Origin of the sequence: Bradyrhizobium sp. B117 (genome assembly GCF_038969555.1) — a bacterium.
In the GTDB taxonomy this organism is placed as follows: Bacteria; Pseudomonadota; Alphaproteobacteria; order Rhizobiales; family Xanthobacteraceae; genus Bradyrhizobium.
On the sequence record NZ_CP152414.1, the window covers coordinates 3,964,652 to 4,074,409 of the forward strand.

Annotated in this window: 114 protein-coding genes and 1 riboswitch (2 of these 115 only partly in view); of the genes, 58 read left to right on the forward strand and 56 right to left on the reverse strand. The window is 65.1% G+C overall.

Translation table 11 applies throughout. From position 1 onward, the window contains the following. From AAFG16_RS19285 to AAFG16_RS19305, 5 genes are all read left to right on the forward strand, one after another. Positions 1–1,547: the 3' portion of a flagellar protein gene (locus AAFG16_RS19285; RefSeq protein ID WP_283085880.1), read on the forward strand. It extends 355 nt beyond the left edge of the window; the window shows 1,547 of its 1,902 coding nt (coding positions 356–1,902); its start codon lies beyond the left edge, outside the window; its stop codon occupies positions 1,545–1,547. A gap of 71 nt (positions 1,548–1,618) precedes the next feature. Beyond that, entirely contained in the window at positions 1,619–2,404 is a 786-nt protein-coding gene (locus tag AAFG16_RS19290) for a hypothetical protein (RefSeq protein ID WP_283085881.1), read from the forward strand. A gap of 10 nt (positions 2,405–2,414) precedes the next feature. Continuing rightward, complete coding sequence (locus AAFG16_RS19295; protein ID WP_283085882.1) at positions 2,415–4,037, forward strand: hypothetical protein; 1,623 nt, start codon at positions 2,415–2,417, stop codon at positions 4,035–4,037. 2 nt (positions 4,038–4,039) lie between these two features. Continuing rightward, positions 4,040–5,293, forward strand: coding sequence for a hypothetical protein (locus tag AAFG16_RS19300; protein WP_342740228.1), 1,254 nt, complete (start codon positions 4,040–4,042; stop codon positions 5,291–5,293). Further along, complete coding sequence (locus tag AAFG16_RS19305) at positions 5,290–6,786, forward strand: aspartate aminotransferase family protein (protein ID WP_342740229.1); 1,497 nt, start codon at positions 5,290–5,292, stop codon at positions 6,784–6,786. The genes AAFG16_RS19300 and AAFG16_RS19305 overlap by 4 nt, the downstream gene beginning before the upstream one ends. Positions 6,787–6,856: 70 nt before the next feature. Here AAFG16_RS19305 and flbT read toward each other — a convergent pair whose 3' ends face one another. Further along, positions 6,857–7,282, reverse strand: coding sequence for a flagellar biosynthesis repressor FlbT (gene flbT, locus AAFG16_RS19310; RefSeq protein ID WP_128932807.1), 426 nt, complete (start codon positions 7,280–7,282; stop codon positions 6,857–6,859). 323 nt (positions 7,283–7,605) lie between these two features. Here flbT and AAFG16_RS19315 point away from each other — a divergent pair, with 323 nt between their 5' ends. The 4 genes from AAFG16_RS19315 (at position 7,606) to flaF (ending at position 15,562) form a co-directional block, all read left to right on the forward strand. After that, on the forward strand, positions 7,606–9,846 hold the full coding sequence (locus tag AAFG16_RS19315) for a DUF1522 domain-containing protein (protein ID WP_283085885.1): 2,241 nt from the start codon (positions 7,606–7,608) through the stop codon (positions 9,844–9,846). A gap of 332 nt (positions 9,847–10,178) precedes the next feature. Further along, positions 10,179–12,419: a DUF1522 domain-containing protein gene (locus tag AAFG16_RS19320; protein ID WP_283085886.1), complete on the forward strand. Its 2,241-nt coding sequence runs from the start codon at positions 10,179–10,181 to the stop codon at positions 12,417–12,419. A 242-nt stretch (positions 12,420–12,661) separates the two neighbouring features. Next, on the forward strand, positions 12,662–14,902 hold the full coding sequence (locus AAFG16_RS19325) for a DUF1522 domain-containing protein (protein ID WP_283085887.1): 2,241 nt from the start codon (positions 12,662–12,664) through the stop codon (positions 14,900–14,902). 291 nt (positions 14,903–15,193) lie between these two features. Then, on the forward strand, positions 15,194–15,562 hold the full coding sequence (gene flaF, locus AAFG16_RS19330) for a flagellar biosynthesis regulator FlaF (protein WP_027560338.1): 369 nt from the start codon (positions 15,194–15,196) through the stop codon (positions 15,560–15,562). 40 nt (positions 15,563–15,602) lie between these two features. On the opposite strand, the gene AAFG16_RS19335 is transcribed toward flaF, so the two are convergent. The 4 genes from AAFG16_RS19335 to AAFG16_RS19350 all read right to left on the reverse strand — a co-directional run bounded on the left by AAFG16_RS19335 (position 15,603) and on the right by AAFG16_RS19350 (position 18,126). Beyond that, complete coding sequence (locus tag AAFG16_RS19335; protein WP_283085888.1) at positions 15,603–15,962, reverse strand: hypothetical protein; 360 nt, start codon at positions 15,960–15,962, stop codon at positions 15,603–15,605. 159 nt (positions 15,963–16,121) lie between these two features. After that, positions 16,122–16,619, reverse strand: a complete 498-nt coding sequence (locus AAFG16_RS19340; protein WP_283085889.1) for a hypothetical protein — start codon at positions 16,617–16,619, stop codon at positions 16,122–16,124. Positions 16,620–16,630: 11 nt separating this feature from the next. Beyond that, positions 16,631–17,002 carry a flagellar assembly peptidoglycan hydrolase FlgJ gene (gene flgJ / locus AAFG16_RS19345; RefSeq protein WP_283085890.1) on the reverse strand — a complete coding sequence of 124 codons (372 nt, stop codon included), beginning with the start codon at positions 17,000–17,002 and terminating at the stop codon, positions 16,631–16,633. Then, positions 17,002–18,126 carry a flagellar basal body P-ring protein FlgI gene (locus tag AAFG16_RS19350; protein WP_283085891.1) on the reverse strand — a complete coding sequence of 375 codons (1,125 nt, stop codon included), beginning with the start codon at positions 18,124–18,126 and terminating at the stop codon, positions 17,002–17,004. Before AAFG16_RS19350 ends, flgJ begins: the two co-directional genes overlap by 1 nt. A gap of 284 nt (positions 18,127–18,410) precedes the next feature. Here AAFG16_RS19350 and AAFG16_RS19355 point away from each other — a divergent pair, with 284 nt between their 5' ends. After that, entirely contained in the window at positions 18,411–18,824 is a 414-nt protein-coding gene (locus AAFG16_RS19355) for a flagellar assembly protein FliX (RefSeq protein WP_283085892.1), read from the forward strand. A gap of 196 nt (positions 18,825–19,020) precedes the next feature. Here the strand turns inward: AAFG16_RS19355 and AAFG16_RS19360 are convergent, their stop codons facing one another. Further along, positions 19,021–19,392, reverse strand: coding sequence for a helix-turn-helix domain-containing protein (locus tag AAFG16_RS19360; RefSeq protein ID WP_283085893.1), 372 nt, complete (start codon positions 19,390–19,392; stop codon positions 19,021–19,023). A gap of 143 nt (positions 19,393–19,535) precedes the next feature. Here AAFG16_RS19360 and AAFG16_RS19365 point away from each other — a divergent pair, with 143 nt between their 5' ends. Beyond that, positions 19,536–20,147 carry an NAD(P)-dependent oxidoreductase gene (locus AAFG16_RS19365; protein ID WP_283085894.1) on the forward strand — a complete coding sequence of 204 codons (612 nt, stop codon included), beginning with the start codon at positions 19,536–19,538 and terminating at the stop codon, positions 20,145–20,147. A gap of 214 nt (positions 20,148–20,361) precedes the next feature. Next, entirely contained in the window at positions 20,362–20,727 is a 366-nt protein-coding gene (gene dksA / locus AAFG16_RS19370) for an RNA polymerase-binding protein DksA (protein ID WP_008554760.1), read from the forward strand. 284 nt (positions 20,728–21,011) lie between these two features. On the opposite strand, the gene AAFG16_RS19375 is transcribed toward dksA, so the two are convergent. Next, positions 21,012–21,410, reverse strand: coding sequence for a helix-turn-helix domain-containing protein (locus AAFG16_RS19375; protein ID WP_283085895.1), 399 nt, complete (start codon positions 21,408–21,410; stop codon positions 21,012–21,014). 94 nt (positions 21,411–21,504) lie between these two features. Here AAFG16_RS19375 and AAFG16_RS19380 point away from each other — a divergent pair, with 94 nt between their 5' ends. Then, positions 21,505–22,533: an aldehyde reductase gene (locus AAFG16_RS19380; protein WP_342740231.1), complete on the forward strand. Its 1,029-nt coding sequence runs from the start codon at positions 21,505–21,507 to the stop codon at positions 22,531–22,533. A gap of 81 nt (positions 22,534–22,614) precedes the next feature. Beyond that, positions 22,615–23,394: a fumarylacetoacetate hydrolase family protein gene (locus AAFG16_RS19385; RefSeq protein WP_283085897.1), complete on the forward strand. Its 780-nt coding sequence runs from the start codon at positions 22,615–22,617 to the stop codon at positions 23,392–23,394. Between the two features lie 262 nt (positions 23,395–23,656). Here the strand turns inward: AAFG16_RS19385 and flgH are convergent, their stop codons facing one another. The 4 genes from flgH to flgF are packed head-to-tail and all read right to left on the reverse strand — an operon-like array spanning position 23,657 to position 27,138. Further along, complete coding sequence (gene flgH, locus AAFG16_RS19390; RefSeq protein ID WP_283085898.1) at positions 23,657–24,418, reverse strand: flagellar basal body L-ring protein FlgH; 762 nt, start codon at positions 24,416–24,418, stop codon at positions 23,657–23,659. Positions 24,419–24,421: 3 nt separating this feature from the next. Continuing rightward, the gene (flgA, locus tag AAFG16_RS19395) at positions 24,422–25,561 is read right to left on the reverse strand and encodes a flagellar basal body P-ring formation chaperone FlgA (protein ID WP_342740232.1); all 1,140 of its coding nucleotides are present in this window, start codon (positions 25,559–25,561) and stop codon (positions 24,422–24,424) included. Positions 25,562–25,571: 10 nt separating this feature from the next. Then, positions 25,572–26,360 carry a flagellar basal-body rod protein FlgG gene (gene flgG, locus AAFG16_RS19400; RefSeq protein ID WP_283085900.1) on the reverse strand — a complete coding sequence of 263 codons (789 nt, stop codon included), beginning with the start codon at positions 26,358–26,360 and terminating at the stop codon, positions 25,572–25,574. Between the two features lie 16 nt (positions 26,361–26,376). Next, positions 26,377–27,138: a flagellar basal-body rod protein FlgF gene (gene flgF, locus AAFG16_RS19405; protein WP_283085901.1), complete on the reverse strand. Its 762-nt coding sequence runs from the start codon at positions 27,136–27,138 to the stop codon at positions 26,377–26,379. A gap of 377 nt (positions 27,139–27,515) precedes the next feature. On the opposite strand from flgF, the gene fliL reads away from it, so the two are divergent. The 6 genes from fliL (at position 27,516) to AAFG16_RS19435 (ending at position 34,610) form a co-directional block, all read left to right on the forward strand. Next, on the forward strand, positions 27,516–28,016 hold the full coding sequence (fliL, locus tag AAFG16_RS19410; RefSeq protein ID WP_027560323.1) for a flagellar basal body-associated protein FliL: 501 nt from the start codon (positions 27,516–27,518) through the stop codon (positions 28,014–28,016). Between the two features lie 18 nt (positions 28,017–28,034). Beyond that, positions 28,035–29,237: a flagellar motor switch protein FliM gene (gene fliM / locus AAFG16_RS19415; RefSeq protein ID WP_027560322.1), complete on the forward strand. Its 1,203-nt coding sequence runs from the start codon at positions 28,035–28,037 to the stop codon at positions 29,235–29,237. Then, the gene (locus AAFG16_RS19420) at positions 29,234–29,680 is read left to right on the forward strand and encodes a DUF6468 domain-containing protein (protein WP_283085902.1); all 447 of its coding nucleotides are present in this window, start codon (positions 29,234–29,236) and stop codon (positions 29,678–29,680) included. Before fliM ends, AAFG16_RS19420 begins: the two co-directional genes overlap by 4 nt. Before the next feature lie 9 nt (positions 29,681–29,689). Further along, positions 29,690–30,451: a flagellar protein FlbB gene (locus AAFG16_RS19425; RefSeq protein ID WP_283085903.1), complete on the forward strand. Its 762-nt coding sequence runs from the start codon at positions 29,690–29,692 to the stop codon at positions 30,449–30,451. Between the two features lie 103 nt (positions 30,452–30,554). After that, on the forward strand, positions 30,555–34,292 hold the full coding sequence (locus AAFG16_RS19430; protein ID WP_342740233.1) for a tetratricopeptide repeat protein: 3,738 nt from the start codon (positions 30,555–30,557) through the stop codon (positions 34,290–34,292). A gap of 81 nt (positions 34,293–34,373) precedes the next feature. Further along, positions 34,374–34,610 (forward strand): hypothetical protein, encoded by a 237-nt coding sequence (locus AAFG16_RS19435; RefSeq protein WP_283085905.1) that lies wholly within the window; start codon positions 34,374–34,376, stop codon positions 34,608–34,610. Between the two features lie 206 nt (positions 34,611–34,816). On the opposite strand, the gene fliP is transcribed toward AAFG16_RS19435, so the two are convergent. Further along, complete coding sequence (fliP, locus tag AAFG16_RS19440) at positions 34,817–35,569, reverse strand: flagellar type III secretion system pore protein FliP (protein ID WP_283085906.1); 753 nt, start codon at positions 35,567–35,569, stop codon at positions 34,817–34,819. Further along, on the reverse strand, positions 35,566–36,534 hold the full coding sequence (locus AAFG16_RS19445; RefSeq protein ID WP_283085907.1) for a flagellar biosynthetic protein FliO: 969 nt from the start codon (positions 36,532–36,534) through the stop codon (positions 35,566–35,568). The genes fliP and AAFG16_RS19445 overlap by 4 nt, the downstream gene beginning before the upstream one ends. A 357-nt stretch (positions 36,535–36,891) precedes the next feature. Between AAFG16_RS19445 and flgB the strand changes: the two genes are divergently transcribed. The 10 genes from flgB to AAFG16_RS19495 all read left to right on the forward strand — a co-directional run bounded on the left by flgB (position 36,892) and on the right by AAFG16_RS19495 (position 46,122). Next, on the forward strand, positions 36,892–37,296 hold the full coding sequence (gene flgB / locus AAFG16_RS19450; protein WP_092213402.1) for a flagellar basal body rod protein FlgB: 405 nt from the start codon (positions 36,892–36,894) through the stop codon (positions 37,294–37,296). A 13-nt stretch (positions 37,297–37,309) separates the two neighbouring features. Continuing rightward, on the forward strand, positions 37,310–37,735 hold the full coding sequence (gene flgC, locus AAFG16_RS19455) for a flagellar basal body rod protein FlgC (RefSeq protein WP_008142415.1): 426 nt from the start codon (positions 37,310–37,312) through the stop codon (positions 37,733–37,735). A 16-nt stretch (positions 37,736–37,751) separates the two neighbouring features. After that, positions 37,752–38,060 carry a flagellar hook-basal body complex protein FliE gene (gene fliE / locus AAFG16_RS19460; RefSeq protein WP_008142413.1) on the forward strand — a complete coding sequence of 103 codons (309 nt, stop codon included), beginning with the start codon at positions 37,752–37,754 and terminating at the stop codon, positions 38,058–38,060. 128 nt (positions 38,061–38,188) lie between these two features. Continuing rightward, positions 38,189–38,452 (forward strand): flagellar biosynthesis protein FliQ, encoded by a 264-nt coding sequence (gene fliQ, locus AAFG16_RS19465; protein ID WP_074123897.1) that lies wholly within the window; start codon positions 38,189–38,191, stop codon positions 38,450–38,452. Between the two features lie 17 nt (positions 38,453–38,469). Then, positions 38,470–39,240 carry a flagellar biosynthetic protein FliR gene (fliR, locus tag AAFG16_RS19470; RefSeq protein WP_283085908.1) on the forward strand — a complete coding sequence of 257 codons (771 nt, stop codon included), beginning with the start codon at positions 38,470–38,472 and terminating at the stop codon, positions 39,238–39,240. Positions 39,241–39,247: 7 nt separating this feature from the next. Continuing rightward, positions 39,248–40,327 carry a flagellar biosynthesis protein FlhB gene (gene flhB, locus AAFG16_RS19475; protein ID WP_342740234.1) on the forward strand — a complete coding sequence of 360 codons (1,080 nt, stop codon included), beginning with the start codon at positions 39,248–39,250 and terminating at the stop codon, positions 40,325–40,327. 154 nt (positions 40,328–40,481) lie between these two features. Continuing rightward, a complete protein-coding gene (locus AAFG16_RS19480; protein ID WP_342740235.1) occupies positions 40,482–43,070 on the forward strand; it encodes a PAS domain-containing protein in 2,589 nt (862 codons plus the stop codon). Positions 43,071–43,394: 324 nt separating this feature from the next. Beyond that, complete coding sequence (locus AAFG16_RS19485) at positions 43,395–44,402, forward strand: Tim44 domain-containing protein (protein ID WP_283085911.1); 1,008 nt, start codon at positions 43,395–43,397, stop codon at positions 44,400–44,402. A 145-nt stretch (positions 44,403–44,547) separates the two neighbouring features. Then, positions 44,548–45,228: a lectin gene (locus tag AAFG16_RS19490; RefSeq protein ID WP_342740236.1), complete on the forward strand. Its 681-nt coding sequence runs from the start codon at positions 44,548–44,550 to the stop codon at positions 45,226–45,228. Between the two features lie 186 nt (positions 45,229–45,414). Further along, positions 45,415–46,122: a glutathione S-transferase gene (locus AAFG16_RS19495; RefSeq protein WP_342740237.1), complete on the forward strand. Its 708-nt coding sequence runs from the start codon at positions 45,415–45,417 to the stop codon at positions 46,120–46,122. Between the two features lie 293 nt (positions 46,123–46,415). Here the strand turns inward: AAFG16_RS19495 and AAFG16_RS19500 are convergent, their stop codons facing one another. From AAFG16_RS19500 to AAFG16_RS19520, 5 genes are all read right to left on the reverse strand, one after another. Then, a complete protein-coding gene (locus AAFG16_RS19500) occupies positions 46,416–47,090 on the reverse strand; it encodes an isoprenylcysteine carboxylmethyltransferase family protein (RefSeq protein WP_342740238.1) in 675 nt (224 codons plus the stop codon). Between the two features lie 77 nt (positions 47,091–47,167). Beyond that, complete coding sequence (locus AAFG16_RS19505; protein ID WP_342740239.1) at positions 47,168–48,289, reverse strand: LuxR C-terminal-related transcriptional regulator; 1,122 nt, start codon at positions 48,287–48,289, stop codon at positions 47,168–47,170. After that, complete coding sequence (locus AAFG16_RS19510; protein WP_342740240.1) at positions 48,280–48,594, reverse strand: hypothetical protein; 315 nt, start codon at positions 48,592–48,594, stop codon at positions 48,280–48,282. The genes AAFG16_RS19505 and AAFG16_RS19510 overlap by 10 nt, the downstream gene beginning before the upstream one ends. Before the next feature lie 98 nt (positions 48,595–48,692). Then, entirely contained in the window at positions 48,693–48,866 is a 174-nt protein-coding gene (locus tag AAFG16_RS19515; protein WP_235545139.1) for a hypothetical protein, read from the reverse strand. A gap of 261 nt (positions 48,867–49,127) precedes the next feature. Further along, on the reverse strand, positions 49,128–49,601 hold the full coding sequence (locus AAFG16_RS19520) for a hypothetical protein (RefSeq protein WP_342740241.1): 474 nt from the start codon (positions 49,599–49,601) through the stop codon (positions 49,128–49,130). A gap of 242 nt (positions 49,602–49,843) precedes the next feature. On the opposite strand from AAFG16_RS19520, the gene AAFG16_RS19525 reads away from it, so the two are divergent. Further along, positions 49,844–51,499, forward strand: coding sequence for a fumarate hydratase (locus AAFG16_RS19525; protein ID WP_342740242.1), 1,656 nt, complete (start codon positions 49,844–49,846; stop codon positions 51,497–51,499). Positions 51,500–51,602: 103 nt separating this feature from the next. On the opposite strand, the gene AAFG16_RS19530 is transcribed toward AAFG16_RS19525, so the two are convergent. From AAFG16_RS19530 to AAFG16_RS19555, 6 genes are all read right to left on the reverse strand, one after another. Continuing rightward, complete coding sequence (locus AAFG16_RS19530; RefSeq protein ID WP_342740243.1) at positions 51,603–52,523, reverse strand: SH3 domain-containing protein; 921 nt, start codon at positions 52,521–52,523, stop codon at positions 51,603–51,605. 16 nt (positions 52,524–52,539) lie between these two features. After that, complete coding sequence (locus AAFG16_RS19535) at positions 52,540–52,836, reverse strand: hypothetical protein (RefSeq protein WP_092213418.1); 297 nt, start codon at positions 52,834–52,836, stop codon at positions 52,540–52,542. A 106-nt stretch (positions 52,837–52,942) separates the two neighbouring features. Continuing rightward, positions 52,943–53,497 (reverse strand): septation protein IspZ, encoded by a 555-nt coding sequence (locus AAFG16_RS19540; protein WP_342740244.1) that lies wholly within the window; start codon positions 53,495–53,497, stop codon positions 52,943–52,945. A 12-nt stretch (positions 53,498–53,509) separates the two neighbouring features. Then, positions 53,510–54,085 (reverse strand): hypothetical protein, encoded by a 576-nt coding sequence (locus tag AAFG16_RS19545; protein WP_342740245.1) that lies wholly within the window; start codon positions 54,083–54,085, stop codon positions 53,510–53,512. A 76-nt stretch (positions 54,086–54,161) separates the two neighbouring features. Continuing rightward, positions 54,162–54,443, reverse strand: a complete 282-nt coding sequence (locus tag AAFG16_RS19550) for a hypothetical protein (protein WP_342740246.1) — start codon at positions 54,441–54,443, stop codon at positions 54,162–54,164. Positions 54,444–54,487: 44 nt separating this feature from the next. Further along, the gene (locus AAFG16_RS19555; RefSeq protein ID WP_342740247.1) at positions 54,488–55,885 is read right to left on the reverse strand and encodes a carotenoid oxygenase family protein; all 1,398 of its coding nucleotides are present in this window, start codon (positions 55,883–55,885) and stop codon (positions 54,488–54,490) included. 106 nt (positions 55,886–55,991) lie between these two features. Here AAFG16_RS19555 and AAFG16_RS19560 point away from each other — a divergent pair, with 106 nt between their 5' ends. Then, positions 55,992–56,723, forward strand: a complete 732-nt coding sequence (locus tag AAFG16_RS19560; protein ID WP_342740248.1) for a WHG domain-containing protein — start codon at positions 55,992–55,994, stop codon at positions 56,721–56,723. 45 nt (positions 56,724–56,768) lie between these two features. After that, positions 56,769–57,383, forward strand: a complete 615-nt coding sequence (locus AAFG16_RS19565; protein ID WP_342740249.1) for a DUF6321 domain-containing protein — start codon at positions 56,769–56,771, stop codon at positions 57,381–57,383. A gap of 3 nt (positions 57,384–57,386) precedes the next feature. Here the strand turns inward: AAFG16_RS19565 and AAFG16_RS19570 are convergent, their stop codons facing one another. Then, the gene (locus AAFG16_RS19570; protein ID WP_342740250.1) at positions 57,387–57,992 is read right to left on the reverse strand and encodes a hypothetical protein; all 606 of its coding nucleotides are present in this window, start codon (positions 57,990–57,992) and stop codon (positions 57,387–57,389) included. 156 nt (positions 57,993–58,148) lie between these two features. Between AAFG16_RS19570 and AAFG16_RS19575 the strand changes: the two genes are divergently transcribed. Further along, a complete protein-coding gene (locus AAFG16_RS19575) occupies positions 58,149–58,703 on the forward strand; it encodes an SET domain-containing protein (protein ID WP_283085927.1) in 555 nt (184 codons plus the stop codon). Positions 58,704–58,872: 169 nt separating this feature from the next. Here the strand turns inward: AAFG16_RS19575 and AAFG16_RS19580 are convergent, their stop codons facing one another. Both AAFG16_RS19580 and AAFG16_RS19585 read right to left on the reverse strand, forming a co-directional pair. Next, positions 58,873–59,271: a hypothetical protein gene (locus AAFG16_RS19580; protein ID WP_342740251.1), complete on the reverse strand. Its 399-nt coding sequence runs from the start codon at positions 59,269–59,271 to the stop codon at positions 58,873–58,875. A gap of 37 nt (positions 59,272–59,308) precedes the next feature. Further along, entirely contained in the window at positions 59,309–59,539 is a 231-nt protein-coding gene (locus AAFG16_RS19585; RefSeq protein ID WP_342740252.1) for a hypothetical protein, read from the reverse strand. Positions 59,540–59,640: 101 nt separating this feature from the next. Here AAFG16_RS19585 and AAFG16_RS19590 point away from each other — a divergent pair, with 101 nt between their 5' ends. Further along, positions 59,641–60,462 (forward strand): helix-turn-helix transcriptional regulator, encoded by an 822-nt coding sequence (locus AAFG16_RS19590; protein WP_283085929.1) that lies wholly within the window; start codon positions 59,641–59,643, stop codon positions 60,460–60,462. Positions 60,463–60,542: 80 nt separating this feature from the next. Then, positions 60,543–61,208: a DsbA family oxidoreductase gene (locus tag AAFG16_RS19595; protein ID WP_283085930.1), complete on the forward strand. Its 666-nt coding sequence runs from the start codon at positions 60,543–60,545 to the stop codon at positions 61,206–61,208. Between the two features lie 5 nt (positions 61,209–61,213). Here AAFG16_RS19595 and AAFG16_RS19600 read toward each other — a convergent pair whose 3' ends face one another. Further along, a complete protein-coding gene (locus AAFG16_RS19600; protein ID WP_342740253.1) occupies positions 61,214–62,383 on the reverse strand; it encodes a GNAT family N-acetyltransferase in 1,170 nt (389 codons plus the stop codon). Positions 62,384–62,574: 191 nt separating this feature from the next. Here AAFG16_RS19600 and AAFG16_RS19605 point away from each other — a divergent pair, with 191 nt between their 5' ends. Together AAFG16_RS19605 and AAFG16_RS19610 are read left to right on the forward strand one after the other, a co-directional pair. Then, positions 62,575–63,003: a YeeE/YedE family protein gene (locus AAFG16_RS19605; protein ID WP_342740254.1), complete on the forward strand. Its 429-nt coding sequence runs from the start codon at positions 62,575–62,577 to the stop codon at positions 63,001–63,003. A gap of 5 nt (positions 63,004–63,008) precedes the next feature. Next, positions 63,009–63,476: a DUF6691 family protein gene (locus AAFG16_RS19610; protein ID WP_283085933.1), complete on the forward strand. Its 468-nt coding sequence runs from the start codon at positions 63,009–63,011 to the stop codon at positions 63,474–63,476. A 57-nt stretch (positions 63,477–63,533) separates the two neighbouring features. Here the strand turns inward: AAFG16_RS19610 and AAFG16_RS19615 are convergent, their stop codons facing one another. The 4 genes from AAFG16_RS19615 to AAFG16_RS19630 form a co-directional block, all read right to left on the reverse strand. Next, positions 63,534–63,857, reverse strand: a complete 324-nt coding sequence (locus tag AAFG16_RS19615; protein ID WP_342740256.1) for a hypothetical protein — start codon at positions 63,855–63,857, stop codon at positions 63,534–63,536. Positions 63,858–63,974: 117 nt separating this feature from the next. After that, positions 63,975–64,445 (reverse strand): PaaI family thioesterase, encoded by a 471-nt coding sequence (locus AAFG16_RS19620; protein ID WP_283085935.1) that lies wholly within the window; start codon positions 64,443–64,445, stop codon positions 63,975–63,977. Between the two features lie 39 nt (positions 64,446–64,484). Next, complete coding sequence (locus AAFG16_RS19625) at positions 64,485–65,042, reverse strand: Ada metal-binding domain-containing protein (RefSeq protein ID WP_342740257.1); 558 nt, start codon at positions 65,040–65,042, stop codon at positions 64,485–64,487. Between the two features lie 132 nt (positions 65,043–65,174). Further along, a complete protein-coding gene (locus AAFG16_RS19630; protein ID WP_283085937.1) occupies positions 65,175–65,579 on the reverse strand; it encodes a hypothetical protein in 405 nt (134 codons plus the stop codon). 169 nt (positions 65,580–65,748) lie between these two features. Here AAFG16_RS19630 and AAFG16_RS19635 point away from each other — a divergent pair, with 169 nt between their 5' ends. Together AAFG16_RS19635 and AAFG16_RS19640 are read left to right on the forward strand one after the other, a co-directional pair. Continuing rightward, entirely contained in the window at positions 65,749–65,979 is a 231-nt protein-coding gene (locus AAFG16_RS19635; protein ID WP_283085938.1) for a hypothetical protein, read from the forward strand. Positions 65,980–65,992: 13 nt separating this feature from the next. Beyond that, entirely contained in the window at positions 65,993–68,032 is a 2,040-nt protein-coding gene (locus AAFG16_RS19640; protein ID WP_342740258.1) for a pyrroloquinoline quinone-dependent dehydrogenase, read from the forward strand. Positions 68,033–68,076: 44 nt separating this feature from the next. Here AAFG16_RS19640 and AAFG16_RS19645 read toward each other — a convergent pair whose 3' ends face one another. Beyond that, on the reverse strand, positions 68,077–68,319 hold the full coding sequence (locus tag AAFG16_RS19645) for a PilZ domain-containing protein (protein WP_342740941.1): 243 nt from the start codon (positions 68,317–68,319) through the stop codon (positions 68,077–68,079). Between the two features lie 182 nt (positions 68,320–68,501). Between AAFG16_RS19645 and AAFG16_RS19650 the strand changes: the two genes are divergently transcribed. Continuing rightward, the gene (locus tag AAFG16_RS19650) at positions 68,502–68,795 is read left to right on the forward strand and encodes an HdeA family protein (RefSeq protein WP_283085939.1); all 294 of its coding nucleotides are present in this window, start codon (positions 68,502–68,504) and stop codon (positions 68,793–68,795) included. A 115-nt stretch (positions 68,796–68,910) separates the two neighbouring features. On the opposite strand, the gene AAFG16_RS19655 is transcribed toward AAFG16_RS19650, so the two are convergent. Beyond that, the gene (locus AAFG16_RS19655) at positions 68,911–69,375 is read right to left on the reverse strand and encodes a PaaI family thioesterase (RefSeq protein ID WP_342740259.1); all 465 of its coding nucleotides are present in this window, start codon (positions 69,373–69,375) and stop codon (positions 68,911–68,913) included. A 366-nt stretch (positions 69,376–69,741) separates the two neighbouring features. Here AAFG16_RS19655 and AAFG16_RS19660 point away from each other — a divergent pair, with 366 nt between their 5' ends. Further along, positions 69,742–70,041 (forward strand): hypothetical protein, encoded by a 300-nt coding sequence (locus AAFG16_RS19660; RefSeq protein WP_342740260.1) that lies wholly within the window; start codon positions 69,742–69,744, stop codon positions 70,039–70,041. A 107-nt stretch (positions 70,042–70,148) separates the two neighbouring features. Continuing rightward, positions 70,149–70,403 carry a hypothetical protein gene (locus AAFG16_RS19665; protein ID WP_283085942.1) on the forward strand — a complete coding sequence of 85 codons (255 nt, stop codon included), beginning with the start codon at positions 70,149–70,151 and terminating at the stop codon, positions 70,401–70,403. 10 nt (positions 70,404–70,413) lie between these two features. On the opposite strand, the gene AAFG16_RS19670 is transcribed toward AAFG16_RS19665, so the two are convergent. Together AAFG16_RS19670 and AAFG16_RS19675 are read right to left on the reverse strand one after the other, a co-directional pair. Next, a complete protein-coding gene (locus tag AAFG16_RS19670; RefSeq protein WP_342740261.1) occupies positions 70,414–70,647 on the reverse strand; it encodes a hypothetical protein in 234 nt (77 codons plus the stop codon). Between the two features lie 198 nt (positions 70,648–70,845). Next, positions 70,846–71,034, reverse strand: a complete 189-nt coding sequence (locus AAFG16_RS19675; protein ID WP_027560274.1) for a hypothetical protein — start codon at positions 71,032–71,034, stop codon at positions 70,846–70,848. A gap of 318 nt (positions 71,035–71,352) precedes the next feature. Between AAFG16_RS19675 and AAFG16_RS19680 the strand changes: the two genes are divergently transcribed. After that, the gene (locus AAFG16_RS19680) at positions 71,353–71,610 is read left to right on the forward strand and encodes a DUF2798 domain-containing protein (protein WP_283085944.1); all 258 of its coding nucleotides are present in this window, start codon (positions 71,353–71,355) and stop codon (positions 71,608–71,610) included. 768 nt (positions 71,611–72,378) lie between these two features. Here AAFG16_RS19680 and AAFG16_RS19685 read toward each other — a convergent pair. From AAFG16_RS19685 to AAFG16_RS19695, 3 genes are all read right to left on the reverse strand, one after another. Continuing rightward, the gene (locus tag AAFG16_RS19685; RefSeq protein ID WP_283085945.1) at positions 72,379–72,546 is read right to left on the reverse strand and encodes a hypothetical protein; all 168 of its coding nucleotides are present in this window, start codon (positions 72,544–72,546) and stop codon (positions 72,379–72,381) included. A gap of 258 nt (positions 72,547–72,804) precedes the next feature. Then, positions 72,805–72,996: a hypothetical protein gene (locus tag AAFG16_RS19690; RefSeq protein ID WP_342740262.1), complete on the reverse strand. Its 192-nt coding sequence runs from the start codon at positions 72,994–72,996 to the stop codon at positions 72,805–72,807. 404 nt (positions 72,997–73,400) lie between these two features. Next, positions 73,401–74,600: an IS256 family transposase gene (locus AAFG16_RS19695; protein ID WP_342732874.1), complete on the reverse strand. Its 1,200-nt coding sequence runs from the start codon at positions 74,598–74,600 to the stop codon at positions 73,401–73,403. Positions 74,601–75,565: 965 nt separating this feature from the next. On the opposite strand from AAFG16_RS19695, the gene recA reads away from it, so the two are divergent. Continuing rightward, entirely contained in the window at positions 75,566–76,654 is a 1,089-nt protein-coding gene (recA, locus tag AAFG16_RS19700) for a recombinase RecA (RefSeq protein ID WP_018642760.1), read from the forward strand. Between the two features lie 49 nt (positions 76,655–76,703). Continuing rightward, entirely contained in the window at positions 76,704–77,129 is a 426-nt protein-coding gene (locus AAFG16_RS19705; RefSeq protein WP_342740263.1) for a hypothetical protein, read from the forward strand. Between the two features lie 111 nt (positions 77,130–77,240). On the opposite strand, the gene gcvP is transcribed toward AAFG16_RS19705, so the two are convergent. The 3 genes from gcvP to gcvT form a co-directional block, all read right to left on the reverse strand. Further along, a complete protein-coding gene (gcvP, locus tag AAFG16_RS19710) occupies positions 77,241–80,105 on the reverse strand; it encodes an aminomethyl-transferring glycine dehydrogenase (RefSeq protein ID WP_342740942.1) in 2,865 nt (954 codons plus the stop codon). 183 nt (positions 80,106–80,288) lie between these two features. After that, positions 80,289–80,657 (reverse strand): glycine cleavage system protein GcvH, encoded by a 369-nt coding sequence (gcvH, locus tag AAFG16_RS19715; RefSeq protein ID WP_283085948.1) that lies wholly within the window; start codon positions 80,655–80,657, stop codon positions 80,289–80,291. 10 nt (positions 80,658–80,667) lie between these two features. Next, a complete protein-coding gene (gene gcvT, locus AAFG16_RS19720) occupies positions 80,668–81,816 on the reverse strand; it encodes a glycine cleavage system aminomethyltransferase GcvT (protein ID WP_342740264.1) in 1,149 nt (382 codons plus the stop codon). Between the two features lie 145 nt (positions 81,817–81,961). Further along, positions 81,962–82,052: riboswitch (glycine riboswitch) on the reverse strand. 223 nt (positions 82,053–82,275) lie between these two features. On the opposite strand from gcvT, the gene alaS reads away from it, so the two are divergent. Together alaS and AAFG16_RS19730 are read left to right on the forward strand one after the other, a co-directional pair. Next, a complete protein-coding gene (gene alaS, locus AAFG16_RS19725; protein ID WP_342740265.1) occupies positions 82,276–84,954 on the forward strand; it encodes an alanine--tRNA ligase in 2,679 nt (892 codons plus the stop codon). A gap of 5 nt (positions 84,955–84,959) precedes the next feature. Further along, on the forward strand, positions 84,960–86,186 hold the full coding sequence (locus tag AAFG16_RS19730; protein ID WP_342740266.1) for a cyclic nucleotide-gated ion channel: 1,227 nt from the start codon (positions 84,960–84,962) through the stop codon (positions 86,184–86,186). Between the two features lie 4 nt (positions 86,187–86,190). Here AAFG16_RS19730 and AAFG16_RS19735 read toward each other — a convergent pair whose 3' ends face one another. Beyond that, positions 86,191–86,691, reverse strand: coding sequence for a DUF3455 domain-containing protein (locus tag AAFG16_RS19735; protein ID WP_342740267.1), 501 nt, complete (start codon positions 86,689–86,691; stop codon positions 86,191–86,193). 98 nt (positions 86,692–86,789) lie between these two features. Continuing rightward, the gene (locus AAFG16_RS19740; RefSeq protein WP_235545178.1) at positions 86,790–88,004 is read right to left on the reverse strand and encodes an NADP-dependent isocitrate dehydrogenase; all 1,215 of its coding nucleotides are present in this window, start codon (positions 88,002–88,004) and stop codon (positions 86,790–86,792) included. Between the two features lie 341 nt (positions 88,005–88,345). Between AAFG16_RS19740 and AAFG16_RS19745 the strand changes: the two genes are divergently transcribed. Continuing rightward, positions 88,346–89,545, forward strand: coding sequence for a TrmJ/YjtD family RNA methyltransferase (locus tag AAFG16_RS19745; protein WP_342740268.1), 1,200 nt, complete (start codon positions 88,346–88,348; stop codon positions 89,543–89,545). Positions 89,546–89,698: 153 nt separating this feature from the next. Here AAFG16_RS19745 and AAFG16_RS19750 read toward each other — a convergent pair whose 3' ends face one another. Next, on the reverse strand, positions 89,699–90,082 hold the full coding sequence (locus AAFG16_RS19750) for a nuclear transport factor 2 family protein (protein WP_342740269.1): 384 nt from the start codon (positions 90,080–90,082) through the stop codon (positions 89,699–89,701). 143 nt (positions 90,083–90,225) lie between these two features. Continuing rightward, complete coding sequence (locus tag AAFG16_RS19755; RefSeq protein ID WP_342740270.1) at positions 90,226–90,978, reverse strand: glucose 1-dehydrogenase; 753 nt, start codon at positions 90,976–90,978, stop codon at positions 90,226–90,228. A 115-nt stretch (positions 90,979–91,093) separates the two neighbouring features. Here AAFG16_RS19755 and AAFG16_RS19760 point away from each other — a divergent pair, with 115 nt between their 5' ends. Next, positions 91,094–91,987 carry a LysR substrate-binding domain-containing protein gene (locus AAFG16_RS19760; protein WP_342740271.1) on the forward strand — a complete coding sequence of 298 codons (894 nt, stop codon included), beginning with the start codon at positions 91,094–91,096 and terminating at the stop codon, positions 91,985–91,987. A gap of 162 nt (positions 91,988–92,149) precedes the next feature. Here AAFG16_RS19760 and AAFG16_RS19765 read toward each other — a convergent pair whose 3' ends face one another. The 3 genes from AAFG16_RS19765 to mddA are packed head-to-tail and all read right to left on the reverse strand — an operon-like array spanning position 92,150 to position 94,707. Next, complete coding sequence (locus tag AAFG16_RS19765) at positions 92,150–92,905, reverse strand: hypothetical protein (RefSeq protein WP_342740272.1); 756 nt, start codon at positions 92,903–92,905, stop codon at positions 92,150–92,152. 36 nt (positions 92,906–92,941) lie between these two features. Continuing rightward, the gene (locus tag AAFG16_RS19770; RefSeq protein ID WP_342740273.1) at positions 92,942–93,919 is read right to left on the reverse strand and encodes an NADPH:quinone oxidoreductase family protein; all 978 of its coding nucleotides are present in this window, start codon (positions 93,917–93,919) and stop codon (positions 92,942–92,944) included. Then, positions 93,916–94,707 (reverse strand): methanethiol S-methyltransferase, encoded by a 792-nt coding sequence (gene mddA, locus AAFG16_RS19775; RefSeq protein WP_342740274.1) that lies wholly within the window; start codon positions 94,705–94,707, stop codon positions 93,916–93,918. The genes AAFG16_RS19770 and mddA overlap by 4 nt, the downstream gene beginning before the upstream one ends. Positions 94,708–94,853: 146 nt before the next feature. Between mddA and AAFG16_RS19780 the strand changes: the two genes are divergently transcribed. After that, on the forward strand, positions 94,854–96,425 hold the full coding sequence (locus AAFG16_RS19780; RefSeq protein WP_342740275.1) for an alpha/beta fold hydrolase: 1,572 nt from the start codon (positions 94,854–94,856) through the stop codon (positions 96,423–96,425). A 71-nt stretch (positions 96,426–96,496) separates the two neighbouring features. Further along, positions 96,497–96,985, forward strand: a complete 489-nt coding sequence (cynS, locus tag AAFG16_RS19785; protein WP_142251064.1) for a cyanase — start codon at positions 96,497–96,499, stop codon at positions 96,983–96,985. A 78-nt stretch (positions 96,986–97,063) separates the two neighbouring features. On the opposite strand, the gene purB is transcribed toward cynS, so the two are convergent. Beyond that, positions 97,064–98,503, reverse strand: a complete 1,440-nt coding sequence (purB, locus tag AAFG16_RS19790; protein ID WP_342740276.1) for an adenylosuccinate lyase — start codon at positions 98,501–98,503, stop codon at positions 97,064–97,066. A 120-nt stretch (positions 98,504–98,623) separates the two neighbouring features. Continuing rightward, positions 98,624–99,436, reverse strand: coding sequence for an isocitrate lyase/phosphoenolpyruvate mutase family protein (locus AAFG16_RS19795; protein WP_283085962.1), 813 nt, complete (start codon positions 99,434–99,436; stop codon positions 98,624–98,626). Positions 99,437–99,544: 108 nt separating this feature from the next. Here AAFG16_RS19795 and AAFG16_RS19800 point away from each other — a divergent pair, with 108 nt between their 5' ends. Further along, positions 99,545–100,459, forward strand: a complete 915-nt coding sequence (locus tag AAFG16_RS19800) for a LysR family transcriptional regulator (RefSeq protein WP_342740277.1) — start codon at positions 99,545–99,547, stop codon at positions 100,457–100,459. Positions 100,460–100,604: 145 nt separating this feature from the next. Here AAFG16_RS19800 and AAFG16_RS19805 read toward each other — a convergent pair whose 3' ends face one another. After that, positions 100,605–100,928 carry a DUF1476 domain-containing protein gene (locus AAFG16_RS19805; protein ID WP_342740278.1) on the reverse strand — a complete coding sequence of 108 codons (324 nt, stop codon included), beginning with the start codon at positions 100,926–100,928 and terminating at the stop codon, positions 100,605–100,607. Positions 100,929–101,250: 322 nt separating this feature from the next. Here AAFG16_RS19805 and purC point away from each other — a divergent pair, with 322 nt between their 5' ends. Together purC and purS are read left to right on the forward strand one after the other, a co-directional pair. After that, positions 101,251–102,018, forward strand: a complete 768-nt coding sequence (gene purC / locus AAFG16_RS19810; RefSeq protein ID WP_172782948.1) for a phosphoribosylaminoimidazolesuccinocarboxamide synthase — start codon at positions 101,251–101,253, stop codon at positions 102,016–102,018. Between the two features lie 13 nt (positions 102,019–102,031). Further along, positions 102,032–102,271, forward strand: coding sequence for a phosphoribosylformylglycinamidine synthase subunit PurS (gene purS / locus AAFG16_RS19815; protein ID WP_342740279.1), 240 nt, complete (start codon positions 102,032–102,034; stop codon positions 102,269–102,271). 109 nt (positions 102,272–102,380) lie between these two features. Here the strand turns inward: purS and AAFG16_RS19820 are convergent, their stop codons facing one another. Further along, a complete protein-coding gene (locus tag AAFG16_RS19820; RefSeq protein ID WP_342740280.1) occupies positions 102,381–103,397 on the reverse strand; it encodes a magnesium and cobalt transport protein CorA in 1,017 nt (338 codons plus the stop codon). A 164-nt stretch (positions 103,398–103,561) separates the two neighbouring features. On the opposite strand from AAFG16_RS19820, the gene purQ reads away from it, so the two are divergent. Continuing rightward, positions 103,562–104,263: a phosphoribosylformylglycinamidine synthase subunit PurQ gene (gene purQ / locus AAFG16_RS19825; RefSeq protein WP_342740282.1), complete on the forward strand. Its 702-nt coding sequence runs from the start codon at positions 103,562–103,564 to the stop codon at positions 104,261–104,263. After that, positions 104,260–105,234, forward strand: coding sequence for a tripartite tricarboxylate transporter substrate binding protein BugD (locus AAFG16_RS19830; RefSeq protein WP_342740283.1), 975 nt, complete (start codon positions 104,260–104,262; stop codon positions 105,232–105,234). The genes purQ and AAFG16_RS19830 overlap by 4 nt, the downstream gene beginning before the upstream one ends. Before the next feature lie 9 nt (positions 105,235–105,243). Here the strand turns inward: AAFG16_RS19830 and AAFG16_RS19835 are convergent, their stop codons facing one another. Continuing rightward, on the reverse strand, positions 105,244–106,200 hold the full coding sequence (locus AAFG16_RS19835) for a DMT family transporter (RefSeq protein WP_342740284.1): 957 nt from the start codon (positions 106,198–106,200) through the stop codon (positions 105,244–105,246). A gap of 74 nt (positions 106,201–106,274) precedes the next feature. Then, positions 106,275–106,754, reverse strand: a complete 480-nt coding sequence (locus AAFG16_RS19840; RefSeq protein ID WP_342740285.1) for a PaaI family thioesterase — start codon at positions 106,752–106,754, stop codon at positions 106,275–106,277. A gap of 187 nt (positions 106,755–106,941) precedes the next feature. Here AAFG16_RS19840 and purL point away from each other — a divergent pair, with 187 nt between their 5' ends. After that, positions 106,942–109,152 (forward strand): phosphoribosylformylglycinamidine synthase subunit PurL, encoded by a 2,211-nt coding sequence (gene purL, locus AAFG16_RS19845; protein WP_342740286.1) that lies wholly within the window; start codon positions 106,942–106,944, stop codon positions 109,150–109,152. A gap of 158 nt (positions 109,153–109,310) precedes the next feature. On the opposite strand, the gene AAFG16_RS19850 is transcribed toward purL, so the two are convergent. Beyond that, positions 109,311–109,758 carry the final stretch of an acyltransferase gene (locus AAFG16_RS19850; RefSeq protein WP_342740287.1) on the reverse strand. It continues 743 nt past the right edge of the window, so the window shows 448 of its 1,191 coding nt (coding positions 744–1,191); its start codon lies off the right edge, out of view; it ends in the stop codon at positions 109,311–109,313.

A 109,758-nucleotide genomic window follows, 5' to 3' on the forward strand; every position in this document is an offset into this window, starting at 1 on the left:
GCTCGATGGTCGGCGTGCTGAACACGCAGTCGGGCAACCGCTATCTGTTTTCCGGGACCGCGTACAACACCCAGCCGGTCGCCAATGCCGGGGACATCATCAACGGCACCACGACGCAGGCCGGCTTCAAGACCGTCATGGCGGAGCGCCAGGCCGCCGACCTCGGCGCCAACGGCATGGGGCGCCTGGTGCAGACGCAGCCGACGCCGAGCTCGGTGAAGGTGTCGGAAGACGCCGCCGGGTCGCCGTTCGGGCTCAAGGTCAAGGCGGTGTCCTCGACGCTGACAGGGGCGACCGTCACCGGCCCGAGTGGCTCGCCGGTGTCGTTCTCGGTCGATCTCAACGGCGTCAATCCGAACAACGGCGACAAGCTGAGCGTCCAGTTCACGCTGCCGGACGGCACCACCGAGCAGATCGACCTGACCGCGTCCACGGCGACGCCGACGCCGCTCGGCAGTTTCGCGATCGATGCGAGCGTCCCGGTCAACCCGAACAATACCGCGACCAATCTCAACACGGCGCTGAACACCGCGATCAAGAAGCTTGCCAACACGTCGCTGGTGGCGGCGTCCGCCGTGACCGCGGGTGACAATTTCTTCAACACGGCAAGCTCGGCGACCGGGACGACTGCGGTCACCAATCAAGTCGCCCCGCCAGCTTCGAACATCGCCACGGGCGCGACGGCGCTGTCCGGCGCAAGTGGATCGGACTCCATCACGCCGGGCTTCTCCGCCGGGGACACCATCACCGTCAACGGCACCACGCTCACTTTCGTCAACTCGGGCGCGACCGGCAACCAGCTCAATGTGACCGACAGCATCCAGACGCTGATGAGCAAGATCGACGCGATTACGGGCACCTCCAAGCCGTCGACGATTCATGGCGGCGTGATCACGATCAACACCAACGATGCGGCGAGCCTGAACATCACGGGCTCGACCCCGGGCGCGACCGCCGCGCTTGGCTCGCTCGGTTTCAGCACGACGCCCGTGACCGCCACGCAGCCGCCGCTACGCGTTGGCTCCTCGCCCGCGAGCTCGGCCACCACGCTGGTCAACGGCTCGGCCAACACCGTGAAATGGTACCAAGGCAATGACGGACCGGGCTCGGCGCGCTCGACCGCGGTCGCGCGCGTCGACGATTCCGTCACGGTGCAGTATGGCGCGCAGGCGAACGAGGACGCGATCCGCCGGCAGTTGCAGGCGATTGCCGTGTTCGGCACGTTTTCGACGACCCCGGGCGGGCAGTATTCCGGCGGGCAGGTCGCCGCGCTGAGCCTGCGCACGACCCAGGCGCTGACCCAGCAGCCCGGCCAGCAGCGCATCGAGGATATCCAGACCGACATTGCGATGGCCCAGAACACGATGAAGGACGCGACCACGCGCCAGACCCAGGCCAAGGCGCAGCTGCAGTCCATCATCGACCAGGCGGAGTCGGCCCCGCAGGACCAGGTGGCGAGCGAGCTCCTGGCGCTCCAGAACGCCCTCCAGGCGTCCTATCAGGTGACCTCGAAGCTCGCCCAGCTCTCGCTCGTCAAGTTCCTGTAAGGATGCGTTAAGGCATCGTTAACCATGCCTCTTTACCTCTTGGTGAGGATTGGAGCGGGGCAAAGCGGCCGATGTCGGACAGGATGCAGCTGGTGGTGGCGACGCCGTGCTTCGGCGGGCAGGTCTCGAGCATCTATGCGAGCTCGATCTTCGCGCTCCAGCGCGCCGTGCACGGCATGTCCAATCTCGACCTCAAGGTGCACATGCGCGACGGCGACGCGCTGATCACGCGCGCGCGCGCCAATCTGGTCGCGATGTTCCTGGACGATCCCAAAGCGACGCATTTCCTGTTCATCGACGCCGACATCGGCTTCAAGCCGGAGCAGGTGTTCCGGCTGATGGAGTGCGGCGCGGACGTCGTCGCCGGCTGCTATCCGATCAAGCGGGTCAACTGGAACAAGGCGAAACGCGCGATCGAGGCCCGCCGCACTGATGTGCCGGCCGCCTCGCTCGACTACGTGCTCGAGGTCGAGGACCCCGACCGCATCGTGGTCGTCAACGGCTTCACGCGCGTGCGCTATGCCGGCACCGGTTTCCTGATGATCCGCCGCCACGTGCTGGAAGCGATGTGCCGCCATCCGGCCTACGCAAACTTGCAATTCTTCCGCGAGCATTCGCACGATGCGCTGGCGGCGAGCCAGAACCGGTTCGCGCTGTTCGAATGCATGATTGATCGGGCGACCGGCACTTATCTCTCGGAAGACTTCGCCTTCTGCAAGCGCTGGACCGATATCGGCGGCGAGATCTGGGCCGACATCCAGAGCTCGCTCGACCATGTCGGGCCCTCGGTGTTCCACGGCGACATCGCCTCGCAATTCGCAGCCGCGCCCGCGGCGGCAGCGGCCGACGCGGCGTGAGCCTTTCGGGATGAGCACCGGCGCATCCCGTCTGTCAGCTTCGGAACGCGCGCCCGACGGCGGCTCGCGCTACCGTCTGCGCGATCTCTTCACGCCATTGGACACGCTGCTGGTCTGCGGCGGAGACCCGCGCCTTGCGCTCGATCCCAGGGATGGCGTCAACGCCTATGGCTGTGCGGCCTCGCCCGAGCCGGAGACCTGGAATTTCGCGTCCTCGACCGCATCGACGATCTCGCAAGCGGCTTATGACCGCGCCGCGCTGGCGCGCGAAGAGCTGATGCACAGGTGCCTGTTCGACGAGGTCGAAATCGCCTTCGACGCGCGCTGTGAGGGCATGCGCGAGGAACTGCGCGGCCATCTCCAGCTCTCGCCGCGGGTCGACGTCGTATTCTCGCCCTCCGGCACGGACTCCCAGCTCCACGCGCTGTTCCTGGCGAGCGCGGTGCTCGGCGCCTCGCCGGTGACGATCGTGGTCGGCACGGATCAGACCGGCAGCGGCACGGTTCATACCGCGCGCGGACATCATTTCAGCTCGATGACGGCGAGCGGCGTTGCGGTGCGCAAGGACGCCGCGGTCGCGGGTCTTGCCGGCGACAGCATCGCGGTGCCGCTGCTGGATGCCGCCTCCGGCATCGCGATGCGCGCGGATGCGGACGCTGCGGTGATGCGTGCCATCGAGACCAGCCTCGCGCAAGGCCGCTGCGTTCTCCTGCAAATCATGGATTCGTCAAAACTCGGCTGGCGCGCGCCGAGTGCTGCCTGCCTCGATGAGATCGCGCGGCGCTGGCCGCGCAAGGTACAGGTGGTCGTCGATGCCTGTCAGGCGCGGCTCGGCCGCCGCCGGCTGCGCTGCTATCTCGACCGCGGCTACATGGTGTTGATGACCGGTTCGAAATTTTTCGGCGGACCCGCCTTCAGCGGCGCGCTGCTGGTGCCAAAAGGCCTGTCGCGGTCGATCGACCGGATCGGCGCGATCGCGCCGGGCATTTTCGACTATGCCGGCCGCTGCGACTGGCCGACGGCCTGGACGGCGCTGCGCTCTCGGTTCGAGCGTCGGCCGAATTTCGGTCAGTGGCTGCGCTGGGAAGCCGCGCTGGCCGAGATCGGCCGCTACTACGCTGTCCCCGGGGCATTCCGCGCCAGGGCGCTGGCCGAGCTTGCCGCCGGCATCGACAGCATGCTCGCGCTGTCGCCGTCGCTGCGTGCCATTTCCGTGGCGACCGAGAAGGCCGGTGCGGATGACGAGGAATTCGCCCGCGCCACGATCTTTCCGTTCACGCTGCTGCGAGACGGCAAACCTGTCTCGCTCGCCGAGACCGGCGCCGTTCATCGGTTGCTGGCGTGCGACATGAGCGAGGAGCTCGGCGGCAGCGCGGCGGATCGGCAGGTCGCCGCACAACGCTGTCTGGTCGGCCAGCCGGTCCGGCTGGAGCGACAGGGCGAGGCGCCGCAGGCCGCGTTGCGGCTGTGCGTCGGCGCGCGGCTCGTCGCCGAAGCCTGGTCGGCGGATGCCGCGCAGGCGCAACGCAATTTGCAGCATGTGCTCGATCGCATCGCCCACGTCCTGGTGAAGATCGAACTGCTGCTTGACCGTGCCACGGCTGCGCCGGGGAAGTTTGTGCTCGAGGTCTGAAGATGCTGCATCCTGTTTCCGCGCCTGATAGCGTGACCACGCCGAACTATTCCGACCGCATCGGCTTTGCGCAGTTGACGCGGCGGGCCTTCGAGGGCGGCGATCTGCATCCGCTGCGCGAGCATCTGCTGGCGCGGATCGCGGAGGGAACGGCGGAGGCGGGGGAGGGCCTCGATCTGTCGCTGATTGCCCAGCTTCTCGGCGAGAAGGAGGCCGGGCTCGTGATCCAGACCGAGGTGCTCGCCTTCCACCAATTGTTTCGCACGCCGTGCGCGGTTGCCAAGCCGCGCCTGCGCGTGCTCGCGCTCGCCGCCGATATCGACATGGGCGGCAACACCCCGATCGAATTCCTGCTCGAGGGCTCCGACATCGAGCTGCTGACGCTGTATGTGGTCCACGGAGTCGGTCTGCCCGAGACGTTGCCTGATCACGACGTCGCCATCGTGGTCGCTTCCGATTCCGAGGAATGCCGCGAGGCGCTCGCCGTCATCGCAGCGGCCGCGCCGCGCTGGCCGCGGCCTTTGCTCAATCGCCCCGAGCTGATTGGCAATCTCGATCGCGACAAGCTCTATCGGTTGCTGGCTGATATCCCGGGTCTCGATATTCCCGTGACCGCCAACGCGACCCGTGCGCAATTGACGGCTCTCTCGGAGGGGCGGATCGCTTGCACGGAGATTACGGGCGAACTGCACTTTCCAATGATAGTACGGCCGCGCGGGACGCACGCCGGCGTCGGGCTTGCGAAGATGGACGATGCGGCTGCGCTCGAAGCCTATCTTGTCGAGCGGCAAGAACAGGACTTTTTCGTCGCGCGTTTCGTCAACTACGCGAGTCCCGACGGGCTCTTTCGCAAGATCCGGCTCACGATGGTCGACGGCAAGCCTTATGCCTGCCACATGGCGATCGCCGATCGCTGGGATATCTGGTATCTCAACGCCTACATGGCGTTCAGCGAGGAGAAGCGCGCTGAAGAGGCCGTCTTCATGCAGGACTTCGATCACGCGTTCGCGGCGCGCCACAAGAAGGCGCTCGACGAGATGAGCAAGCGCGTCGGCCTTGACTATTTCATCGTCGATTGCGCCGAGAACCGCGATGGCGAGCTCTTGGTCTTCGAGGCCGACAACACCGCCGTCGTGCACAACATGGATCCGCCGGCCGTGTTTCCCTACAAGCCGCCGCAGATGCGCAAGATCTTCGCCGCGTTCACCGCGATGCTGTCGCGGCACGCCAAGGCCGGCGCGGAGAGCGCAGCATGAACGAGATCATCCGCAACACGCAGAGCTCCGTCACGAACGGCTCGCTCGATCCGCAGGACTGGAGCGAATTCCGCGCGCTCGCCCATCGCATGCTCGACGAGACCATCGACGGCATCGCCAACATCCGCTCGCGGCCGGTGTGGCAGCCGATCCCCGACGGCGTCCGCGCGGCCTTGAAGAGCGACGTGCCGCGCGGGGCGAGCGAGCTCGCCGAGGTCTATCGCGAATTCGCAGAGCATGTCGCCCCCTATGCGACGGGCAACGTCCATCCCGGCTTCATGGGCTGGGTGCATGGCGGCGGCACCGCGGTCGGCATGCTCGCGGAGATGCTCGCGGCCGGCCTCAACGCCAATCTCGGCGGGCGCGACCACATGCCGATCGAGGTCGAGCGCCAGATCGTCGGTTGGATGCGCAGCCTGTTCGCCTTCCCGGACAGCGCGAGCGGCATCTTCGTCACGGGCACGTCGATGGCCAATCTGATGGCGGTGCTGGTGGCACGCATGGCTGCGCTCGGCACGCTGGCGCGGCAGCACGGCATCGGCAATGACGGCGCGCTGCTCGCCGCCTATACCTCGCGGGCCGCGCATGGCTGCGTCTCGCGGGCGATGGACATCGCCGGGCTCGGCGCCGATGCACTGCGCAAGGTCGATGTCGACGTCGATCATCGCATCGACGTCGCCGCGCTGCGCGCGCAGATTGCCGCGGACCGCGAGATCGGTTTCAAGCCGTTCCTCGTCGTCGCCTCTGCCGGCACGGTCGATATCGGCGCGATCGACGACCTCAGGGCTGTCGCGCAGCTCTGCCGCGAGGAAGGCATCTGGTTTCACGTCGACGGCGCCTTCGGTGCGCTCGCGATCCTCTCGCCCGAGCTCGCGCCACTGCTCGGCGGCATCGAGCTCGCCGATTCCATCGCGCTCGATTTCCACAAATGGGGGCAGGTGCCTTACGACGCTGGCTTCCTGCTGGTCCGTGATGGCGAGCAGCATCGGCAGGCCTTTGCGCAGCCGGCGGCCTATCTCAGCCGCGAGGCGAGGGGGCTTGCAGCGGGCACGGTCTGGCCCTGCGATCTCGGCCCCGACCTGTCGCGCGGCTTCCGCGCGCTGAAGACCTGGTTCACGCTGAAGACGTTCGGCACCGATCGCCTCGGCGCGGTGATCGCGCGAAGCTGTGCGCTGGCAAAATATCTCGAGGCGCGCATTCTGGCCGAGCCGCGGCTGGAATTGCTGGCGCCGGTGAATCTCAACATCGTCTGCTTCCGCTATCGCGCAGGCGACGCGGTCAACCGCGAGGTTGTCGCCGACATTCAGGAGTCCGGCATCGCGGCGCCGTCGAGCACGACGCTGGATGGCAAGTTCGCGATCCGCGCGGCGATCGCCAATCATCGCACCGAAGAGACCGACATCGATGCGCTGGTTGCGGCCGTGCTCAAGTTCGGCGCGCAGCGCAGCGGCGGCGCGACCGAGGTCGAGGCGCCGCCGCTCGCGGCGCAGTGACATCTTGCTCTCAAAAACAAAACGCCCCGGACCTAGTCCGGGGCGTTTTGTTTTCAGATGCGCGAAGCGCTCAAGCGGCCGAACTGACGTCGCCGTTCGGATGAGTGGCTTTGTACTGATCGCGCAGCTTGTCTTCATAGGCGATCAGCTTGCGGGCCTCCTTGAGGGCTCGGTAGAGGTCGCCGCTCATGATGTTGTTGTTGATGCCCTCGATGATCGGCCAGGAGCTCGGCACCGCGGTGACGATGTCACGCACGAGGTTGAAGTAGGTGCCGTGCTGGGTCTGCGGATCCGGCGAGATGTACATCAGCTGGACCGCCAGATAGACGAGCTTGGCGGGGGTGTCGGCGGTCTCCGGCGTGAGGATGTCGCGCTCGCGCAGGATCGGCACGTTCTCGCCGTCGATCAGAAGACGGGCGCGCTGGTCCGTGTTGGTGATTACGGAGTTGCCGACGATGATGCGTTCGTGCGGTTTGAGCTCGACCTTGAGAGCCATGCCTGTTCTCCATCAACCCTTTTGTAACGAGCGGCGCGCGTCCCAGTGAATGACAACCGCCAGCTCTGATTTGGGTCCAATCCTTGCCGAATGTGGTTAACGGGTCGTAAAGATTCGCGGTCGTGTAAAATAATATAACGAGGTCAATGGCTTGAACGATCGAAAAGACCTCCGCTGCAACCGTGCGGAAATGCGTTTTGGGTACGACGCGGACAAACCGGCGGTTTCATTTCACGGATTGTTAGAGGCTCGGAGGCACCGTCCGCCCGTCGTTTGATCAATTTCGGTCAAGCAGGACGCGTAGCTACCAGAAAGGTAACAGTATGTCCGGTATCGTTCTCTCCTCCTCGGTTCGTCAGAACCTGCTCTCCCTCCAGTCCACCGCCGACCTCCTCGCCACCACCCAGTCGCGTCTGTCGACCGGCAAGAAGGTGAACTCGGCGCTGGATAACCCCACCAACTTCTTCACCGCCCAGTCGCTCGACAACCGCGCCAGCGACATCAACAATCTGCTCGATGGCATCGCCAACGGCGTGCAGGTGCTGCAGGCTGCCAACACCGGCATCACCTCGCTGCAGAAGCTGCTGGACTCCGCGAAGTCGATTGCCAACCAGGCGCTGCAGACCACGGTCGGCTATTCGACCAAGTCGAACGTCTCGACCACGATTGCTGGCGCGACGGCCTCCGACCTGCGCGGCACCACGACCTACACCAGCACGACCGCGCTCTCGAACGTGGTGTTCGACGGTAGTGCGGGCGGTACCACCGTTGCGTCCGGAACAACCACGCTCGGCGGCGGGTCCGCTTCGCTGGTCGGATCCGCGGCGCCTGACGGTGCAGGAACTGCGGCCAAACTGGCTACGACCCTTACGCTCGCCGGCACCCCCTCAGCGACGACCATTGCCGCCAAGGGCGCGCCTTCGGACGGCGAGACGTTGACGGTCGATGGCCACACGATCACCTTCAAGGCGGCCGACGTTCCGACCGCGGCGCCCTCAGGCTCGAACAAGGTCGGCAACATCGTTACGGACGGCAACGGAAACTCTACCGTCTACACGGGTGCCACGGGTGCGACCGGCACGGTGCAGGACCTGCTCAATGCGATCGATCTGGCGACCGGAGCTGGGAAACTTAACGGCGCTGGTAATGCCGTCGTCGCCGGCTCGGGCACTTTGGCTTCCGTTAGCGCAGGTGGTGTTCTTACCCTCACGACTGGTACCGGTGCTGATCTCAGCATCAGTGGCCGGGCCGACCTCCTGAAGGCCCTAGGCCTGACCGGGGCAGGGGGCAGCGGTAGCGTGACTGTGACCCAGGCGCGCTCAACCGCCTCAGGCACACTCGGCACTTTGATCCAGGACGGCTCGACGCTGAACGTGGATGGCAAGACGATCACGTTCTCGAACGCGGTGACGCCCACCACAGTCGCAACGGGCTCCACCCTGGTCGGCAATTTGGTCACGGATGGAAACGGCAACTCGACCGTTTACCTTCAGGCCGGCAACATCAACGACGTTCTGAACGCCATCGATCTTGCGACCGGTGTGCAGACCGTCAAGACGGCGGGTGCTTCCGGTGCCCTGCAGACGACCGCAGGCGCCAAGAACTCGTCGATCGTGGCCGGCGCGCTCAACCTCTCGACCGGTGCGAACGCGGACCTGTCGATCACCGGCACCAAGAATGCGCTGTCGGCGCTCGGCCTGACCGGCTCCACCGGCACCGGCACCGCCTTCACGGCGAGCCGTTCCGCGGCGTCGGGTGGCATCTCCGGCAAGACCTTGACCTTCAGCTCCTTCAACGGCGGCGCGGCGGTCAACGTCACCTTCGGTGATGGCACCGGCGGCACGGTCAAGACGCTCGATCAGCTGAACACGCAGCTGCAGGCCAACAACCTGACGGCCACGATCGATGCCAACGGCCTGCTCACGGTCGCGGCCACCAACGACTATGCGTCCTCGACGATCGGATCCGCCACCGCTGGCGGTACCATCGGCGGCACGATCACTTCGACCCTGACCTGGTCGAACGCGACCGCGCCGGTTGCTGATGCTGTTGCCCAGGCCACCCGTACCAACCTGGTGTCCCAGTACAACAACATCATGACGCAGATCGACACGACCTCGCTGGACGCGTCGTTCAACGGTGTCAACCTGCTCAACGGCGACCAGCTCAAGCTGGTGTTCGACGAGACCGGCAAGTCCAACCTCAGCATCACCGGCGTGACCTTCAACTCGAAGGGTCTGGGTCTGGCCGGCCTGGTGCAGGGCACCGACTTCATCGACAACGCCGCGACCAACAAGGTGCTGACCAAGCTGAACACGGCCTCGAGCACGCTGCGCTCGGAAGCCTCGACGCTCGGTTCGAACCTCTCCGTCGTGCAGGTGCGTCAGGACTTCAACAAGAACCTGATCAACGTGCTGCAGACCGGCTCGTCCAACCTGACGCTGGCCGACACCAACGAGGAAGCGGCCAATAGCCAGGCGCTGTCGACCCGCCAGTCGATCGCGGTTTCCGCGCTGTCGCTGGCCAACCAGTCGCAGCAGAGCGTGCTCCAGCTGCTCCGCTAATAAGCGGCTGACATCGCAATCAAGTCATGGCGGCGGGGCTTCGGCCCCGCCGCTTTCTTTTTGCCTTTTTGCGCAGCCGATCGAGAGGTGGTCTGGCGGCTCTGAAAAAGTAACCGTTGGTTATGGTTAACAGGGAGCAAACGCCGAAAAAGCATGAGGAGTTTCAGGTCGATCGTCACCGATCTTGACCCGCTCTCTGAGCCTTATGGTGAACCGGCGCTTACGGCTCGTGAGAAGGTTTCACCCTTTGTTAGCCATGTCCGCGCAGGCTGTGCCCGTCACTCGATCCGAAGCGATCGAACGAAGACGCGTAAACCAGAAGGGTAAGAGTTATGTCCGGTATTGTTCTCTCTGCGTCGGTTCGCCAGAACCTGCTCTCTCTCCAGTCCACCGCCGACCTCCTCGCCACCACCCAGTCGCGTCTGTCGACCGGCAAGAAGGTGAACACGGCACTGGATAACCCCACCAACTTCTTCACGGCACAGTCGCTCGACAACCGCGCCAGCGACATCAACAACCTGCTCGATGGCATTGCCAACGGCGTGCAGGTGCTCCAGGCTGCCAACACCGGCATCACCTCGCTCTCGAAGCTGCTGGACTCCGCCAAGTCGATCGCCAACCAGGCGCTGCAGACCACGGTCGGCTATTCGACCAAGTCGAACGTCTCGACCACGATTGCTGGCGCGACGGCCTCCGACCTGCGCGGCACCACGACCTACACCAGCACGACCGCGCTCTCGAACGTGGTGTTCGACGGTAGTGCGGGCGGTACCACCGTTGCGTCCGGAACAACCACGCTCGGCGGCGGGTCCGCTTCGCTGGTCGGATCCGCGGCGCCTGACGGTGCAGGAACTGCGGCCAAACTGGCTACGACCCTTACGCTCGCCGGCACCCCCTCAGCGACAACCATTGCCGCCAAGGGCGCGCCTTCGGACGGCGAGACGTTGACGGTCGATGGCCACACGATCACCTTCAAGGCGGCCGACGTTCCGACCGCGGCGCCCTCCGGCTCGAACAAGGTCGGCAACATCGTTACGGACGGCAACGGAAACTCTACCGTCTACACGGGTGCCACGGGTGCGACCGGCACGGTGCAGGACCTGCTCAATGCGATCGATCTGGCGACCGGAGCTGGGAAACTTAACGGCGCTGGTAATGCCGTCGTCGCCGGCTCGGGCACTTTGGCTTCCGTTAGCGCAGGTGGTGTTCTTACCCTCACGACTGGTACCGGTGCTGATCTCAGCATCAGTGGCCGGGCCGACCTCCTGAAGGCCCTAGGCCTGACCGGGGCAGGGGGCAGCGGTAGCGTGACTGTGACCCAGGCGCGCTCAACCGCCGCAGGCACACTCGGCACTTTGATCAAGGACGGCTCGACGCTGAACGTGGATGGCAAGACGATCACGTTCTCGAACGCGGTGACGCCCACCACAGTCGCAACGGGCTCCACCCTGGTCGGCAATTTGGTCACGGATGGAAACGGCAACTCGACCGTTTACCTTCAGTCCGGCAACATCAACGACGTTCTGAACGCCATCGATATTGCGACCGGTGTGCAGACCGTCAAGACGGCGGGTGCTTCCGGTGCCCTGCAGACGACCGCAGGCGCCAAGAACTCGTCGATCGTGGCCGGCGCGCTCAACCTCTCGACCGGTGCGAATGCGGATCTGTCGATCACAGGTTCGGGCAACGCATTGTCGGCGCTCGGCCTGACCGGCTCCACCGGCACCGGCACCGCCTTCACGGCGAGCCGCGCCGCATCGGCCGGCGGTGTCTCGGGCAAGACCTTGACCTTCTCCTCCTTCAACGGCGGCACGGCGGTCAACGTCACGTTCGGTGATGGCACCGGCGGCACGGTCAAGACGCTCGATCAGCTGAACACGCAGCTGCAGGCGAACAACCTGTCGGCCACGATCGACGCCAACGGCCTGCTCACGATCTCGGCGACCAACGACTATGCGTCCTCGACGATCGGATCGGTCATCGCTGGTGGCACGATCGGTGGCACGATTACGACCTCACTGACCTGGACCAACGCGACGACACCGACTGTTGACCCGGTTGCCCAGGCGACCCGTTCCAACCTGGTGTCCCAGTACAACAACATCATGTCGCAGATCGACACGACCTCGGTCGACTCGTCCTTCAACGGCGTGAACCTCTTGAACGGCGACCAGCTCAAGCTGGTGTTCGACGAGACCGGCAAGTCGAGCCTGAACATCACCGGCGTGACCTTCAACTCGAAGGGTCTGGGTCTGGCCGGCCTGGTGCAGGGTGTCGATTTCATCGACAACTCCGCGACCAACAGGGTGCTGGCCAAGCTGAACGCAGCCTCGAGCACGCTGCGCTCGGAAGCCTCGACGCTGGGTTCGAACCTCTCGGTGGTGCAGGTGCGTCAGGACTTCAACAAGAACCTGATCAACGTGCTGCAGACCGGCTCGTCCAACCTGACGCTCGCCGACACCAACGAGGAAGCGGCCAACAGCCAGGCGCTGTCGACCCGCCAGTCGATCGCGGTCTCCGCGCTGTCGCTGGCCAACCAGTCGCAGCAGAGCGTGCTCCAGCTGCTCCGCTAGTAAGCATCTGAAATCACGGAACTAAAACCGGCGGCGGGGCTTCGGCCCCGCCGCTTTTTTCGTTCGTGCAAGGGCTCGATGGAGCCCGTGTTCCGGGCCGGGAAGGGCGCTAACCCGGCATTAACCCTATCCCTTAAGTCGCCGTTAACCATACTTTAAAGGACAGCCCCTAAAACTCGACAAAAGCCCGCTTTCCAGATCGGCGAGCCCGATTCGTATCCGGTTCAAAAGGAAGACCGCCAATGTCCAACATCGTTCTCTCGGCGTCAGTTCGCCAGAACCTGTTGTCGCTGCAATCAACGGCCGACCTGCTCGCCACCACCCAGTCCCGACTGTCGACCGGCAAGAAGGTCAACACGGCGCTGGACAATCCGACCAACTTCTTCACAGCGCAGGGGCTGGACAACCGGGCGAGCGACATCAGCAATCTGCTCGACGGCATCAACAACGGTGTGCAGGTGCTTCAGGCGGCCAACACCGGCATCACCTCGCTGCAGAAGCTGATCGACAGCGCCAAGTCGATCGCCAACCAGGCGCTCCAGACCACGGTTGGCTACTCGACCAAGTCGAACATCTCGACCACGATCCCCGGCGCGACGCCGGCGGATCTGCGCGGCACCACGAGCTACACCTATGCGACGGCGACCGGCAACGTCGTCACCAACGGCACGGGCGGCGGTACGACTCCGATCACCGCTGCCACCACGCTCGGTGGCGTTTCGCAACCCCTGACCGGTAACGCCGCTCCCGACGGCGCGGGCACCGCAAATAGCCTTGCGCCGAATCTCAAATTGCTCGGTACGCCGAGCGCCGCCACCATCGCGGCGAACGGCGCGCCATCCGACGGCGATGTGCTGATTGTCGACGGCAAGACCATCACCTTCAGGGCCGGCGCAGCCCCTGCGGTCGCCAACGTTCCCGCCGGCTCCGGCAAGAACAACAACGTCGTCACCGACGGTAATGGCAACTCCACGGTTTACCTCGGAACAGCCGCCGCGCCGGCTGCCAACGTCCAGGACGTGATGGACGCGATCGATCTTGCAAGCGGCGTGCAGACCGCGGCGATCACGGGCGGCACCGCAACGCTGTCGACCTCCTCGGGCGCCAATGCCGCCATCGCCGGCGGCCAGCTCACCCTCACCACCGGCACCGGCGCCGATCTCAGCATCACAGGCAAGGCCGACTTCCTCAAGGCGCTGGGCCTGACCACCGCGACCGGCTCCGGCAATGTCAACGTGACCAAGGCGCGTCTGACCGCCCCGGCCACGCTGGGCACGCTGGTTCAGGATGGCTCCACGCTCAACGTCGACGGCAAGACAGTCACGTTCAAGAACGCGGCCGTCCCTGCTGCCGCGCCGACGGGGTCGACCAAGATCGGCAACATCGTGACCGACAACAACGGCAACTCCACCGTCTATCTGCAGGGCGCAACCGTTCAGGATTCGCTCAACGCGGTCGACCTGGCATCGGGCGCCGGCATCGTCAGCGCGGGCGCCGTGGTCGCGGCGAGCGGTTCATCGCTGTCCTCGGTCGTCAACGGCGCTCTCAAGCTCAGCACCGGTACCAACGCGGATCTGTCGATCACAGGGACGGGCAACGCGCTGTCCGCCTTCGGTCTGACCGGCGCGACCGGCACCGCAACCGCTTTCACCGCGGGGCGCGCGCCGGGACCGGGCAGCATCTCGGGCAAGACCTTGACCTTCACCTCCTTCAACGGAGGCAAGCCGGTCAACGTCACCTTCGGTGACGGCACCAACGGCACGGTCAAGACGCTCGACCAGCTCAACAACCAGCTTCAGGCCAACCACCTGACGGCGACGATCGACGCCAACGGCGTGCTCACGATCACCACCGTCAACGAATACGCGTCTTCGACGCTCGGCTCTGTGATCGCCGGCGGCGTCGTCGGCGGCACGATCACCGGCACGGTTGCCTTCACCACCGCGCAGCCGCCGATCCAGGATCCCGTGGCGCAGACGGCGCGCTCCAATCTGGTCAACCAGTTCAACAACATCCTGGCGCAGATCGACACCACCTCGCAGGACGCTTCGTTCAACGGCGTCAACCTGCTCAACGGCGACACGCTGAAGCTCGTCTTCAACGAGACGGGCAGCTCGACGCTCAGCATCAACGGCGTGGTGTTCAACGCGGCCGGCCTCGGCCTCAGCAACCTCGTCAACGGCGTCGACTTCATCGACAACGGTGCGACCAACAAGGTGCTGGCGAGCCTGAATGCGGCCTCGAGCACGCTGCGCTCGGAAGGGTCCGCGCTTGGCTCGAACCTCTCGATCGTGCAGGTGCGTCAGGACTTCTCGAAGAACCTGATCAACGTGCTGCAAACCGGCTCCTCCAACCTGACGCTCGCCGACACCAACGAGGAAGCGGCCAACAGCCAGGCGCTGTCGACCCGTCAGTCGATCGCAGTGTCCGCGCTGTCGCTTGCCAACCAGTCGCAGCAGAGCGTGCTGCAGCTGCTCCGCTAGTTTCGCGGCGCAAGAAATTGAATCTGAACGTCGCGGCGGGGCTGATGCTCCGCCGTTTTTATGGAGATCGCTAAGGCAGGATTAGCCGAGATCGATGCGCATCGTGCGAAGCGTGTTTACAGCGCGCATGTGCACATCTAGCTTCGCGATGACGAAGGACTCCGTGACCCGTAATAGTGCGGAGGGCTTCCAAGCAGACACGTAAGCAAATCTTAAGCGGTGCTGCCTAGGGTTGGGAAAGAAATCCTTAAGCGCGTTCAACGGGCTAGGTAAACCTCCAAGGTGTGATTGATGTCGAATTCCGCTGCCTCGGCTTACGCGCGTGTCGCAACGACCACTGCCTCTCCCCGGGACATCGAAGCGCAAACCCTGCTGAAGGCCGCCAACAAGCTTCAGGATGCCGTCAACAGCGCCGATCCGCTCAGCGAGCAGACCATGCAGGCGCTGATGTTCAATCGGAAGCTCTGGACGATCTTCCTCAGCGAGGCGATGCGCGACACCAATCCGCAACCGCTCGACGTCCGGCAGAAGATCGCCAACATCAGCGTGTTCGTGCTGAGCCAGACCGCCGCGCTCCAGATGAGCCCGCAGTTCGATCACTTCCGCCCGCTGATCGAGATCAACCGCAACATTGCCGCCGGCCTGTCCGGCCGTCCGTGAGGACGTGACGGCGTCGGCTATCGCCGACAGCCTGAGCCTGTCAGGCGCTGAGGTCCGTATTGAGCGGACGCGAGGGCTGGGCCTTCAGATCCTCCGCATGGAAATAGGCCCGCCGGCGCAGCATCGCCTCGTCGGGGAACTGGTTGACCACTGCGTCGGTCTTCTCGTTGACCACCTGAAAAACGAACGAGGCAGCCGCCTGGTCGAACACGACCTGGCGCGAGATGTTCTGATTGTTCGGAAGATCATTGCGCACGGCCGCGCTGGTATCGCTCGCGGCGACCGTCTGGCTCACCGGCAAATCAGTTTGCACGGCCTCGTTCGCCGCCGAATTCGACGTCGGGACGATCTGCGCGGGGGCCGGGATCCCCACCGGCCGGATGCTGAAATCTGTACTCATGGCAGCCTCCTGGTTGCCTTGCGTGAGTCAAATCCCAACCCCTCTCAATACGCAACCATGGAACACCAGGATTGAAGACCTGGTAAGCAAACGTGCCTAACCGCGCGACGATATTGCCGCGCGGTTTTTCGTAAAATTGTCGGTTGTTGTTGCGCGCGCTCAGAGCGAGCGGCTGACCGCGAGCGGCGTGATGTGGCGCGGGCCGGGAGCGGCGCGGCGCCCTGCGGCTGTATAGGTGTTCGGGACGTTGCGCTTCTGGATCTCGGCATTGACGCCGCGCACGACGCTCTCGGAGACCGCATGTGCGGTCGCAAGCACCGTGAGATTGACCTGGAGCATGGCGCGGAACGCATCGTGGTGGCGATGCAGCGTCGAGAGCAGCTCGGGCGCGGATTTGGCGAGCTGGGCCTGGTTCGCCTTGAGGTCGCTGACGGCGCCGACATAATTGCGCGACAGCTCTTGCTTCCTGCTCTCGAGCGTCATCGCTTCGCGCACCTGGCCGGCACGGACGAGCTCGGTCTCGCGTTCGATCAGGCCGAGCAGGGCGTTCATCGCATCCATCAGATTCTCGGCGAGCTTGCGCGCTTCGGCGCTGCCGGGCGCGGTGTTCGGGCGCTGAGCTTGCATCGGCTGACGTGCGGCGGTGAACTGGTTCATCTCGTTTGACCTTATGCCGTGCGGATGGTTTTCGCCTGCTGCATGATCAGGGTGCGGTAGACCTCGGTGGCGACACCGACGCCGCCGGCCTTGGCGAAGTTCTTGGAATATTGCTCGGTCAGCATCGAGCGCCACACCCCGGTGCCCGGCGTGTCGCCGAACGGGCCTTCGCCCTTCAGGCCCGAGGTCATCTGCGAGAACATGCTGTTGAGGAACATCGCCTCGAAATCGGTGGCGGTCTTCTGCGCCTTGGCCTGCTGCTGCGGCGAGACCTTCTGCAGCGCGGCGGCGAGTTCGAAGTCGGGGCGGCCGTCGCGGCTCTCGACGGAGAAGGCCGGGGAGTACGTGGTGAGCTGCGGGGTCTTGATCGTGCTCGTCTGCATCACATCACCTCGATGTCGGCTTCGATCGCGCCGGCGGCCTTGATCGCCTGGAGGATGCTGATGAGATCGCGCGGGCCGATGCCGAGGCCGTTGAGGCCGTCGACGAGCTGCTGGAGCGAGACGCCGTCCTTGACGAGGGCGAGCTTCCTGCCGTCCTCGGTGACGGAAACGCTGCTGCGCGGCGCGACCACGGTGCGGCCGCGCGATAGCGGGTTGGGCTGGCTGACCTGCGGGCTTTCCGAGATCGTGACCGTGAGGTTGCCCTGCGCTACCGCGACGGTGGCGACGCGGACGTCGCGGCCCATCACGATGATGCCGCTGCGTTCGTCGATGATGATCTTGGCCGCGAGATCCGGGTCGACCTGGAGCTGCTCGATCTCGGTGAGAAAGGCGACGACGTTGCCCTTGAACTCCGGCGGGATCGAAAGCTGTACCGTCGAGGGATCGATCGGCTCGGCGGTCTTGACGCCGAGATAGTCGTTGATCGCTGCTGCGATCCGCTTGGCGGTGGTGAAGTCGGCATTGCGCAGCGCCAGGCGCACGTTCGGCAGCCGGTTGAGCGCGAACTCGATCTCGCGCTCGATGATGGCGCCGTTGGCGATGCGGCCCACGGTCGGCACGCCGCGCACGATCTTTGCAGCTTCGCCCTCGGCCTGGAAGCCGGAGATCGCAAGCGAGCCCTGTGCCACCGCATAGACGTTGCCGTCGGCACCGAGCAGGGGGGTGACGAGGAGGGTGCCGCCCTGGAGGTTCTTGGCATCGCCGAGCGCGGAGACGGTGACGTCCATGCGCGTGCCCTGCGTGGCGAAGGCCGGCAGATTGCCCGTGACCATCACCGCGGCGACGTTGCCGGTGCGGATGGTGGCGCCGCGGATGTTGACGCCCATGCGCTCGAGCATCGCTTGCAGCGACTGCTTGGTGAAGGGGATGTTGTTGAGCGTGTCGCCGGTGCCGTTGAGGCCGACGACGAGGCCGTAGCCGATGAGCTGGTTCTGCCGCACGCCTTCGATGTTGGCGAGGTCCTTGATGCGCGAGGTCGCAGCCGCCGAACTGACCGACAGCGCCAGCGCCGACAGCGCGGCGCAGGCCGCCCCAACAATCCTCACCCAACGAACGCCTGGCATCCTCTGCTCCCCAAGGCCCCTCTAAAAGCCTCCTCAAATCGAAGGACCTTCTGCGACACTCCCATGACGAGCTGGTCCGTCGCTTTCCTTGCGAGCGTTGTGCCAACCCAGGGCAGTGGAACTAGATCGCTGAATAGGTTGAATAAATCTGTTTCGACCGGCGTCAGCGGCCGTTGTCCCTGAGGAGCGAAACTGCCGTGTGGCGGCAGATTTTGCCGGGCTGTTTACGACCCGTTAACCATAAAACAGCGAAGGTGAGGCATCGATCACCCGGATTGCTTCCGATGCGCATCTATGGACCGAACGGCACCACGCTTGGAGCGCCGGCCAGCCAGGCCAGGCGAACGAGTTCGGGCACCTTCGTGCTGCCCGACACCTCGTCGGCGCAGGAGACGCGGAGTGCCGCCGCACCGAAGGCCGCCGCCAATATCGACGCGCTGATCGCACTGCAAGGCATCGAGGAGGATCCGGTCGAGCGTCGCAAGCGCTCGGTCGCCCGCGGCAAGACTGCGCTCGACGTGCTCGACGATCTCAAGATGGGGCTTCTCTCCGGTAATCTCGACGGGTCCACCGTGATGCGTCTGCGCGATGCGGCGGCGAATTTGAAATCGTCGTCCGGCGACGCCGGTCTCGATGCCGTGCTTGCCGAGATCGAGCTGCGCGTCGAGGTCGAACTGGCCAAGGCCGGGCAGGCCTGACCGTTATCCGTCACCCCCGCGCAACGGCGAAGCCGTTGTCGCCTGAGGTGGCCGCTTCTTCAGCGGCCCTCGAAGGGCGACGGCCCGGCTGAAGCATCTCGGCCGTACATCCTTCGAGGCTCCCGGCGTGATGCGTTGCATCGCGCCACTCGCACCTCAGGATAACGGGACTTCTATAAGCGTTTTTCACACGCGCCTACGCCGCTTCATCCTTCAGCTGCGCGTCGTAGCGGCGCTGGGCGGCGAGCACGTCTTTCAGATTCTGTTCGGCCCAATCACGCAGCGGATCGACCGCGGCGGCGAGAGTAATGCCGAGCTGCGTGATCGAATACTCGACCGTCACCGGCACGGTCGCGATGGCGTGGCGCCTGATCAGGCCGTCGCGTTCGAGCGATTTGAGAACCTGGCTCAGCATCTTCTGCGAAATGCCTTCAATCGTCCGGCGCAACTGATTGAAACGCATCGGCTCCTCGCGCAGCAGCAACAGGATCAGCACCGCCCATTTGTCGCCGACGCGATCGAGGATCCGGCGCGTGGGGCAGTTCGCTGCATAGACGTCGGGTTTCATCGTCGGGGTCCTCAGCTCGATTTCCGTTCCGGCGGTTACGCGGGTTACTCCGGCGTAATCAGGTAAGCACAAAGTGCTCTCTTAACACCAGCATTCTTTGCGATATCTAGTCACCGATAGTTACTAAAGCAAAGGAGTCTCCCATGAAAATCGCAGTCGCCGGCGCCTCGGGCCGGGCCGGATCGGACATCACCAAGGAACTGTCCCGCCGCGGCCACGCGGTCACGGCCATCGCCCGCAATCCCGAGAAGATCGCGGTCCTGCCCAACGTCACGCCCATCAAGGGCGACGTGCTCGACCAGGCCGGCCTCGCCACGCTGTGGGCAGGGCATGACGTCGCTGTCAGTTCCGTGCACTTCCTCGCCAGCGACCCGCTCAAGCTGATCGGCGCAGCGAAGCAGTCCGGCGTGGGCCGTTACCTCGTCGTCGGTGGCGCCGGCAGCCTGGAGGTCGCTCCTGGCGTGAAGCTAGTCACAACCCCCGGTTTTCCGGCCCAGTACAAGGCCGAGGCCGAAAAGGGTTCCGAGTTCCTGGACCTGCTGCGGCAGGAGAAGGACCTGAACTGGACCTTCATCTCGCCGTCGGCGCTGTTCGTCGAGGGGGAGCGCACGGGCAAGTTCCGGCTCGGGACCGATCAGCTTCTCGCAGATGCGAACGGGAAAAGCTGGATCACCTTCGCCGACTACGCCATTGCGCTCGCGGACGAGATCGAGCGCCCAGCCCATCTGAGGCAGCGCTTCACGGTCGGCTACTAGGCCTTCGGCCGCTTCCACGCCCTGCAGGATAAACCTTCCTGTGCAAGGGCTTGGGAGCGGCGCCTGGGCGATCAGGACAATATTGTCTGTCACAGGAGGCCACTATATAAGGCCCGGCTCAACGGACCCGTTTCCGTTGCGAGTCGTTGCTTAGACAGATAGGCCGCCCTTGGAAAAGTTGAAAAACTACCGACCGACCGAAAAAGAGCCTTTCATGAACGACCGGCAGAAGGAGTACTTCCGTTTGAAGCTCCTCGCCTGGAAGGATGAGATCCTCAAAGAGTCCAAGCTCACCCTGCAAGCCTTGCAGGAGGAGAACGTCAACCACCCCGATCTTGCCGATCGGGCATCGTCCGAAACCGACCGCGCCATCGAACTCCGTGCCCGCGACCGCCAGCGCAAGTTGATCGCCAAGATCGACGCCGCGCTCCAGCGCATCGAGGACAACACCTACGGCTATTGCGAGGACACCGGCGAACCGATCTCTTTGAAGCGGCTCGAAGCCCGGCCCATCGCGACGCTCTCGGTGGAAGCGCAGGAGCGCCACGAGAAACGCGAGAAGGTCTACCGCGACGAATAGAGTCCGAGCCGCAGAGTTGCGGCTCTTTGATTTTGGGACGCAAGGCGCCGTTTCGCGCCGGGATCAGCATTTTGCCTGTCGCCTGCGGCCGCGCGCTTCAACGCGCGAGCGCAATCGCGAAAAGTGAATCGTGATCAATGGGCTAGAGTCGATTCCTCCGAGCTCACGTGAGTTCGGATGAGAAACAGCCTTCACTTCAGGTGGGGGAAGATTTTGCGAGTCGCATCAACGGGATCGACTCGAAGATTGCGCCGCTGATCGATCTGCATCACGCATCGCTGCAATCAGGCCTGTCGCGACGCCGCAAGGCGCGCGTCGCCATAGAGTCTGGACCAGCTCAATATTTCCTTAAACGCCGGCAATAGGCCGTAAGCCGCATCCGTCAGCTCGTACTCGACCCTTAAGGGTTTTCCCGCAAAGACGGTGCGTGACACGAGACCGTCCTGCTCGAGCTCGCGCAGTTGCGTCGTCAGCATGTGCTGGGTGATGCCGCCGATCGATCGCCGCAACGCACCGAAACGAACCGTGCCGTTCATCAGCGCGAACAGGATCTCCAGCTTCCACTTGCCGCCGAGGGCATGGATGGCCCGCTTGAAGTCGGCGAGCAAAGCAGGGTCCGGGCTGCAATCGCAGTGGCCGTCGCAAACGCTGGTCAGGTTTTCCATACCGGTCTCGAAATCCATTCTACTTGTTCCCTTCCGAGATAGTGACCAGATGCGGACCTGGCAGGGCCATGGCGAACCAATTCGCCGGCCGGCGCAACGAGGGAATTTGGCAATGAGCACTGTTCTGGTCACCGGCGGCTCGGGCTTTGTCGGAGTCCATGTCGTCCTGCAATTGATGGCGACCGGCCATACGGTGCGGACGACGGTGCGCCGGCCGGACCGACGGGACGACGTGCTGGCGATGCTCCGCGAGGGCGGGGCGGCAGCGCCGGAGAGCCTGTCCTTCTTCACCGCCGACCTCACCGCGGACGACGGTTGGCGCGAGGCCGTCGCCGGCTGCGATTACGTGCTTCATGTCGCCTCGCCCCTGTCGACCAGTGTTCCCAAGGACGAGAACGAGATGATCATCCCCGCCCGCGACGGCACGCTGCGGGTGCTGCGCGCGGCGCGCGAGGCCGGCGTCAAGCGGGTCGTCATCACCTCTTCGCTGGGTGCGATCGGCTACGGCCATCCGCCACGCGAAAAACCGTTCGACGAGACCGACTGGACCAATCTCACAGGCAGCGACGTGCAGCCCTACATCAAGTCCAAGACCCTGGCCGAGCGGGCGGCCTGGGATTTCGTCGCGCGCGAGGGCGGCGGGCTCGAACTGTCGGTGGTCAATCCCGCGGGCATTTTGGGTCCCGTGCTGGGGCCGGACTTCTCCGGCTCGATCGAGATCGTGAAATCGCTGCTCGACGGCGCCATGCCGGCGGTGCCGCGGGTCTATTTTGGCGTGGTCGATGTGCGCGACGTCGCCGATTTGCACCTGCGGGCGATGACGGCGCCCGAAGCGAAGGGCGAGCGCTTCATCGCGGTCTCCGGCGAGACGATGTCGATCCTGGACATCGGCAAGGTATTGCGGCGGGAACTCGGACCGCGGGCGCGGCGGGTTCCGCGGCTCCAGGCCCCGGACTGGCTGGTGCGGCTGGCGGCAACCCGGGTCCCGCTGCTGCGCGCCGTGGTTCCGATGCTTGGACGTGTCAGGCATTCCACCAGCGCCAAGGCGAGGTCGGTGCTGGGCTGGCAGCCCCGCTCGAACGACGAGGCGATCCTCGCCACAGCCGAAAGCCTGATCCGGCTCGACCTGGTCAAGGGTTGAGGTCGCCCGGGCACGCTTGTCACGCCACGGCGGGGATGCTGAAGTGCCGTCCTCGATTGGGTAGCGTGGGAGACGGCGCCGATGGACAAGATTCTCGCAGGCGCAAAGGCGATCGCGCTGGCGCGCCGCAACCATGCGCCGCTCGCGGCGCTGGAGCGTCCTCCAGCCGACGAGGCCGAGGGCTACCGGGTCCAGCGGGCGCTGCACGATCTGCTGCTGCCGCATGTCGGGCCGCTGGTCGGCTACAAGATCGGCTGCACCAGCCAGGTGATGCAGGACTATATCGGCATCCCGCACCCTTGCGGCGGCGGCGTGTTCGAGAAGGGTGTGCATGACAGCGGCGCGAAGCTCGCCGCCAAAGATTATGTCCGCGTCGGCGTCGAATGCGAGATCGCGGTGCGGCTGCAGCGCGACCTCGCCGCCGGCGAGGCGCCGTTCACGGCCGAATGGGTCGGCGAGGCGGTCGAGGCCTATCAACCCGCGATCGAGATCGTCGACGACCGCTATGTGAAGTGGGAAACGATGGGCGCGCCAACGCTGATCGCCGACGACTTCTTCGCCGCCGGCTGCGTGCTCGGCGAGGCGGTGCCGCGCTCGTCGGTGCCGGACTTGAAAGCGGTCAAGGGCCGCGCCATCGTCAACGGCGAAGAGGTCAGCCACGGCACCGGCGCCGACGTGCTCGGCCATCCCCACAACGCGCTCGCCTGGCTCGCCAACCATCTCGCCGCGGAAGGCAAGGGTTTGCATGCGGGGCAGCTCGTTCTGACCGGAAGCCTCGTGAAGACGCTGTGGCTGAAAGCCGGCGACAAGGTGCGGATGGAGCTGGATGGGCTGGGCGTGGTGGAGGCGGAGTTTACGTGAGCTCTCCGCGTCCTCATTGCGAGGAGCGAAGCGACGAAGCAATCCAGAGTCCTTCCGCGGCGGCAGTCTGGATTGCTTCGCTGCGCTCGCAATGACGGAGTGCGGGGCCTGCGGCGTCGCTACAATTGCGCGGACCTGATGCGCTGATACAGCCGCTCGCCAAAAACACATGCGGCCCTCGCCAGGGGAGCTAGCGAGGGCCGCGTAGTACACCGTCGTTCGCGCCTAGGTTCGCGAACACGATGTGGGAGCTCGGGAGAGATTAGAAGGGCAGCAGCACGTCCATGACTTGCTGGCCGTAGCGCGGCTGCTGCACGTCCGTGATCTGGCCGCGGCCGCCATAGGCGATGCGGGCTTGTGCGATCTTCGTGGAGTCGATGGTGTTGTCGCTCTGGATGTCTTCGGGGCGGACGATGCCTGCGACCACGAGCTCGCGGATCTCGTAGTTGACGCGGATCTCCTGCTTGCCTTCCACCACGAGGTTGCCGTTCGGCAGCACCTGGGTGACCACCGCGGCGACGTTGGTCTGCAGGGCTTCCGTGCGGTTGACCGAGCCTTTGCCGTCGCTGGAGGCGGTGGAGTCGGCGGTGAGGATGCGGCCCGGCAGGATCTTGTGCGCCTGCGTGATGGTCTGCGCGCCGATGAAGTCGCTGATGCCCGAATTTTCCGAGTTGGTGCGGCTGCGCTGGGTCTCGTTGGCAATGTTGGCCTTGTCGGTGATGTTCACGGTCACGGTGAGCAGGTCGCCGATCTGGTGGGCGCGCTGGTCCTTGAAGAAGGCGCGGCTGCCGTTGCGCCACAGCGAGTTCGGATTGTAGGAGGCGACTTCCGGCTTCGGCATCGGCATCTGCACCGGCTTGTAGCCGGGCTGCGTCGTCGGATTGTCGATCGCGGACAATTTCGGCTGCTCGCCGATCTGCGACAGGCGGTCGATCGAAGAGCAGCCGCCCAGCGCGCTGGCTGCCAGCAGCAGGGCGGAGATCGCGATGCGACGAAGACGGGAAGCCGAACTGAACGAGGACATGACTTACTCTGACTTGGCTGGAGCTTGCGAGACGCGAGTTTGCGGGATCTGGGCTTGTGCGATCTGAGCCTGCGATGCGGGGGCCTGGACCAGGTTCCGGACCAGAGCTGCAGTGTCGACGGGTGCGGGCGCTTCGTCCCGCTTCAGCGAGGAGGTCTGCTCGACCGCAGGCGCCATCGGCGCGGACTGGCTGGCACCCTGGACCGTCACCTGGCCGCGGCCGGTGACGATTCCGGTCAGGGTGCGCTTGGTCTGGAGGTTGAGGACGCTGACGATGTCGCCCTCGGCGCCGCTCTCGATCGCCTTGCCGCGGGTGGTGAGATAGATCCCGGGGACCTGGTAGATGACGGTGACGCTCTGGTCGCGCTGCACGAAGTCGGGCTTGACGATGTCGGCGACGCGGATCGGCGTGCCCGCGCGCATCGGCCGGCGCAGCTGCATGCCGATGGTGCGTTCGCGCGAGGCAGGCTCGCCGGTGACTTCCGCCTTGGGCCGGCGTTCCAGCGAGATGTCGGAGGATTTGAGCAGGTCGGCGCGATCGATGTCGCGCGTCAGCACGGCCACTTCCACCGTCTCGATCGCGGTGCCGGTGAAGCGCAGCTTGGTCGGCGTGGAATTGCTGTCGTTGCTGACTTCGAAGGCGATGTCGAAACGGCCGCTGCGAGCGTCGTAGCGCGTCGCCACCGGCTGGAGCGCGCCGGTGCTCGAGGCATCCAGCCGCATGTCGGAGACGCCGCGGTCGAAGGTGACCGCGATGTTGGCGGCATCCCCAAGGCCGAAGCGGCGCTCGAGCGCGGAGGCGACCGCGGTCTCGAGATCCTTGCTCGCGAGCGTGCGGGCGAGGCGGGTGACCTGGACCTCCTTGATGTCGCCGGTCATCACGCCGATCACCTGCTTGGCGCGGAGCACGCTCAGCACCTGGGCGACCGGCAGCGCACCGGTGGTGCCGAGATCGGGCGAGCGGTAGACCGGGGTCAGCGCGGCCGAGCCGGCATTGTCGATGAGGTCGCCGACCCGCACCACGTCCGAGGTCACGGTGACGCTGGCGCGCAGCGTCGGCGCGGCAATGACGTCGTCGGCGGCTTGCGCCGGCAGGGCCAGCACCAGCAGGGCGGAGATCGTGGCGAGTGTGGTGCGGATCATCGTCATCACCTCAGCGGAACAGCGCCGTGGTCGATTGCATCATCTGGTCGGCGGCGCTGATGACCTTGGCGTTCATCTCGTAGGCGCGCTGCGCGGCAATCAGGTCGCTCATCTCCGAGACGACGTCGACATTGGCCTGCTCCAGGCTGCCTTGCGTGATCTTGCCGTAACCCTCGGCGTTCGCGGTGCCGTCCTGCGGCGGACCGGAGGAGGGCGTCTCGGTGAACTGATTGCTGCCGACCGGCTGAAGGCCGGCCTTGTTGATGAACCGGGTGAGGCCGATCTGGCCGAGCACGGTCGAGGTTGACGAGCCCGGCAGCGTCACCGAGACCTGGCCCTGCTCGTTGACGGCGAGGCCCGAGGCATTTTGCGGGATCGTGATCGTCGGCTGCACCGGGTTGCCCTGCGCGGTGACGACGCGGCCCTGATTGTCCATCTGGAAGGTGCCGTCGCGGGTGTACTGGTAGGTGCCGTCGGGCATCAGGATCTTGAAGAAGCCATCGCCCGAGACCGCGAGGTCGAGATCGTTGCCGGTCTGCGACAGCGTTCCTTGCGTCATGCTGCGCGGCGTGCCGACGGTCTTGACGCCGCCGCCAATGTCGACGCCGACAGGCACGATGGTGCCCTGGTCGGAGGCCTGCGCGCCGACGCGGCGGACGTGCTCGTAGATCAGGTCCTGGAACGCCGCGGTCTGCTTCTTGAAGCCGGTGGTGCGGAGGTTGGCGATGTTGTTGGAGATCACCTGAACGTTGAGTTCCTGTGCCGCCATTCCGGTCGCTGCGGTGTGAAGCGCCTGCATGTCAGTTCTCTCCTAATCAGGCCGGAACGTCGGCGAGCTTCTCGATCGCCGATTTGTGGAGGTCGCTTTGCTGCTGCAGCAGGTTGGCGATGGCGGTGTAGCTGCGCATGACCTCGACCATGCGGCTCATCTCGCCGACCGCATTCACGTTCGACTTCTCGATGTAGCCCTGCTGCGCGGTGGACTTGGTGTCGGCCTGCTGGGTCGCGGAGCCGGCGTCGTAGAGGTTGGCGCCGAGCTTGGTCAGCTTGGCCGGATCGTCGAACGACACCATGCGGATCTTGCCGCGGATCGAGTCGGTCTTGGCGGTGCCCTCGAGCACGGTGATGGTGCCGTCGGGCGCGATGTTGATGTCGTGGTCGGTCGGCTGGAACGTGATCGGGCCGCCGGTGCCGAGCACGAGGTTGCCGTCGGAGGTGACGAGCTGGCCGGTGCTGCTGAGCGTGAATTTGCCGTCGCGGGTGTAGCGCTCGGCGCCGTTGGCTTGCACCGCGAAGAACGCGTTGCCGGAGATCGCCACGTCGAGCGGGTTCTTGGTCTCCTCCATCGCCCCCTGGCCGACGTCGCGGAAGGTGCCGCGGTCCTGCACATAGGAGACGCGGCGGTCGGAGCCGATGAAATTGTCCTCGCGCGCGTTCGAGTTGAGGTACTCCTCGAACAGCGAATGGTCGGCCTTGAAGCCGTTGGTGTTGGCATTGGCGACGTTGTTGGCGATGACATCCATCTGCCGTTCCAACGTCATCTGCCGCGACAGGCCGATCAGAAGCGCGTTCTGCATCGGAAATCTCCCCTGAGTGGGCCTGCCACCTCGCTCTCCCAAGCGCCTTGGCGGACCCGTGAACGAGACTGTCGGGTTCTCCCAAACCTTCGGTCTCGCCACTCTCTCAGCGAAAGCCGTGCCAACCTGAAAAGATATTAAATTTCAATGGATTGTCGATTTTTCGAGGGCGCCGGCGGCCGGCAGAAAGGTTCTTTTAGCCATGTTTGCCCGGCAGATTTTTCCTAGCAGAGGGCCAATCGAAAGGTTCCGTTAACCATTATTACCGTAGCGTTTGCGCGTAAGAGGAGCGCATTGCGCTGGGGCATTTGTATCGCGTCACTGTCTGCCAGGAGACTTCGCTCTTTCGATTCCTTTGAGAGATGAGCCGGGCGACCATGGCAGAGAATGAAGCGGAAGGCGGCGCAGCCACTGAGGGCGCAGAAGCCGCTCCGCCGAAGAACAAGCTGAAGCTCATCATCATGGCCGTCGGCCTGCTCGCCGTCCTCGGCGGTGGAGCCGCGACCTGGTTCTTCTTCTTCCGCCATGGCGAGGACGAGCATCACGCCGAGGCGGCGCCGCCGCCCAAGCCCCCGGCGTTCGTCGACGTCCCCGATATGATGGTCAACCTTGCCGGCGCGCCGGGCGAGCGCGTGCAATATCTGCGGCTCAAGATCGTGCTGGAGCTGAAGGAAGAGAAGCAGATCGAGGCGATCAAGCCGACGATGCCGCGCGTCACCGACATCTTCCAGACCTATGTGCGCGAACTGCGCCCCTCCGACCTCAACGGCTCCGCCGGCATCTTCCGCCTCAAGGAAGAGCTGACCAAGCGCGTCAACGCGGCGGTCGCGCCGATCCAGGTCAGCGCGGTGCTGTTCAAGGAAGTCGTGGTCCAGTGAGGGTAATGGGCTAGCGCCATGGCCGGCAACGAGCAGATGGACCAGGATGCGATTGCCGCCCAATGGGAGGCGTCGCTCGATTCCGAGGATCCCGCGGAAGCCGCGAAGGCTGCTGCTGAAAACGAGCTATCGGAGACCATGGCCCTGCAATGGGCGGCCATGGTCGAGGACGGCAGCCGCGATCTCGGCACCGGCAAGAACTCCGGCGAGCGGGTGCTGTCGCAGGAGGAGATCGACAATCTCCTCGGCTTCACCGTCGGCGACGTCACACTCGACGACCATTCCGGCATCCGCGCGATCATCGATTCGGCGATGGTCTCCTACGAGCGTCTGCCGATGCTCGAAATCGTCTTCGACCGCCTGGTGCGGCTGTTGACGACGTCCTTGCGCAATTTCACCTCCGACAACGTCGAAGTCTCGCTCGACCGCATCACCTCGGTGCGCTTCGGCGACTACATGAACTCGATACCGCTGCCGGCCGTGCTCTCGGTGTTCAAGGCCGAGGAGTGGGAAAACTTCGGCATGGCGACGGTCGATTCCAACCTGATCTACTCGATGATCGACGTGCTGCTCGGTGGCCGCCGCGGCACCAGCCAGCTCCGCATCGAGGGCCGGCCCTACACCACGATCGAGACCGAACTCGTCAAGCGGCTGGTCGAGGTGGTGCTGGCCGATGCCGAGCAGGCGTTTCGGCCGCTGTCGCCGGTGACCTTCACGATCGACCGGCTCGAGACCAATCCGCGCTTTGCCGCGATCAGCCGTCCCGCCAACGCCGCGATCCTGGTGCGCCTGCGCATCGACATGGAAGACCGCGGCGGCAATATCGAGCTGCTGCTGCCTTACGCCACCATCGAACCCATCAGGGGCGTGCTGCTCCAGATGTTCATGGGCGAAAAGTTCGGCCGCGACCCGATCTGGGAGGGCCATTTCGCCACCGAGATCGTGCAGGCCGAGATCGCCGTCGATGCCGTGCTCTACGAGGCCGACATTCCGCTCAAGCAGCTGATGCGGCTCAAAGTCGGCGACACCCTGCCGCTGGACATGCGGGCCGATGCCAACGTGACCGTGCGCTGCGGCGACGTCACCCTGACCGAGGGGCGGATGGGCCGGGTCGGCGACCGCGTCGCGATCCGCGTGACGAAACCCTTGCGCAAGCCAAGTACGACACTTGCGATGTTCGAGAAGGTGGACGAGCAGAACAAGATGATGGAGGCCCCATGAACCACTCCCTGGGAATGGCGATCGAGACGCTGGTGGCGATCCTGCTGATGCTCACGATCGGCTACTGCATCCTGCTCAACAAGCGCCTGACGCGCCTGAAGGCCGACGAGCATTCGCTGAAGGCGGTCATCGCCGAGCTGATCACCGCGACCGAGATCGCCGAGCGCGCGATCGGCGGGCTGAAGCTCGCCGTGCGCGACGTCAACGAGAACCTCGGCAGCCAGCTCGCCGCGGCGACGCAAATGTCCGACCAGCTCTACAAGCAACTCGGCGAGGCCGACAACGTGGTGCGGCGCCTGTCCAAGATCGCGATCGCTGCGCGCCCCGCCACCACTCCGGAAACGGCCGCAGCGCCCGCAGCCAGGCCCGCCTCGGCGAAGGCGGTGGCGGCCGCGGCCGAAGCCTTCTCCGAGCGCCGCCGATCCAACGGCCTTGCCGCATGAAGTCAGGGTATGAAGTCCTTTCGTAACATCCGCGTCATTCCGGTCGTCCTGGTTGCCGTCGCAGGTCTCGCCACGCTGAAGGTGGCGGGCCTGGCGATCAACGGCGGCTATGTGTTCGACTACCAGCCGAACCCGACCAAGAAATCCTGGGCGCAGGAGAATCTGAACTTCCCGACCGGCCGCGAGGACCCCGACATCACCGGCTCGACCCATGGCGCGCCGAAGGAGGCGCCCAAGCCCGCCGCGCCCGAGACCAAGCCCGAAGGCACCGTGGTCAAGGTGGAGGAAGCCCAGCCGCAGGTCTCGGCCTCCGAGCGCGCGATCCTCGAGCGCCTGCAGGCGCGCCGCCAGGAGATCGAGGCCCGCCAGCGCGAGATCGACATCCGCGAGAGCCTGCTCAAGTCGGCCGAGAAGCGCATCGAGAACAAGGTCGAGGAGATGAAGGCGGTGGAGACCCGCATCTCCGCCACGCAGGCCGAGCAGAAGGCCGCCGAAGCCCAGCGCATGAAGGGTCTCGTGACCATGTATGAGGGCATGAAGCCCAAGGATGCCGCGCGGGTGTTCGACCGGCTGGAGATGGGCGTATTGATCGAGATCGCCTCGGCCATCGCGCCGCGCAAGATGTCGGACATCCTCGGATTGATGTCGCCGGAAGCCGCCGAGCGGCTGACGGTCGAGATGGCCCGAAGAGCCAATGGCAGCGGCGATCTCTCCGCCTCGGCCGGCGACCTGCCCAAGATCGAGGGCAAGCCGACGCAAAAGCCGAATTGAGGGCTCATACTTAAGAAGTCCTTAATTGGCAAAACCTACATTCGAAGGCAGGGGCCGGCCCTAGCGCCGGCGTGGATCGTCGAAGCCGGAAGACATGCCGCCAATGGCGCGAGAGGCTGGATTGTTGTCGCGAGCCCGCGCTCTGGCGCAGGGGCTGTCGCGTCATGTCCGCAAGGCGCCTCTGCTGGCGGCCTGCCTGATGGTCGGTTTCGGTGGCTCGGCCCGGGCCGCCGATCCGATCCGCGGCGAGGCGACCTTCTCGGCCGGCGGCGGCTTTGCCCGTCTCGTGATCAAGCTCGGCGAGGACGTTCCCTCCGAGGTGACGACCGCGGGCTCCATCCTCATCGTCCGCTTCGACCGGCCGGTCGACGTTCCCGTCGACCGCGTGCCGGAAGGCGCGCCTGATTACGTCAATTCCGCCCGGCGCGATCCTGATGGCGGCGCCATCCGCCTGTCGCTGGCGCGGCGCGTCACCGTCAACACCATGAATGCCGGCGAGCGCACCTTCATCGACCTCCTGCCGGAGGGCTGGAAGGAACCGCCGCCGAGCCTGCCGATGGACGTGGTCAAGGAGCTCGCCGAGCGCGCGCGCGTGGCCGAACGCGCGCTGCGTGCGCAGCGGGCCGCGGCCGAGAGCAAGAAGCGTCCGCAGATCCGCGTGCGCGCCTCGGTGCAGCCGACCTTCGTCCGCTTCGTGTTCGAGATGCCCGACGGCGTCGGTGTCTCCTCCGTGCTCAACGAGCAGAAGCTCACGCTCGCCTTCAACGCCAACCTGAATTTCGATCTCGCGGATGCCGTCGTCGCGGCGCCGCCGAACGTCGCCTCGATCAAGCAGAAGGCCGATATCGACCAGACCAATGTCGAGATCGCGCTGATCGGCGATTCCGACGTGCACTCCTTCCGCGACGACAAGAATTACGTCGTCGACATCTCGTTCCAGCCGGAGAAGGGCAAGACCGCGGCGACGGCCGAGTCCGTGATCGCGCAGGCCAAGCCCGCGGCCCAAGGCCATGGACCTGCGCCTGCGCCTGAAAAGCCTGTGGCCGAGAAGAAGGACGCCCATCGCGAGATCACGCCGCCGACTTCGGAGACGATCGCGCGAGAAGCCAAGATCGAGGTGAAGCCCGAGGTGAAGCCGGAAGCGCCCGCCGCGATGCCGCCCGTCGAAGCGCCGAAGCCGGTGCCGGCTCCCGCGGCTGAGGCAGCGCACGCTGCGGAAGCGCCCAAGGAGACCGTCAAGGAGATCGTGAAGGAGGCTCCGAAGCCCACGCCACCCGTCGCCGAAGCTCCAGCCGCGCCCGCAAAGGCGGAGGTTATCGAAGCGCCCAAGGAGGTCGCGAAGGAGCCGGCCAAGGAATCCGTGAAGGCTGTACCTGCCGAGGCGCCCCCGCAGCCGGCGATTGCCAGCGTCGATGCGCGCCGCGACAGCGACGGCCTGCGCGTGACGTTCCCGATTCAGGTCGCAACGGCTGCGGCGGCGTTCCGTCGTGGCGACACGGTCTGGCTGGTGTTCGACACGCCGAAGCCGATCGATGTCGAGGCGATCCGCACCAGGGGCGGCGCGATGATCGGCGAGGTCGGCCGCGTGCCGCTCGACAAGGGGCAGGCGGTCCGCATCCGTCTCACTCGGCCGCTGGTCTACTCGCTGACCAGCGAGGAAGTCGGCAAGGAGACCAACTGGCTGCTCACACTCGCCGACAAGATCCAGGCGACGCCGTTGCCACTGTTGATGTCGCGCAACATCACCGATCCCGCGCTCGCCAACATCGCGATTCCCTTCGCCAATCCGGGCCTTCTGCACAAGCTGACCGATCCCGACGCCGGCGACACGCTGTATGTCGTCACCGCGCAGCGGCCGGTGCGCGGCTTCATCAAGCGGCAGGACCTCGTCGATCTGTCGCTGCTGGAATCCGCGCACGGCATCGCGATCCGTCCGAACTCCGACGAGGTCGGCGTCGAGGTCGGGTCCGACAAGGTCATCCTCGGCAAGAAGGGCGGATTGACGCTGTCGCCCGTCGACATCTCGGCCGAGCGGGCGCCGACCGCGGTGCGCCCGATCTTCAGCCCCGAGGGTTGGCGCAAGGGCCAGTCGGAGAATTTCTGGACGCGCCAGAGCGATCTGGTCACGGCGATCTCGGCGGTCGAGCCGGCGCAGCGTTCGCTGCCGCGACTCGACCTCGCGCAGTTCTACATGTCGCGCGCCATGTACCACGAAGCCAAGTCCGTGACCGACATGATGCTGAGCGATCCCCTCAACAAGGAGGAGAGCAGCGCGCTGATCATGCATGCGATCGCGAGCATCCTGATCGGCCGGCCGGCGCAGGGTCTGAAGGACCTCGCCAATCCCGTGATCGGCAACAGCCACGATTCCCAGCTCTGGAAAGCGCTCGCCTATGCGCGCCAGGGCAAATGGGCGGACGCCCGCGAGAAATTCAAGAACGTCGAGTTCGCCATCGCCTCGCTGCCGCTCGACATCCAGCGCATCGTGACGATGGACGCGATGCGCGCCGCGCTCGAAGTGAAGGACTATGCCGGCGCCTCCAAACGCCGCGGCGAGATCGAGGTGGTCGGTGTGCCGCCCGAGGCGGCGCCCGGCTTTGCCGTGTTGCGGGGCCGGCTCGCCGAGGCGCTCGGCCACGACAAGGACGCGCTCGACGACTACAAATTCGCGGTGGCCTCGAACGACCGCCAGGGGGCGGCCGAGGCCAAGCAGCTGGAAGTGGCGCTGCGCCGGAAGCGCGACGAGATCAGCAAGGAAGACGCGCTGCGCGATCTCGAGACGCTGTCGATGACCTGGCGCGGTGACTCGATCGAGGTCAAGACGCTCCAGATGCTGTCGAAGATGTATGCCGAGAACGGGCGCTATCGGGACGCGCTCGCCGCGGCGCGTACCGCAACGAAGCTCCAGCCGAATGCGGAAGCCTCGCGGCAGGCGCAGGACCTCGCCTCCGACCTGTTCACGCAGATATTCCTGGGACCCAAAGGCGACGAGCTGCCGCCGGTCGAGGCGCTCGGGATGTTCTACGAGTTCCGCGAGCTGACGCCGATCGGCCGTCGCGGCGACGAACTGATCCGCCGGCTCGCCGACCGTCTCGCCTCGATCGACCTGCTCGATCAGGCTGCCGAGCTGCTGCAATATCAGGTCGACCACCGCCTCGAGGGGGCCGCGCGTGCGCAGGTCGCCGCGCGCCTCTCCATGATCTATCTCGCCAACCGCAAGCCCGACATGGCGATCACGGCGCTGCGCGCGAGCCGCATCAGCGATCTTTCCGGCGAGCTGCGGCAGCAGCGGCTACTGTTGGAAGCGCGGGCGCAGAGCGACGTCGGCCGCCACGATCTCGCGCTCGACATCGTCTCCAACGTCTCCGGGCGCGAGGTGCTGCGCCTGCGCTCCGACATCTTCTGGGCGGCGCGGCGCTGGCGCGAGTCTGCCGAGCAGATCGAGCTCTATTACGGCGACCGCTTCCGCGACTTCAAGCCGCTCAATGCGGTGGAGAAGAGCGACATCATTCGCGCCGCCGTCGGTTATGCGCTTGCCGACGATTCCATCGGCCTGTCGCGCTTCCGCGAGAAATACGCACCGCTGATGAGCGAGAGCGCCGACCGCGTCGCTTTCGACATCGCCAGCAAGCCGGCCGCGGCCTCCAGTGCCGAATTCGCCGAGATCGCCAAGTTAGCTGCCAGCGTCGACACGCTCGACGGTTTCCTGCGCGAGATGAAGCAGCGCTTCCCGGACGCCACCGCCCGCGCGCCGGCCGCGCCGCAGGCCCATGACGAGACCGACCACACCGGCTCGCTGCCCACGATCCCGGTCGTGCGGCAGATCAAGATGACGCGGTAGGAACCCTGCTACGTCTCGGCCTCTCGACAGGTGCCGCGCAAGGCGGCAACCTGTACCCCTTCATGCCGGGAGAGCGTCGAAATGAGCAAGCCTGCCAAGACCGAAGCCGAACTCATCGCCATGGCGCGGGCCGAGCTGAAGGCCCATGCCGATGGCCCGGACGACCTCGCCATCTCCATCGTCCGCGACGGCGACAGCTGGGAGTTCCGCGTCGACGCCGACCAGGCCACACGAGACCGGCCGGGCTTCCCCGAAAGCGTCGCCATGCTGGTGCAGATCGGCGATCACCTCAGCAAGCAGTATGATGTGAAGGGGTAGGGAACGGCTGTCATAGCGCCTCGCGCGAAGCGCGGCCCGGGGCGCTGCCTCTCCGTCATTGCGAGCGCAGCGAAGCAATCCAGTCTGTCTCCGCGCAAAGACTCTGGATTGCTTCGTCGCAAGAGCTCCTCGCAATGACGGGGAGAGGACAGCGACAATTACTGAATCTGAGAGGACGCGTCGCTGTTGGCTCAGCAGATCTCCCACTATCCCCCGTAACTCTGCACAAGGCTTCCCGCGACCAGCGACCAGCCGTCGACCAGCACGAAGAAGATCAGCTTGAACGGCAGCGAGATCGTCGCCGGCGGCAGCATCATCATGCCCATCGACATCAGCACCGAAGCGACGACGAGGTCGATGATCAGGAACGGGAGAAACAGCAGGAAGCCAATCTCGAAGGCGCGTTTCAGCTCGGAGATCATGAAGGCGGGGATGAGGATGCGAAGTGCGAGCTCGTCCGGGGTGGCAGGCGGCGGTTCGCCGGAGAGATCCAGGAACAGCTTGAGGTCCTTCTCGCGCACGTTCTTCTGCATGAAGCCGCGCAAGGGGACGGAGGCGCGCTGAAGCGCGTCCTCGACGCTGACCTGGTTGGCGACGAGCGGGCGGATGCCCTCGTCGTAGGATTTCTGCAGCACCGGCCCCATCACGAAGAAGGTGAGGAACATCGCCAGCGCAATGATCACGGAGTTCGGCGGCGCGGTCGCCGTGCCCATCGCGGTGCGCAGCAGCGACAGCACCACCACGATGCGCGTGAACGACGTCATCATGATCAGGATCGACGGCGCGATCGACAGCACCGTGAGCAGCGCGATCAGCTGGATCGCGCGTTCGGTGACGCCGCCGCCCTGGCCGCCGAGATTGATGCTGATGTCCTGCGCATGGGCAGGCATCGCGAGCGAAGCCGCGCCGATCAGGACAGAAAGAAAAACAACTCTACGCGGGAGGGCCGGCAGCCTCACGAAGACGGCTTCGGACGGCCGAGCAGGGAGGCCATCTCGTCTTCGAGATTCTCAAAGCTGGTCTTCTCCGCGGCCGGCTTTGGCGGCGGTGCCGATGGCGCCGGCGGCTCTATGCGGGCTGCGCGCGGCGCCGCCGCGGGCGGCTCGGGCGCAACCGGAGGCGCGGCCGTCTCGCCGGCCGGGCGGCGCAGCGCAGCTTCAAGACGCTGCGCCATCTCGGCGAGATTCTGCTCGGCGCTCGAGGGCGCAGCAGCGGGGGCCGGCGGCAGAACGGGCGGCGCCTGCGGCACGGGCGGCGGCGGTGCGGCCGGGCGCTCGGCGCGCACCGGCGGCACCTTTACGGGCTCGCCCTGGCGCGGCGGACGCGGCATCAGCGGCGGCTCATTGCGGGCAATGCGTGGCGGGAGCGGCTCGGGACGCGACTCGCGCTCGGGGCGCGGCGCGATCGGCTCCGGCGGAAAGCCGGGCAACGACGGCTCGCTGCGGCGCTCGGCCAAAGCGGGCGCGGGCCGGCGCACTTCGTCGGCGAAGGACGGGCGCGCGGGCCGCGGCGGCGGCTCGGGCATTTGCGGCTCGGGATGATCGAGCAGTTCGGGCCGCGGAGCCTCATCGGCCCAGCCGCCGGCATCCGGCATCGGGGCGAGGCGCGGCGGTTCGGCGGCGTTGGAACGCTGCGGGAGCTGGTCGCGGCCCGGGGCGGCACGAACGATGTTGGGCTCGACGACGATGTCGGTCGGGCCGCCGATCATCAGGAGATGCTCGACATTGTCGCGCCGGACCAGCACCAGGCGGCGCCGGCCGTCGACCGCGGCAGCATCGATCACGGCGAGCCGGGGCATCCTGCCGCGCTGGGTGTTGGCGCCGAGCCGGTTACCGGCGAATCGGCGCACCAGCCAAGCAGCGACGCCGATCAACGCCAGAACGACGATGAACGCGAGGATGAAGGTGATAGGGCTGCCTTGCATACTTGTCCCCGACAAATGGCGCTTTTCTTGCGCCCATGGTCAGATGCGCCAACCACCGGCGTACGATGCCCCAAAACTGCGATCTCTTAACGTCCTACGGCAAGTTTTGCCGTCCCCAAGTCTTATTAACCTATGAATCGCCCGATCCAAAACGACTTCTTGGCCTGTGCACGCCCGCCAAGCGGTTGGGTTAATGCCACTTTTGGGAACGTAGAATCACGGGGCGCCAAATTTGTGTCCCGGCAAGGACAAGCGAGCGTCATGCGTTCCCGGCATCCTTAACCACCTGTTAACCATACAGGCGGCAAATTCTGCCTAGCTTCGGACACAGGTCCGACGGCGGAAGGAGCCGCAACGATGTCCATCAACGACCTCCCGGTGCTGTCGGCGCTTCGCACCAAGATGCAGTGGCATCAGGAGCGCCAGCGCGTCCTGTCCGAGAACGTCTCCAACTCCGACACCCCCAAATTCCGGCCGCGTGACCTGGTCGAGCCGAAGCTCGACAAATCCGGCGCGGTGACCGGCTCGATGGGCCCGCTGGCGATGACCGTGACCAGCGCCTCGCACATGACGCCGTCGGGCGCGGCCTCCAGCTTCGACCAAAACAAGAATGCGGGCTTCGAGACCCGTCCCGCGGGCAATGCCGTCAATCTCGAAGAGGAGATGATGAAGGCCGCCAGCAACCAGATGGATTACGCGGCGGCGACCTCGCTCTATTCGAAGAGCCTGCATCTGCTCAAGACCGCGATCGGCAAGGGTTAGGCTGGGGTAGATCATGGCGAATGACAGCAGCGACTTTGCCCGCTCGATGGCGATCGCGACCTCCGGCCTGCGGGCGCAGGCCGGGCGCATGCGGGTGATCTCGGAAAACATCGCGAACGCGGACTCGACCTCGCAGAGTGCAGGCGGCGATCCCTACCGGCGCAAGGTGCCGACCTTCTCCTCCGCGCTCGATCGGACGCTCGACGCCCAGGTCGTCACCCTCGGCAAGATCAAGCCCGACCAGTCCAACTTCCGCGTCAAGTATGAGCCGAACAATCCGGCGGCGGATGCCACCGGCAACGTCAAATATCCCAACGTGAACTCGGTGGTCGAGATGACCGACATGCGCGATGCGCAGCGGTCCTACGAGGCCAATCTCAACATCATCAGTGCGACGCGCCGGATGATCCAGCGCACGCTCGACATCCTCAAGAGCTGAACAGGACATTTGAGCCATGGCATCACCGACAATCGCCGCCAATGCCTACGCCAACCTCGCCCGCGTGCTGGAGAACAGCGGCGCCGGCAAGGGCAGCGAAGCGAGCGGGCAGTCCTTTGCTTCGCTGCTGAAAGACGCGGTCGGCAGCGTCATGGAGTCCGGCCGCAAGTCCGACGCGCAGACGGTGGCGATGGCCGCCGGCAAGGCCAACGTGATGGACGTGGTGACGGCGGTCGCCGACACCGACGTTGCGGTGTCCACGCTGGTCTCGGTCCGCGACCGCGTGATCGCCGCGTATGAAGACATCATGAAGATGCCGATCTGACGGTTGTCATTCCGGGGCGCGCGTAGCGCGAGCCCGGAATCCATAACCACGATCGGGAGTATGGATTCCGGGCTCTCGCTGCGCGAGCCCCGGAATGACGAAAAATAACTCACTGTGAGAAATCCAAAATGACCGGACCCGAAACCCTCGACGTCGCGCGTGATGCGATCTGGACCATCGTGATCGTGTCGTCGCCGCTGATGCTGGTCGGCCTCGTGGTCGGCGTCATCGTGTCGCTGTTCCAGGCGCTGACGCAGATCCAGGAGCAGACGCTGATCTACGTGCCGAAGATCCTCGCCATCTTTGCCACGATGTTATTAGCGCTGCCATTCATGGCCGACTCGCTCCACGCCCACATGCTGCGGATCTCGTCGCGAATCATCGGCGGCTGAGGCACAATGCGCCCGTCATGCGCATCGACGTCTCGCTGCTGCCGGCGCTCGCCGCGTCCTTCATGCTCGCCTTCGCCCGGGTCGGTGCGATGGTGATGCTGTTGCCAGGCCTCGGCGAGACCAACATCCCGACGCGCATAAAATTGTCGATCGCGCTGCTGCTCACGCTGATCATCCTGCCGTTGCACCGCAATGCCTATCATGTCGACATGGGTTCGCTGGCGCCCCTTCTGGTGCTGATGCTGCATGAGATCGTGATCGGCATCGTGCTGGGCGCGACCGCGCGCGTGACGCTGTCGGCCCTTCAAGTCGCCGGCTCCGTGATTGCGCAGCAGATGGGGCTCGGCTTCGTCACCTCGGTCGATCCGACGCAGGGGCAGCAGGGCGTTCTGGTCGGCAACTTCCTGACCATGCTCGGCGTTACGCTGCTGTTTGCCACCGACAGCCATCACCTCGTGATCGCGGCGCTGAACGACAGCTACACGATCTTCTCGCCGGGCGAGACGATGTCGAGCGGTGACGTCGCTTCGCTGGCGACGCGCGCCTTCGCCGCCGCGTTCCGCCTGGGCTTGCAGCTCTCCGGGCCGTTCCTGGTGTTCGGCCTCGTCTTCAACATCGGGCTCGGTGTGCTGGCGCGGCTGATGCCGCAGATGCAGGTCTATTTCGTCGGCGTGCCGCTGTCGATCTTCGCGGGCTTCCTGGTGCTCGCCGTGGTGCTCACCGCGATGATGGGCACGTATCTGGATTACTTCATCGGTGTCATGCACCAGATGATGCCGCTCAAATAGGTGATCGATGGCGGAAGACAACGATCCCGAAAGTAAAACAGAAGACCCGACACAAAAGCGCCTCGAGGAGGCGCTCGAACGCGGCGACGTTGCGAAAAGCCAGGAGATCAACACCTGGTTCATGATCGCGGGCGGCACGCTTGTGGTCTCGACCTTTTCGGGATCGGTCGGCAGCGGGCTGGTGACGCCGATGCGCAATCTGCTCGCCAATTCCTGGATGATCAAGACCGACGGCGGGAACCTGCTCGCGCTGATGCAGCAGATCGAGATCGCCGTGCTCGCGGCGGTCGGCGTGCCGCTCTTGATGCTGGTGCTGGCGGCGATTGCCGGCAACATGCTCCAGCACCGTCTGGTGTGGTCGGCCGAATCCCTCAAGCCGAAGTTCAGCAAGCTTTCGCCCGCCGAGGGCTTGAAGCGCATCTTCGGCAAGCAGGCAGCGGCGAACTTCCTCAAGGGCCTCGGCAAACTCGTCGTGCTCGGCGCGGTTATGACCATAGTCCTATGGCCGGAGCGGCATCGCATGGAGGCGATGGTCAAGCTCGATCCGGCCGCCATGCTGGGCGCCACCACCAGCATGACCATCCATCTGCTCGGCGCGGTGGTCGCGGCGCTCGCGATCATCGCGATCGGCGACTATTTCTTCCAGTATCGCAGCTGGTTCCAGCGGCAGAAGATGTCGCTCCAGGAGATCAAGGAAGAGTTCAAGCAGTCCGAAGGCGACCCGCACATCAAGGGCAAGCTCAGGCAATTGCGCCAGCAGCGCTCCAAGAAGCGTATGATGGCGGCGGTTCCCAAGGCCTCCGTGATCATCACCAACCCGACCCACTATTCGGTGGCGCTGTCCTACGAGCGCGGCATGTCGGCGCCGATCTGCGTCGCCAAGGGCGTCGACAACCTCGCGTTCAAGATCCGGGAGATCGCGCGCGAGCACGACATCCCGATCGTCGAGAACGTGCCGCTGGCCCGTGCGCTCTACGCCACCGTCGATATCGACCAGGAAATCCCGACCGAGCACTACCATGCGGTCGCCGAAGTCATCGGTTACGTCATGCGGCTGAAGCGCGGATTCGGCGCCGGACGGGAATAAAACACCCGAAAAGTACCGGAAATGGCCGTAATCTGGGAATCAGCGTACCTTTCGCCCCTGCTGCCCTTGCGCCTGCGGGTCCGATTGAGGCAGGGAAGGCCCCGTGCGCGCGATGGCGCGTTGATTCTCTGCCGACAGGCTGCGCCGGCTTGATATGACTGCTGAGACCGACCACGACCTCACACGCGAGCCCGTTGCGGCGCACGAGCCGTCGCCGCGCTCGGGCAGCATTGCGCTGGTGCTGCTGGTGGCCGCCGGTCTCGTCGCGGTCGCCGTCGGGTTGATGACGCTCGGGCGCGCGCAGGCGCAGCCCTACATCCTCGGCATCCTCGCCGTGCTGGCGATGGTCGGCCTGTTCAACCTGTTCGCCTTCGCCGCCGGCATCATCCGCTTCGCCGACCGTAGTCTGGACGATCCCATCATCGGCCGCATCTCCGATCATGCCTTCGATGGCCTCGCCGTGACCGATCCGCGCGGCCACGTGGTCTATTCCAATGCGGCCTATCTGACGTTGACGGGCGCCGCCGGCCCGCAGGACGTGCGGCCCGTCGAGCGCGTCTTCATCGGCAACCCCGACGTTTCCGAGGCCGTGTTCCGCCTGCTGAAGGCTGCCCGCGAAGGCAAGCGGCAGCAGGAAGAGGTGCGCATCTCCGGCCACGACGGCAGCCAGGGCCGTTGGCTGCGGATGCGGGTACGCCCGCTCGGCGGCGGCAAGCGCGAGGCCAAATACGCGGTGTGGTCGATCGCCGACATCACCCGCGACCGCGAGCGCCAGGAGGACGTGTTCCAGGAGCTCCAGCACGCGATCGAATATCTCGATCACGCGCCTTGCGGCTTCTTCTCGGTCAATCCGGCCGGCGAGCTCGCCTATGTCAACGCGACGCTGGCGAACTGGCTCGACTACGACCTCGCCGAGATCGGTTCCGGCGGCCTGAAGCTCACCGACATCGTTTCCGGCGACGGCGCCTCGCTGCTCACCGCAATCGTGGCGGTTCCAGGCGAGGTGAAGACCGAGGTCTTCGACATCGACCTGCGCATGCGCACTGGCAAGACCATGCCGGTGCGGCTCTACCACAAGCTCGCCTTCGGCGCCGACGGCGCGCCGGGGCCGTCGCGCACGCTCGTCATCAGCCGCGCCCGCGACGAGCGCAGCGATCCTGATCGGGCCGCCGAAGTGCGCTTCATGCGCTTCTTCGACCACACGCCGATGGCGATCGCCACCGTCGATCGCGCCGGCAACGTCGTGCGGGCGAACGCGCGCTACGCCAAGCTCGGCCAGGCGCTCGGCCTCGACAGCGCCTCCAAGTCGATCTTCCGCGCGGTCAATTCGCGCGACCGCCAGCTTCTGATCGCGGCCATCAACCAGGCCGCCGACGGCCAGGCCGACGTCGCGCCGGTCGAGGTCGCGCTGGAAGGCACCAAGGAGCGCTGGGGCCAGTTCTTCGTCACGCCGGTGGACGCCGCCGAGAACGAGGCGGAAGCGGCCATCGTGCACATGCTCGAGACCACCGAGCGGCGTGCGCTGGAGAACCAGATCAACCAGTCGCAGAAGATGGAGACGGTCGGGCAGCTCGCCGGCGGCATCGCGCACGACTTCAACAACGTGCTCTCCGCCATCATGATGGCGAACGACTTCCTGCTGAACGCGCACAAGCCGACCGATCCGTCGTTCCAGGACATCATGCAGATCAAGCAGAACGCGACGCGGGCCGCCACATTGGTGCGGCAGCTGCTGGCGTTCTCGCGGCGGCAGACGCTGCGGCCGCAAGTGCTCGATCTCGGCGACGCGCTCTCCGACCTTGCCATGCTGCTGCGCCGGCTGATCGGCGAGAAGGTCAAGCACGAGACCATCCACGGCCGCGACCTCTGGCCGGTCAAGGTCGACGTCTCCCAGTTCGAGCAGGTCATCGTCAACCTCGCGGTGAATGCGCGCGACGCCATGCCCGACGGCGGCAAGTTGATCATCCGCACCGCCAACGTCACAGCGGAGGAAGCGGCCAAGCTCGCCTACAAGGGCATGCCGGCTGCGGACTATGTGCGGATCGAGGTCGCCGACACCGGCACCGGCATTCCCGCCGACATCCGCGACAAGATTTTCGAGCCGTTCTTCTCGACGAAAGAGGTGGGCAAAGGCACCGGCCTTGGCCTCTCCACCGTCTACGGCATCGTCAAGCAGACCGGCGGCTTCATTTATGTGGACTCGGAGCCGGGGCAGGGCACCTCGTTCCACATCTTCCTGCCGCGCCATCATCCCGAGGCCGAGGTGCAGGTCGAGCAGCCGGCGGCAACGGCCGTCAGCGCCACCAATGGCGCTGCGAAGGAGGCCGCGCCCGCGGCGGCGGAGGCAAAGCCGCGCACCGATCTCACCGGGCAGGGAACCATCCTTCTCGTCGAGGACGAAGAGGGGCTGCGTGCGCTCAACGCCCGCGGCCTGCGCTCGCGCGGCTACACCGTGGTCGAGGCCGAGAACGGCGTCGAGGCCATGGAGGTGCTGGACGAGCAGAGTGGCGCGATTGATCTCGTCGTCTCCGACGTCGTGATGCCGGAGATGGACGGCCCGACGCTGCTCAAGGCCATGCGCGAGAAGAATCCCGACATCAAATTCATCTTCGTCTCCGGCTACGCCGAGGACGCCTTCGAGAAGAGCCTGCCCGAGGGCCAGCAGTTCGATTTCCTGCCAAAGCCGTTCACCCTCAGCCAGCTCGTGGCGGCGGTGAAGGAGACGATGACGAAGCAGGGGTGAGGGCGCGCCATAACGCTTGCCGTCATTGCGAGGAGCGAAGCGACGAAGCAATCCAGACTGTCTCCGTGGAAAGATTCTGGATTGCTTCGTCGCGAGAGCTCCTCGCAATGACGGAGGAGCGAGCTCGTCCGCACTCACGGGCAAAAGCGGAATTGCCCCCGTTAAGCCAATGGTAACCCGCGACCACGGTTCCCCCGCGCCACCCCGGCAAACAACCGCCAAATATGGGCTTTTGCCACATCCCCGCGACTGAGGGCCGCAGCTGCGGGTTCCGAAACCGTCTTCACTTTTCGGGAAGTCTGCCCATCTTATGGCCACGTCCCCATGCCGGGGATTTGGGAAACGCACATGAATTTCTCGCAACGCTCCCGCAGTCTCTTCAAGACGATCGCCGTCGTGCTGGCGCTTGCGCTGCCGACCGCGCTCGCCATCTCGTCTGCCGACGCGCGCGTCGGCGGTGGCATGTCGTCGGGGTCGCGCGGCTCGCGGACCTATTCGGCGCCGCCGTCGACCACGACCGCGCCGGGCTCGACCTCACAGTTCAACCGCACCTACACCCAGCCGGGCGCAGGGATGAATTCGGCCGCGCCGGCGCGTGGCGGCCTGTTCGGCCGCGGCGGCGGCTTCCTCGGCGGCCTTGCGGCCGGCTTCCTCGGCGCAGGCCTGCTCGGCATGCTGTTCGGCGGCGGCCTGTTCGGCGGCCTCGGCGGCCTGTCCTCGATCCTCGGCCTGATCATCCAGATCGTGCTCGTGGTGTTCGTGGTGCGGCTGGCGATGTCGTGGTGGCAGCGCCGTCACAGCCCGCAGGCGGCCTACGCCAATGCTGACGCAAGTGCCGGTCCGGGACCCCAGACGAACTATCGCAGCGGCCTCGGCGGGGGACTGGGAGGTGGTCTCGGCGGCTTCGGCTTCGGCGCCAACAACGCACCGCTCGAGATCAAGCCTGACGACTATGAGGCGTTCGAGCGCCTGCTCGGCGAGATCCAGACCGCCTGGTCGAACGAGGACGTGGCCAAGCTGCACACGCTCGCGACGCCCGAGATGGTCTCCTATTTCGAGCAGGACCTTGCCCAGAACCGCGCGCGCAACGCCGTGAACAAGGTCAGCAACGTGAAGCTGCTCCAGGGCGACCTCGCGGAAGCCTGGCGCGAAGGCGAGACCGAGTACGCCACGGTGGCGCTGCGCTTCGCGCTGACCGACAAGACGCTGGACCGCAACACCGGCGCGATCGTTGCCGGCAGCGAGCAGCCGGGCGAGGCGACCGAAATCTGGACCTTCGCCCGTCGTCCGGGCGGCGGCTGGGAATTGTCAGCGATCCAGCAGACCAACTGATTGCGGACGAGATGAGAAACCAGGGCGTCGTGCTCCAGCACGGCGCCCTTTTCTTTTGGGCGTCTCGCAGCGCGGCATCGGAATAAGCGGGCGCGGCTCGGGTTGAAATCAGGCGGCGAACCAAAAACAGTCCTGGGAGGACAAGATGATCCGTATCGAGAGATCCGTGACGATTTCAGGGCTCGCGCTCGCGCTGGCCTTGCTCGCGGCGCCATCAGTGCACGCGCAGTCAGCTGATATGACATTCTTCGTGACCTCCAGCGGCCCGGGCAAGGGCGCCGATCTTGGCGGCCTGGAAGGAGCCGATGCGCAGTGCGCGAGGCTCGCTCAGGCCGCCGGCGCCGGTGCCAAGACCTGGCGCGCCTATCTCTCGACGCAGGCCGCCGACGGCAAGCCGGCCGTCAACGCCCGCGATCGCATCGGCAAGGGACCGTGGCAGAATGCCAAGGGCACGGTCATCGCCAAGGACGTTGCCGACCTGCACGGTCCGGCCAACAACCTCACCAAGCAGACGGCGCTCAGCGAGAAGGGCGAGGTCAACAACGGTGCTGGCGATACGCCGAACCGGCACGACATCCTCACGGGAACGCAACCCGACGGCACGGCGTTTGCGGCCGGCGACGACAAGACCTGCAAGAACTGGACGTCGAGCACGCAAGGCACGGCGGTCGTCGGCCATGCGGATCGTAAGGGCCTGCGCGACGACGAGCCGTCAAAGTCCTGGAACAGCTCTCACCCCTCGCGCGGTCCCGATGGCGGCTGCTCGCAGGCCGATCTGAAGAGCACCGGCGGCGACGGGCTGCTGTACTGCTTCGCGGCGAATTGAGGCCTCGTCATTGCGAGGAGCGAAGCGACGAAGCAATCCACACTGTCTCCGCGGAAGGACTCTGGATTGCATCGCTTCGCTCGCAATGACAGTGTGCTGGTGCCGTCGCCGTTCCGTCCAACCCTGACGGAACCTTCCGCCGCATGCTACATTGGTCCGATCGCCCCCACGCTCACGGACCCTCCCATGAAATACGAGCTCTACTACTGGCCCGAGATCCAGGGCCGCGGCGAATATGTGCGGCTGGCGCTGGAGGAGGCGGGGGCCGCTTACGTCGACGTCGCGCGGGGACCGCGCGGCACCAGCGCGATGATGAAGATGATGGACGCGGATGCCGGCACGCCGCCCTTTGCGCCGCCGTTCCTCAAAGCCGGCAAGCTCGTCATCGGCCAGACCGCGAACATCCTGCTCTATCTCGGCAGCCGCCACGGCCTCGCGCCGAAGACGGAAGCAGGCCAGCTCTGGGTGCACCAGCTTCAGCTCACCATCACCGATCTCGTGGTCGAGATCCACGACACCCATCATCCGCTCGGGCCGTCGATGTACTACGAGGACCAGAAGGCGCCGGCGAAGAAGCGCACCGCCGACTTCTGGGACGAGCGCGTTCCGAAATATCTCGGCTATTTCGAGCAGCTGCTCGCCGGCAGTGGTGGCGCTTACGTTACGGGGCGCCGGCTGACTTACGTCGATCTCTCGCTGTTCCAGATCGTCGCCGGGCTGCGCTACGCATTTCCGAAGCGCATGAAGACGTTCGAGACGGATATTCCGGGCCTCGTCGGCCTGCACGACCGCATCGCCATGCGGCCGAACATCAAAGCCTATCTCGCAAGCGAACGCCGCATTCCCTTCAACGAGCAGGGCATCTTCCGCCGCTACCGCGAGCTCGACAATTAGCCGGTCCGGACGGAGGCTGGCGGCAGCCCCCGTTCCGGACCGGCCGTTTCGGGCGCGATCAAGCGCCCGAAAACCTGATGGCTTCCGGTAAATAGCGATCGCGCATGATCAGGCCGCTCGCTTGAATCATCGGGCGCGAGGTCGTGCTCGTCGGGACAGGGCGGCTTGCAGAACATTGTCGCGTCTCCCGTTGTGTGGGTGCGCGTTTCCTCTAGCGAGGTTCGCATCCGGCGACGTCAGTCGATCGGAGGAGGGCAGCGTTTTTCCGTGCAGAGCGCAGAGGTGTGGTGTGCTCACCACACGCCCGGCAGCAAACGGTAGCGCACTCGTGCCGTATAGTCGGCATAGCCCGGCAGGCCCTCGCGCAGCGTGCGCTCCTCGATGCCGATGCGGACCGCAAACAGCGCGAGGAAGAGCGGCACCATCGCAAGTCCCCACCACGAGCCAAGCAGCAGCGGAAGGCCCACGAAGAACAGGACCATGCCGCTGTACATGGGATGGCGCACATGGGCGTATGGACCGGTCGAGATCACCCGCTGTGCGCGCTCGGCTTGCAGCTTCACCACGGGCGCTGCGAACGAGTTCTCGCGGAACACTGACATCGTGAACAGCATGCAGAGCACGAACAGCACGAAACCGAGGACCTGCAAGGCCATCGGCATGTCGGACCAAAGCGAACGCCGGTCGAGCCCCATCACGACCAGCCAGGCCAGCATCGCCGCAATAAGGGCGGCGACGAAGGCCTTGTCGGCCGGCGGCTGATCCTTCTGGATGACTGGACGGAGGCGCTCCGCCAGCAGCGCCGGGTCGAGCCGGTAGAGCCACCAGCCATAGAGCGGGCCGAGCAGGGCTGAGGTGACGAGGAACACCCAGGCCGAGGGCCAGTGCAAGGTCCCGGCGCAAGCGAACAGCAACGCACCCATCGCGACGGTGAAAATCATGTTCTGCAACAGCAGTCGGGCGATCATGCTCGATCCGGCTCCATCCCAGGCTGTTATATAGAGATTTTTTCCGGCCAACATGCGGCCGACGCGACGGGCCGGCTTCAGATCTTGATGGGCGGTGTAAAGGCCGCGATGAGCCGAACCAGATCCGCCTGCCGTTTGGTGCCGGTCTTGGTGAAGATCCGGGTGAGATGGGTCTTGATGGTCGTTTCGGCGATGCCCATGCTTCTGGCCACGTCAGGAACCCCACCGATTTCGACGATGGCGAGGAACACGCGCAGCTCGGTCGGCGTCAGCTTGAACAGCTTGCGGATGAGGTCGGGCGCGACGATCGTATCGATCGCTGCCTTGCTGACGAACAGGACGGCGCAGGCCTCATAGCTGGCCCCGAACATTTGCCGGCGCCCGGCGGTCAGCGGCAGGAGATGCCCGACATAATGCGAGCCGTCGCGGGCCGTCAGATGCAGCGAGATGCTCGCGCTCGTCATCGCCCGGTCACCGACAGCGGTCCCCGCCAGCGCTTGCCGCAACACACGATCGGCATTCAGGTCTGAGGTCACGAGCCGGCCGCGAACAGAGCGAAGCACGTCGGCGCCATCGAGAAGCTCCCGCGCGCTTTCATTGGAGTGGGTGATATGGCCGTTGGCATCGAGCAGCAGGACGGCGGTTCGCAGGGCGTCGAGCGTCCGGGCCGACGCTGTCCCCAATGTGTTCTGCTGCTCCAGTTTCTGCCTCACGAGCATGGCGCGCTGCATGTGCGGAGTCAGGTGGGAGATCACCTGATACATCCTGCGATCGACGGGACCTCCGGCCTTCATGATCGAGAGGCGGGATATCCCGTCGGCGGACTTGTTGAGCAGGATATTGGCGGCGTCCTCGAGACCCTGCGGCCGGGTCCATTCGTTGTAGAATGTTGTCGTCCGGAATTCGTCGACATCGATCCAGTCCCGGATCGTCTGGATCTGGCCAACCGGCGCGTGGAGCACGCCGCGCGACGGATCGAATGGTTCGTAGGTTTCGATGTAGGACTGAATATAGGCGGGCTCGACACCGACGGCGTGCGAGATCACGGCCTCGCCGCCGGCTCCGATCCGGACCAAGCCGCCGCTCTGGCCACCCGCCAGATCGACGATGCTGCCAAGCGTGGTCGTCCACCGGGAATCGTCGAGCGAGGCATCGTAGATGTCCGTCACCAGCGAGAGCAGCTTGTCATTCAGTTCCATTGGTTTGCAGTTCCATTGGCTTGTCCCATGGGCGCCTGGACCGGCTCGTCGGTCTCGCAGATGAGCACGCCGGATGCGGAATTTTGATGAGCCGGATCACACTTGATGTGACTGAGCAGGTGCCCCGTCGGTTCAGCGCCGCCTTTGCGGATGCTGAACGAGGCCGGCCGGGTGCCGGCGGCGAGGAGGGCGGACGTGGCGAGGAACAGCCGGGCCGGCGGCCAATGGAGGTTGCGGCGGACGACAACAGCGCGCGCCACGGTGATGAAGAGGATCGTGTTCTGCTGCGTGGGCCGCGGGGTCAACCGCGCAGGATATTGACCCGGCTATCCCGCGAAGGTGCGGCCGGACGCACGAAAGGCCCGATCGACCGGATCGGGCGTTTCAACTTGGGAAGGACTGATCAGGCGAGCTGATCGATCCGCGTGCCCTGGCCCGGCGGCAGCGGCGCGGGCGGCTGCGGCTTGTAGGTCGGGTCGGTGTCTTGGGTCTTGGTCTGGTCGTCCTGCTGCTTGGTCGTGTCGTAGCTCGGCACCACGATCGCGATCGGCGGCGGCGCAACGGTCGAAACGCTCATCCACAAATCCTCACACATGGAAACAATTGACCCTGCCCCGGTAGGAGCGAAATTTCCTTCAAGGCAATTGTTAAAATGCGAGGGAATGGTGTGGCGAGGCGCTATTTTCTTGCCTTCCGTTGTGCGCCTTCGAGGAACGTCAGTTCTCTCATCCGTCATTGCGAGCGGAGCGAAGCAATCCAGAATCCCTCCGCGGAAAGCCTCTGGATTGCTTCGCTCCGCTCGCAATGACGGAGTATGTGGAAAGAGCGAGCGCCCCTTCTACTCGTCTTTGCCGCGCGTGATCGCGATCGACGCATCCGTCTTGGTGCGGGTGCATTCCATGTTGAGCCGCCGGTAGCGCATCGTGATCTTGTCACCGCGCAAGAGGCCCATCCGCTTCAGGCAGCGTGTCGCGCCGGTCGTGGTGTCGTCCTTCGTCACGGTGAAGACGATCGCCGCCATTGACCCGACCAGATTAAAGAACTCCGGCGTCGGCTTGCGGTCGCCCTTGGCATAGAGCTCGATCGAATATTTGTCGCCGCGACAGCCCACCGACAGCTCCTTGGCCGAGGGATGCGTCAGGTACACGATGTTGCCGGCACGGAAATTCACCTTGAGCCGATCGATCTGGTTCGCCAGCTCCTTCGCGCTGTCGTCGCAACGGTCCGCGCGCGCGGGCGAGGCGAGGGTCACAAGGCCGGTGATGGCGGCGGCGACGAGGATCGCGCCGCGGATGTTCAGTTTGAAAATCATGATGAAAAGCCCCTGAGGGCGCGCATTCAACCTTCGTCGCGCCCGGAGCGCAAGGGGTGCACCCAGGTCTTCCCGAGCATCATGATGGCCACGCTGCTCTGCTGACGTCGCTGGAAAGGGTGTCAGGCTGCCGAATCCGGATGCCCCGGCCGCGCCGGAACGCCTTCCCTTTACGGCAAAAAAGCTTAGAACGCTTCTATGCTAGGGCCCGCCAGGGCTCCAAAAACCCCGAGATTTGCCCCATGAACGCTCCCTCCGCCTTCCCCGATCAGTCAAAGCCCGTCCCGCCCTACAAGCACACCCCGCTGTTTCCGCTCGGCAAGGACGAGACGCCCTACAAGAAGATTTCGTCAGAGGGCGTCAGGGTCGAGAAGGTCCTGGGGAAGGACATGCTGGTGGTGTCGCGCGAGGCGCTGCGGGCGCTGTCGGAGGCGGCTTTTGGCGACATCAATCATTATCTGCGGCCGGGACACCTGAAGCAGCTCCGCTCGATCCTCGAAGACGGCGAGGCGAGCCCGAACGACAAGTTCGTCGCGCTGGACTTTCTGAAGAACGCCAACATCGCGGCCGGCGGCGTGCTGCCGATGTGCCAGGACACCGGCACCGCGATCATCATGGGCAAGAAGGGCTGCAACGTCATCACCGACGGTGACGACGAGGCGGCGCTGTCTGAAGGTGCGCGCGATGCGTACTTGCGGCGCAACCTGCGCTACTCGCAGGTCGCGCCGCTGTCGATGTACGAGGAGAAGAACACCGCCAACAACATGCCGGCGCAGTGCGAGATTTACGCCGAGGGCGACGACGCCTACAAGTTCATGTTCATGGCGAAGGGCGGCGGCTCCGCCAACAAGAGCTTCCTGTTCCAGGCGACGCCCTCGGTGCTGACCAAGGACCGGCTGCTCGCTTTCCTGAAGGAGAAGATTCTCACACTCGGCACCGCCGCGTGCCCGCCTTATCACCTCGCCATCGTGATCGGCGGCACCTCGGCCGAGCTCTGCATGAAGACGGTGAAGCTCGCCTCCGCCCGCTATCTCGATGCGCTGCCGACCCACGGCTCGCCCGACGGCAACGCTTTCCGCGACCTCGAGATGGAGAAGGAAATCCACAAGATGACGCAGTCGCTCGGCGTCGGCGCGCAGTTCGGCGGAAAATATTTCTGCCACGACGTGCGCGTGATCCGTATGCCGCGTCACGGCGCATCGCTCCCCATCGGGCTAGGGGTGTCCTGCTCGGCCGACCGCCAGGTGCTCGGCAAGATCACCAAGGACGGCATCTATCTCGAGGAGCTCGAGCACAACCCGGCGCAGTATCTGCCGCAAGTCGAGCAGTCGCTCGGCGGCGAGGTCGTCAAGATCGACCTCAACCAGCCGATGAAGGACATTTTGGCGACGTTCTCGAAATATCCGATCAAGACACGGGTCTCGATGACCGGCACCATGATCGTTGCGCGCGACTCTGCGCATGCCAAGCTGCGCGAGCGGCTGGAGAAGGGCGAGCCGCTGCCTGACTATTTCAAGAACCATCCGGTCTATTACGCCGGTCCCGCCAAGACGCCCGAGGGCTACGCCTCCGGCGCGTTCGGTCCGACCACCGCGGGCCGCATGGATTCTTTCGTCGACCAGTTCCAGGCCGCCGGCGGCTCGATGGTGATGGTGGCCAAGGGCAACCGCGCTCCGGCCGTGCGCGAGGCCTGCAAGAAGTACGGCGGCTTCTATCTCGGCTCGATCGGGGGAGCCGCGGCGAACCTTGCTGAGCACTGCATCAAGAAGGTCGAGGTGCTCGAATATCCCGAGCTCGGCATGGAAGCGATCTGGCGCATCGAAGTCGTCGACTTCCCGGCGTTCATCATCATCGATGACAAGGGGAATGACTTCTTCAAGGAGTTGAATCTGGGCTGAACTGTCATGGCCGGGCTTGACCCGGCCATCCATCGCTCTCTTCAAGCAAGATGGATACGCGGGTCAAGCCCGCGTATGACGAGATGCATTATCGGCGAAGCCGCTAGCTGCAATTCGTGACTTGGTTGGAGCACAGCGCGCGCCACCAGCCGCGGACGCCGTCGTAGCTCTCGACGAGGCCCCAGGCGCCGCTGCACGCCATGAGCCGCTTCGGTCCGCCGTCGCCGTCAATCGGGCCGCCAAGCTCGTGCTGAGCTGGCATCCATTTGGCGTCGACGAAAGGTGCCTGAAACAGCCCGCCCGCGCGCGTGTAGCCATTGGCGTAATTCGCGCCGACCTTGTTCGACGCGACCCAGCCGCGGCCCGCATAGGGTTTTGGCGCGCTGCGCGGATATCGCGTCTCGTCCTCGTAGTCCTTGCCCGGGGGCCTCGCGCCTTCGATCAGGAACCAGCCGTCCCTGAAGCCGACGATGCGGAATTCGGTGAGCCAGCCGCCGTCGGGCGTGTTCTCGGCGCCGCCGAGCTTGAGCCGATAGGGCGGCGGCAGGGTGCCGAGCATGCGCGCTTTCGCTGAAGGTTCAGCCCGCACGTTGAGACCGCTCGGGTCCTTGTCGATGGACCAGGCGCCGAGATCGCAGGGCTCGGTGCCTTCGGGCAGGCTGGCGCGTTTTGCGGCGAGATCGGCGTGCAGTTTTGCGAAGTCGGCGTCGTCGTTGTCGGGAGCCGGCTCGGTGCGCGGCTTCAACGCGGCCGAGATCGCGCGTGTCGCATCCGCCGTCAACGTGACGACGAGGACCTGGCGTGCGGCGAACACGCTTGCCGGTGTCTTCGGATCGTTTGATGTCGCCGGATAGACCGCGAGATAGCCGGTCGCGCCTTCGGTGCGGTAGGCGAGGCTCGCGACATAACCTGCCGGCACCATGGCGAGCGCGCTTGCGCGCCACGCTGGTTCGGTGTCATCCGCGCGCGCCGCAAGTGTCGCGACACACAGGATCGTTGCCGCGATGAGACAGAGCGCACGCATGGATGCAGCGCGGTCTTTACGCCCGCGCGCCGGTGAACGGGAAGCTGCCCATCGGACCGATGCCCATTTCGCCGCTCATGCTGTCGCCGGATACCTTTCCGATGAACTCGAGGGTCAACGGCATCGGATTGGTGATCGAGACCTTCCAGTTGATGGCATCGCCGCTGATGGTGCCGTCGAAAATCTCGGCAGAATTACCATCGGCGCCCTGCGTGCCCGTCAGCGTGCCGCCGGAGCTCAGCAGGGTCAGCGTCGCCTGCCGCTCGCCCATCGGCGTCGTCATGGTCAGATTCCAGTTGCCGTCTACGGCCATTCCCGTCTCCCGAACAGATCCCGGCGGGCCGCGACGATCCGCGGCCAGTCCTGGGCGAGCCTATAGCCTAACTCGCAGCTCCTGCCTAACCCCGCATTGGAGGCATTTAGGCGCGGGCGGCCGCACGGCGGCGGCTGGTGACGATGAGCCTGAGAACTACATACTGCACGGCAAAGGCCAGGATCTTGGCGCCGCCCGCGACCACCGTGATGTAGAACGCCCACAGCTTCAGATCGCCGGTCGAAGCTACGAAGATCATGCCGGCGCCGATCGCGAACATCAGCGCCGCCCAGGCATAGCCCGCGGCCGTCACATATTCCGGAACGGTCTCGACCACGATCGGCGGCATGTAGCGCAGCATCCAGCCGCGTTTGAGCATGATGGCGCCGATCGCGAAATGCGCGATCGAGGGCTTTGCCAGCATGAAGCGGGGATCGTTGGTCAAAAGCGTGACCGTGCCCAGCACGACGACGAGAGCGAGGCTCGCATAGGTCATGTAGTTCAGCTGCCGCCCCTTGATCCGGGCGTAGATCACCTGCGCGACCGCGCCGGCGATCGCCACCGACGTCGCCAGGATGACATTGTCGGTGATGAGGTAGATGACCAGGAAGACGATCGCGGAGAGGAAGTCGGAGGCGAGGCGGGCGAATACGTCCTTCATCGTTGGTCCTGTTCAGCGAGGGGCGGGCAGTGTGCCGGACGGCGTACCGTACTTGATCTCGCGATACTCGGGATACCACTTTGTGAAGTAGATCGCGCTGTTGCGGGCGGCGAAGGCCACCGCAAGGCTCGACCAGAGCGGCAGACCGGGGATGTAGAGCAGCACGAGATTGGCAGCCGCCATCAGCAGAGCGGCCGCGGTCCAGGCGCCGGTGATGACGTAATTGGCGTAGCAGAAGCCGGGCATCGCCGCAGTCTCGGCCGGGACCGATTCAAGCGCATATTGCAGCGTGAAGGGACGGCGGACCAGCATCGAGCCGAGCGAGATGACGAAAATGCCGATGTCGACCGACAGCTTGACACCGAGCGTGCCAAGCGCGGGATCGAGCAGCGCCAGATAGAGGCCGATTGCGGCGAACAGAATTGCCGAGCCCAGGGCGAGGATCTTCACCGAGCGGCCGCGCGCCACATCGATCGCGACAGTGGCGAGGCAGATCGCGGAGGCCGCGAAGACGCTGACCGCGGCCGATGTCACCAGCATGAGGAAGGTGAAAGCGCCGTAGGGCGCGAGGATCAGGAAAATCGCCATGGGCCGCCTCGGTCAAGTCGATCTTTACGGTGTAAAGATCAATAGTTCAGGAGCGACGGCGGGTCAAGTAAAATCTTTACAGTGTCAAAATGGTGTAAGTGACTTCCAAAAAGTGAAGCGCTGCAACGGCTTGGTCGGACGCCTCGTCGGCCAATTCCGCCCAGGGCAGGCGCGACAGGATCGGCAGCGCGGAGGCGACCAAAACGCCCACGCCGAGCACGATGCCGCCGTTCAAGATGGCATGGTCCCGTCGCCGCAGCCGGATCATCCAGAATGCGAGCGCGGCGCAGGCCATAGCGAGGATGACCAGGCAGACGCGGTGATCGTGGGCAAGTGCATGGGAAACTCCTCTTTCCATCGTTCCGGGCTCGCCACTTCGTCGCGCCCCGGAATGACCGGGCGCTACGCCGCTCCCACCCAGTTGCCGTGAAAGCCATCGGGCACGCGGTGGCCGAGCTGCACCAGCGCGACGGGCCCCACCTCGATATCGGTCGCGTTGAACACAGCGAGGTCGCTGCGGTTCTCCCGCGCCCGCCAGACCACGGCGAGCAGCCAGCCGTCGCCCTCGGGAGCATCTTTCGAGCGTTCGACGAACACCGGCTCGGAGATGGTATCGCCAGTGGGCAGCAGATAGTGGCCGAGCCGCCGGCCGTGCCCGTCGACATGGACGATGCCCGACAGCGCGCCGAACATCGGCAGTTTTGGATTGGCGCAGGCGTACCAGCCGTGACGGCTCTTCAGCCCGGCGTGGCGATCGTCGATGCGCGGGAATTCGCCGGTGAGATCGTCGAGATAAGTCTGCTGGAAGCGGTCGGTATTTTCTGAGAGATCGAACGTCCAGCGGCAATGGCGGGCGCGCGATTTCTCGGGATCGGTCGGCCGGCCGTCGGGATGCGGAAACAACGGCGCTTCCTCGAACTGCATGACGTCGGCGATGATGCGGTTCTCCTCTTCCCACGCGTTCATTACGTGGAAGACGTAGCAGGCTTCAGCCCGGAACCAGACGATGTCCTTGGCCGTGCCGTTGCGCTTCATCACGCCGACATAGGCGCCCTTGTCCGGCTCCCACGCATAAGGCGGCCGTCCGCTCATCGCGCGCTCCATGCTGCCGGTGATGGGCAGGATCGGAAACAGCACATGATTCGCGGTGACGATGGAGTCGTGCACCATGCTGGCATACGGCGCCTCGAACCGTTCGAAGCGCGTTGCCTTGCCGGAGGCATCGATCGATCCATAGGAGAGGGCAGGCGTCAGCGGTCCCGCGGCGTTGTAGCCAAAGAACACGAGCTCGCCGGTGACGGGATCGACCTTCGGATGCGCAGTGAAGCTGCCGGCGACGCGGCCCTGGTAGTTGTGATAGCCGCGTGTTGCCAGCGTGCCCGGCTCGATCTCGGTCGGCAGATGCGCTTCCTCCAGCGCGAGCAGCTTGCCGGCATGGAAGATGATGTTGGTGTTGGCGACGCCGCCGTCGGTCAGGTCTTTGGGCGCATCCGGCAGCTTGCGGCCGAAGCCGCCGAACAGAGCGCGGCCGGCGTCGTGCTCGGCGAGCCATTTCGGCGTGCGGACCCAGCGGTTGCGATAGCTGGCGCGGCCGTTCTCAAGGTGGAACGCATGCAGCATGCCGTCGCCTACGAACCAGTGCGCGCCGGGAGAATCGAACTGCGGATTGGGCCCGTTGCGATAGAGCGTGCCGTTCAGCTCGCGCGGCAATTCGCCGACGATCTTGAGGACGGGCGCGTCGGCCTCGAATGGAATCGGGCCGAGGTTGTGGCGGCGCTCGGCGATAGCGTCCTGCTGCACGGCGTATCCCTCCTTATCTTTACATCGTCAAGATCGAATAGGGCCGATTGCGGCTTCCGTCAAGTGAAATCTTTACACTGTCAATATTGCGTCATATAGCTTGCAAATGGCCAAGAGCGACACCAAGGGCGAAACCGCGCGTCACCCGCGTGCCCCCAGAAAAACAACGTCGAGCACTGCCTCGCGCCCGGCGCGCCGCCCAGCGAGTGCGAAAACCGAGACGCCGTATCATCACGGCGCCCTGCGCGAGGCGCTGCTCGAGGCCGCCGAACGGGTGCTCGAGCGCGACGGGCTTGCCGGCCTGACATTGCGCGCGGTGGCGCGCGAGGCCGGCGTCTCGCACGCCGCGCCGACGCATCATTTCGGCGATCTCACCGGTCTCGTCAGCGAGCTCGCCGCCGTCGGTTTCCGCCAGTTCAACGCGGCGATGTCCTCGTCGTGCAACGCCGCCGCCACGCCGCTCGAGCGCGCGCTGGCGCGGCCGAAAGCCTATGTGGCCTATGCGCAGGCGCATCCCGGCATGTACGGCATCATGTTCCGCACCGAGCGGCTCGATTATTCCAGACCGTCGCTGCACGAGGCGGCCGAGGCTTCGTTTGCCGGACTTGCCAATGCCATCGGCGCGATGCGGCAGGAGCAGATCAGCGGCGATGCGCTGACGCTGAACCAGGGCGCCGCGATCGCGCGCGCCTGGTCGGTGGTGCACGGTTTCACCATGCTGCTGCTCGACGGCCGGCTCGAAGATATTTTGCAGCGGCTGCCCGAGGGGACGACGGCGGAGCGGCTGCTCGAGGCTATGCTGACCGCGCCCATCCCAGGCAAGCCGCCTGGTCCCTGATCGAGGGGCGAGGCAACCCTTGCTGTGGTCAGGCGTTGACGCCGCATGGCAAGATCACCGCGCGCTCCCTGGAAACGCACCAATCCGCGCAAGCGCGCGGGCAAGGCATCCAAGCATCTCACGCCCGCGCAGAAATCGGCGGCGAAGGCGCGCGCCCGCCGCGCCGGCCGCCGCTATCCCAACCTCGTGGACAACATGCGCATGGCTGCGAAGAAGACTTCCAAATCATCGAAGGCGAAGACGTCAGCAAAGAAAAAATCAACGAAGAAGAGCCGCAAGCGCACCACGAAAGAGGCGGCAAAGTCCTCGCCCAAGCGCAAGCCGCCGGCACGGGAAAAGGATCCGCGCGGCGGCCTGACCGCGGCCGGCCGCAAGGCGTTTGCGCGCAAGCAGGGCGCTCACTTGCGGCCGGGCGTCACCAAGAAGGAGTCCGAGATGACGCCGCAGGAGATGCGGCGGAAGGGCAGCTGGGCCGTGCGGTTCTATGGCCGCGCGAAATTGCCGCCGCTGGTCGATGCCAAGGGCGAGCCGACCCGTCACGCGCTGTCGGCGCATGCCTGGGGCGAGCCCGTGCCGAAGACGGTGGCGGCGGCACGGCGCATCGCGGCAAAGGGCGAGCGCCTGCTGGCGCGCTATCGCCGCGCCAGGGCCAAGGGCTAGCGCCTAACGCATCGTTGCGAGCTCGACGGCGCGGCCGCGATTGCCGATGATCTTCACCTCGTCCTTGCCGCAAGTGAAGCTGCGGGCGAATTCGTCGGCGGCCTTGCGCGCCAGCTCGTTGGCATCGGGATTGGCGATCGCATCGACATAGGCGACATGGCAGACCGGCCCCGGCGGCAGCCGCGTCACGACCAGCATGGCCTTGGTGTTCGGCCGTCCCTTCTTGTCGGGATCGTTGTTGTCGGCAATGTGCCAGCGCTGGATGATCGCAAACGGCTTTGTCCCCGCGGCGCGCCATTCGACGGTGGTCTCGGATGAATTGAACGGGCCGAACCAGGTCTGTGCCGCCGGTTCCTCCGCGGCGACCTTGCGGCTGCGGCCGATCGAGACGATCTCGCGCAGGTCGTCCTCGGCGATCAGCACGATCAGGCCGCCCTTGCCCGGGCAGACCCGCGTCGTGCTGCCGTCGAGCTCGCTGGGCTTGCCGATCTGGCGGCAGGTCTTAGGTGCGGTCGAGGTGTAGGTGCTGCCCAGGGATTGGGCGGCGGCACTCTCCAGGCCGGTGCACGTCAGCAACACAGCGATGCATGCGGTGGTCGTGCGGATCATGGCGAAACCTCGAGACAGGCGGAACTCATCCCATCAGACGTCTTGATTGTGGGCAAGGTTCGAACAAGGTCGTGAGACACCTGACAGCGCCGCGGAATCGTTCTAGAAGAGCGCCTTCGCTTCGGCTCATCCGGCCGCGTCCTCGTTCTTTTGATCATGCCAGCCACATCGTCGAACAAATCCTATCGCGTCGGCCGCTCCAAGACCGGACTCGGCCTCTTCGCCACCAAACCGATCAAGAAGGGAACCCGGATCATCCGTTATTTCGGACCGATCCTGGACTCGCGGATTCCCGAGCAGGACGACATCGAGAACAAATATCTGTTCGAGCTCAACGGCCGCTGGACCATCGACGGCTCGGTGCGCAAGAATCTGGCGCGCTACATCAATCATTCCTGCCGGCCCAACGCCGAGTCCGACGTCCGGCCGCGCGAGCGCAAGGTGTTCATCCGTGCCATCAAGAACATCGAGCCCGGCGACGAGATCAACTACGATTACGGCACCGACTATTTCAAGGCCTATCTGAAGCCGATCGGCTGCAAATGCACCTCCTGCGAGAACAAGCGCAAGAAGCTGCGCGCCGAGGCGCGGGCCGAACGCGCCAAGGTGAAGGCGCGCACGGAAGCCAAGGCCAAGAAGGCGCCCGCCAAGGGCGTCAAAAAGAAGAAGCTGAACGGTCACGCGTTCGGCAAGGCCCGCGCGCAGGCGTAGCGCAAGCTCGTTCGTCCAGCTCAGGTGTCATGCCCCGGCCTTGACCGGGGCATCCAATACGCCGCACGACCTCCGCATACGACTACGGCCTCTGGAATACTGGGTCGCCCGGTCCAGTGCGCAATTGCGCACAAGCCGGGCGATGACAGTGCGTCGTGAGGGGATCGCCTCACGCTGCCACGGCATTCCCGCTCTTCCGCAATCCCACATATTGCAGTTCCGCGAACACGCCGGTCGCGATCGCCTGCGCCACGACCATGAGCTCGCCGGCAAGGTTCGGCGACACCGTGCCCGAGAGCAGCAGCGAGATGCTGGCGACCGTCCAGGCCGCGTTGCCGATCGCGACCAGCAGCACGAGCGGCTTTGCAAGGCAGGCGCGCGAGGCGAGCCAGCCGACCAGCGCGGTGTAGGCGATCAGGAACAGGCCGGTCTCGCGCAGCAGTGCTTCGGGCAAGTTGAACAGCGAGGCAAACGCGCCTGCGCCGAAGGTGAAGCCGAGGGCGGCGATGCCGCTGAAGACGGCGTCGGCGAGCAGGGCGCGGCGCAGGAAGGTGGATGCGTCGATCATCGTAGGTCTCCTTGGCTGGTTGGGCTCGGGGTGGAATTCAGTGCAGCCCGCGCCACCAGGCGCGGAGCAGGCGGGCGATACGGAACGGGCAGAGGCTCCTGCCGATGCCGTGCTCGAAGGCGACAACCTGCGCGACGACATAGTCGCCGGTCGAATGCACCAGCGGCTCCGGCATGTTGAGGCCGCGCGCCAGCATGCGGGTGGCGAGCGCGATCACCCAGGGCAGAACGTGGTCCGCAACGGTCCGGTAGAGCAGTAGCGCGATCATGGTCATCTCCTGTTGCAACCGAAGATGCGCGCGCCCGCGCCCCAATTCGATTACCTCTGGGGTAATGGAAGGGCTGAAATCCACATGCTAGGTTTCTGGTCATGAACGCACACGCATCCACGGCACAGGCAGAACGCAGCCAGCCGGTCCATATCGGCGATCATTTGCGCGAATGGCGGCAGCGCCGCCGGATGAGCCAGCTCGATCTGGCGGGCGAGGCCGAAGTCTCGGCGCGGCACTTGAGCTTTGTCGAGACCGGGCGCGCTGCGCCCTCGCGCGAGATGGTCTTGAAGCTCGCAGAGCGTCTCGACGTGCCCTTGCGCGAACGCAACGTCCTGCTGGTCGCCGCCGGCTACGCGCCAGCCTTCCCGCAGCGCCCGCTGGAGGATCCCGCCTTGAAATCAGCCCGCCAGGCGATCGACCTCGTCCTCAAAGCGCATGAGCCCAATCCGGCGCTGGCAGTCGACCGGCATTGGAACCTGGTCTCCGCCAATCGCATGGTCGCGCCGCTGCTCGACGGCATCCCGCAGCGGCTGCTCGGCCAGCCCTTCAACGTACTGAGGCTCGCCTTTCATCCCGAGGCGCTGGCACCGCGCACGGTCAATCTCGCGGAATGGTGCGGACATCTGCTGGAGCGGCTGCACCGGCAATGCGAGGCGACGGCCGATCCTGAGCTGATCAAGCTCTACAACGATCTCAAGAGCTATCCCATTCCAGCGCGCTCGGCGCCGTTGCCCAGCGATACCGTCGCGATCCCCTTCAAGCTGCGCCACGATGGAGAGATACTAAGTTTCTTCTCCACCACCATGGTGTTCGGCACGCCCGTGGACATCACCCTGTCCGAGCTGGCGCTGGAGACGTTCTTCCCGGCGGATGAACGCACGGCCGAGCGGCTCAAGCAGATGGCCGCAGCCATGTCCTAGCGCTATATCCGGCGCCCTTGCCTCAGGGCGGGTTCGGCTTATCTTGGGGCAAACCGCACAGCCCGAAGGAGGCGCCTGACATGAGCACGCTCAAACCGCTCCAGATCGATGTCGTCTCCGACGTGGTGTGCCCGTGGTGCTATATCGGGAAGCACCGGATCGAGAGCGCGCTCGCGCTCGTGCCTGACGTTCCCGTCAAGCTCAATTTCCGTCCCTTCTTCCTCAATCCCTGGGTGCCGCGCGAGGGCATCAGCCGCGAGGCCTATCTCACCCAGAAGTTCGGCTCGGTCGAAGCGTACAAGGGCATTGCCGGGCGCGTCGTCGCGGCGGCCAGCGAGGAGGGCCTCGTCTACAAGCCAGAGCTGGTGGCGCGGCAGCCCAACACGACCGATTGCCATCGCCTGATCCTCTGGGCCGAGGCGATCGGCAAGGCGCCCGAGATGAAGCAGCGCCTGATGGAGCTGTACTTCCGCGACGGCGGCGATCTCACCGATGTCAACGTGCTGGTGCAGGCGGCCGCCGATATCGGCCTCGACGCCGACGATGTGCGCAGGCGCCTTTCCACCGACGAGGACGTTGCACGCGTGTCTGCCGACGCGCAGGAGGCAGCCGAGAAGGGCATCTCGGGCGTGCCGACCTACGTTTTCGCGCAGAAGTACGCCGTCTCCGGCGCGCAGGATCCGAACCTGCTCGCTCGTGCCATCCGCCAGGTCTCGGAAGAGATCAACGCGCAGGCGGCGGAGTAGCTGGCCTATTTGCGGAGCAGGCGAACTGCGCGGCGCGCCGCCGCGTAGGCGGCGCCGTGCGCTGCGAGCGCTCCGTGAACGAGCGCCACAACCGGATCGTTCCGCCGCAGCGGGATCAGCACGTCACCGATCGCGAAGCGTCCGCGCCAGATCGGATTGATCATGGGATGGTCGGCACTCGCGGTGGAATCCGCACTCGCAATGGCTGGATCGGTGCAGAGGTGACGGGTGAGGTCGAGCGTGAGCTGTACTCCCGGCGAATATTTTGCAAAGCGCTCGTCGATGCCGAGCTTGAAGAAGAAGGCGCGGTCCTGGTGACGCAGCACGATGCCGGCGGCGACCGGTGTCGTGCCGGCGCTCAAGGTGACGATCTCGCATTGCGCGGTCTCGGCGAGCGCGGGCACTGCGCGGCGGATGAAGGTTGCATCGCCCGCATGCTGGACCAGCGCGGTGCCGCGCTGGCCTTTCCAGCCGCTGGCTTCGAGCTGCAAGAACGTTTCGAGCGCGCGCCTGATTTCGTCCGGCTTGCGCGCGACTTCGAAGGCGACGGGCCCATGCTCTTCCAGACGATGACGCTGGCGGCGCAGCTCCTTGAGCTTCTTGGTGCCGAGCGCCTCGTGCAGCAGCGTCTCGCCATCCTGCGTCGCATCGAGGCTGGCGCGGATGTAGGAATTGAGCACACGCGGCTTCAGGCCGTCGTCATCCAGAACCTGCTTGAGCGACGTCATCGCCGCGCCGTCGAGCGCGACGTCGTTCAGCACGAGCGCATGTGCGCCGGCCTCACGCGCCTGCTGCAACAGACGCGTGGCCGCCTCGATCGGGACGTCGCGGTCGATCAGCGGGCTGCACAGCGTGCCATAGGGATGCGCGCTCACCAGCGCGGGCAGGGGGATCTTCAGAGCGCGCCAGAGCGAGATCACCGGCATCAGCCCGATCAGCCGCACTGAGGATCCTTCATATGCGGCAAGCGCGGAGGCATCGGTGCGGCCGCGCGCACTTGCGCTGACGGCGAGCTCCCAGGCTGGCAGGTAATATCCGTTCGGCTCGACCGCGCGCTGTGCCAGCGCGCGCCATTGGCTGGCGTCAATCGCGGTGAGCGGGACACGCGCGCGCACGGCCGCGGCATGCTTGGCCGATGCCGGCTTGATCGCAGCCTCATGCACGATGTCGACCACGTCCCGTCGTCCCCGTTCACGCGGGCCAAGCCCGTGTTACGTGGATATGCTTAGCGCAAAGATTGGAAAATACCGTTGGGACGCCGCTTCAATTCGAGTGGTAATATTAACACCTCGTTGAGCATCCGGGCGGACGATCGCCGGCCGTACCGATGGATGCGCAAGGATCGCTCTTGCCCCGGAGGATCACCATGATCGCCACACCTTTCACACCTTTTGCATCGCTCCTTGGCGGCGCGCTGATCGGTCTTTCCGCCGTGCTTCTGATGTGGGCGACGGGGCGGATCGCCGGGGTCAGCGGCATCGCGGCGCGGCTGTTTCCGCCTTATGAGGACCGCGAGTTCGCCGGCCGGCTCGCCTTCGTCGCAGGCCTCGTCGCCGCACCACTCCTGGTTCTGCTCGTGACCGGACGCCTGCCGGCGCAAACGATCGCTGCGACAACGCCGGTGCTGATCATCGCGGGATTGCTCGTGGGCTTCGGCTCGGTGTGGGGCAGCGGCTGCACGTCCGGCCATGGCGTCTGCGGCCTGTCGCGGCTGTCGGTGCGCTCGCTGGTTGCGACACTCACCTTCATGGCGACGGGCGTCGCTACCGTCTTCGTGATCCGTCACTGGAGCTGACGACGATGACAATCCTCGTTCAATTCGTGATCGGGCTCATCTTCGGCCTCGGCCTCATCATCTCCGGCATGTCGAACCCGGCGAAGGTGCTGAACTTCCTGGACGTCGGCGGCATCCCCGCGGGCACTTGGGACGCCAGCCTCGCCTTCGTGATGGCCGGTGCGGTCGCAGTGACCTTCATCGGCTTCAGCCGTGTCTTGAGGCTCGCTCGTCCGTTTTTCGCTGAACGCTTCTACGTTCCGACGCGAAGGGACATTGATACGAAAATTGTTGTGGGACCCGCGATCTTCGGCATCGGCTGGGGATTGGCAGGCTTCTGCCCCGGTCCGGCCCTCACCGCGCTCGGATTTGGTTCGCGGTCGGCTTCCGTCTTCGTCGCTGCGATGTGCGCGGGGATGGTGCTCGCGCGCTTCATCGCGAACCTTCCGTCGACGGCGCGCATCGCCGCGCCGACTGATCCGCTCGAAACCTGACATGGACGGGACCGGGCAAGCTGTCTCGCCCGGTCCCGCCCATCATCGTTTCATCGATTACCAGCGATCGCCGATGCCGACGCTGACGCCCGGCGCGCGAATGCCGACGCCGCCACGCGGACCATCGTCCCAGTCGCGATAGGTGCGGCGCTCATAATAGCGCTCACGCGGCATCCTGGCGTAGGAGTCGCGCACGACCACGCGCGCGCCGCCATTGGTGCGATAGCAGTTGCCGGCATCGTCGCAGACGAGCCGCACTTCCTGGATCAGATCCGGGCTGGCGTATTCGCTGGTCGTATAGATGTCAGCGGCCTTTGCGCCGCTTGCCGCTGCCAGGGCTCCGACACCAGCCAGCAGTGCAATCGTAAACGTCCTCATCATGTCCTCCTCCAAAGCTGCCCTTGGCGGTAACAAGAAGGGGAGGCGGGGATCGTTCCGGCCGCGCTGCAGGATTTTCCCGGAACTGGATTTGCGGTGCCGTCGAAGTTCCCTGCGATGTCAACTCGGGAAGATGAGGCAGGTTGTGCTGCCATGGGCGAGCAGTCGGCCTTTGGCATCCGTCACACGTCCGTCGGCCGTCCCAACGCGACGGCCACAGTTCAGGACCTTGCCTTCGACTCTGATCTGACCGGTTTCCGGCGTGATGGGCCGCACCAGAGAAATCTTGAACTCGAGCGTCGTCTGGCTGATTCCCTTGTCGAGCATCGATTGGATGGCCAGTCCCATGCTGCTGTCGAGCAAAGTGGCAGTCAGTCCGCCATGCACGGTTCCAGCCGGGTTGAGATGTGCATCGGTCGGCGTCAGCGCGATGACGACGCGGCCGCTCTCCGCCTCGACCACCTCATAGCCGAGCGTCCCTGCGATCGTGTTGAGAGGCAGTGTCCCATCGGCAAGGCCCCGGACGAATTCAAGCCCGCTCATCTGCTTCTGCCGTTCGGCGCTGACCGTCCCGTAAGTCCTGGTCGCCATGCTGTTCTCCTTGCGCTCAATGAGTCTCGATCGGTGGCGCTACGCTTTCTTTCGGAATGCCGATGGTGGACGACCATAAAGCCGCGTAAACGCCGTGCTCATCCGCCGCGTGCTGGAAAAACCGGATCGCTCTGCCACCACCGAGATCGGAAGATCGCCGGCACCGAGCAGGCGCTTGGCGCGCTGCACGCGCAGCGACTGCGCCACTTGCAGCGGCGATGCGTCGAGGTGCCGGACGAACAGGCGCGCCAGGTGACGCGTACCGACTCCCAATCGTTCGGCAAGACGTTCCACGCTGCTCCGATCGAGCTCTCCGTCTGCGATGAGAGACAGCGCGCGTTCGACGGTCGTCCGCGTGCCTTTCCATGCGGGGCAGAATGGAGCTGTCTCGGGGCGGCACCGAAGACAGGGGCGAAAGCCGGCATGCTCGGCTGCGGCTGCGCTGCGATAGAAGGTCACGTTGCGGGCGAGCGGGGTCCGGACCGGGCAGACCGGACGGCAATACACGCCGGTGGTCCTGACGGCGACAAAGATCACGCCGTCCGCTGCTACATCGCGGCGGCGGAGTGCTTCGTAGTGCGTGTCGAAGTCGAGCATGGAGTCGCTATAGCGGCCACACTTTCGCAACGCGAGTCCGGCGCGATGACCAGGTCTGAAAGCGACCGAAACCGCCGGGTCTGGATTGTATGGATGGCGAAGCCTATGGCCGACGCGATCGTCTATGGTCGGTCAGATCGGCTCGTATGTCTCGGTCCCGCAGATGTCGTCGGCCTCCGCGCGCCGGCGATCGACGACCTTTCCGTTTGATATCGTCACGATGTAAGTCTGCACGCCGAGCGCCGTGCCGGTCGCCGAGGTGAGCTCCGCACGGACGCAGGCGGTCCAGCCGGATCCTCGCACCTGATGATGTGGCGGGGCGACATGCACCTCGCGCGGATAGGAGGTGTTGAGGAAGACCACGTCGATCTGCTCGCGTACTAGGCGCTTGATGTCGGGGGGCGGCTCGGGCGCGGGCAGCTCGGCTTCCTTCATGCGCATGAACTCGGGCACGGGCGCCCGGCTGTCGGCAAAGCCGCAGGCACCGAGCGCGAGCGCGCCGGCGAGCAGCGCCGCATGAGCAATGATCCGCAACATCCCTGGAGGTCCCCCGCGGGCCAAGAGATAGGGACGAATGCGTTCCGGCGAAGTCCCGGTCGATCAAGATTTGCTGAAGGCCAGTTTTGCTGAAGACCCGGCCCCCGCGGCATTGGCTATTACGGGATTGCAGGCTAGTTTGTACCCCCAGAGGTGGGGGATTGCTCCAATGAGGATTTTGGTCATTGCGGCCGCCGTGCTGGCACTGACGGCTGTCTCGGCCGAGGCGCAGGGGCGCGTCAGAGGTCAGCCCAATGACGGCGGCCAGAAGGCGGACAACAAGCCCAAGGTCGACGAGAAGGCCTACAAGGCCGCGCTCGAGCGCATTCCGGAGCCGAAGGAGAAGTACGACCCGTGGGGCGGGGCTCGCCCCACCGAGCCCGCCAAGAAGCCGAAATAAAGCGAGGCGGGCGATGCGTTTGCGCACCCGCCTGCACATCGCCGTCGCGCTCACTGCGCTCTTGTTTGCCGCGCCGCCGTGCTGGGCCTGGGAGAGCTGGGGCGGCGATGCGGGCGGCTCGCGCTTCTCGCCGTTGCGACAGATCACGCCCGACAATGTCGGCCAGCTCATCCGCGCCTTCGAATATCACACTGGCGATCTCGCCGCGCGCGCGCCCGAGGTGATGCGGCGAACCAAATTCGAGGCGACACCGCTGTTCGTCGAGGACAGCCTGATCTTCTGCACACCGTTCAACGAGGTGATCGCACTCGATCCCGGCACGGGCGCACAGAAATGGCGCTATGATCCGAAGATCGCGACCAATCAGCGTCCTGCCAATCGCTATGTCTGCCGCGGTGTCACCTCGTGGATCGACGATCAGGCGCCGCCGGATGCCGCCTGCCGATCGCGCATCTTCATGGGCACCAACGATGTCCGCCTGATCGCGCTCGATGCGAAGACCGGCATTCCTTGCGCCGGTTTCGGCAAGGGCGGTGAGATCAAGCTTGATATCGGCATGCGGCTGGATTGGCCGGGCGAATTCCAGATCACCTCGCCACCGGCGGTCGGCCGCGGTGTCGTCGTTGTCGGCTCCTCGATCGCCGACAACAGCCGCGTCGATGCGCCGAGCGGGAAGGTGCGCGCGTTCGATGCGCGGAGCGGCGAAGCGCGCTGGACTTTCGAGCCGCTCCAGCGCGACGGCATCGAAGCCGGCCACGCCAATGTCTGGGCGCCGATGTCGGTCGACGATACGCGCGGGCTGGTTTTCCTGCCGACGACCTCGCCGTCGCCGGATTTTTGGGGCGGCAAGCGGCCGGGCAACAACGAGCACGCCAATTCGGTCGTTGCGCTGCGCATCGAGACCGGCGAGCTCGTATGGGCATTCCAGACCGTGCATCACGACGTCTGGGATTACGACCTGGCGGCGCAGCCGACGCTCGCGCGCCTCGACACCGGTGAGGGCCAGCGCGACGTCGTGATCCAGCCGACCAAGCACGGCTTTGTGTTCGTGCTCGACCGCGACACCGGCAAGCCGGTCTGGCCGGTCGAGGAGCGCGCGGTGCCGCAGGGCGGCGCCGAAGGCGAAGGATTGTCGCCGACGCAGCCGTTCCCGACGCATGTGCCGGCGCTGACGTCGCAAACGATCTCGACCGATGATGTGCTCTCGCTCATGCCTGGGTTGCCCCACTCGTCTTGCGAACGGCAGTTCGCAGAGGCGCGCAACGAGGGGCTGTTCACACCGCCTTCGGTGCAGGGCACGCTGGAATTTCCGTTCACCGGCGGCGGGGTGAACTGGGGCAGCGCGGCGTTCGACCCGGCTGGTCAGATCCTCTATGTCAACACCAGCCGCGCCGTCCATCTCATCAAGCTGATCCCGCGCGCGGAGGCGGCCGGATTCAATCCGCCGCCTGGACATGACTTCGGCCGGCAGCGCGGCGCGCCATTTGCGATGTCGCGCGCGATGGTGACCTCGCCGCTCGGTCTGCTCTGTAACAAGCCGCCATGGGGCGAGATGGTCGCGGTCGATCTGAGGGGTGGAAAAATCCTCTGGCGCTCGACGGTCGGCACCACCGAGGATCTTGCGCCATTGGGCATGCCGCTGCCTTGGGGCGCGCCGCTCCTCAACGGACCCGCCGTCACCGCTGGCAGTCTCGTCTTTACCGGCGCGATGGATGCGTATCTGCGGGCTTTCGACGCGCGTAGCGGCAGGGAGCTCTGGCAGGGCCGGCTGCCGGTGCCCGGCGTCGCCAATCCCATGACCTATCTCTGGAAGGGCGAGCAATATGTTGCGATCGGCGCCGGCGGCCATTCCGAGGCGGGCACCTCGATCGGCGACAGCGTCGTTGCGTTTCGTCTGGCGCGGCCCGGCGAGGCGCCATCGCTATGGTCGCGCACGATCGATCGTCCGGGCGGACGATTCGTTGCGGCATCCTCGGCGCTCGCGCTCGCAATCATCGCGCTCGTGATTGCGGGCCTGCGCTGGCGTCGCCGTTATCGTATCAGGCACTCGTAACGGCGTTGTGCATGCGATGCGAACGTTCGTTCACATCGCGCGAATTATTGAACGAAAGCGAGGCCGACGCGCCGGTCGCTGCGCCATACGGGGCGGCAATTCCGCACGAAATTGTCGCGCGCGATCGAGAGCGTGAATGATTGCGGCAGTGTGACGGGTGAATCGAGGTCGATCGCCGCGCCGCCTTCAGACATGTTTCGTACCGTGCACGCGATGCTGCTGCTTTCAAAGGTGATGGTCCCACCCTTGAAGACGCGGTGACGCTGCGCTGCACGTTTCTCGATCATCCGCATTAATCCATAACGACGATTGTGAAATAGCGCATAGAAATTGCGTTGATCTAAACTCAATACTGGCGCTACTTGTGCAACGCTTCAGACTTCGTTTACGACGTTGAAGCGGTGAGTCACTTCCCGCCGACTTGTCCCGCAAGCCTTTCCTTTATGGCGTTACGCCGATGGAGATTCCGATGAAGACTACGCTTTCGATCCTGTTCGCCGCAGCATTCGCGCTGACATCGATGCCCGCCCACGCCGTCAAGTGGGACCTCTCGACCATGACCTGCAAGCAATTCCTCGACAGTGGCGAAGACAACATCGCGGTCGTGCTGACCTGGATGGATGGCTGGTACAAGGGCGATGAGGACAACGCGATCATCGACACCGAGGTGTTCATCGAGAACGCCAAGAAGTTCGGCGCCTATTGCGGAAAGAATCCGACCGTCAGCGTCGTCACCGCGGCCGACGAGATCCTCGGCAAGTAATTCTTGAAGTGCGCCGATCGAAGCGCGGATGCAATCGCGCTTCGGCGGATGCGAACGTGATGGAGAGCCGCGACGCGCCTTGCGCTCACGCGGCTCTCTTTTTTTCGGCTGATGCTCAGCCCGGCAACATCGCGAACGCGCTCGACACCATCGCGACCTGCTTGTTGTCGGCGGCCGAGAGCAGCGTGACGCGGCCGAAGCTCATGGTGCGCCCGAGCCGCACCACGCGCGCATCGGCCAGCACATCCGAGGAGGAGACCGCGCGCATGAAATGCGTGGTCTGGTCGACCGTCGTCATCGGACGATAGCCGCGATTGGCGGCGAGGTTCGCGATCACCATCGCGGTGTCGGCGAGCGCCATCAGCGCCTGGCCGCAGACCACGCCGCCGTTGCGGCACAGCCGCTCCGAGAACGGCATGCGCAGCAGCGCGCCGGGCTGCCAGTCCGGCACGTCTGCCGGCTGGATGTGCTCGATGCGCTCGACGGCGAGGTTGAGATCCTGGATCCAGGGTGCAAAGACCTCGCCGAGGATGCGTCTCGCATCAGCGATGCCGAATCCGGCTTCTGGCTGCGTTTGCATTGCTGTCGTGTCCTCCATTGTTGCCGGATGTTTCGAACCATTCTGCGCGGATTGGCGCGGCAAAGTCACCCGGTCCGGCGCCGGCCCCGTCGGCTTGAAAATGCCCGACTTCGGCCGATATGATAGCTCGCTTGGGAGCGGGTGGATGGTGTTGCGTCGGTGTGTCCTCGTGTTTTCGCTGTTGGCGCTTGGCCTCGTGTTGGACGGCTGCACCAGATGCGGCCCGATCTGGGACGATTGGCTGCATACGCCGAACTCGTGCCGGTCGGACCGGCTCTAGCGCGCCATTCGGCCCCGAGCGGGCTGTTGACAGGGATGACGAGGCGCGGTTGATCCGCCTCTGATTGGATGATCGAGGAGTGAGTGATGAAGTTTTTCCGTATGGCGGCGGTGCTGCTGGCCGTGGCGGCGGGACCGGCCTACGCGCAAATGCCCAATCTCAACCTGCTGCAGGACGGCCCGAGCAAGACCCCCGAGGAGAAAGCCGCGGATGCCGAGCGTGAGAAGGCCTACAAGGAAACGCTGAAGAAGATTCCGGACGCCAAGTCGTCCAGTGATCCCTGGGGCGGCATGCGCTCCGATCCGCCGAAGCAGCCGGCGGCGCCGAAGGCCTCTGCGGCAAGCGGCGCGCCGAAGAAGAGCAAGAGCGGCACCGCAGCCAACTGACCGCAGCGCCCGTCGGAGGCCGCAACGACGCCTCCGCAACAGGACTCCTTTTCAGGCGGCCCGCTCCCTACATTGAGCCCGTCAGTATTGCGTAGAGGAGGGCGGACATGGCCGACCGGCCGCGGGATCTCGCCGAACGGATGGCGCGCCGTCGCAAGACCGGCGGCAAGCCGGGCGCGACCACCGGCGACGGCTATCTGCGCGAGACCTTCACCCTGCCGCGCCCGGCGGCGCGGGCGAGGGCGGAGGCCTTCTTCGCCCGCTACCCCAAGGCCGGCTATATGAGCGCCGTCGAGACCTGGCGGGAGCTGCCCGGCGGCGACATCGAATTCACCATGCGGCGGCTGCCGAGCGCGGATTAGGGGCGGGGCGCTACTCGAGGGTTTCCGCGACGATGCGGATCCGGAACACGGGCTCCTTGGCCTCGTCGAGCAGCTCCATGTCCCATTCGGAGTTTTGCTGGAGCTTGCGGGCGATGCCGGCCGCCATGTCGGCGCAGACGCTGGTCATCTCCCTCCAGGCCGAATCGCGATCGGCAAATTCCGTCGCCTGGTCCGCACAGCCGGAATAACGGCCGTTCCGGATTCGAAAGAAGTAGAGCGGCATGGCTGACACCGATCGCGCGTGACGGCCCCGCCCCCAAGGCCATGGGCGCGCAGTGCAGTCCCAAACCATCCGCAGATCAATTCCGGGCGGCTACGGAATAGGCCCCGTCGGACCCGATGGCTTGCTTGGGGCGCGACGGGATCGCGCTGCCTTCGCTCAAGCCGTCTTGTTCAAGCGGTCTTGCTCAAGCCGTCTTGCTTAAGCCGTCTTGCGCCCGATCGCCTTCAGCTCCCGATCAATGCGCAGCTGCACCCGCCGGATCGCCAGCAGATCGATCTTGGTCTCGGTCTTGCCGGTCTTGACCTGCTCGCCGATCCGGAACTGCCACTGCCAGACCCCGGGGATTGCCGTCTTGGCGACGGTGAACTCGACGCCCCTGTGATTCATGGCCACCTCCCACGATTCACCCTCATCACATGCCCAAACATGTTGGGCGTGTTAATATTCCCGCGACAAGCGAAATCTGACGATAAGCCCCGGGAAGTTCACGGCTATCCCGAGAACGCGCGCGCTCCGAAACAAGCGAAATCGAATTCCGAAAGATGCCCTGCGCGAGCGCCGGTACTCCGTGGTTCTCCGACCATGAACAGAGTTCCGCGCGCGACACGGATCGACGCGGGCGCGCATCGAGGCGCCATGCGAGCGACGGCATGTGCCTTGCTTCGCCTCATGACGGCAAGCAACATGCAACGATGTGGGCACCTCATGCTCGGCATTCCCCGCCGCTACAGTCATTTCGTCTTCGGCGTGATTCAGTCCGGACTGACCTCGTTGATCGCGGCCGGGATCGCCAGCTTTCCCGCGGCAAGCACAATGCTCTTCCTGCAGCACTGGACGCTGTCGTGGCTGGTCGCATGGGCCGCGATGCTGCCGATCGTGCTGCTGGCCGCGCCCGCGATCCGCGCCTTCTCGCTGCGCCTGACGCGGGAGGAGACCGCCGCGCGTACCGGCAGGCAGGCATGAAAAAACCCGCTTGGGGAGAGCCAAGCGGGTCGAAGGTTATTGGAGGCTGAGGTGCTGGGCTGCAACACCATAGCCTGACGACCCTAGCGGCCTCAGCTTACGGCAGCCTGACATTCCGGTCGCTCCGGTGCCCCCGCAAACAGAAAACCCCGCTCGGGGTCGAGCGGGGTCATCGACTGTATGGAGGCCCGGTGTTGGCCCACCGGGCGCGACGAAATTAGGAGAGTCGGCTTACAGGCGCCTGACGGCCGTCGCGAAAGCTTGCGCGCCACGAAGCCGCAGACTGGCCCCGCACAGGTCCCAATTTGGCCATCCGATCGCACAACTGGAGCCACACCCGCGGGCGAGATTCCACTGCTTCGGCGATGCCATGGGGGAAACGTGGCGCGCCGAGAACGGGGTGGCATCATGGATAACGTAGAGCGGTCATTTGCCGCCGCGACGGCGGCTGGCTTCGTGGTGCTGGTGATCGGCATCGCGCTGCTGATGCTGCTATAGGCGGCGTCAGGCGCGCGGAAAGCGGGTCCGAGTCATCGGGCCCGCTCGGTGGCGGCTTTCAAAAGCTGAAAACAACCCCATGCACAGTAGGGCGCTGGGAAATTTCGCTGCGCAATCAATGACCTAATGTAGGTGTAGTGCGGTTTCGCAGCCGCAAGCAAGACGGTCGGTCGCCCGGCAGGCACGGGCGCGCTCAGCCGCGCCGGAAGGGCCGGTCAGCTCCGAAGTAGGTTGCCAAACAGGGCCTGACCAAACGGGTCCTGGCGCGGTCTAATGGACCTTGATTTCGTGCAGGGGAAGGCGGAGCTCGGCGGCGCGCTCCTCGCGGTCCTTCTTGCGGAACTCGTTTTCCTTGCGCTCGAACTTCGCCATCTCCTCGAGCGCCGCCGCGAGGAAATGATTGCGCCTCGTCGCGTCGTGGTGCGTGTCTTCGGTCATGACAGAGCTCCCCGCTGTAGCGGCCCCGTCCCGACAAAGCCGGTAACCGCGCAAAGGTTCGGTGCCGCAGGATTGCGGATTTATGACGGCGATCGGCGGCTGTGTCTTTGCTGCGCATCAGCTTCAATGGAAGAGCTGCACGGCAAGATTGAATCTGCCGTCAGGCCCAAAGAAAGGTTGCCAACGGGATGGCCGCGCGGTGAGATCCGCTCGAATGTCCTAAAGCGCGATGACGGTTCATCCAAATCTCATCGCGCTTTAGTGGCAGGGCTTGCCCAGCATCTGCGCGTAGCGGCTGTGGCAGCCGTCGTGCAACTGCCACCGCTTCGTGATTTTGACACCGACCTTCGGAGCGCCCGACGACATCGGACCGCACGACGTGTGGGCGTAGGCCGCCGCCGGGCCGGCTAACACGGCCAGCGCGAGCGCGATCTTGATCATCGACTTCATTGTCTCCTCCTGAGATTGTCTACGTCTCGTAGCGCTACGAATTGAAGCGCTACACATTGTAGCATTGAAATGCAAGCGCCCACCGCGGCACGGCCGACGCTTCAACCTGCGGAGCAGGGCACCTCAAAATTCAACTTCGGGAGGCTCGAGGACCATGATTTATGGTGCTGTCCCAATTGGGACGCCCGACAAATCGGATTGGGGCAGCGGAAGCTTGGGCGAAATAAAAACGCCGCCCGCTTAAATTGAGCGCGGGCGGCGGCTTTCCAGCCCCGGGTGGGAATGAGCAATTTCCCGGTGATGAATAGTCTGCACAACCTATGCCAAGGTTTTGTGGATCGTGTCCCATGGCGTGGTGTAGCTGACGGCAGGTCACCGCCGATTTTCCGGCGGGTCGGAAGGCATCAGCCTGCCACGGCGGGCAAGCCGACGATGGGATCATCGCTCAACGGCGCGATGGTTTCCAGCGTCATGTAGCGGGCCCGCTGAACCGCCCACTCGTCGTTCTGCTCGAGCAGGATCGCGCCGACCAGGCGAACGATGGCGTCTTCATTTGGGAAGATGCCAACCACCTCGGTCCGCCGCTTGATCTCGCCGTTGAGGCGCTCGATCGGATTGGTCGAATGCAGCTTGGCACGGTGCTGAGGCGGGAAGCTCATATAGGCGAGCACGTCTGGCTCGGCCTCATCCATGAAGGCGGCGAGCTTTGGCAGTTTGGGACGGAGCTGGTCGGCGACCTTGCGCCACTGAGCCCTGGCCGCTTCGGCATCGTCCTGGGCAAAGGCGGTGGCGATGAAGGCGGAGACGACGCGTCTTCCGCTCTTGCCGGCATGGGCCAGGACGTTGCGCATGAAGTGGACGCGGCAGCGTTGCCAGGCGGTGTTGAGCACCTTGCTGACGGCGGCCTTGATGCCCTCATGCGCATCGGAGATCACGAGCTTGACGCCACGAAGCCCGCGCCGAGCGAGCTTGCGCAAGAACGCGGTCCAGAACGTCTCGGCCTCCGAGGGACCGATGTCCATGCCGAGAACTTCACGCCGGCCGTCGCTGTTGACGCCGACCGCGATGATCACCGCGACCGAGACAATCCGGCCATTCTGGCGGACCTTCACGTAGGTGGCGTCGATCCACAGATACGGCCAGTCACCCTCGATCGGTCGGGCGAGGAAGGCCTTCACCTTGTCGTCGATCTCGGCACACAGTCGGCTCACCTGGCTCTTGGAGATGCCAGTCATGCCCATAGCCTGGACCAGATCATCGACGGATCGGGTCGAGACGCCCTGCACATAGGCTTCCTGCACCACCGCGGTGAGCGCCTTTTCGGCCATCCGACGCGGCTCCAGGAAGCCCGGGAAGTAGCTTCCTTTGCGCAGCTTGGGAATGCGCAGCTCGACCGCGCCGGCGCGCGTCTCCCAGGTCCGGTCACGGTAGCCGTTACGCTGGGCAAGGCGCTCGGCATTCTTCTCGCCGTAGGCCGCTCCGGTCAGCCCGGCGACCTCCAGCTCCATCAATCGCTGGGCGGCAAAGCCAATCATCTCGCGAAGCAGATCGGCGTCTGGGGCCTTCTCCACGAGCGCGCGAAGGTTCATCATCTCGTCGGTCATCGGTGGTTCCTCGAATCAGGTTGGTGTCAGCAACCCGACCCTACCGGCGAACTGCCGGTGACCACCGCAAAGCCGTCCGCCCGCTACGGCGCTATCTGAGGGCGCGCGCGCGGACGGCTTCGCTCTACCGAGCTACACCATCACTGGGGACACGACCGTTTTGTGTCACGTGGCGGGACATCGCTGAGGTGGATTTAGGACGTTCGCACACCGCAAAAATCAACTTAGGACACCGAGGGTCAAATACGGGCAGCCCTCGATCTCTGGTGCTGTCCTAATGTGAGGCGCAAGAAGCGGCTTAAGCCAACGGTTGAACGATACCGGCCGAAGTTCGCTGACGAGGAATGAAAGAGGCCGCCAACTGAGGCGGCCTTACTCCTCGTCCTCTCTTTCTGGCAGCGGATGCAATCTGTTCCCGAGAAAGGTGCTGGGGATGGGTATCCGGAGCAGCTCCAGCGAGTGTCTGCAAATCTGCTGCGTGCGCTCGATTTCTGTGGCGATTAGTGCGGTCTGAACGGCGATTTTGTGAGAATAGTCCGACATAGCGGCACTCCCTGGTAGCAGGCGGGAGCGCTCTCGGTCTCTCAGCCACCGACGCCTACGGGCAGAGCCTCGGCCGGTGATGCATATAAACTGCCACGGGTTGCATCGGTTCAAAATTGAATTTAGGGGCGAAAAGCCGACTGAGGCGGCCTCTGGTGCAAACTGCGCATCCATTCGGCCTAGTCTGTTCGAGGCAAGAACAGAAGAACAGGGGCCATGAACAGAACTAGGCCCGCCGCGAACAAATTAGGACACCGCAAAATTCAACTTAGGACACTGGGGCTTAAATACGGACAGTACCCCGATCTCTGAAAAGAACATATTGCGAACAGAGAACAGATGGTGTACATTGCTTTTATCGCCGAGCGCCTCGCCAATTGTTTGTCCCACACGCGAATCCTCGCCATAAGGAGCACGACCCAATGTCCGCCACTGCCCTGCGTATCGTCGAAGGATCTTCCATGGACAAGAGTAAAGCCCTGGCCGCCGCGCTCTCCCAGATCGAGCGCCAATTCGGCAAGGGATCGGTGATGAAGCTGGGCAAGAACGACCGGTCCATGGACATCGAGGCGGTGTCCTCCGGCTCGCTCGGGCTCGATATCGCGCTCGGCATCGGCGGTCTGCCCAAGGGGCGCATCGTCGAGATCTACGGGCCGGAATCCTCGGGCAAGACCACGCTGGCGCTGCACACGGTGGCGGAAGCGCAAAAGAAGGGCGGCATCTGCGCCTTCATCGACGCCGAGCACGCGCTCGACCCGGTCTATGCCCGCAAGCTGGGCGTCAACATCGACGAACTCCTGATCTCGCAGCCCGACACCGGCGAGCAGGCGCTGGAAATCTGCGACACGCTGGTGCGCTCGGGTGCGGTGGACGTGCTGGTGGTCGATTCGGTCGCGGCCCTGGTGCCGAAGGCCGAGCTCGAAGGCGAGATGGGCGATGCGCTGCCGGGCCTGCAGGCACGTCTGATGAGCCAGGCGCTGCGCAAGCTGACCGCCTCCATCAACAAGTCCAACACCATGGTGATCTTCATCAACCAGATCCGCATGAAGATCGGTGTGATGTACGGCTCGCCCGAAACCACGACCGGCGGCAACGCGCTGAAGTTCTACGCCTCCGTCCGCCTCGACATCCGCCGCATCGGCGCGATCAAGGAGCGCGACGAAGTGGTCGGCAACACCACGCGCGTCAAGGTGGTGAAGAACAAGCTGGCGCCGCCCTTCAAGCAGGTCGAGTTCGACATCATGTACGGCGAGGGCGTTTCCAAGATGGGCGAGATCCTCGATCTCGGCGTCAAGGCCGGCATCGTCGAGAAGTCGGGCGCCTGGTTCTCCTATGACAGCCAGCGCCTCGGCCAGGGCCGCGAGAACTCGAAAGCGTTCTTGAAGGCCAACCCCGACATCACCGCCAAGATCGAGACCTCGATCCGCCAGAACTCCGGCCTGATCTCCGAGCAGATTTTGGCCGGCACGCCTGAGAGCGACGCCGACGGCGAGGAGCCGGCGGAGGAATAAGCCTTACCGCGAAAAGTTTTCGCGAGGAGCGGGCACTGAGGACGTTGAGTTGCCGACGTCTTCGGTGCCCGTTTCGTTTGGTGGTACAAGAGATATCGGATCAGTTGTTGAGCCCGGGATCGCTGTGAGTTGGAATCAATCCGAGGTCATTGCCGCTCGCCGGATCATTATTGAGACGGCGAAAAGCATACTTTCCGGAAGCGTGTCTCCGGTAGAAGGTGCCAGGGCAATCGCAAGGCACAGCTTCAAGGCCCGTCTTGAAGACGATTCCGATGTCTTGCCCTTCGTTGGAATTGCTTCGGAGACCGAGGCCTTGCCGCTGGGACGCGAAAGGGGGCACTGGCAAGCGAGTGAGGTCGCGGAACTCCAGGGAAAGATTGATGAATCCCAAGCCTGGGCACTCACGGTCGCGGGCACCCACTGCCAGAGCCTTGTGGCCCGGTCGGAAAGCCTGATGCTTTGGCCCGACGGCTAGGATCGTAGGGTGGGCAAAGGCGCGCAAGCGCCGTGCCCACCATCTTTCACCGCATGCAAAGGTGGTGGGCACGCTTGCGTTTTGCCCACCCTGCGAGACCTCCGTCGCGTCTTACTCCGCAGCTTCCGCGTAATCGCTCACCGGCGGGCACGAGCACACCAGATTGCGGTCGCCATAGACGTTGTCGACGCGGCCGACCGGGCACCAATACTTGTCAGTACGCGAGACCCCGTCGGGGAAGCAGCCTTCGCTGCGGGTGTAGGCGCGCTTCCAGTCGTCATCCGCGATGTCGTGCACGGTGTGCGGAGCGTGGCGCAGCGGCGAGGCTTCGATCTTGAAGCGGCCGGCTTCGACCTCGGCGATCTCTTTCCGGATCGCGATCATGGCATCGCAGAAGCGATCCAGCTCCGCCTTGGATTCCGATTCGGTCGGCTCGATCATCAGCGTGCCCGGCACCGGGAAGCTCATGGTGGGGGCATGGAAGCCATAGTCGATCAGGCGTTTTGCGATGTCGTCGACGGTGACGCCGCTCGTCGTCTTCAGCGGCCGCGGATCGACGATGCACTCATGCGCGACGCGGCCCTTGGCGTTCTTGTAGAGCACCGGGAAGTGCGGATCGAGGCGCGCTGCGATGTAGTTGGCGTTGAGGATCGCGATCTCGGTCGCGCGCTTCAAGCCTTCGCCCCCCATCATCAGGATGTAGATGTAGGAGATGGTCAGGATCGAGGCCGAGCCGAACGGCGCGGCCGAGACCGGGCCGACCGGAGCTTCAGCCTGCGTCGCCGGATGACCCGGCAGGAACGGCGCAAGATGCGCCTTGACGCCGATCGGACCCATGCCGGGGCCGCCGCCGCCATGCGGGATGCAGAAGGTCTTGTGCAGATTGAGATGGCTGACGTCGGCGCCGTAATCGCCGGGCCTGCTAAGGCCGACCTGCGCGTTGAGGTTGGCACCGTCGAGATACACCTGGCTACCATGGCCGTGCACGATGTCGCAGATCTCGCGAATGTGCTCCTCGAACACGCCGTGGGTCGAGGGATAGGTGATCATCACAGCGGCGAGGTCGTTCGAATGCTTCTCCGCCTTGGCGCGGAGATCGTTGACGTCGACGTCGCCGTTCTTCTCGCAGGCGACCACCACCACGTCCATGCCGACCATCGCGGCCGAGGCCGGGTTGGTGCCGTGGGCGGAGGAGGGGATCAGGCAGATCTTGCGATGGCTCTCTCCGCGTGCTGCGTGATAGCCACGGATCGCAAGCAGGCCGGCGTATTCGCCTTGGGCGCCAGAATTGGGCTGGAGCGAGATCGCGTCATAGCCGGTGATGTCGCACAGCCATTTTTCCAGCCGCGCGAACAGCGCATGATAGCCGGCCGCCTGCTCGCGCGGCACGAACGGGTGCAGCGAGCCGAATTCCGGCCAGGTCAGCGGCATCATTTCGGTGGTCGCGTTCAGCTTCATCGTGCAGGAGCCGAGCGGGATCATGGCGCGGTCGAGCGCGAGGTCGCGGTCCGAGAGCTTGCGCATGTAGCGCAGCATCTCGGTCTCCGAGCGATGCGCGTGGAAGACGGGATGGGTGAGGAAGTCGGTCGTGCGCTTCAGCGCCTCCGGCAGCGCCTCGCGCGTGGTGGCGTCGATCTCGGCATAGGCAAGCGTGCCGCCGAAGGCGCGCCAGACGGCTTCCACCGTCGCGGGCGTTGTGGTCTCGTCGAGCGCGATGCGCAGATTGGTCTCGCTGACGCCGAGATTGATCTTCTCGGCCGCCGCGCGCGCGATGATCTCGCCGCGCTTGGCGCCGGCATCGACGCTGAGCGTGTCGAAGAAATTCTCCGACTGTAGCGCAAAGCCGAGCTTGCGCAGGCCCGCCGCGAGCACGGCGGTGCGGCGATGTACGTTGCGCGCGATCTGCGTCAGGCCCTCGGGGCCGTGATAGACCGCGTACATCGAAGCGATCACGGCGAGCAGCACCTGCGCGGTGCAGATGTTGGAGGTCGCCTTCTCGCGGCGGATGTGCTGCTCGCGGGTCTGCAGCGCCAGGCGATAGGCCGGTGCCCCGCGCGAATCCACGGAGAGGCCGACGATGCGGCCGGGCAGCGAGCGCTTCAGCGCATCGCGCACCGCCATATAGGCCGCGTGCGGTCCGCCATAACCCATCGGCACGCCAAAGCGCTGCGCCGAGCCGATTGCGATGTCGGCCCCGAGCTCGCCCGGCGAGGCGAGCAGGGTGAGCGCGAGCAGATCAGCGGCAACGATCGCGAGCGCGCCCTTGGCCTTCAGCGCTGCGATCGCGGGCCGGAGGTCGCGCACGGCGCCCGAAGAGCCCGGATATTGCAGCAGCGCGCCGAGCACGTCCGCCTTGTCGAGATCGGCGAGGGGATCGCCGACGATCAGATTCCAGCCGAGCGGCTCGGCGCGGGTGCGCATCACAGCCAGCGTCTGCGGATGCACGTCCTTGTCGACGAAGAAGGCTTTGGCCTTGACCTGCGAGTGCCGCTCCGCGAGCGCCAACGCTTCGGCCGCCGCGGTTGCCTCATCGAGCAGCGAGGCGTTGGCGACGTCGAGCCCGGTGAGGTCGCAGATCATGGTCTGGAAGTTGAGCAGCGCCTCCAGCCGGCCCTGGCTGATCTCGGGCTGATAGGGCGTGTAGGCGGTGTACCAGGCCGGATTCTCCAGGATGTTGCGCTGAATCACCGCCGGCAGGATCGTGCCGGAATAGCCCTGGCCAATCAGCGAGGTGAAGACCTGGTTCTGTCGGCCAAGCTCGGTCATGTGCGCGATCGCCTCGGTCTCGCTGAGCGGCTTGCCGAGATCGAGCGGGGCGGCCTGCCGGATCGAGGCCGGCAACGTCTCCGCCATCAGCGCATCGACGCTTTTGGCGCTGACGGCTTCAAGCATGGCGGTGACGTCGCGCGCCGAGGGGCCGATGTGGCGGCGAACGAAGGTGGCGGTGTCGCCGTTGGATTTGCGGTGCGCGGTCATCATGGGTCCTCGCTTAGATGTCGTTGTCGCCGTCATGCCCCGCCTAGTGCGCAATTGCGCACGGGGGCGGGGCATCCAATAAACGCAGGCGTTCGTGATTGAGCCGATCGGCCGCAGCGTACTGGATCATCCGCCTTCGCGGATGATGACAGTGAGTGTGGGGCGGCGGTTCGGCTCATATCTTCACGCCGTATGTGCCTTGTAGGCGGCTTCATCCATGAGGCCGCCGAGCTCGCCCTTGTCGGCAATCTTGATCTTGAAGAACCACGCCTTGCCTTGCGCGTCCGAGTTCACCAGCGCCGGCTCGGCGGCGAGCGCGTCGTTGGTCGCGAGCACTTCGCCGGAGATTGGCGCGTAGACGTCGGAGGCGGCCTTCACGGATTCCACGACGGCGGCGGCTTCGGTCTTCTTCAACGCGCGGCCGACCTTGGGCAATTCGACGAACACGACGTCGCCGAGCTGCTGCTGCGCGTAATCGGTGATGCCGACGGTGGCGACATCGCCGTCGATTGCGAGCCATTCGTGGTCGGAGGTGTACAGCGTCGTGGTCATTGTCTTGTCCTCAGCGTTTGTAGGTGTTTTTCACGAAGGGCATGGCGGCGACTTGAAGCGGCAGTCGCTGGCCGCGCACCTCGGCGAAGAGCTTTGTGTCGAGCGCGCTCAGGGCGGCGGGCACATAGCCCATCGCCACCGGCGCATTCAGGCTCGGGCCGAAGCCGCCCGAGGTGACTTTTCCAATGGGCTCGCCGCCCGCATCGTCCGCAAACAGCAGCGCGCCCTCGCGCACCGGCGCGCGGCCCTCGGCGCGCAGGCCGACGCGGCGGCGGGATGCGCCGTGATCGAAATGTGCGAGAATCTTTTCCGCTCCGGGAAAGCCGCCGGCGCGCGCGCCGCCAGTGCGGCGGCTCTTCTGCACCGACCATTCCAGCGCGGCTTCGACCGGTGTGGTCGCGGTGTCGATGTCGTGGCCGTAGAGGCAGAGCCCGGCTTCCAGCCGCAGGCTGTCGCGCGCGCCAAGGCCGATCGGCATCACGTCGGGGTTTTCCAGAAGCGTTTTGGCGAGACGTTCGGCGTCGGCCGCGGGGACTGAAATCTCAAAACCGTCCTCGCCGGTGTAGCCGGAGCGAGAGACGAAGCAGGCGAGGCCGGCGACCTCATGTGGGCCGGCATCCATGAACTTCATGGCGGGCGCCTCTGCACATAATTTCGCCAGCGCGGCCTCCGCCTTCGGGCCCTGCAGCGCGATCAGCGCGCGGTCTTCAAGCGAATCGATGATGCAGTCGCCCGAGAGATGCGCGCGCAGATGCGCCTCGTCCGCGTCCTTGCAGGCGGCGTTGACGACCAGGAACAGGTGGTCGCCGAAATTGGCGACCATGAGATCGTCGAGAATCCCGCCGTCTTCATTGGTGAACTGGGCGTAGCGCTGCCGGCCCGGCGCGATCGCCACGATATCCTGCGGCACCAGCCGTTCCAGCGCGCGGGCGGCGTCCTCGACCCTCCCGGATTTCGGCCGAAGCGCGATCTGGCCCATATGGGAGACATCAAACAGGCCTGCGGCGGATCGGGTCTGGAGGTGCTCCTTCAGCACGCCCGCGGGATACTGTACGGGCATGTCATAGCCCGCGAACGGCACCATCTTGCCGCCAAGCGACATGTGAAGGTCGTAAAGGGGGGTACGTTTCAGGGAGTTCTTGTCGTCTGACGCAAGCATCACAGGGCCCTCGGCGGTTCCCCGGGGACGATTCCCCAAGACAAACCAGTCGAAGCCCCATCTGTCGCTGTGCCTGAGAGTATTATCCCGTCGGCGGACGCCATCCGGGCCTTACGCCCGCCAGCGCCTCTTTCCAGATGTCGTCAAAGCCACGCGGTCCTTTTGCCTGAGAGTTTCCGGGGCGGTTGCTCCTTCGGCGCCGGCTACCAGATGCCGGTCTCTCCCGACGTGGCCGTACGATACAGATGGGTAGAGACCACAGGCCGGCCAAGCCTGTCAACGCGCACCTGGCGGCTTTCAACGGGATTACGCGCCTGCGGCAACCCACTGATCTCTCTGCACAGTTTCTGGACAGCGAAGCTTGCCTTGTCTAAAAGCGCTTTGGCCCGCAGATATCAGCCCAAATCGATAGGTTTGGATGGCGGATCGGCGGGTCCAAGCACACCCGATTGGATGAACATGAGCGGCGTCAACGAGATCAGGTCGACCTTTCTGAACTTCTTTGCCGAGAACGGCCACGAGATCGTGTCGTCCTCGCCATTGGTGCCGCGCAACGATCCGACGTTGATGTTCACCAATGCCGGCATGGTGCAGTTCAAGAACGTCTTCACCGGGGTGGAGAAGCGGCCCTATCAGCGCGCGACCACGTCGCAGAAATGCGTGCGCGCCGGCGGCAAGCACAACGACCTCGACAATGTCGGCTACACCGCGCGCCATCTCACCTTCTTCGAGATGCTCGGTAACTTCTCGTTCGGCGACTACTTCAAGGAACGCGCGATCGAGCTCGCCTGGAAGCTCATCACTGGGGAATTCGGGCTGAAGAAGGACAAGCTGCTCGTCACCGTCTACCACACCGACGACGAGGCGCACGGGCTCTGGAAGAAGATCGCCGGCTTCTCCGACGACCGCATCATCCGCATCCCGACCTCCGACAATTTCTGGGCGATGGGCGACACCGGCCCGTGCGGGCCGTGCTCGGAGATCTTCATCGATCGCGGCGACCATATCTGGGGTGGCCCTCCCGGTTCTCCTGAGGAGGACGGCGACCGCTTCCTCGAATTCTGGAATCTCGTGTTCATGCAATACGAGCAGGTGACCAAGGAGGAGCGCGTGGATCTGCCGCGTCCCTCGATCGACACCGGCATGGGCCTCGAGCGCATGGCCTGCATCATGCAGGGCGTGGACAGCGTGTTCGAGACCGACCTGTTCCGTCATTTGATCGATGCGACGTCGTCGGCGCTCGGCACCGGGCCGAACGAGCAGACCGTCGCCTCGTTCCGCGTAATCGCCGACCATTTGCGTTCGTCCGCCTTCCTGGTCGCGGATGGCGTGCTGCCCTCGAACGAGGGCCGTGGCTATGTGCTGCGCCGGATCATGCGCCGCGCGATGCGCCATGCGCAGCTGCTGGGCGCCAAGGAGCCGCTGATGCATCGGCTGGTCTGGGCGCTGGTGCGCGAGATGGGCCAGGCCTATCCCGACCTGATGCGCGCGGAGAATCTGATCGAGGAGACGCTGCGTCTCGAAGAGACCCGCTTCCGCAAGACTCTTTCGCGTGGCCTCGCCATCCTGGACGAGAAGAGCGCGGGCCTGAAAAAGGGCGACATGTTCGACGGCGACGTCGCCTTCACGCTGTACGACACCTACGGCTTCCCGCTCGACCTGACCCAGGACGCGCTGAAGTCGCGTGGCATCGGCGTCGATCAGGCCGCGTTCACCGACGCGATGGAGCGCCAGAAGGCCAAGGCGCGCGAGTCCTGGAAGGGTTCGGGTGAGGCTGCTTCCGAAGCGATCTGGTTCCCGCTGCGCGAAAAGCTCGGAGCCACCGAATTCCTGGGCTATGAAACCGAGAGCGCCGAAGGCGTGGTGTCCGCGCTGGTCAAGGACGGCCAGGAAGTCGCCAGCCTCAAGGCCGGCGAGACGGGTTCGATCGTGCTGAACCAGACGCCGTTCTATGCGGAGTCCGGCGGCCAGGTCGGCGATACCGGCGTGCTGACGGGCGAGGGCGGCCTAAAATTCCGCGTCACCGACACGCAGAAGAAGCTCGGCGATTTCTTCGTGCATGTCGGCACCGTCGAGAGCGGCGAGGTGAAGGTCGGCACCGCGCTCCAGCTCGAGGTGGATCATTCGCGCCGCTCCTCGATCCGCGCGCATCACTCGGCGACGCATCTCATCCATGAGGCGCTGCGCCAGGTGCTCGGCGATCATATCGCCCAGCGCGGCTCGATGGTCGCGCCGGACCGGCTGCGCTTCGACTTCGTGCATCCGAAGCCGATCACGGCGGAAGAGCTTGCCCGCGTCGAGGACATCGCCAACGACGTGGTGCTGGAGAACGACGAGGTCACCACCCGCGTCATGGGCGTTGACGAGGCCCGTGAGGCCGGAGCACGCGCGCTGTTCGGCGAGAAGTATGGCGACGAGGTTCGCGTCGTCTCCATGGGCAGGACCGCGCGCGAGCGCGGCGCCAATGCGCTCGGCTGGTCGGTCGAGCTCTGCGGCGGCACGCATGTCAGGCGCACCGGCGACATCGGCCTGATCACGCTGACCAGTGAGAGCGCGGTCGCCTCCGGCGTGCGCCGCATCGAGGCGCTGACCGGCAATTATGCGCGCAAGCACGCCAACGACACCATGGCGCTGGCGAAGACCGCGGCGAACGAGCTGCGCACCTCGCTCGACGACGTCCCGGCGCGCATCGCCGCGCTGATGGAGGAGCGCAAGAAGCTCGAGCGCGAGCTCTCCGACGCCCGCAAGAAGCTCGCGATGGGCGGTGGCGCATCGAGCGGCGATGGCGCAGCGGCGAGCGTGCGCGAGGCCGGCGGCGTCAAGCTGATGGCACGCGCGGTCGAAGGCATCGAGATGAAGGATCTCAAGAGCCTTGCCGACGACGGCAAGAAGCAGATCGGCTCCGGCGTGGTTGCGATCGTCGGCGTCACCGAGGACGGCAAGGCCGGCGTCGTGGTCGGCGTCACCGCCGACCTCACCGCGCGCTTCAACGCGGTCAACTTGGTGCGCGTTGCCTCCGAAGCCCTCGGCGGCAAGGGTGGCGGCGGTCGGCCCGACATGGCCCAGGCCGGCGGCCCGGACGGCGCCAAGGCGACCGAGGCGCTAGCTGCGATCGAAAAAGCGATGGGGGCTGCGTAAAGCCCATGCGCCTCGTTCCGCGAGGACGTGGGCCTTCCGATCCCGATTTGAGGGATCGCCTCTATGAATTGCTGGAGCACGATCCGCTGGCCTATTCGGTCGGATCGCGCTTCATCCAGCTCATCATCGGCGTCATCGTGCTCAACCTCGCCGCGATGATTTTGGCCTCGGTGCCGGAGCTGGACGCGCGGTTCGACACGCTGTTCAGCGCGATCGCCGTCTTCGCCGTGATCGTGTTCGCGCTCGAATATCTGGCGCGGCTGTGGACCGTGGCAGGGCACACCCAGCGCGAGGGCTCGGCGCTGTCCGACCGGCTCTCTTATGCCTTCTCCGCGCTCGGCATCATCGACCTCATGGCGTTTCTCCCCGCAGCGGTCGTGCTTGCCACCGGCCGGCACGCGACGCTGGCCGGGCTCGGCGTGCTGCCGTTCTTCAAGCTGATCCGCTATTCGCCGGCGATGCGCTCGCTGCTCGCGGCCGTGCATGCCGAGCGTCGGGCGCTGATCGGCTGCGTCGTCATCCTGTTCGGTGTGGTCCTGACCTTCGCCTCGCTGCTCTACGCCGTCGAGCGCGACGTGCAGCCCGGCAAGCTCGGCACCATTCCGGATGCGATGTGGTGGGCGATCGTGACGCTCGGCACCGTCGGCTATGGCGACGTCGTGCCGGTGACGCCGCTCGGAAAATTCATCTCGGTGTTCGCGATCATCTCAGGCTTTGCCATGATCGCGCTGCCGGTCGCGATCATCTCCTCGGCGTTCGCGGAAGAGGTGAGGCGGCGCGATTTCGTCGTCACCTGGGGCATGCTGGCGCGGGTGCCGCTGTTCTCGCATCTGTCCGCCGCGGAGATCGCCGACATCATGCGCCTGTTGCGGGCCCGCACCATCGAGCAGGGCGAGGTGCTGGTGCGGCGAGGCGACGTCGCCTCGTCGATGTATTTCATCACCGCCGGCGAGGTCGAGATCGCGCTGCCGAGCCAGCAGGTGCGGCTCGGCGACGGCACCTTCTTCGGCGAGATTGCGCTGCTGCACAAAACCAAACGCAGCGGCACGGTGACGGCGACGCGCAAGACGCGGCTGCTGCTGCTCGACGCCCAGGATTTTCACGCCCTGATCGCGCGCATGCCGACGCTCGCCGCCCATGTCCACGAAACCGCGAAGGCGCGGCTGGAGGAGACCGGCGATCTTGCCGCGGCGGAGCTGGCGCAGGCGGAGCGCGAGGATACCGACCGTTAAGCGGTCAGCCCTTCTTCAGGAAAACATAGTCGGCCGAATAGGGCGCGCTCTTGAACTCGCCGGCCTTGTCGCAGGCGCCGTCGAGCTTGCCGCCGTGGGTATTGATGCGCTGCACCGTAGTGACGGGCGTCAGCGCGCCATCGCCGCGGCGGGAGGCGACCTCCAGCTTCAGCCAGGGAATATCGGCAGCGGTTGCGCCCGGCGCATTGCCGATGGCCTTGCCGACCACCGCGCTGCCGTCCGCGTGCTCCCAGCTCGGGCCGGCATAGTGGCGGCCGATGGTTTTGCCCTCGGACAGCAGCGTTGCGATCGGCTCGCGGAAGGCCCAGGCGAGCTTGCCGTCGCCACCCGCCTTGCACTCATAGACCTGCGCGCCCTCGGCGTGGACGCTGAGCACGACGCTCTCGCCCGGCGCGGCGATGGCTTCGGGGAGGGTCTCTGCGGCGGCGACCGGTCCGATCACGACCGCGAGCAGCATTGTGGGGGCAGCAATCTTGATGAACATGGGTGTCTCCGCGAAAGCTCTCAAAAAACAAACGGGCCGCGCATTGGCGCGGCCCGCGATGATGTCTGGCCCAGTCGGGCGAAATTGCGGATGGTAGCTTAGGCCGCCAGCGCCTTCGTCAGGTTTTCCGCGACCTTGTCGAGGAAGCCGGTGGTCGAGAGCCAGCGCTGGTCGGCGCCGACCAGCAGCGCGAGGTCCTTGGTCATGTAGCCGGCCTCGACGGTGTCGACGCAGACCTTCTCGAGGGTGGCGGCGAACTTGGCGAGCTCGGCATTGTTGTCGAGCTTGGCGCGGTGCGACAGGCCACGGGTCCAGGCGAAGATCGACGCGATCGAGTTGGTCGAGGTCTCCTTGCCCTTCTGGTGCTCGCGGTAGTGGCGGGTCACCGTGCCGTGGGCGGCTTCGGCTTCCACGGTCTTGCCGTCGGGGGTGAGCAGCACCGAGGTCATCAGGCCGAGCGAGCCGTAGCCCTGCGCGACCGTGTCGGACTGCACGTCGCCGTCGTAGTTCTTACAGGCCCAGACATAGCCGCCGGACCACTTCAGCGCCGAGGCCACCATGTCGTCGATCAGGCGGTGCTCGTAGGTCAGGCCCTTGGCGTCGAACTCCTTCTTGAACTCCTTGTCGAAGATCTCCTGGAAGATGTCCTTGAAGCGGCCGTCATAGACCTTGAGGATGGTGTTCTTGGTCGAGAGATAGACTGGGTAGCCGCGCAGCAGGCCGTAGTTGAAGGAGGCGCGGGCGAAGTCGATGATGGAGTCGTCGAGATTGTACATCTCCATGGCGACGCCGGCGCCCGGAGCCTTGAACACTTCCTTCTCGATCACGGTGCCGTCCTCGCCGACGAACTTCAGCGAGAGGGTGCCCTTGCCCGGGAACTTGATGTCGGTGGCGCGGTACTGGTCGCCATAGGCGTGGCGGCCGATGATGATCGGCTTGGTCCAACCGGGAACGAGGCGCGGCACGTTCTTGCAGATGATCGGCTCGCGGAAGATCACGCCGCCGAGGATGTTGCGGATGGTGCCGTTCGGCGACTTCCACATCTGCTTGAGGTTGAACTCCTTCACCCGGGCCTCGTCCGGGGTGATGGTGGCGCACTTGACGCCGACGCCGACCTTCTTGATCGCCTCGGCGGCGTCGATGGTGACCTGATCGTTGGTGTGGTCGCGGTACTCCATGCCCAGGTCGAAATACAGCAGCTCGACGTCAAGGAACGGGTTGATCAGCTTGTCCTTGATGTACTGCCAGATGATCCGGGTCATCTCGTCGCCATCGAGTTCGACGACGGGATTGGATACCTTGATTTTTGCCATGATCGGGGAAGCCTCTTGGGAACGGCGCTAGAAGCGCGCCAACGTGAATATCCGCCGCCTCTTAGCACCGGACCGCGGCGGGCGAAAGCCAAGGGATTATGCACTTTTAGCTCAGCCAGCTTGCCCAGATGGGGGGCGAGGAGCGGCCCTGGCGCGGGGGCGGGCCTCAGCCTTCAGAAAAGATTCAAAAGTCGATTCTAACCCCGTTATTTCCCTTGAGAATTTTGTCAGGACAGGCAAACGACAGGCTGACGGCCATAGCCGGCCTTGCGTCCGGCCTTGAATCTAATCCTGAGAGCGCCTTGCCAAGGCCTTGAGAGACAGTGTGAAAGCGAAACGAGATGTCGGGGACTGACAAGAGCAAGGCGGGCCTTTCCCTCGACGGTCCCATCGTCATCCTGGTCGAGCCGCAGCTCGGCGAAAACATCGGCATGGCCGCGCGCGCCATGGGCAACTTTGCCCTGAGCCGCTTGCGCATCGTCAACCCCAGGGACGGCTGGCCCAACATCGCCGCCCAGCGTGCTGCCGCCGGCGCCGACTATATTCTGGAAAAGGTCGAATTGTTCGACACGGTCGAGCAGGCGGTCGCCGACCTCGACCTCCTGTTTGCCACCACCGCGCGCCCCCACGACCAGGCCAAGCCCGTGGTCGGGCCGGAGGCCGCAGCCAGCGAGATCGCCGGGCACGTTGCGACCGGCGGCAAGGCCGGCATCCTCTTCGGCCGGGAGCGTTGGGGCCTCACCAACGAGGAGGTCGGGCTCTCCAACCGCATCATTACCTTCCCGGTCAATCCGGGCTTTGCCTCGCTCAACCTCGCCCAGGCCGTGCTGCTGATCGGCTATGAATGGTTCAAGCGGGCCACATCCGGCGAGCTGCCGCATGCGATGCCGGAACGGTCCGAGCGTGCCTCGCAGCACCAGATGCAGGCCTTCTTCGACAATCTCGTGCGCGAGCTCGACAAGGTCGAGTTCCTGCGCCCGGCCGAGAAGCGCGACACCATGCTGGTGAACCTGCGCAACATCTTCAGCCGGATGGAGCCGACCAAGCAGGACATGCACACCCTGCACGGAGTCGTCATGGCGATCGCGGAGGGACGCAAGGGTCCGGCCAAGGGCGGCGTGCTCGACGGCGAGCAGGCGACACGCCTGCGTGCGCTGCTCGCCGAGCATGGCCAGGGCGGCGGCGTGCCCGACAGTGGCTCGACCGTGCGCGGCCTCGCCCGCCTGCTCCGCCGCAACCCAACCGATGCCGAGCGCCTGCTCTGGCAGGCGCTGACCCGCGACCGCCGCTTCGCAGGTGGGTTCAAGCGCCAGACCCCGGTCGGCCGCCACATCCCGGATTTTGTCTCCTTCCCGCACCGGATCGCGATCGAGCTGGTCAACCCGGGCGAGGGCGAGACCATCGCTGCCGACCGTGCATCGCGGCGGGCGTGGCTGGAGGCGCGGGACTATCGGGTGCTCGACATCCGCGCGGCGGATGTGGAGCGGGATCTCGAGGCAGAGCTGGTGCGGCTGCAGGGGATGGTGGAGCAGGGCGCGTAGGTCTCGTCGAGCACAGGTCTCGTAGGGTGGGCAAAGCGAAGCGTGCCCACCATCTCGATCAATCAGGCCGAGACAGGAGTCGTGGGCACGGCGCTGCGCGCCTTTGCCCACCCTACGAGATCCGCTCGGCTAATCCACCCTACGAACGCTCCGTCACTTCCCTGGTTGGTCGAGGAACACATAAAGCGCAGCGATCCTGCCATCCTCCACGATGATGACATCCCAACCGGTGTAGTCGGGTGCTTCGCCGCGGGGACCTGATCCCCACGCCAGCCGCCCGGCGTTGTGAAGCGCCTGCGGTTCGCCGCTTGGCGTGTAGACGAAGTGGGGATGCGTGGCGCGCAGATCGCCGGCGAATTTGCCGATCGCGTCGCGGCCGACGATAACGCCTGGCGGGACGTACAGGGCGGCGTTCTCGGTCCAGAGCTCGTCGATGGCGGCGCGGCGGCGCTTTGCGTCGCCCTCGCCGAAAACTTCCTGGAGGTTGTGGTGAAGCAGTTCGTGGATGCGATCCGCTGATGCATTGGGTTGAGTCATAGTTGTCTCCAAATTCCACTGGCCCCGCAGGGTGGGTAAAGCGAAGCGTGCCCACGTCGCTCGGCCGATTGATTGAGGTTTGAATTGGTGGGCACGGCGCGTTGCGCCTTTGCCCACCCTACGAACTGTGCTCGGCGCGCGCTTCAGATCTGAGTCTGACCACCGTCGACGAAGAGCTCGACACCATTGACGAAGCTTGCCTCGTCCGAGGCGAGGAACAGCACGGCCTTGGCGATCTCCTCGGGCTGCCCGATGCGGCCGACCGGGATGAGCCCGGCGAGTTGAGTCTTGGTGCCTTCCGCTTGCTCACCGCCGCCGAACAGATGATTCAGTCCGTGTGTCTCGGTGACGCCGGGGCTAACAGCGTTGACGCGGATGTGCCGGTCCTTCAGGTCGAGGATCCAGTTGCGCGCGAAGTTGCGCACGGCGGCCTTGGTTGCCGAATAGACGCTGAAGGCCGGCGTACCCGAGATGCTCGTGGTCGACGCATTCAGCACGATGGATGCGCCTTCGCGGAGCAACGGCAATGCCTTCTGAACCGTGAAGAGGACGCCTTTCACGTTGGTGTCGAACGTGCGCTGATAGTGCTCCTCGGTGATGGCACCGAGTGGTGCGAACTCACCGCCGCCGGCATTGGCGAAGATCACGTCGATCTGCTGGTGCTTCTTCTGAACGGCGTCGTAGAGCCGGTCGATGTCGGCGAGGTTGGCCATATCGCCCCGCACGCCGGTCACGCGGCCACCGATCGACTTCACCGCTGCATCCAGCGCGTCCTGGCGGCGGCCGGTGATGAACACCGAGGCGCCCTCAGCGGCGAAGGCCTTTGCGGTCGCAAGGCCGATGCCGCTCGTGCCGCCGGTCACCACCACGACCTTGTTGTTGAACCTGTTCGTCATCGTCCGTCTCCTTCGAAAGCATGTGGCGAAAGCGCCGTTGTCCGTCGTAGATGCGGATAGAACGATGATGCGGCTAGATGCCTGATATGATACACATCGTTCTATGAGAGGAACGATGAAGGCTGATTTGAATGACTTTGCGTATTTTGCCGAGGTGGTGGGCCATGGCGGCTTCGCTGCTGCCGGGCGGGCCTTGCGCGAGCCCAAGTCCAAGCTCAGCAGGCGGATTGCCGGGCTGGAGGAGCGCCTGGGGCTGCGCCTGATCGAGCGATCGAGCCGACGTTTCCGCGTCACCGAAGTCGGGCAAGCCTTTTACGAGCGCTGTCGCGCGATCCTGGCGGAAGCCGAGCAGGCGGAGGCGCTGGTGGCGCAAGCGCAGGCCGAGCCCCACGGTCGCATCCGCTTTGGCTGCCCGACCGGCATGGTTGCGGAGATCTCCGCGCTCATTTCGAGCTTCCTGATCCGCTATCCCAAGGTGCGCCTGCAGCTCGTCGCCGTCGACCGGCCCGTCGACCTGATTGACGAGCGGATTGATGTGGCCTTGCGCGTGCGGTCCGAGCTCACGGGCGATGCAGCGCTGACGATGCGGTCGCTCGGCACGTCCACGCGAATCCTTGTCGCGAGCCCCCAGCTGGCAAGCCGGTTGCGTGCCCTCGATGACTTGGCCGCGGTTCCGACGCTGGCGACGTCGGATGAGGACACTCAGGTCGAATGGCATCTGCAGACCGACGATGGACAGGCCCGCGTCCTCACGCACGAACCACGAATGGGATGCGGCGACTTCGGCGCTGTACGAGACGCGGCGGTCGCCGGCCTCGGCGTTGCGCTGTTGCCCGATCACATCTGCCGGGACGCGCTGGGCCAGGGTAAGCTCATCCGCGTGTTGCCGGAATGGCGCGGCCACCGTGGCATGGTGCATCTCGTCTTCACGACGCGACGCGGCCTGCCTCGGGCCGTTCGCGCGCTGATCGATCATCTCGCGGCGGGATTTTCCAAGACGCTGGTGTGATGGCAATGCCTCGTCTTTGCGCTAAAGCGCGATGACATCAGGATGAATCGTCATCGCGCTTTAGCTTGTTGTTTGCGCATGATCTTTTCGGAAAACCGCTACGCACTTTTCCGGATCATGCTTTCGCGGACAGCGCTTTGCGCAACCGCAGACCAATCCGCCCTACGAAGCTCGTCCCAGCAGCACGTCGCGCTCCACTGCAATCCATGTCGTCCGGGCGAGGGCCAGCAACGTCCCGGCTTCATCATAGAGCGCGGCGTCGGCGGTGCGCTTGCGGCCGTCGCGGCCGGTTGGCCAGGCCGTGATGATGCAGGGGGCGCCGGGGCGCGGGCGGGCTTCGACGCGGGCCGACATCCGGCCCAGCAGGAGTGGAGTCTTGTCGTAGCTGCCGCTCTGCAGATTGCAATTGCAGGCAAAGCCGGTGGGACAATCGAGCGCCGACCAGAGAAATTCCGGCGCGACCAGGCCGTCCTCGGCGGCGAGGTTCGGATCGGGCGTCCAGGTTGCCGCGAGAACGGCGTTCTGCGCACGACGCTTGAGCGGCCCGGTGAAGATGCGCAGGCCATCGCCCTGCGCTCGCGCGGGACCGCAGACGAAACAGTTCGGCAGCGGATGCTCGCGCGGCTCGAACAGCATCAGCAATTCGGCGGCGCGTGCTTCCTGCAAGCTGGCCGTCTCGAGCTGCGCGAGCTCGACGCTCGCCGCGCGCCCTGTCGCAATGACCTTGGCGCCATCACGAAGCTCCCAAGCGCCATCCTCGGCGGCGACTGCATCGAGCGGCGTGTCCAGCGGAGGCGGCGCGCGCAGTGTGATCTCCGCCGCCCCCGGAATGTTGCGGGCTAGCCTGCCGCAGACATAGCCGCCATTGCCGGAGTTCGGAGGGCCGCAGAAGCGCCTGGCGATGATGATCTCGGTCACGTCTTGCCCTCCTCTGTTGCCATTCCCCCGCGCATTCTACCTGATCTTGAGCACAATTCGTCCCTGAACCGTCCGGTCGGCCACGGCGCGCATGGCGTTGCCGGCCTCCTCCAAAGGGAGGACGCGGTCGACATGCGGGCGGATTTGTCCGTCGGCCAGCAGTTGCATCAGCGCGTCGTTCATGCGCGCGGCTAGATCCGGAAATTTCTCGGCCCAGGCGCCCGCGAAGACGCCGATGATGGAATAGTTCTTCAGCAGCGGCAGGTTCATCGGGATGGACGGAATCTCGCCGCCGGTGAAGCCGATCGGCATCAGTCGGCCGCCCCATTTCATCAGCCGGGCCATCTGCTCGAAGATTGCGCCGCCGACATTGTCGAAGCCGACATCGATGCCGTCTCCTGATGTGATCGATTTGAGCCGGTCGCGAAGATCCTCGCTGCGATAGTTGATCACATCGACGGCACCATAACCGCGCACCAGCACCGCCTTGTCATCGGCGCCGACACCTGCGATGACGCGGAGGCCCAGATGGCGGCCGAGGTCGACGGCGGCGAGTCCAACCCCGCCGGCCGCACCGCTGACGAAAACGGTTTCGCCGCGTTGCGCCCGCGCCCGCTCGACCAGTGCGTAATGGGCCGTGCCGTAATTGTGCAGCACCGTCGCCGCGGTTTCGAAAGCAACGCCATCGGGCAGGCGCACGCTCTTCGATTCCTTCGCAGTCATCCGTTCGGCGTAGCCGCCGGTCCAGTTGCTGCAGGCCACGCGGTCGCCGGGTACGAATGTCACGACCTTCTCGCCGACGGCGACGACGACACCGGATGCCTCCGTACCGGGCACGAACGGCGTCGGCGGCCGCATCTGGTAGAGGCCCGAGACCAGCAACTGGTCCATGAAGCTGACCGAGGCCGCGTGGACGTCGATGAGGATCTCGTCCCCAGCTGGCTTCGGCTCGTCGATGTCACCGACGCGCAAATCGCCGGGGCCGGTGAAGGAGCTGCAGAGAACGGCTTTCATTGCGGTGCTCCGACAGCGCGAGATGACTGGCGATCGTCGGCCCGGCGGCGCGCGAACAGGCGCGGCACCAGCATGGGAACGCGCCGGCGATATTGCTGATAGGTCTCTCCGAACTCCGCGATCAGGTCCCGCTCCTCGAACTGCAGCGCGACCAGGATGTAGGCGGTGTTGGCGATCGCGAACAGCAGATGACCTGCGGTCATCGCGGGCGTGGCCCAGAACGCGAGCAGGAAGCCAAGCATCAGCGGATGCCGGACGATTTTGTAGAGCAGGGGCGTCTTGAAGGTTTGAGCCGATATCTCGGAACCCCTCAGGACGGAGAAAGCCTGACGCAGGCCGAACAGATCGAAATGATCGATCATGTAGCTCGAGGCGAACACGATCAACCAGCCGAGCCAGTGCACGCCGGTCAGCAGCCACGCGGCAACTCCGCTGGCCTGCCAGACCGGTGCCGGGATCGGGCGCCACTGCCAGAACAGCAGCAGCAGGATCAGGCTGGAGAGCAGCACATAGGTGCTGCGCTGGCAGGCCGCGGGAAGGAATTTGACCAACCATCGCTTGAAGGCCGGCCGCGCCATGACGCTGTGCTGGATCGCAAACAGGCTCATCAGCAGCAGATTGACGACGATGGCCTCGCTCAGATGGGTGGGGCTGCCGACGTCGATCGACTTGTCGATCGATTTGGGCACGACATAATTGCCGACGAAACCGGGGGCGTAGAGAAATGCAACCGTGAATACGCCATAGCTCACGATGGCGTAGAGCAGGATTGTGAGGCGTGCGAACATGGTTTTTCCTGTTGTGCCGGTGGCAGCGCTGCCGCATGGAGGAGCCTGAACCACTCGCGGGCGGTCAGGCTCGATCTGGCCTGACTGCTATCGCCGGACCGTCCCCTGCGCGTCCCCGGGGACGCCGGCCGGGAAAGAGGTTTTCCATGACGGCCTTCTCGCTGGGGACGTTCGGGTTCCCTAGGGTTTACGCCGACGGCCGCCCGATCAAGCTGGCCTTGCGCAAGGGGCTTGCGCTGCTGGTCTTTCTCGCCGAGGCCAAAAGTGCCGTTGCGCGGGACGTGATCGCTACGCTGCTATGGCGGGAGACGCCCCGCGAGACCGGCCTTGCGCGATTGCGGCGCCTGCTTCACCGCATCGAGCTCACGCTCGGCCAACCGGTTTTCGAGACCGACCGCACCAGCTTGCGTGTGTCTCCAGACGTCGAGCTCAAGCTCGATTCGCAATTGTTCGAAAGCGCCTGCGATCGCGGTGACTTCGAAGCGGCGTGCCGGATCTATCGCGGCGATTTCCTCGCAGGTTTCTCGCCGGACGATTCGCCTGAATTCGACGATTGGGCGTTCTATCGCCGGGAGGCGCTGCGAGGGCGGCTGGTGCATGCGCTGGAGCGACTGGTGCAGGACAAGAATGCCGCCGGCGACCATTCTGCCGCGACGGCATTTGCAGGACGCCTGGTCGAGCTCGATCCGCTCAGCGAAGTCTACGGCCGGCATCTGATCCGCAGCCTGCTGCTGGCCGGTGACCGCAGCGCCGCGGAGCGGCATCATGTGGCGCTGACGCAGCGACTGCGCGACGAGCTCGGGATCGCGCCGGAAGCCGAGACCGAGGCGCTTCTCAGTCCGGCCGCGGCGCCACATGCCGTTCCGGCGACACGCTATGTCAAGGGCGCCGGCGTGCATCTGGCGTATCAGACTTACGGAAGCGGTCCGCTCGATATCCTGGTCATGCCGGGCTTCGTGTCGCATGTGGAGCGCGTCTGGGAGCATCCCGCGAGCCGGACGTTTCTGGCGTCATTGATGAGGCTTGGGCGGCTCATCATTTTCGATCGTCGCGGCATCGGACTGTCCGACCGGGTCGGATCGGCCCCCGGCATCGAACTCACGGCGGAAGATATCGGCACCGTGCTGCGGGCGGCGGACTCGCGTCACGTGGTGCTGTTTGGCGCATCCGAATGCGGGCCGGCCTGCATCAAATTCGCGGTCGATGAACCGCGGCTCGTGGCCGGCCTCATCCTGTTCGGCGCGCTGGCCAAAGGCTGCTGGTCACAGGACTATCCGCATGCGCTCCGCGCCAGCCAGTATGATGTCTGGAGCAAGCACCTCATCGCGGAATGGGGCGGCCCGGTGGGCATCGAGACCTTCGCGCCGAGCCTTGCCGACGATCCCCAGGCGCGCGCGTGGTGGGCCGGGCTGCTGCGCGCGGCCTCCAGCCCCGGCGGGATCTCGGCGGTGCTGGATGCGTTTCGCGACGCCGATGTGCGGCACTTGTTGCCACAGGTGGCCGTGCCGACGCTGGTGCTGCACCGGCGCGGCGATCGGGCCGTGCGGATCGCAGCGGGGCGCGATATCGCGAGCCGGATCAGGAACGCGCAATTCGTCGAGCTGGAGGGCCATGATCACTGGTTCTTTGCGGGGGATCAGCGGCCGGTGCTGGAGGCGATCAGGCGGTTTGCGGAGGATTTGGCGAAGCGAGGCGAGGGTGCCGGTGTGAGGCGCTAGCCTGATTTATTGGCACGTTTCGTGCCTCCGAAAGCGGCAGACGACACAGTGCCTAGCCAAGGAGACCCGGCATGAAACGCGAAGACCTCACCGAAAAGCTGCTCGACATCAAGCGCGAGAAGGGCTGGAGCTGGAAACACATCTGCGAGAAGATCGGCGGCTACTCCGAAGTTCTGATTGTTGGCGCGATCCTCGGCCAGATGAAACTGACAAAGCCGCAGGCGGCGAATGCCGGCGAGCTGTTCGGGCTGTCGAAGGCGGAAGTTGCGATGCTCAACGAGGTGCCGATGCGCGGCACCGGCACGCCGATGCCGCCGACCGATCCCTTGATCTACCGCTTCTACGAGATGGTGATGGTGAACGGTCCGGCCTGGAAGGCGCTGATCGAGGAAGAATTCGGCGACGGCATCATGTCGGCGATCGACTTCGACATGGCCATGGAGCGCGTCGCCAATCCGAAGGGCGACCGGGTCAAGATCACCATGAGCGGAAAATTCCTGCCGTACAAATATTACGGCGCCAGCGGCAACGTGCCGGAATACGGATTTAAAGAGGAGTGAGGCCTCGCCTAGCGCGCCGACGGAGGTGCGTTCCCTCCCCCGCAAGGGGGGAGGGAACGGAGAGACTGCCGTTGTTGGCTACAAAATCGCACCCGGCGTGTAGCTGGCCGCTACAGGATTTGCTTTTGCCAGCGCGTCGACCTGCTCGGCGAAGTGATCGACTTGCGCGCCGGCATCGCCGGAATTGGCGCGGCCGTGATCGAGCACGCGCTGCAGCTCGGCTTCGCTGAGGCCGAGACGCTGATCGGCGGCGAGACGCTGCAAGAGATCGTTCTGCACGATCTTGCCGGTGCGCAGGTCGCGGATGGCCGCGACCGCATGCTCCTTGATCGCCTCGTGCGCGCCTTCGCGCCCCGCGCCCTTCTTCACCGCTTCCATCATCACCGTGGTGGTCAGCAGGAAGGGCAGATAGCGGTTGAGCTCGGTCGCGACGACGGCGTCGAAAATCTCCATCTGGTCGAGCACCGAGAGCAGGGTCTCGAGCAGGCCGTCCATGGCGAGGAAGGCATCGGGCAGCATCACGCGGCGGACCACGGAGCAGGAGACGTCGCCCTCGTTCCACTGGTCGCCGGAAAGGCCGGCGGCCATCGCGAGATAGCCCTTCAGCACCACGTGCAGGCCGTTGATGCGCTCGCAGGAGCGGCTGTTCATCTTGTGTGGCATCGCGGAGGAGCCGACCTGGCCCTTGGCAAACCCTTCGCTGGCGAGCTCATGGCCCGCCATCAGGCGCAGCGTCTTGGCGAAGCTGCCGGGGCCGCTGGCGAGATCGACGAGCACGCTGACCGCGCGGAAATCGAGGCTGCGCGGATAGACCTGGCCGACGGCATCGAAGCTCTTTGGCAGGCCGAGATGCTTGAGGATCTGCTGCTCGAGCGCGCGGGCCTTGCCGGCATCGCCGTTGAACAAAGTGATCTGGTCGAGCCGCGTGCCGACCGCGCCCTTCAGGCCGCGCGCGGGATAGGTATTCAGCACGTCGACGAGGCTCTGATGCGCCAGCAGCATCTCCTCGCCGAACATGGCGATGCGCTTGCCGAGCGTCGTGACCTGGGCAGCGACGTTATGCGTGCGTGCCGTGAACGGCATATCGCGGAACTGCTTTGCGTGTTTCGCAAAGCGAATGAGGGCGGCGATGCTCTTGGTCTCGATCAGCTGCAGCCCGCGATAGACCTGGAGCTGCTCGACGTTTTCGGTGAGGTCGCGGCTGGTCATGCCCTTGTGCAGGTGCTCGTGACCGGCGAGATCGCAGAACTCTTCGATGCGCGCCTTGACGTCGTGGCGGGTGATGCGCTCGCGGCGCATGATGGAGGCGAGGTCGACCTGGTCCTTCACGCGCTCGTAGGCCTCGATCACGCCATCCGGCACCGGGATGCCGAGATCGCGCTGACCCTTCAGCACGGCGATCCAGTAGTCGCGTTCGAGGCGGACCTTGCCTTCGCCGCTCCAGATGGCGCGCATGGCGGGCGAGGCATAGCGTTCGGCGAGGACGTTCGAGATTTGATCCTGAGGCATGCCGCTCATTTGGCATTGCCGGGGGCCAACTGCAAGTCGCGAGCCGGCCCCGGGGCGCCGGCATGGCCCATCCGTCCACATTCCCTGCCGGACCGAGGCGATGCGGCTGTTCCGCGCCGGCCGGGGCGGTCAGCCAAACGCTGCCCGCACCTCCTTGATCGGGGCCATTTCGCGGACGTAGGTAAACGCGCCCCGATCCTTCATTTCGCGGGCGCAATTGAGGAACGCCGCCAGCGCAACGCGGGCCATGGCGCCGCCCACGCTGATGCGCTTGACGCCGGCGGCGGCAATCTGCTCGACGGTCAGCGTCGGATCGGCAAAGCCCATCACCAGGTTGAAGGGCTTTTTGACCGACGAGGCCACGGTGCGGATGGTCTCGATGTCGTGGACCCCCGGCGAATACAGCACGTCGGCACCGGCGGCCTCGAAGGCCTGGAGCCGCCGGATCGTGTCGTCGAGATCGCTGTTGCCCTTCAGCAGGTTCTCGGCGCGGGCCGTCAGCGTGAATGGGAAGGGGAGCGCACGTGCCGCCTCGACGGCGGCTTGCACGCGTTCGACCGCGAGCTGGAAATCGTAGATCGGCTTGCGCGGATCGCCGGTAAAATCCTCGATCGAGCCGCCGACGCACCCGGCCTCCGCCGCGCGCGTGATGGCCCTTGCCGCGGTCTTCGGATCGTCGGCGCCACAGTTTTCGAGGTCGGCATTGACGGGAAGATCGGTCGCCTCGGCGATGATCCGGCAGTTTTCAAGGATGGCGTCGAGGCCGACGGTCGTGCTGCCGAGGGTATTGGCAAGGCCAAGGCTCGTCGTCGCCAGCGCCTCGAACCCCATCGACGCCAGCAGTTTTGCGGTGCCGGCATCCCAGGGGTTCGGGATGATGAAGGCGCCGGGGCGCTGATGCAATTCGCGAAATCGTGCTGCCTTGTCGGCCTGGGTGCGCATGGGGGCTCCTGTCGGTCTCGTGTCGCGCAGCAGCGATAGGATGGTTTCGCCCATCAAACAAATTTGTTATTTCTTTCGATATCATCAGCTTTTTGCATGAGGTCCGGCATGGACAGCGACGCGCTGAACACGTTCCTGGTGGTGCACCGGCGCGGCGGCATCTCGAACGCTGCAAAGGTGCTGCATCGCTCGCAGCCGGCGATCTCGCGGCGCATCGCGCTTCTCGAGCAGGAGCTCGGCGTGCCGCTGTTCGAGCGGGTCGCGGGCAAGACCCGGCTCAGCGATGCCGGCCGCGTCATGGTGCCCTATGCCGAGCGGGCGGTGGCAGCGGCGCAGGACGCCGAGAACGCGGTGCGCGCGCTGCTGCGCGACAGCGCCGGGCCGGTGTCGCTGGCGGTGACCGGCACGCTCGCGGGCGGCAGGCTCTCCCGGGTACTCAAGCGCTTCGTCGCCCGGCATCCGGATGTGGCGCTGACGCTGCGTACGGCGACCAGCGCCGAGGTCTCTGATCTGATCCGGCGCGGGGAGGCGACCATCGGCCTGCGCTACGATCGCGACCGCTCGGCCGATCTGGATTGCGAGTTGCTGTTTGCCGAGCCGCTGCAGGTGGTGTGCGCGCCGGATCATCCGCTGGCGGGCAAGCGGGTGGCGAAGCTCGCCGATCTCGGCGACGAGAAATGGATCGCCTTTCCGGAAGTGCCGGGCCGCCGTGAGATCACGGCCTCACACGTCTTCGCGCTGTTCCAGAGCGCAGGGCTCGGCGAGATCGAATGGACGGCGGTCGACAGCCTCACCGCGCAGAAGCGCCTGGTCGAAGCCGGGTTTGGGATCGCGTTGCTGTCACAGAGCAACGCGGCGGAAGAATTGGGGTCGGGTGCGATCGCGACGATTCGCGTCGGCAATCTCACCGCAAGTCATGACGTCGTCGCGGTCGTCAGGCGCGGCGGTTTCCTCAGTGCCGCTTCGCGGCGTCTGCTGGAGATCATCCGGCGGGAGTTTTCGAGCAAGCGCGTGGCGAGGTAGCGAAGAGAGCTGCTGTCTTCGCCACGCGTCGCTGGTCGATCTAAAGCATGATCCGGAAAAGTGCGCAGCGGTTTTCCGGATCATGCTCAAACAACAACCTAAAGCGCGATGACGATTTATCCTCATCTCATCGCGCTTTAGCGGGCTATGTCCCGGCCTTCACCTCGGCGGCCGCGACCGCGAGCAGCTCGCTCATCTTGGCGCGAATCGCCTGTTCGGTGACGGCGACGTTCTTGGCGGCGAAATCGCCCGTGACCTTGCGCAGGACGTCGCCATCGCCGGCCTCCTCGAAATCGGCCGCGACGACCTCCTTGGCATAGGCCGTGGCGGCCTCGCCGGTGATTCCGAGCTTTTCGGCTGCCCACAGCCCGAGCAGCCGGTTGCGGCGGGCTTCCGCCTTGAATTTCTGCTCCTCGTCGAGGGCGAACTTCTTCTCAAAGCCTTCCTGGCGCTTGTTGATTTCGCTCATGCCTCTTCCAATTCCTTTGGCTTTCCGGGCCCGGTCCGCCTCGTTGCGAGGGCCCAGGCGCATGCCTAGATAGAGGGCAGGAATCGGCAAAACAACGAGCCGTTAAGCCGCAGGCAAGGCGGTATAAGTCAGCGTCGGATGGGCCGGATCGATTGTGCTGGGACAGCCAATCGGATAGGTTGCCTGAAGGGCTTGGTTCCCCTTCTGTTTCCAAGGGTTGCAGACGGGTTCCCGGCCGTTCACGGCAGCTCCGCTGTGGGTCGTAACCTGGTAACCGGAGCACACCAAATACATGGATTTCAACAAAACACGGTACATCCCCATGAGCCGTCGGCGTCGCATTTATGAAGGCAAGGCAAAGGTTCTTTACGAAGGCCCGGAGCCCGGCACCCTGATCCAGCACTTCAAGGATGACGCCACAGCGTTCAATGCGAAGAAGCATCAGGTGATCGAGGGCAAGGGTGTCCTCAACAACCGGATCTCGGAGTACCTGTTTCAGCACCTCAACGACATCGGGGTGCCGACCCATTTCATCCGCCGCCTCAACATGCGCGAACAGCTGATTCGCGAGGTCGAGATCGTGCCCCTCGAAGTGGTGGTGCGGAACGTCGCCGCCGGCTCGCTGTCGCAGCGCCTCGGCATCGAGGAGGGCACCCAGCTGCCGCGCTCGATCATCGAGTTCTATTACAAGAACGACCAGCTCAACGACCCCATGGTGTCGGAAGAGCACATCACCGCGTTCGGCTGGGCGACGCCGCAGGAGATCGACGACATCATGGCGCTCGCCATCCGTGTCAACGACTTCCTGACCGGTCTTTTCCTGGGCATCGGCATCCGTCTCGTCGACTTCAAGATGGAGTGCGGCCGCCTGTTCGAGAACGAGATGATGCGCATCATCGTCGCCGACGAGATCTCGCCGGACAGCTGCCGTCTGTGGGACATCAAGTCGAACGAGAAGCTCGACAAGGACCGTTTCCGCAGGGATCTCGGCGGCCTGCTCGAGGCCTATACCGAAGTTGCAAAACGTCTCGGCATCCTCATGGAAAACGAGCGTCCGCAGGGCACGGGTCCCGTGCTGGTGAAGAGCTAAGAGGGATATAGACGTGAAGGCACGTGTCACCGTTACCCTGAAGACGGGTATTCTCGATCCGCAGGGCAAGGCCATCGAAGGCGCGCTGAAGTCGCTCGGCGTCGACGGCGTCGCCAGCGTCCGCCAGGGCAAGGTGTTCGACATCGAGCTCGCCGGCGCCGACAAGGCCAAGGCGCAAGCCGCGCTGAAGGAAGCTGCCGACAAGCTGCTGGCGAACACCGTGATCGAGAATTATCGGGTCGAAATCGTATAAGTCTGCGTGCGGCCGCAGCCCGGATGGAGCGAAGCGAAATCCGGGGCGATCGGCGGCGGCGCCGTCCCGGATTGCGCTTCGCTCCATCCGGGCTACGAAGCAGCTCGCCTCACAGCCACCCGACGCGGCGAAAGCGCCAATACAGGCCGGCGCAGGCGAGCGCCATCAGCCCCATGACGACGAAGTAGCTGTATTCCCATTGCAGCTCAGGAATGTATTTGAAGTTCATCCCGTAGATGCCGGCGACGGCGGTCGGGACGGCGAGGATAGCAAGCCAGGAGGCGAGCCTCTTCGAGACCGCCGTCTCCTGCGCTTGGCCGACCAGGAGGCTCGCTTCGAACGCGAAGGCCAGCACCTCGCGCATGGAATCGATGCGCTCCTGGATGTTCCTGACGTGGTCGGTAACGTCGCGGAACAGCGGTTGCATCGCCTGCCGCACCATCGACAGCTCGTCATGCTCCAGCCGGCGGCAGACCTCCACCAGCGGCCCGATCGCGTTGCGGAGCCGCAGCAGGTCACGGCGTAGCATGTAGAGCCGCTCGATCTGCGCCCTGGTGATCGCGTGGGCGAGCACGTCGTCCTCGATGCCCTCGACCTCTTCGTGAATGCTCTCCAGCACGGGCGAGTAATTATCGACGATGAAATCGAGAATGGCATAGAGGATGTAGTCCTCGCCGCGGGCGAGCGCCCGCGGGCAGCTTTCGCAGCGTTCGCGCACCGGCGTGTAGGATGTCGAGGCGCCGTGGCGCACCGAGACCAGATAGCCGTCGCCGACGAAGATGTGGGTCTCGCCGAAGGCGATGCGGCCTTCGATCAGTTGCGCGGTGCGCGCCACGATGAACAGGGCCTCGCCATATTGCTCGATCTTGGGCCGCTGATGGGCGTGGTTGGCGTCCTCGATCGCGAGCTCGTGCAGGTCGAACTGCTTTTGCACCGCGCCGAGCAGGGCCATGTCGGGCTCATGCAGCCCGATCCAGACTACATGGCCCGGCTTGGCCCGCCAGCTCGAGGCCTCGCTGATGGCGATATTGGCCACACGCCGGCCGTCGACATAGGCGCCGGCAGCGACGACGCCCTCGGTCGACACCGGTTCGGCAGGAGAGGCGGGCCGCGACGGGACATTCATGGCATCCATCCCGGGCAAGATCGTTGGCAGACACGCCGTTCTATGGCCTGTGTACAAGGCCATCAGGCAAGGCTAGCACTGGTAAAATCCCCGTCAAATGGCTATGTCTCTTCACGAATTGGCCCTTCGGCCAGCCCGATTCCCAGCACCGCCGGAACCCGAACATGAAAGCCGCCATCCTCGTCTTTCCCGGAATCAACCGTGAGCGCGACATGGCGCGCGCCTTGAGGCTGATCTCCGGCAGCGAGCCCGCGATGGTGTGGCACGCCGAGACGTCGCTGCCATCAGGCACCGATCTCGTGGTAGTGCCGGGCGGCTTCTCCTACGGCGATTATCTGCGCTGCGGCGCGATCGCGGCGCGCGCGCCGGTGATGGACGCGGTGCGCGATTACGCGGGCAAGGGCGGGCTCGTGCTCGGCGTCTGCAACGGTTTCCAGATCCTCTGCGAGTCCGGCCTGCTGCCGGGCGTGCTGATGCGCAATGCGCGGCTGAAATTCATCTGCAAGGACGTGCATCTGCGCGTCGAGCGTTCCGACACGCCGTTTACCCGCGGCTACAATGCCGGCCAGGTGATCCGCGTGCCGGTTGCGCATGGCGAGGGCAATTACGAGGCGGATGAAGAGACCATCAAGCGGCTCGAAGGCGAGGGGCAGGTGCTCTATCGCTACTGCTCCGCCGACGGCGTGGTCGACGAGGCCAGCAACATCAACGGCGCGGCGCAGTCCATCGCCGGCATTGTCAACGACAAGGGCAACGTGCTCGGCATGATGCCGCATCCGGAAAACCACGTCGAAGACATCATGGGCTGCACCGACGGCCGCGGCCTGTTTGCCGGCCTCACCGCACATCTGGAAAAGGCCGCGTGATCCCGTTCGTAGTGAAGCGGCTGTCGGCCGCCATTGCTGTCGTTGCGTTTGCGACGGCTGCCTTCGCGCAGGATTATCCCAAGCGTCCGATCACCATGATCGTGCCGTTCGCGGCCGGGGGCACCTCGGACGTGATCGCGCGCACGGTCGCCGAGCAGATGGGCATCGCGCTCGGCCAGACCATCGTGATCGAGAACGTCGCGGGCGCCGGCGGCTCGACCGCGCTGGCGCGCGCCTCCCGCGCCGAGCCTGATGGCTACACCATCGCGATCGGCAATGCCGGCACCAATGCCGCGACCTACACGATCTATCCAAAGCTACCGTTCACGCCCGACTCCTTCGTGCCGATCGCCATGGTGGCGAAGACGTTCGGCATCATCGCGCTGCGCAAGGATTTCCCGGCGAAGGATTTGAAATCGTTCATCGCCTATGCCAAGGCCAATCCGGGCAAAATCAATCTCGGCCATGCCGGCGTCGGCTCCTCGAATTACCTGATCTGCAAGAGCTTCGTCACCGCCGCGGGGATCGACGCGACGCTGGTCGGCTATCGCGGCGCCGCGCCTGCGCTGACTGATGCGGTCGGCAGCCAGATCGACGGTGTCTGCGACGCGGCGGCTTCCGTCTCGCAGTCGATCAACGAGAAGCTGGTGAAGGGGCTGGTCGTCGGCTCGACCGTGCGGCTCGCGACGCTGCCGGAGCTTCCGACGTCGGCTGAAGCCGGCCTGCCCGACTTCGAGGCACAGGGCTGGAATGGCCTGTTCGCGCCCAAAGGCACGCCGCCGGCCATCATCGCCAAGCTGAACGCGGCCGCGCGGACCGCTGTGGAAACAGAGGCGGTGAAGAAGCGTTTCGCGGACCTTTCGACCGTGGCGCCCGATGACAACGAGCATGCGCCGGACCTGCTTCAGCAGCTGGTGACGCGCGACGTCGAGAAATACCGGAAGATGCTCGCGGACGACGCCAAGCAATAGCGGCGTGCTCTACCTCAGCTTCAGCCGCTCCGCCGGCACGGTCATCGCGGCGACGCCGGCCATCACCAGCAATAGCCCCAGCGCCAGGTTCGACGGCACGCTCTCGCCGAGCAGCAGCACCGAGAGGCCGACGCCGATCGGGATGCGCAGATAGCCCTGCGCGTTCGTGGTCAGCGTGCCGAGCCGGCCGAGGCAGACGTAGAACAGCATCAAGCCGAGCGCGCTGGAGACGATGCCCATGACGATGGTTGCGACGATCGCGGTCGGCGTTGGATGTAGCGTCCAGGGCTGGTCGATGATCAGCGACGGCGGCAGCAGCACGAAGCCGCCGAACAAGAGCGAGCCCGCCGCCACCACCATCGGGTCGTAGTCGGACAGTCTGAGACCGAAGATCGTGGCGCAGGCAAAGGAGATGGTGGCGAGCAGGATTGCGATCTCCGCCACGATCTCGCTGCCGAAGCCGCGCAGCGCATCGAGCCCGATGATGGCGACGGTGCCGGCGAGACCCAGGATTGCGCCCATGAGCTTGAGCAGCGTGGCCGGCTCGTGCCGCGTGATCAGCGAGGTGATCAGGAAGGCGAAGATCGGCGTGGTCGAGGCCAGCACCACGGTGTTCGACGCCGGCACATATTGTTGCGACCAGGTGATGACCAGAAATGGAAAGGTCGAGTTGATCAGCTGCTGGGTCGCGAACAGCTTCCAGGCTTGTGCATCGGTCGGGACCTTGATCCCGCGCATCCACAGGATTGCGAACAGGAAGGCGGCCGCGATCAGCGCGCGCACCGAGCTGAAGGTGATGGGCGGGATCGTGGAGAGCGCCAGCTTGGCCAGCGGATAGGTCGAGCTCCAGCAGCAAGCGAGCGCGAACAGCAGCGCATAGTCGCGCCAGCTGCGCGCGCCGGTGGCGGCCTTGGACGGCAATACCGAGGCTGGTGCGCGCCCCGTCGGCGACGTGCTCTGCGGCACCTTGTTCTGGCTCCCCGGCGCGACCGCGCTCAGGCAAAGTCTGGGCGAGGGGGCGTCAAAAGGGAAGGCGTGAGCTATGCGTTCGGCGGAGGTGCCGACTTCCACTTCGCCCGCTTGATCGTGCCGGAGAAGGTGAACAGGAGGCGCTCGCCGCACCTCATCTGTCCGCGCAGGAAGATCAGCGAATTGCCGGCGCGGGTGACCTCGCCGGTGCACTCGATCAGCTCGCCCTCGTGGCCGGCATCGAGGAATTCACAGCCGAAATTGACGGTCACGCCTTTGCCGTTCAGGGCGTGGCGGCCGATCGCGAACAGGCAATAGTCGGCGAAGGCCATGAAGCAGCCGCCATGGACGTTGCCGGAGCCGTTCAGGTGCTTCTTTTCGACCCGGAAGGCGCAGCGGACGCCGCCGTCCGCCTCCAGGCGGTGCCAGAAGGGGCCGACATGGGTCTCAAAGCTGTCGCGGATCCAGGTCTGCCAGCCCGCAAATTCCCCGTCGGTGGCGACGTGCAGGTCGGGGCGGGGGGAAGCGGCCATTTTGGTCAATTCGTGCAAGGAAATGGGCCTTCAATTGCGGGTCTTGAGCCCTTAAATCCGATCCGTTCCCGCAGTGCAATTCCTGTTCCCGCAAGGCCCCCGGCCGCAAAACGTGGGACAGCGGGAAAATGCGTCATAAAGGGCTTTTCGAAGCCATCCGATGTTCCTAAGAACGGCCAAACCGCCGCCGAAAGCCCCGAATCCCATGAAGAACGAACCCAAGATCACCCCTGAACTGGTTGCCGCCCACGGGCTCAAGCCCGACGAATATGAGCGCATCCTGAAGCTGATCGGGCGGGAGCCGACCTTCACCGAGCTCGGCATCTTCTCGGCGATGTGGAACGAGCACTGCTCGTACAAATCCTCGCGCATTCATTTGCGCGGCCTGCCGACCAAGGCGCCCTGGGTGATCCAGGGCCCCGGCGAGAATGCCGGCGTGATCGACATCGGCGACGGCCAGGCCGTGGTCTTCAAGATGGAGAGCCACAACCACCCCAGCTACATCGAGCCCTATCAGGGCGCGACCACCGGCGTCGGCGGCATCTTGCGCGACGTCTTCACCATGGGCGCGCGCCCGATCGCCTGCCTCAACGCGCTGAGCTTCGGCGCGCCCGAGCATGCCAAGACGCGGCATCTGGTCTCCGGCGTGGTCGCGGGCGTCGGCGGCTACGGCAATTCCTTCGGCGTGCCGACGGTCGGTGGCCAGGTGCGTTTCCACACCCGCTATGACGGCAACATCCTCGTCAACGCGATGGCGGTGGGCCTCGCCGATGCCGACAAGATCTTCTATGCGGCCGCCTCCGGCGTGAACATGCCGATCGTCTATCTCGGCTCCAAAACGGGGCGCGACGGCATCCATGGCGCCTCGATGGCCTCGGCCGAGTTCGACGACAAGTCCGAGGAAAAGCGTCCGACCGTGCAGGTCGGCGACCCCTTCGCCGAGAAGCTGCTGCTGGAAGCCTGCCTCGAGATCATGGAGAAGGGCTGCGTTATCGCGATCCAGGACATGGGCGCGGCGGGCCTGACCTGCTCGGCGGTCGAGATGGGCGCCAAGGGCGATCTCGGCGTCGACCTCGATCTCGACGCGGTACCGACCCGCGAGATGGGCATGAGCGCCTACGAGATGATGCTCTCGGAAAGCCAGGAGCGCATGCTCATGGTGCTCAAGCCCGAGAAAGAGAAGGAAGCCGAGGCGATCTTCCAGAAGTGGGGCCTCGACTTCGCCGTGGTCGGCTACACCACGCCGAGCAAGCGCTTCGTGGTCAAGCATGGCGGCGACGTCATGGCCGATCTGCCGATCAAGGAGCTCGGTGACGAAGCGCCGGTCTATGACCGCCCGCATGTGCCCTCCGCCGCGCTGCCCGTCGTGCATGCGCGCGACGTGCCGGCGCCGATGGCGCTCGGCGCGGCGCTGGAGAAGCTGATCGGTACGCCCGACATGTGCTCTAAGCGTTGGGTCTGGGAGCAGTACGACCACGTCATCCTCGGCAACACCATGCAGCGCCCCGGCGGGGATGCCGCGGTCGTGCGCGTGCAGGACGGGCCGAAGGGCCTTGCGCTCACCGTCGATGTGACGCCGCGCTATTGCGAGGCGGACCCGTTCGAAGGCGGCAAGCAGGCGGTGGCGGAAGCCTGGCGCAACATCACCGCGGTCGGCGGCAAGCCGCTCGCGATCACCGACAACCTCAACTTCGGCAATCCCGAGCGGCCCGAGATCATGGGCCAGTTCGTCGGCTGCCTGAAGGGCATCTCGGAAGCTTGCCGCACGCTGGATTTCCCGGTCGTCTCCGGCAACGTCTCGCTCTACAACGAGACCAATGGCCGCGCGATCCTGCCGACGCCCTCGATCGGCGGCGTCGGCCTGCTCGACGACTTCACCAAGTCGGCCTCGCTCGCCTTCAAGGCCGAGGGCGAGGCGATCCTCTTGATCGGCGAAACCCACGGCTGGCTCGGCCAGTCGGTCTATTTGCGCGACATCTGCGGTCGCGAGGAGGGCGCGCCGCCGCCGGTCGATCTCGCCGCCGAGAAGCGCAACGGCGATTGCGTGCGCGGCATGATCCATGCGGGCACCGCGACCGCGGTGCACGATCTCTCCGACGGCGGCCTGCTGATCGCGCTCGCCGAGATGGCGGTGGCGGGCGGCATCGGCGCCAAGCTCCTGGCGGCGCCGACCGCGCTCGTCTCGCAGGCCTATTGGTTCGGCGAGGACCAGGCGCGCTATCTCGTCACCGTGCCGGAAACCGAAGCCGGCCGCGTGCTCGCCAAGATGCGCGGCTGCGAGGTGCCCTGCGTGCGCATCGGCACCACCGGCGGCGATGCCATCGCGATCGCGGGTGAGGCGCCTGTTACGATCGAGGCGCTGCGGAAGTCATTCGAGCGCTGGTTGCCGGAGTATATGGGCGGGAAGGCGGCCTGAGGCAGTCGCTACACGCTCCGTCATTGCGAGGAGCGAAGCGACGAAGCAATCCAGACTGTCTTAGCGGACGGACTCTGGATGGCTTCGCGGAGCCTGTCATCGGGCCGCGCTTCGCGCGGACCCGTTGGCTCGCAAAGACGAATGGAGAGACCTTCCACTCAAAGCACCTTCGTCGCGCCCGGGATCTGCCGCAACGCGCGCGTCAGCGCCCAGCTCGCCGCGACTGTCAACACGAACCCGATCGTCGCCTTGACGATCGCTGGCAGGTCATAGTCGAACAGCCAGTATTGCAGCCACAGTGCGATCGGATAGTGCACCAGGAACATGCCGTATGCATCGCGCTGCATTGGATCGAGCAGCCTGGCTGAGCCTGATTGCTTGAACCTCTGGAAAAAGGCCAGGATTAGAAACATGATGGCCACGCTGAAGACAGCGAAGCAGAGGGCATAGAGCCCCTCATACCAGTTCGGCAGCGGCGACGGATTTCCCAGTATTTCGCGCTTGATGAAGATCAACCCCCAGAGCAGGCAATACGGAACGATCGTCAAGACCATCCAGTCCCAGCTGACCTTCGCCATCCTTCCGTCTGCCGCGAGCAGGCCGCGA

Excerpts from the sequence above, each read along its gene's own strand:
- AAFG16_RS19290 (WP_283085881.1), top strand. The coding sequence starts at position 1,619 with ATGTCGGACAGGATGCAGCTGGTGGTGGCGACGCCGTGCTTCGGCGGG.
- AAFG16_RS19295 (WP_283085882.1), top strand. The coding sequence starts at position 2,415 with ATGAGCACCGGCGCATCCCGTCTGTCAGCTTCGGAACGCGCGCCCGAC.
- AAFG16_RS19300 (WP_342740228.1), top strand. The coding sequence starts at position 4,040 with ATGCTGCATCCTGTTTCCGCGCCTGATAGCGTGACCACGCCGAACTAT.
- AAFG16_RS19305 (WP_342740229.1), top strand. The coding sequence starts at position 5,290 with ATGAACGAGATCATCCGCAACACGCAGAGCTCCGTCACGAACGGCTCG.
- flbT (WP_128932807.1), bottom strand. The coding sequence starts at position 7,282 with ATGGCTCTCAAGGTCGAGCTCAAACCGCACGAACGCATCATCGTCGGC.
- AAFG16_RS19315 (WP_283085885.1), top strand. The coding sequence starts at position 7,606 with ATGTCCGGTATCGTTCTCTCCTCCTCGGTTCGTCAGAACCTGCTCTCC.
- AAFG16_RS19320 (WP_283085886.1), top strand. The coding sequence starts at position 10,179 with ATGTCCGGTATTGTTCTCTCTGCGTCGGTTCGCCAGAACCTGCTCTCT.
- AAFG16_RS19325 (WP_283085887.1), top strand. The coding sequence starts at position 12,662 with ATGTCCAACATCGTTCTCTCGGCGTCAGTTCGCCAGAACCTGTTGTCG.
- flaF (WP_027560338.1), top strand. The coding sequence starts at position 15,194 with ATGTCGAATTCCGCTGCCTCGGCTTACGCGCGTGTCGCAACGACCACT.
- AAFG16_RS19335 (WP_283085888.1), bottom strand. The coding sequence starts at position 15,962 with ATGAGTACAGATTTCAGCATCCGGCCGGTGGGGATCCCGGCCCCCGCG.
- AAFG16_RS19340 (WP_283085889.1), bottom strand. The coding sequence starts at position 16,619 with ATGAACCAGTTCACCGCCGCACGTCAGCCGATGCAAGCTCAGCGCCCG.
- flgJ (WP_283085890.1), bottom strand. The coding sequence starts at position 17,002 with ATGCAGACGAGCACGATCAAGACCCCGCAGCTCACCACGTACTCCCCG.
- AAFG16_RS19350 (WP_283085891.1), bottom strand. The coding sequence starts at position 18,126 with ATGCCAGGCGTTCGTTGGGTGAGGATTGTTGGGGCGGCCTGCGCCGCG.
- AAFG16_RS19355 (WP_283085892.1), top strand. The coding sequence starts at position 18,411 with ATGCGCATCTATGGACCGAACGGCACCACGCTTGGAGCGCCGGCCAGC.
- AAFG16_RS19360 (WP_283085893.1), bottom strand. The coding sequence starts at position 19,392 with ATGAAACCCGACGTCTATGCAGCGAACTGCCCCACGCGCCGGATCCTC.
- AAFG16_RS19365 (WP_283085894.1), top strand. The coding sequence starts at position 19,536 with ATGAAAATCGCAGTCGCCGGCGCCTCGGGCCGGGCCGGATCGGACATC.
- dksA (WP_008554760.1), top strand. The coding sequence starts at position 20,362 with ATGAACGACCGGCAGAAGGAGTACTTCCGTTTGAAGCTCCTCGCCTGG.
- AAFG16_RS19375 (WP_283085895.1), bottom strand. The coding sequence starts at position 21,410 with ATGGATTTCGAGACCGGTATGGAAAACCTGACCAGCGTTTGCGACGGC.
- AAFG16_RS19380 (WP_342740231.1), top strand. The coding sequence starts at position 21,505 with ATGAGCACTGTTCTGGTCACCGGCGGCTCGGGCTTTGTCGGAGTCCAT.
- AAFG16_RS19385 (WP_283085897.1), top strand. The coding sequence starts at position 22,615 with ATGGACAAGATTCTCGCAGGCGCAAAGGCGATCGCGCTGGCGCGCCGC.
- flgH (WP_283085898.1), bottom strand. The coding sequence starts at position 24,418 with ATGTCCTCGTTCAGTTCGGCTTCCCGTCTTCGTCGCATCGCGATCTCC.
- flgA (WP_342740232.1), bottom strand. The coding sequence starts at position 25,561 with ATGATCCGCACCACACTCGCCACGATCTCCGCCCTGCTGGTGCTGGCC.
- flgG (WP_283085900.1), bottom strand. The coding sequence starts at position 26,360 with ATGCAGGCGCTTCACACCGCAGCGACCGGAATGGCGGCACAGGAACTC.
- flgF (WP_283085901.1), bottom strand. The coding sequence starts at position 27,138 with ATGCAGAACGCGCTTCTGATCGGCCTGTCGCGGCAGATGACGTTGGAA.
- fliL (WP_027560323.1), top strand. The coding sequence starts at position 27,516 with ATGGCAGAGAATGAAGCGGAAGGCGGCGCAGCCACTGAGGGCGCAGAA.
- fliM (WP_027560322.1), top strand. The coding sequence starts at position 28,035 with ATGGCCGGCAACGAGCAGATGGACCAGGATGCGATTGCCGCCCAATGG.
- AAFG16_RS19420 (WP_283085902.1), top strand. The coding sequence starts at position 29,234 with ATGAACCACTCCCTGGGAATGGCGATCGAGACGCTGGTGGCGATCCTG.
- AAFG16_RS19425 (WP_283085903.1), top strand. The coding sequence starts at position 29,690 with ATGAAGTCCTTTCGTAACATCCGCGTCATTCCGGTCGTCCTGGTTGCC.
- AAFG16_RS19430 (WP_342740233.1), top strand. The coding sequence starts at position 30,555 with ATGGCGCGAGAGGCTGGATTGTTGTCGCGAGCCCGCGCTCTGGCGCAG.
- AAFG16_RS19435 (WP_283085905.1), top strand. The coding sequence starts at position 34,374 with ATGAGCAAGCCTGCCAAGACCGAAGCCGAACTCATCGCCATGGCGCGG.
- AAFG16_RS19445 (WP_283085907.1), bottom strand. The coding sequence starts at position 36,534 with ATGCAAGGCAGCCCTATCACCTTCATCCTCGCGTTCATCGTCGTTCTG.
- flgB (WP_092213402.1), top strand. The coding sequence starts at position 36,892 with ATGTCCATCAACGACCTCCCGGTGCTGTCGGCGCTTCGCACCAAGATG.
- flgC (WP_008142415.1), top strand. The coding sequence starts at position 37,310 with ATGGCGAATGACAGCAGCGACTTTGCCCGCTCGATGGCGATCGCGACC.
- fliE (WP_008142413.1), top strand. The coding sequence starts at position 37,752 with ATGGCATCACCGACAATCGCCGCCAATGCCTACGCCAACCTCGCCCGC.
- fliQ (WP_074123897.1), top strand. The coding sequence starts at position 38,189 with ATGACCGGACCCGAAACCCTCGACGTCGCGCGTGATGCGATCTGGACC.
- fliR (WP_283085908.1), top strand. The coding sequence starts at position 38,470 with ATGCGCATCGACGTCTCGCTGCTGCCGGCGCTCGCCGCGTCCTTCATG.
- flhB (WP_342740234.1), top strand. The coding sequence starts at position 39,248 with ATGGCGGAAGACAACGATCCCGAAAGTAAAACAGAAGACCCGACACAA.
- AAFG16_RS19480 (WP_342740235.1), top strand. The coding sequence starts at position 40,482 with ATGACTGCTGAGACCGACCACGACCTCACACGCGAGCCCGTTGCGGCG.
- AAFG16_RS19485 (WP_283085911.1), top strand. The coding sequence starts at position 43,395 with ATGCCGGGGATTTGGGAAACGCACATGAATTTCTCGCAACGCTCCCGC.
- AAFG16_RS19490 (WP_342740236.1), top strand. The coding sequence starts at position 44,548 with ATGATCCGTATCGAGAGATCCGTGACGATTTCAGGGCTCGCGCTCGCG.
- AAFG16_RS19495 (WP_342740237.1), top strand. The coding sequence starts at position 45,415 with ATGAAATACGAGCTCTACTACTGGCCCGAGATCCAGGGCCGCGGCGAA.
- AAFG16_RS19500 (WP_342740238.1), bottom strand. The coding sequence starts at position 47,090 with ATGATCGCCCGACTGCTGTTGCAGAACATGATTTTCACCGTCGCGATG.
- AAFG16_RS19505 (WP_342740239.1), bottom strand. The coding sequence starts at position 48,289 with ATGGAACTGAATGACAAGCTGCTCTCGCTGGTGACGGACATCTACGAT.
- AAFG16_RS19515 (WP_235545139.1), bottom strand. The coding sequence starts at position 48,866 with ATGAGCGTTTCGACCGTTGCGCCGCCGCCGATCGCGATCGTGGTGCCG.
- AAFG16_RS19520 (WP_342740241.1), bottom strand. The coding sequence starts at position 49,601 with ATGATTTTCAAACTGAACATCCGCGGCGCGATCCTCGTCGCCGCCGCC.
- AAFG16_RS19525 (WP_342740242.1), top strand. The coding sequence starts at position 49,844 with ATGAACGCTCCCTCCGCCTTCCCCGATCAGTCAAAGCCCGTCCCGCCC.
- AAFG16_RS19530 (WP_342740243.1), bottom strand. The coding sequence starts at position 52,523 with ATGCGTGCGCTCTGTCTCATCGCGGCAACGATCCTGTGTGTCGCGACA.
- AAFG16_RS19535 (WP_092213418.1), bottom strand. The coding sequence starts at position 52,836 with ATGGCCGTAGACGGCAACTGGAATCTGACCATGACGACGCCGATGGGC.
- AAFG16_RS19540 (WP_342740244.1), bottom strand. The coding sequence starts at position 53,497 with ATGAAGGACGTATTCGCCCGCCTCGCCTCCGACTTCCTCTCCGCGATC.
- AAFG16_RS19545 (WP_342740245.1), bottom strand. The coding sequence starts at position 54,085 with ATGGCGATTTTCCTGATCCTCGCGCCCTACGGCGCTTTCACCTTCCTC.
- AAFG16_RS19550 (WP_342740246.1), bottom strand. The coding sequence starts at position 54,443 with ATGGAAAGAGGAGTTTCCCATGCACTTGCCCACGATCACCGCGTCTGC.
- AAFG16_RS19560 (WP_342740248.1), top strand. The coding sequence starts at position 55,992 with ATGGCCAAGAGCGACACCAAGGGCGAAACCGCGCGTCACCCGCGTGCC.
- AAFG16_RS19565 (WP_342740249.1), top strand. The coding sequence starts at position 56,769 with ATGGCAAGATCACCGCGCGCTCCCTGGAAACGCACCAATCCGCGCAAG.
- AAFG16_RS19570 (WP_342740250.1), bottom strand. The coding sequence starts at position 57,992 with ATGATCCGCACGACCACCGCATGCATCGCTGTGTTGCTGACGTGCACC.
- AAFG16_RS19575 (WP_283085927.1), top strand. The coding sequence starts at position 58,149 with ATGCCAGCCACATCGTCGAACAAATCCTATCGCGTCGGCCGCTCCAAG.
- AAFG16_RS19580 (WP_342740251.1), bottom strand. The coding sequence starts at position 59,271 with ATGATCGACGCATCCACCTTCCTGCGCCGCGCCCTGCTCGCCGACGCC.
- AAFG16_RS19585 (WP_342740252.1), bottom strand. The coding sequence starts at position 59,539 with ATGATCGCGCTACTGCTCTACCGGACCGTTGCGGACCACGTTCTGCCC.
- AAFG16_RS19590 (WP_283085929.1), top strand. The coding sequence starts at position 59,641 with ATGAACGCACACGCATCCACGGCACAGGCAGAACGCAGCCAGCCGGTC.
- AAFG16_RS19595 (WP_283085930.1), top strand. The coding sequence starts at position 60,543 with ATGAGCACGCTCAAACCGCTCCAGATCGATGTCGTCTCCGACGTGGTG.
- AAFG16_RS19605 (WP_342740254.1), top strand. The coding sequence starts at position 62,575 with ATGATCGCCACACCTTTCACACCTTTTGCATCGCTCCTTGGCGGCGCG.
- AAFG16_RS19610 (WP_283085933.1), top strand. The coding sequence starts at position 63,009 with ATGACAATCCTCGTTCAATTCGTGATCGGGCTCATCTTCGGCCTCGGC.
- AAFG16_RS19615 (WP_342740256.1), bottom strand. The coding sequence starts at position 63,857 with ATGATGAGGACGTTTACGATTGCACTGCTGGCTGGTGTCGGAGCCCTG.
- AAFG16_RS19620 (WP_283085935.1), bottom strand. The coding sequence starts at position 64,445 with ATGGCGACCAGGACTTACGGGACGGTCAGCGCCGAACGGCAGAAGCAG.
- AAFG16_RS19625 (WP_342740257.1), bottom strand. The coding sequence starts at position 65,042 with ATGCTCGACTTCGACACGCACTACGAAGCACTCCGCCGCCGCGATGTA.
- AAFG16_RS19630 (WP_283085937.1), bottom strand. The coding sequence starts at position 65,579 with ATGTTGCGGATCATTGCTCATGCGGCGCTGCTCGCCGGCGCGCTCGCG.
- AAFG16_RS19635 (WP_283085938.1), top strand. The coding sequence starts at position 65,749 with ATGAGGATTTTGGTCATTGCGGCCGCCGTGCTGGCACTGACGGCTGTC.
- AAFG16_RS19640 (WP_342740258.1), top strand. The coding sequence starts at position 65,993 with ATGCGTTTGCGCACCCGCCTGCACATCGCCGTCGCGCTCACTGCGCTC.
- AAFG16_RS19645 (WP_342740941.1), bottom strand. The coding sequence starts at position 68,319 with ATGATCGAGAAACGTGCAGCGCAGCGTCACCGCGTCTTCAAGGGTGGG.
- AAFG16_RS19650 (WP_283085939.1), top strand. The coding sequence starts at position 68,502 with ATGAAGACTACGCTTTCGATCCTGTTCGCCGCAGCATTCGCGCTGACA.
- AAFG16_RS19655 (WP_342740259.1), bottom strand. The coding sequence starts at position 69,375 with ATGCAAACGCAGCCAGAAGCCGGATTCGGCATCGCTGATGCGAGACGC.
- AAFG16_RS19660 (WP_342740260.1), top strand. The coding sequence starts at position 69,742 with ATGAAGTTTTTCCGTATGGCGGCGGTGCTGCTGGCCGTGGCGGCGGGA.
- AAFG16_RS19665 (WP_283085942.1), top strand. The coding sequence starts at position 70,149 with ATGGCCGACCGGCCGCGGGATCTCGCCGAACGGATGGCGCGCCGTCGC.
- AAFG16_RS19670 (WP_342740261.1), bottom strand. The coding sequence starts at position 70,647 with ATGCCGCTCTACTTCTTTCGAATCCGGAACGGCCGTTATTCCGGCTGT.
- AAFG16_RS19675 (WP_027560274.1), bottom strand. The coding sequence starts at position 71,034 with ATGAATCACAGGGGCGTCGAGTTCACCGTCGCCAAGACGGCAATCCCC.
- AAFG16_RS19680 (WP_283085944.1), top strand. The coding sequence starts at position 71,353 with ATGCTCGGCATTCCCCGCCGCTACAGTCATTTCGTCTTCGGCGTGATT.
- AAFG16_RS19685 (WP_283085945.1), bottom strand. The coding sequence starts at position 72,546 with ATGACCGAAGACACGCACCACGACGCGACGAGGCGCAATCATTTCCTC.
- AAFG16_RS19690 (WP_342740262.1), bottom strand. The coding sequence starts at position 72,996 with ATGAAGTCGATGATCAAGATCGCGCTCGCGCTGGCCGTGTTAGCCGGC.
- AAFG16_RS19695 (WP_342732874.1), bottom strand. The coding sequence starts at position 74,600 with ATGACCGACGAGATGATGAACCTTCGCGCGCTCGTGGAGAAGGCCCCA.
- recA (WP_018642760.1), top strand. The coding sequence starts at position 75,566 with ATGTCCGCCACTGCCCTGCGTATCGTCGAAGGATCTTCCATGGACAAG.
- gcvP (WP_342740942.1), bottom strand. The coding sequence starts at position 80,105 with ATGACCGCGCACCGCAAATCCAACGGCGACACCGCCACCTTCGTTCGC.
- gcvH (WP_283085948.1), bottom strand. The coding sequence starts at position 80,657 with ATGACCACGACGCTGTACACCTCCGACCACGAATGGCTCGCAATCGAC.
- gcvT (WP_342740264.1), bottom strand. The coding sequence starts at position 81,816 with ATGCTTGCGTCAGACGACAAGAACTCCCTGAAACGTACCCCCCTTTAC.
- alaS (WP_342740265.1), top strand. The coding sequence starts at position 82,276 with ATGAGCGGCGTCAACGAGATCAGGTCGACCTTTCTGAACTTCTTTGCC.
- AAFG16_RS19730 (WP_342740266.1), top strand. The coding sequence starts at position 84,960 with ATGCGCCTCGTTCCGCGAGGACGTGGGCCTTCCGATCCCGATTTGAGG.
- AAFG16_RS19735 (WP_342740267.1), bottom strand. The coding sequence starts at position 86,691 with ATGTTCATCAAGATTGCTGCCCCCACAATGCTGCTCGCGGTCGTGATC.
- AAFG16_RS19740 (WP_235545178.1), bottom strand. The coding sequence starts at position 88,004 with ATGGCAAAAATCAAGGTATCCAATCCCGTCGTCGAACTCGATGGCGAC.
- AAFG16_RS19745 (WP_342740268.1), top strand. The coding sequence starts at position 88,346 with ATGTCGGGGACTGACAAGAGCAAGGCGGGCCTTTCCCTCGACGGTCCC.
- AAFG16_RS19750 (WP_342740269.1), bottom strand. The coding sequence starts at position 90,082 with ATGACTCAACCCAATGCATCAGCGGATCGCATCCACGAACTGCTTCAC.
- AAFG16_RS19755 (WP_342740270.1), bottom strand. The coding sequence starts at position 90,978 with ATGACGAACAGGTTCAACAACAAGGTCGTGGTGGTGACCGGCGGCACG.
- AAFG16_RS19760 (WP_342740271.1), top strand. The coding sequence starts at position 91,094 with ATGAAGGCTGATTTGAATGACTTTGCGTATTTTGCCGAGGTGGTGGGC.
- AAFG16_RS19770 (WP_342740273.1), bottom strand. The coding sequence starts at position 93,919 with ATGAAAGCCGTTCTCTGCAGCTCCTTCACCGGCCCCGGCGATTTGCGC.
- mddA (WP_342740274.1), bottom strand. The coding sequence starts at position 94,707 with ATGTTCGCACGCCTCACAATCCTGCTCTACGCCATCGTGAGCTATGGC.
- AAFG16_RS19780 (WP_342740275.1), top strand. The coding sequence starts at position 94,854 with ATGACGGCCTTCTCGCTGGGGACGTTCGGGTTCCCTAGGGTTTACGCC.
- cynS (WP_142251064.1), top strand. The coding sequence starts at position 96,497 with ATGAAACGCGAAGACCTCACCGAAAAGCTGCTCGACATCAAGCGCGAG.
- purB (WP_342740276.1), bottom strand. The coding sequence starts at position 98,503 with ATGAGCGGCATGCCTCAGGATCAAATCTCGAACGTCCTCGCCGAACGC.
- AAFG16_RS19795 (WP_283085962.1), bottom strand. The coding sequence starts at position 99,436 with ATGCGCACCCAGGCCGACAAGGCAGCACGATTTCGCGAATTGCATCAG.
- AAFG16_RS19800 (WP_342740277.1), top strand. The coding sequence starts at position 99,545 with ATGGACAGCGACGCGCTGAACACGTTCCTGGTGGTGCACCGGCGCGGC.
- AAFG16_RS19805 (WP_342740278.1), bottom strand. The coding sequence starts at position 100,928 with ATGAGCGAAATCAACAAGCGCCAGGAAGGCTTTGAGAAGAAGTTCGCC.
- purC (WP_172782948.1), top strand. The coding sequence starts at position 101,251 with ATGAGCCGTCGGCGTCGCATTTATGAAGGCAAGGCAAAGGTTCTTTAC.
- AAFG16_RS19820 (WP_342740280.1), bottom strand. The coding sequence starts at position 103,397 with ATGAATGTCCCGTCGCGGCCCGCCTCTCCTGCCGAACCGGTGTCGACC.
- purQ (WP_342740282.1), top strand. The coding sequence starts at position 103,562 with ATGAAAGCCGCCATCCTCGTCTTTCCCGGAATCAACCGTGAGCGCGAC.
- purL (WP_342740286.1), top strand. The coding sequence starts at position 106,942 with ATGAAGAACGAACCCAAGATCACCCCTGAACTGGTTGCCGCCCACGGG.